Source organism: Dokdonella immobilis, assembly GCF_900115085.1.
Classification (GTDB): Bacteria; Pseudomonadota; Gammaproteobacteria; order Xanthomonadales; family Rhodanobacteraceae; genus Dokdonella; species Dokdonella immobilis.
Window position 1 is genome coordinate 1 of the sequence record NZ_FOVF01000003.1, and the last position, 111,307, is coordinate 111,307.

Sequence of the window (111,307 nt, forward strand, 5' to 3'; positions counted from 1 at the left end):
CCGTTGATGATCGCATTGGCGCTGTTGAGCTTGAGTGACTTTCCGGCCGGGCATAGGCAGGTGCCGTTCTCTGGATCGAAGGTGAAATCCCGTGGCAGGAAGGTCTTGGCCGTGCTCGGGCGCTTGTGCACGCTCGGCCCGGCGTAGCGCGGGTCGCGCTGGCGCATCTGGCCATCGGCGATATAGCCGTCAATCCCGTCCTCGGCCAGCGCCTTCAGGCCGCGTTCGCTGTGGTAGCCGGCGTCGGCCAGGTAGGCCGCGCCATCGGCGCTGCCCGCTTCACCGATGGCGGCCAAGTGTCCGCGCAGGCCATCGATCACCGGCTTGAGCAGGTCGTGGTCCTGTGGGCTGCCATGAGCCTGCGCCTCCACAATCACCTGATGGGCGCCATCGACGGCGGCGACACCGATATAGCCTTGCACGACACCGTGGCCGCTCTTGAGGGTGGCGCTGTCGGCATCAGGGCCGGATCGTAGGGCGGCGCACCGGTCTCGTCGTTCTTGAAGCGTGCAGCAAAGCGCCCGAGATCGATCTCGTTGTCGATCAGGTAGCTCAGCGCATGCTCGAAGATCCCGGGCAGCAATTGTCGGCCGTAGAACACCGCGATCATCCTGGTCTGCTCAGGGTCGCAGTGCCCGTATTGCACCATGGCTGCTTCGCCCCATTTTTCGCTTTGTTGCGGACAGGACGAATGATAGGCTGTGGGGATTTTCTTCTACAGCTACGTTAGCCCGCGCAGGAGCTAGTATGGGCAGTCGCAAGTCGCCTTTGGCAGATTCCGTCGCCGACTACATTTCCGGCCTTGAACCGCCGCTGCGGGAGGATGTCGAGGCATTGCGCCGCGCAATCCTTGCGTCAGCCCGCGGGATCGGGGAAGAGATCAAGTGGAACGCTCCTAGCTTTTTTACCGGCGAGCACTTCGCCACCATGCGGCTGAACGGCAAGGTTCCGCTTCAGCTCATCCTGCACCTCGGCGTTAAGAAGAGTTCCATCGCCCGCGATTCGATTGAGGATCCGGACGGTCTGCTGCAATGGTTGGGGCCGGATCGCGCTTGCATCAGCTTTCCAGCCTCCGGCACCGTTGCAACGCGGATTGCTTCGGTGCAACACATCGTCCGCCAGTGGGTGCAACATGTACCGGCTCGGGTCGCGGGCTAAGCCTTGCAGCACTGAAGCCCGGTAGCCATACGGGAAAGGGCCCCGTTGGCAAATCGCGATTGCCAGGCTCTAGACTGCGCCACCGGGTGTTGGGTCCATAGGGGGAGCGACATGCGCAGGCTGGTGAAGTGGCTGGTCCGTATTGTGGTGGTCGTCGTCGTGGTGGTCGGGGTATTGCTCGCTGCGGTCTACGTGCTGAGCGAGCAGCGGATGGCGAAGGTCTATGCGATCGAGCCTGCGGTTCCCCCCGTTTCGAGCGATCCGGGCGCGGTCGAACGTGGTGCGCATGTCGCGGCGATCCGCGGTTGCCGGGATTGCCATGGCAGCGATATGGGCGGCGCGACTTTCATCGATGATCCGCTGTTTGCGCGACTTTCCGGACCGAATCTGACGCCGGCGGGGCCTGGCGGAAAATTCAGCGACATGGACCTGGTTCGTGCCATCCGTCATGGCGTCGGCAAGGAAGGGCGCCCGCTACTGTTCATGCCCTCGCAGGAATTCAGCCACCTGAGCGATCAGGACATGGGCGACCTGCTGGCCTACCTGCACAGCGTGCCGGCAGTCGACAAGACGCCACCTGCGAACCGGGTGGGCCCCATTGGTCGCGCGTTGTTCGTGGCCGGGAAGGTGCCCCTGCTGCCAGCGGAAATCGTCGATCACGAAGCCAGGCCCGATCAACCCGTGGCCGGACCGACAGCAGCCTATGGCGCCTACCTTTCGTCGGCCTGCGTCGGTTGCCACGGCAAGGGACTTTCCGGCGGCCATATTCCGGGAACGCCGCCGTCCTGGCCGGATGCGGCAAACCTTACCCCGCACTCGAGCGGCCTGGCGGACTGGAGCGAAGCCGACTTCCGCACTGCGCTGCGCGAAGGTATAGCCCGCGGCGGACGCAAACTGCAGACGCAGTTCATGCCCGTCTCGGCGACCAAACACATGTCCGATGAGGAGATCAGCGCGCTCTATGCGTTTCTGCACAGCCTGCCGTCCAAGCCGCACGGCCAGCACTGATTGCGGGTGCACCACGACCGGAGCACCATTGGCAGACCGTGCCGTGCCGCAGTAGCGGTCGGTCCATTGCCCGACGGCCCGGACCACGCATAGTCGCTACATTTCGAAATGAGAAGGAGCTTGCGCATGAAATCCGCGATTCGTTCGTTCCTGTTCGTATTTGTTGCTTTACTTGCCGCGCACGCTGTGGCCGCGAAGCCGGTGGACGGTACCTATCGTGCCAATGGCCAGGACGGCAAACTGGCCTTCGCGCTGGCCCTGGCCGGTGAACCATTCTCGGGCAACCCGACTACCAAGCTGGTCTTTACCGAGAAGGATGCCAGCGCTGACAAACAGCCGGACTTCCACGCGGCTTTCGGCGATTTCGGCAATGCCCTGGTCATCACCCTGATGAAGGACAGCGATGGCTACAGCGTGATCGGCGCCGAGTTCGGGCACACCGCGCTCAAACACATGGGCGCCAGCGCGACCGGCATTCTCGAGGTGAAGAACGTCAAGATCGCCAATGGCCGGATCAGCGGCAAACTGGTTTCAGGGGCCGACGCCGACATCTTCGACGAGCCGATCAAGGTCGACCTCGCTTTCGATGTGAAACTGCCGTAAGACCCGAAAGACAATCGACATGAGCGACCGGCCCGGATGCGGTGCCGCCCAGGCTCCTAGGCGTCGGCTGACTTTCGTCGCAGCGACCAGAAGTCGATGTTGCGGCGATGCGTGTAGCCGATGCGTTCGTACAGCGAGATCGCGTGCGTGTTCTGGCGGCTGACATGCAGGAAGGGCGTGCGTCCGCGCCGCAGGTTGTCGTTGGTGAGCATGCCGAGCAGGCGTTGCGCCAGGCCCTGGCAGGTGAAGTCCGGATGCGTGCAGACCGCGCTGATTTCCTGGAACTCGTCGGTACCGAGTCGCTCGCCGATCATGGCTGCGAGGCGACCGTCCCGATAGATGCCGAAGTAGCGGCCCAGTTCCATGGTCCTGGAACGAAAAAAGTGCGGATAGACGAGGGCGGTCAAGGCCATGGCATCCTCGCGATGCGCGAGGCCGAGTTCGATGATGTCGGTTCCCTCGTCTAAATCGATCGGCGAGGTACGGATCATCTGGGTCAGGGGCTGGTCGATCTCGAGCTGCCATGCATCGGAGAGCGAAGCTGCCACGCCGAGCAGGTAGACGGTTTCGCCGCTGCCGACCAGCGCCTGGAGGTCGGCCTCGGCAACGCCCGCCGTGTCCGCGACGCCGAGAAAGGGTGCGTAGTCAGGCGGATAGCGTGCAGCCTTGCCGCTGCGAATCGAGATGTCGCGATGGCGGGACGCAAGCGAGGACCAGAATGGATTATCAAGTGCGTGTGTCAGCGTCGATTTCCTCTCGTGGTTGGCCGATTGAAATCCATCTGCGTGCTCGTTGCAAGCGATGGCCAAAGCATGGCATTTGCCGTCGCCACGGCCGCTGCCATGCCTAACGATGCGTGCGAGCCGGGCCGGTCGGGGGCCGCATCCATCGGTCCGGTTCGGAGCCGTGCCCGGCGATTCCCCGAGGCATGCGCAGGGCAGGTTCGCTCAGGCCGGCCACTTGAGCACCATCATCGCCACGGCGAGCGACAAGGGCAGCAGGGCCAGCCAGCCCAGCACGTGCCATCGGCGCAACATCGCTTGCGTCGCCTGAAAGTCGGCGTTCGCGTCGGTGGCAGCAACGATTTGCCGTTGCAGCGGCGACAGGGCCATGCCGAACAAGAGCCCGGACAGGCCGAACATCAAGATCGCGCCGAGGATCCAGCCGACTGACAGCATCTTGAGGCCGCCGCTGACCGCCGCAGCCACGCCACCGCCGACGATCAGCACGATGCCGGGCATCGTGAACCATCGATCGGCGCGGATGATGCCGCGCATGGCATGGCCGATCATTCGCGCGTCGCCGGTGCTTTCCGCGTGCGCCACCCAGAACAGGCCGAGCGAGGCATTGCCGAGGAACACGACCACGGCCACGACCTGGAGGAGCTTGAACAGCGCATAAATCGCAATCATCGAAATTCCCCGGGTTGGCAGGATTTCACTCTAGTCCGCCGGGTTGCGCGGCAAGAAGATGCCGGTCGTCACCCATTTCGGCGAATCGACGGTCGCGTGCCAGCTGTTGGTCTACCGATCTGCCCGACCCTCAGCGAGGACGATCGCTGGCAAGGCTATTGCGGTGTCTCAAGAGTAAGGCTAACGAATCTTGGCCGCTGCCCGCGCCACGGAAGCCGGGATGGCGTCTGCACTCTTGGGCCAAATGAAAGACTTGGGTTCGGCGTTGTTTTCGATGTAGAACTAGTGGACTGCTCCAGCCCTGATACGCTGATGTGCGTGCCGCGCTTGATCCACTTCTCGCTGATTTCTCCGAAGAACCGCTCGACCAGATTGAGCCATGAAGCCGAGGTCGGCGTGAAGTGCACGTGGTAGCGCGGTCGTGCGGCGAACCAGGCGCGCATTTTGTCGGTTTCATGTGTTCCGTAGTTGTCCATGATCAGGTGGATATCCTGTTCTGCCGGGACTTGCGCATCGATGGTCTTGAGGAACTGCAGGAACTCCGCCCTCCGATGCCGTCGCTTGAGCAGCCCGAGGAACGGTACGCGCAATGCGTTTGCTGTTCCGCAGCAGTTCAAGCCACATTTTGCCGCGTTTGTCGACACGTCCAAACCGGAGTTGCCAGGAAACCGACGCTGCACATTCGCAATGAATGCCGAGGGTCAGAAAAACCGTGGCTTTCGCGCCGCGCCAGTGGCAGCGGACGCGATACCGGTCTGGACGATGCACCTGCAGCAAGGAGCCCGGGTCGGTTGGTCTGTCATCAGCGTTCGGCGATCATCTCCGCGGCGTCCAGTCCCCAGGCGGGGATCTTGCCGTCGTTGGCGAAGAACAGGTCGCGGTAGCGCATCTTCAGGAAATACGGCACGCGGCCGAGCTTGAGCTTCTGGATGTCGCCGCCGAACCAGCTGTTGGAGTGGATCCAGAATGCCTTGCCATCGCCCATGTCGCCGATGCACAGCACCTCGGGCTTCAGCGGCTGGTCCGCTTTTTCCGGGTCGACCTTGCCGAAGGCCTTGCCCAGCTGCAGTCCGACGATGTCCGATTGCTGGTGTCCGATCGCGCCGAGCTTGGGCACCGTGACCGCCGCGCAGTCGCCGCAGGCGAAGACTTCCGGGTAGTCGGGATTCTGCATGCACAGGTTGGTGCGGATGAAGCCTTCGGAATCGCTGACCGGCAGGCCCTTGAGGAAATCGTGGGCGCGCCAGTCGGGGAAGATGATCTTCAGTTCGGCCTGCAGGAAACGGCCATCGGCGAACTCGATGCCTTCGGCGGTGAGCCGCGTGATGTCCTGCGTGTCGTGCCAGTAGTTCAAGCCCATCCTGGTGGCCAGATCGAGCAGTTGCTTGACCACTTCCTCGCCGGCGTCCTCGGCGATCATCTTTCCCGGCGTGAACACGGTGATCTTGTTCGGCTCGCCCTTGTCATTGTCCTTGAGCCAGGTCGCCATCGACATCATCACTTCCACCGGCGGCCCCTCGCAGGCAGCCAGCGCACGCGGGATCGAGCCGCCCGGATAAGGGACCAGGCCGTCGGCGCCGTCGCCTTGGTGGAAGCGCGCCGAGCCGATCGCGATCGGCCCGCCGCGGTATTCGCGCTTCAGGTACTGGCGCAGCTTTTCGCCGTGGTAGATGTCGGTGACGGTATGCCCGAAATCGACGAATCCTTCGATCCTGTCGAAGGCGAGCCGGTTGCCCAGCGCGAAGACCACGTAGTCGTAGGCTTCGACATGCGCCTCCGCGCCGCCACGCTCGGCCGGAACGAAGGTCACGGTCCGCTTGTCGACATCGACGCCAGTGACCTCGCCATGGATGAAGTCGATGTCCTCCCTGGCCAGGACGGGGACGATATCCAGGCGCTGGTGGAGTGCCGGGTTCCGATCCTCGAACACGTCGGAGGAAATGTTGGGGATGTAGAGCAGGTAGCTCTTCTTGTCGATCACCGTGATGCGCGCGGCGTCACCGAGGTAATGGCGGATCTTCTGCGCGCAAGCGAGGCCCGCGAAATTCCCGCCAAGGACGAGGACGTGTGGTTTTTTGTCGAACATGGGCATTGATCATTCTCCGGTATTTGGGCTTTCCTGGATTTCCAGGACGGATTCGGCCGTGCGCGGCCCCCCGCCACGGACGCTCGAGAAGCGCACGCAGCGCGTCGATCGCATGCACGCCAAGTCGCTTGCGATGTCGGCCAAGGCGCCCTCACGCCCTGTTCGGTGACAAAGGCGCAGCGGTAGACGCGCTCTTCCGCGACGGGCTCGCCTTAGACGAACAGGCGGTCGATGCGATGATCCTGCGGATTCTCCGCCCCGAGATAGACCTGCACGCCCGCCATTCGTTCCACGTAGCCGCCCATCTGCTGGTAGGGGTCGGCGGCGAAGGTGCGCTCGAGGTTGGCCTCGATCATCTGGCGGATCTCCGCGCCGGTCAGCTCGGTGGTGGAGATCGGCGGATTCATCGGCACGATGTTCCAAAGGTCGCCGAGCATGATCGAGCCGACCGGGATCGGCGCACCGTAGCGCCAGTCGTTGGAGAACGCGACCTTGGTCACGGCGGCCTCGGCGATGGCCGCCACCAGCAGGTCATCCATCGGCGCGTGCGACATGGCGTAGCGATGCAGCGGCACGTCGGTTCGACCGATCGCTTCCGCCATGGCGTTGCGTTCGGCGTCGAGTGTGGCATCGACCAGTGCTGCGACATGGCGGTTGGGATCGATCGACTGGTCGATCGCCACCAGTGAGTGGTGATGGTTGACGATGCGTCCCGCCTCCACCTCGACGTCGAGGCGGCCAACGAACGCCCAATGGTGCCAGGACTGGAGAATGATCGCGCCGTTGACCACGATCGCCCTATCCATGCGGTTGTGGGTATGCCCGCTGACCAGGATGTCGATGCCGGCGACCTCGCCTGCAAGCTTCACGTCCTGCGGGAAACCGAGATGCGAAAGCACGATGACCAGTTCGGCGCCTTCCTCCTCGCGCACGTGGCGGATCCAGCGCGGCAGTTCGACGTTGCCGATGGTGAAATAAAGGCCCTCGCTGAACGACGGCGGCATGGACTTGTCGATGATCGGGCAGGCCAGCCCGATCATCGGGATGCGCAATCCGGCGCGGGTCACCATGCGCCAGGGCGGCAGGAAGAGCTGGTCGTCGTGCTTGCGGTGGCAGTTGACCGCCACCATCGGATTGTCGAGATGCTCGGCGATCCGCTGCACGCCGTCCGGTTCATAGGCGAACTCCCAATGCACTGCCATCGCATCGAAGGCGAGTGCGTTCATTGTGGGCACCAGCGCCAAGCCTTTGCTGGCCACCGCCACGTGGGTGCCATGGATGGTGTCGCCGTTGTCCAGGGTCACCACCGTGCCAGGCCGCTCCGCGCGGACGCGGTCGAACAGGCCAGCGATGCGCGCCCGGCCGCCCAGCGTCGCGAACCGTCATTCGCCGTTCTCGCCGCGCACCATTTCCGGATGCGGCTCGAGATACCTGTGGAGATCGTTGAGTTGAAGCACGGTCAGGCAGGGCATGGCGTCTCCAGTCGGTTGTGCCGGCATCTGGCGACACGCCGTGCTGGTCCCTATTCGTGCACTGCGCGGGAGGTCGCTGCCTGCGCAACCCATGCGCAAGCGCTCAGGTGCGTTCGCTCCGGGGGCACGAGGAGATCCCCAGTAGCGCATATGCCGGGCACATGCCGATCAGGCTGGTCAGCAGGAATGCGACGGCGACGATGCCCAGCACGATCGCCAGCGTGCCACTCATCAGACCCGTGAAATATGCGACGACGATCCCGATGGCAATGATGACGCGAATGGTCCTGTCGACCGTACCCATATTTTTTTTCATGAAAGTTGCTCCGCTGAGGGTTGCTGGTCACTGGCTGCTTTCAGCAAATGAAACAGTGAGACATGCCGCGGCTGAATGCAGCGTGATATTCAACGGCGGGTCGGCGAAGGCCGAGGGTTGCCCTGACCTTCGCACAGCCCCCCGGGCTTATAGCGAAGTCATGCGCAGGTAGGAGCGGATCTCGTCCCACCCTTGCGGGAACAACGTCTTGGCCTCGTCATTGCTGATCGACGGCGGGATGATCACCTTGTCGCCCGGGCGCCAGTCGGCCGGGGTGGCAACGCGGCTTTTGTCCGAGGTCTGCAGCGCATCGATCACGCGCAGGATCTCGTCGAAATTGCGCCCCACCGACATCGGATAGGTCATGGTTAGTCGGATCTTCTTCTGCGGATCGATGATGAACACCGAACGCACCGCGGCGGTGTCGCTCTGCCCCGGATGGATCATGCCGTACAGCTCGGCGACCTTGCGGTCGGCATCGGCGACGATCGGGAACTCCAGCGTAGTGTTCTGGGTGGCGTCGACGTCCTTGATCCATTTCAGGTGCTCTTCGACCGAGTCGGTCGACAGGCCCAGCGGCTTGACATTGCGCCTGGCGAACTCCGGGGCCAGCTGCGCGGTGCGTCCCATCTCGGTGGTGCACACCGGCGTGAAGTCCGCCGGATGACTGAAAAAGAATACCCAGGAATCGCCGGCCCACTGGTGGAAATCGATGTCGCCGGTGGTCGTCGCGATCTGGAAGTTCGGTGCGGTGTCGCTGAGTTTCAGGCTCATTTGCATTTCCTTTGGTTGGTGGTGAAGGGAAAGTTGTGTTTCAAGGCAATCGCCGGCTCGATGGCGGGACAGAGAATCGAACCTTTCGATGGCTTCGATCGTGCTCTACATCGTAGGATCGCGACGAAAGCATCAGGATGGCTGCCAGCATGGCCATGCCGCCGATCTTGAAGTGGGGAACGCGTGTGTCATGGGACCTCCTCGTGCAATGGTCTGTTCCGGGTCATCCGTTCAGCCTTGCCGGCTTGCGGCCATGTCGCTGCAGTACTCGCGCAGGTGCTCGGGCAGGTCGTCGGGACACACGCCACAGCGCTTGTTGCCGGGAACCGCATAATCGATGAACTTCGGGTAAGGCAGGTCCAGGTTTTCCATCAGCCGCACGAAATCCTCCAGCGTGCGGTCCCCGCCCAGGCGCGGATTGCGCTGCTTCTCCTGCGCGATGCTTGAGACCCGGCGTTCCTTGTAATCATGTGCCGGATAAACGAGGGTATCGCCAGGCAGCGCGAACAACCGGCCGCGCACGCTCTCGTACAGCGCGCGCGAATCGCCGCTCTGGAAATCGGTACGCCCGCAACCGTCGATCAACAGCGCATCACCGGTGAACACGCGGTCGCCCGCGCCGATGGCGAAATGATTGTCGGTGTGGCCGGGCGTGTGCATCGGGTCGAGCCGCAGTCCACCAATCTGCAGCGGCACTCCATCCTCGAAGCCGACATCGGTGCATGGCAGCGCATCGAGCGCGGGCGTGGCGATGCGGCTGCCGACCTCACGCTTGAGCAGCGAGGCGGAAGTGATGTGGTCGGCGTGGATATGCGTGTCGATGGTCATCACCAGCCGCAGGCCGAGACCGTTGACCACATCGAGGTCGCGCTGCCACGTGGGCATGACCGGGTCGATTAGCACAGCTTCGCCCGTGTCGGCGCAGCCGAGCAGATAGGTGTAGGTCGAGGATACGGGCTCGAACATCTGGCGGAAAATCATCGCTGCGCTCCATCGTGCTGGGCGAGCATGACTACCGCCGGTTCCAGCGCCTTCAGGCCGGCCTCGCGGCCGCGTTCAAGCGCGCTGTGCAGCGGGCAACCGCGGTTGAACACCTCGTCCAGAGCGACAATCGCGCCCACCCGGTTGGCACTGGCGCAGTGGATCAGTACGCCGCCCGCCCGGCGCGCCTCATCGAGCGCTCGCCCAAATTGGCGCACGCGCTCGCGGTCGAGGTCGGCAGCGCCGGTGATCGGCAGTGGCACGTAGTGCAACCCGAGCCGGGCGGCTTCCGCGGCTTCATCGTACTCCACGGGCTCGTCTGGTGCGCGCAGGTTGATCACGGTGCGCACGCCTGCGCGCGCGAGCCCGGCAAGTTGCGCAGGCGTTGGCTGTCCGCCCGCGTAATGGCCGTCAGCGTAGGGGAAAGGTGCGTCCATGGGAGTCTCCTTTGAAAGATGGTGTGGTGGAGAACGACGGGTCAGATCCAGCCGAGCTCGCCTGCGGTGCGATACAGCATGTAAAGCGCGACGGCGATGATCAGGCCGGCGAACACCACGTTGAGCGCGCCCTTGCGGCCGGCCAGGTGCGTGGCCAAGCGGGTGCCGAACAGGCTGCCGACCGCACCGCCGCCGATGAATACCGCCGCGAGCGACCAGGCGACCAGCCCGGAGCTCGCGTAGCTCAACGCGGTGGTCAGCCCGAAGGCCGTCACCGCGAGCAACGACGAGCCGACCGCGAAAAGGATCGGCATGCCGGTCGACGCAATAAGCCCCGGCACCACCAGGAAGCCGCCGCCGATACCGAAAAAACCCGACAGCAGGCCGGTAGCCGCGCCCGACCCCAGCAGTTTCGGCGCGTTGCCGCGGTTTAGAACCACCGTCGGATCACCTTCGCGCCCGCGCGAGCGGAACATCATGCCGGCAACCACGAGCATCAACAGCGCGAACAGTGCAAGCAGTTTCTGTCCGTCTATCGCCTTGCCGAGCATTGCCCCGAACCATGCTCCGAGCACGCCGGTAGTGGCGAACGCTGCGGCGCAACGCCACTTCACGTTGCGTTTGCGGGCATGGTTGGTCAGACCGATCAGTGCGTTGGCTGCGACCGCGAGTGCACTGGTGCCGATCGCAACATGCGGGTCGTGAATGCCGACCAGGTAGACCATGAGGGGCACCGCGAGGATGGAGCCGCCGCCGCCGACCAGCCCGAGGGTAAAGCCGACGACGCCGCCGGACAGGGCGCCCATCACGAACTGGAGCGCGGTCATCGATCGGCCTCCGGGTCGCCGCAGTAGGTACCATAGAGCACGGCGAGCACGCTGGCCGCCGGACCCTCCGCCAGCGAATAGTGGATCGTCTGTGCCTCGCGGCGTGTGCTCACGAGATTCCTCTCGCGCAGCACCGCCAGATGCTGCGACAGCGCGGACATGCTCAAGCCGGTCAGCGGCTGCAGCTCGCCGACCGAGGCTTCCCCCTCGACCAGCTGGCACAGCACCAGCAGGCGCGCTGGATGGGCCAGCGTTTTGAGTAGCGTCGCGGCTTCATCGGCGTGGCTTGCCATGTCCTCTGGCGAGGGCAGGGCGCGGGCGGTCTTCTTTGTTGCGTGGGTCATGAAAGTGTGGCCTGGGGAATGCCAGATGAAGAATCGCGGGAATTTTATATTAGAAAGATCTAAACTAAACTGCAATGGGCTAAGCATGAGCCCGCAAGTCCAGCCGCGGCCACGCTGATATCTATTGATCCAGTCCTTAACCCGGACTCTTCATGACATACACGCGCGCTCGCTTGCGCCTTGAATCCACGTGACTTTCCGCTCATTCGGCGATGGGGACCGCTACCCCCCCTCAATCGCAAAAAACCGCGTGGATCCAAGGTCCTGCGCGATCATCACGCGTATTCCTGAATCGCCCGGGCTAGCAGTTTCAGGCAGCATTTGGCACGCGCGGGTTGGGGAAACAGGTTTTGACGCAGTCCGGTTCATTGCGGGCGCACTAGCCCACGGGCTTCATCGGGAAGTACCAGTCGGTGGTATCCAGTCCTTCTTGCATTCGTGCTTTCAGCTAGTCGGCGGACTTCGCTGCCCCGACCAACACCTTTTCGCCCGGCTGCCATCCCTCCGGTGTCGAACTGACTGCCATCGCGCTGAAACTCGGTGCCTTCCTCAAGCACCTTGCCAATGGTCTGCTGGACTTCGACGATTCGTTCGCCAATGCCGATCCGGCCACCCAACTGCTGCTGCAAATAGGGTGGTGCCGAGAGGTGATCGGCGTGGACGTGGGTCTCGAACAGCCTGTCGACCTCCAGACCGCGATCCGCCACGTGCCGGATGAGCCGCCCGGCATGATCGAATGAAGTACGGCCGCCGGCGCAGTCCAGATCGATTACCGGATCGATGATGGCGCAAGCCTTGCTAGCCGGGTCCTCCACGACATGGCTGTTGGTGTTGGTGGATTGATCGAAGCGGCCCGGCACCAATGGCTGGTTGACTGAAGGTTTGTCACGGGATGGTGTCGGATGCATCGAAGACCTCGGCTTGCAGTTTTTTCGTGGTCCACAGTGCGCCGGTTTGCTGAACATGTAAAACGAATTAATCTTATTGCTGTGATCGATTTATCCTATATATTTGCATGGGGTCCAGGCTCCCGCCCGGCGCACCCTCCACCGGACAGGTCACGCAGAAGCGCCCCCCGTTTGTTCCGCCCAATGGAAGTCTGGAATGCCTCAGCTCCCCAACCTCCGCCACCTGAGGTTTCTGGTTGCCCTGCTGGAGCATCAGCATTTCGGCAAAGCCGCGGCTGCCTGCTTCGTCACTCAGTCGACGCTGAGCGCGGGTATTCGCGAACTGGAGTCGGCATTGGGAGTCAGCGTGGCCGAACGAACCAAGCGCTGCGTGGTCATCACGCCCTCGGGCCGCCGCATCGGCGAATACGCGCGCAAATTGCTCAAGGATGCAGAAGCCCTTGTGCAGGCTGCGAACGAAGAAGGCCTCCCGATGTCGGGCACCTTCGATTTGGGGGTGATCCCCACCATAGCTCCGTTCCTGCTACCCCGCCTGGTGCCGGCTATCGGCAGGCGATTTCCTCGCTTGCGCCTGAATCTGCGTGAAGACACCACACAAAACCTGCTGGAGCGGATCAGCGACGGACGCCTGGACATAGCGCTGATGGCGTTTCCGTATGAAACCGGGGCGCTCAAGACCTTCATGCTGTTCGAGGACGCCTACCGGTATGCCTCGGCAAATGCGCCGCGCAGCTGCCAGCGTGTCACGGCGTCCGATCTTGATGCGCAGAACCTGCTGCTGCTGGAACACAGCCACTGCCTGCATAGCCACGCCCTTCCGTTGTTGGAGCAGGCGGCACGGTCCGAGGGAGCAAGCTTCACCTCCACCAGCCTGCACACGTTGGCGGCCATGGTCGGCGAAGGCTTGGGCGCGACCCTGCTTCCCGACCTGGCGATCAACGGCGGCATACTTCAGGGCCATGATGTGGTGGTGAAGCCGCTGCGCGATGCGAACGCGCGGACGATCGGCCTGTGTTGGCGCAACGCCTCGGCACGCTCCGAATCGTTCAGCGTCTTCGGAGAGTTTCTGCGTGGATGGGCGCTTGAGACAATCAAGCCTTGGTCAGAAGCATGAGCAGCGCAGCGCTGTCGGTTTGGTTCTGCGTCAGTCCGAGCGTGGCGACTGAAGGGCCTGGAGGGCGAGGTTAGCGCGCCAATCGCCTCGGGCCGATCGCAGCGCGGTTGTCAACCCACCGCATTGCACCGCGGAACGCAAGCGAGAGGGCCCCTGAACCACCCGTGGTTGAGCAGCTACGTGCAGCATGGACGCGACGGTGCCGACCGGCACGACGGCGTGAGGACTGCACTACCGACCCAATTCCAGCCACAGACTGACCCGATCCCAGGTGTGCACATCCTCCATGGCCAGGATGCCCTCAAGCATGCGCCGGACGGTCGGGTTGTCGTTGCCGAGATACGCGATCATTTCGCGGCAGCTGTGGATGGCGGCACGCTCGGCGACCAGGTTCTGCTTGATCATGTCGAGCAGGCCCGATCCTTCGACGTACTCCGAATGGCTGCGCGACAGCAAGCAGTCCTTCGGGAGGCGGGTTCGGCTCGCCCCCGAGTGCACGATGTGTTGCGCAACCTGGTCGGCGCGCAACTGCGCTTCGTTGGCGTGCCGCAGAAACACCTGCGCGACGCCCTGGGCATTGATCCCGGTCGCCATGAAGAAGTGCCGCTTGTAGCGCGGCACGGAGAAGATCTCGGTGGCAAGCGCCTCGTTCAGGATGCCAACCACCGCCTTCCGGTCGGCGGCATAGCCCGGCGTAACGGCAGCTTGTCCGATGTGCCGCCTCGCTCGTTCCCGCAATGCTTTCACGTCTGTAAGAGAGCGCTTGCTTGCCCCTGGTTCCACCTCATGGCCCGGGTGCTCGTGAGTCAATCCGTAGACTCACCGTTAGGTGCATGGAAGTCGCCATTGCGTCTTGCGGCGCAATGACGACCGACGCTCGTCGCGAGTGGAATCTCTTGACCGACGGGATCACGCCAGATCGAAGCGGTCCGCGTTCATCACCTTGTTCCAGGCTGCGACGAAGTCCTCGACGAACTTGCCATGCGCATCGTCCTGACCATAGACCTCCGCGATCGCGCGCAGCTGGGAGTTCGATCCGAACACCAGGTCCACGCGGGTGGCCGTCCACTTGACCTTGCCCGTCTTGCGGTCGCGGACTTCGAACGTCTCCTTGGCGTCAGAGGTCGGCTTCCACTCGTTGCGCATGTCGAGCAGATTGACAAAAAAGTCGTTCGTCAGCGATCCGACACGATCGGTGAAGACGCCGTGCTCGCTGCCGCCGTGGTTGGCGCCCAGCACGCGCAAGCCACCGACCAGCACGGTCATTTCCGGCGCGGTGAGTGTCAGCAGCTGCGCCTTGTCCACCAGAAATGCTTCGCTGGCGATTTCCTTGAACCTGTCGCTGCGGTAGTTGCGGAACCCATCGGCAACCGGTTCGAGCGCGGCGAAGGACTCCACGTCGGTCTGTTCCTGGGACGCGTCCGTGCGGCCCGGCTTGAACGGCACCGTCACCGGGTGGCCAGCCTCTTTCGCGGCTTGCTCGATGGCGGCACAACCGCCCAGCACGATCAGGTCGGCGAGCGAGACCTGTTTGCCGCCCGGGGCCATCTTGTTGAAATCTTCCCGGATGCCTTCCAGGGTACTCAACACCTTGGCCAGCTGCGTCGGCTGGTTGACTTCCCAGTCCTTTTGCGGCGCGAGGCGGATACGTGCGCCGTTGGCGCCGCCGCGCTTGTCGGAGCCGCGGAATGTCGAGGCCGCGGACCACGCGGTGTACACAAGGTCACGCACCGACAGATCCGATCCCAGCAGCCTGGTCTTGATCGCGTTGATTTCGCGGTCGCCGATCAACTTGTGATTGCCCTTTGGAACCGGGTCTTGCCAGATCAGCTCTTCGGCCGGCACTTCCGCGCCGAGGTAGCGCACCTTCGGACCCATGTCGCGGTGGGTCAGCTTGAACCAGGCGCGGGCGAAGGCGTCGGCGAACTCTTCCGGGTGCGAATGGAAATGGCGCGCGATCTTTTCGTACTTCGGGTCATAGCGCATCGCCATGTCGGCGTCCGTCATCATGATCGGCACCTTCTTCGAGGCGTCATGCGCAGCAGGTGCCATGTTGCGGTCGGTATTCTGCTTGGGCACCCACTGCTGGGCCCCGGCTGGACTCCTGGCCTGCACCCATTCGTTGCCTAGCAGAACGTCCAGATAGCTCATGTCCCACGTGGTCGGTGTGGGCGTCCACGAGCCTTCCAGGCCGCTGCCGATCTGGTCGCCGCCCTTGCCGGTGCCGTGCTTGCTGATCCATCCGAAGCCCTGGTTCTCGATATCGGCGCCTTCCGGCGCGGGGCCGACCAGCGCGGCATCACCGGCGCCGTGGCACTTGCCGAAAGTGTGGCCGCCCGCAGTGAGCGCCACGGTCTCGTAGTCGTTCATCGCCATGCGGGCGAAGGTCTCGCGCACCAACTCGCCGGATTGCACCGGATCGGACTTGCCGCCCGGCCCTTCGGGGTTGACATAGATCAGGCCCATCTGCACCGCCGCGAGCGGGTTCTCAATGTCGCGCTGGGTGCCGTGGCGCTGGTCGCCCAACCAGTCGGTTTCCGAACCCCAGTACACTGATTCGTCGGGTTCGTACACGTCGGCGCGGCCGCCGCCGAAGCCGAAGGTCTTGAAGCCCATCGACTCGAGGGCGCAGTTGCCGCTGAGCACGATCAGATCGGCCCAGGACAGCTTGTTGCCATACTTCTGCTTGATTGGCCACAGCAGGCGGCGCGCCTTGTCGAGGTTGACATTGTCGGGCCAGCTGTTGAGGGGCGCGAACCGCTGCTGGCCCATGCCAGCGCCGCCGCGCCCGTCGCCAATGCGGTAGGTGCCGGCGGCATGCCAGGCCATGCGGATGAATAGTGGTCCATAGTGGCCGTAGTCTGCTGGCCACCAGTCTTGCGAATCGGTCATCAGCGCGTACAGGTCCTGCTTCAGGGCCTTGAGGTCGAGCTGTTTGAATTCCTCGGCGTAGTTGAACGACGGCCCCATGGGGTCCGTCGGTGGGGCGTACTGATGCAGGATCTTGAGATTCAGTTGATTGGGCCACCACTCTCGATTGGAACTCACTGCACTGGCTGCTGCGGTGGGCGCAAACGGGCATTTGGATTGAGCTGACATGGGCTTCTTCCTCGCATTGGGCCTTGAGGCCATTCGGGCGCCCACTGTGCGCGTAGCCCAGTGATAATTCCCAAGACATTTTTTGCATGGATATGATAACTTTAAGTTATGAATGTTCCCCAGCATCACGTGACACTGAGAAAGCTCCAGTACGCCGTGGCGGTGGCCGATTCACTCAGCTTCCGAAAGGCCGCGGAAGCCTGTTTCGTCTCGCAGCCGGCACTGAGCACGCAGCTCGCCCAGATGGAGCAGGCACTTGGCATTCGACTGTTCGAGCGCGATCAGCGGCGTGTCATCATTACCGGCGCCGGGAGAGAATTCATCGAACGTGCCCGGCACATCCTCCGTGAGATGGGCGACCTCGAGGAACTCGCGCGGCGCTCAACCGATCCGCTTTCGGGCTCGCTGCGCATCGGCGTGATCCCGACCATCTCGCCGTACCTGCTACCGCGCTTGACCCCCGCACTGCGCGAGGCCTACCCGCGCCTGAAGTTTTCCTGGGTCGAGGACAAGACCCGGTTGTTGGTGCGAAGCCTTGAGACCGGCGCACTCGACGCCGTACTCCTCGCGATCGAGGCGAACATCGGCGATGTCGAGCGCGAGATCATCGCCGAGGATCCATTTGTCCTGGTCGCACCCCGCGGCCATGCACTGGCCGCAAGCAAGGCACAAGTCGGCATTGCCGAGCTTCGTGATGCCACTGTCCTCGTATTGCAGGAGGGGCACTGTCTGGGCGAGCAAGCCACCGCATTCTGCACGCGCAGCAGCGCAAACGTTGACGCCTTCCGGGGCACCAGTCTCACGACCCTGGTTCAAATGGTCGCGGGAGGGGCGGGTGTAACCCTGGTTCCGAAGCTTGCCTTACCGCACGAAGTTACGGACACGGAGCTGTGCGTTCGCGACTTCTCCGGGGCCCCGCCCGGGCGCACGATCGGTCTTGTGTGGCGGAAGCATTATGCCTTCGACGCCGCCTTGCGCCAGGTTGCCACGACGATCCGCCAAGCCTATTCGGCCAATAAATAGTTGGTTGGCATAATGATTTAATAATCTTTTGTCTGCTTTTACACGAATCGCTGCCGATCCTAGTATTGGACCGGGTCAGTTCGTCCTGGATCAGGCGGTACAGGGTCGGCACACAGCCCGGCGCAATGACCCACTCGGTACCGGCATCAAACGAAGAATGCGCCGAGATGAAGGTGGCCAGGAACGCCGGTGCCGGATTGTTCATGTACGCGCCGTTCCAATGCATCGCATTGGCGGCGCTTCTGGCGAGGGCGAGCAGGGCGCGGATGGCGAAACCGGTCGCCAGCCAGCCGTGGCGGTCGAATTGCGATCTGGCCAGGAACAGGGCGCTGGCGCCGAGGCCGATACAAATGACGGACGCCTGGACTACTCGGACTATTCATGAATCCCACCCGCGCTCACTTGCCCCTTGATTCCACACGGCTTTCCGCTCATTCGGCGATAGAGCCCGCTATCCCTCAATCGCGAAGAGCCGTGTGAAACCAAGGTCCACCCGTTCCCCCTCCGGGCCGGGCGGCATCCAGGGCCGCAGGTCTCGATCCGGCGCTGTATCGCCTGTCCGCGGCGCGATTCGCTTCCGCATACCGGAGAGTAGATTGCCGGCCCCGGTTGGCGTCGGCCAGGTGAAGACAGGAAGCCAGTTCGCGGGTCCGTGAAAACGCCGCTGATCCACCCTGTTTGCAGGACTGTGAACGGCATCACATGCGGGTATGTCCCTGCAGGGTCAGCCTTGTCACTTGATGTCCATGTGTGTCGCGGGTCCAGTCGCCGCTGACGGCACTATCGCGATCCGGAGGTGGCGCGACCCTTGCATTGACGGGTGCGTCGACCTGAATCGATGCACCCCTATGAGAACGGAATCAGCCCAGCCGCAACTCGCCGAGGACGCTGAACGCAGCGACCTGCCCCTGCGCATGGCCGTGGACATGCGCAAGCGCAATGTCATCCTGCTGGTTCCACCCGCTGAAAAGCTTCCGGAGGGTTGGCAGTTGCCATGGGTCAACGCCGGTTGGCTGGTGACGAACTGCGGCAGTTCCGAGCGCATTCCCGCAGCGCTGCATGGCCCCGGAGCGTCGGCCCTGGTGGTCTCGCCCTGGGCCGAGATCGGCAAGCCGTCGCTCAGCGGCAGCGTTGCCCGCGGACTGACCCAGTTGCACGAAGCGCTCGGTCCGGCCAATGACGCCCGGCCGGGCCCGCCGAAAGTGCGCGGAGGCATGGTTCGCCGCGCCGTGTTTCTTTCCCACCTTGCTGCCGTGGCAGGTTCGGCTGCGGATGGTTGTTGCGCCCTGATGGCGGTGCAGGTCGATCAGGCCCCGAAGCTCAATGCCCAGCTGAGCAGGATCGCCGTGATCGATCTCGAGGAAAGGATCTGCGCCCGGATCGCCAGCGTCCTCGAAAAGCAGGATGTCACGACGATCTGGCTGGAGTTCGGATTCGGCGTACTGGTTCATCGCGAGACCAGCGAGGAAATCTGGGAACTGGCCGATCGGCTGCGCGCCAGCGTCGCCGATGAGCCGTTCGCGATCAATGACGAAGCCATGAGCCTGTCCGTTTCGGTCGGCCTGGCGCTTTCGCCCAGCGAGAACCGCGACGACGTCGGCCAGCAATGGTTTGCCTCGGCGCACGCCGCCCAGGGCATTGCCTGCCGGCACGGCGGCAATCGTTGCGAAGGCCTGCTGACCCGCGACTTCGAGCCGATGCCGGCCGAGCGCGTACTGATCATCCGCGAGTGGGTCGAGGAGGCCAAGACCGGCGGTAACGTGATGATCGAGTACCAGCCACTGATGCCCCTGCATTCCGCCGCCGCCGAGATCTATTCGGTGCATGCGAAGCTGCGCGATTACCGGGCTCCGCTCGGTGGCGTGTACCGCGACGAATACCTGCGTCTGGCCCGCGAGGCCGGGGCCATGGTCATGATCGACCGCATGAGCCTGTTTCATGCATTCGAGACCCTCGAGCAGGAACATGCGCGTGGTCGTGGCACGCAGGTCATCGTGCCGATCGAACTCGATACCCTCAAGGACATTCCGTGGCGCTGGTTCGAGGCGGAACTGCGCAGGCGCCAGCATCTGCTCGGACGCCTGATCGTCGAACTGATGGCGGGACCGGTCCTGCTCGACAAGGACAGCGTGAAACGGATCGTGCGCCTGCGTCATTACGGCGTGCGCATCGGCCTTTCGGACACCGGCGAGACGCTGGATGAGGTCGCCACCTGGTCGAAACTTCCGGCGGACTTCCTGCGCTTGCGGCATGCGGTCGCGGCTTCGGTTTCCGCTGATGAATTCCGCGCGGCGGTGGCCCCCTGGAAGTCGAAGGGGCGCAGCCTGATTGTCGACGCGGTCGAAGAGACCCGGGCGGTGGCCCTGCTCGGCAGCCTCGGCGTCGATCACCTGCGCGGCCACGCCCTCGGCGCGATCGGTCCGCGACTCGACCACGACTTTTCCGTTTCGATCTGAGTCGGACCCGAGCGCAGTCGCCGATCCTTACCTGGTCGCCTGCCTGTTGCGCGCCCGCAATGGGGCAGGCTCAGGTAATCGTGGCCAGCCGACGGCGCATCTGACCACGCAGGAGCAGCCAGCTGAGCGCGGCCTGCAAGGTCACCGTGGCCACCGAGAGGTACCAGACATGCTCGATCCGGAATCCGTCCTGGTGCGACAGCCAGAGCGCCGGGACGGCGAAGATCAACAGACGCGTGGTCGTGCTGAGCAAGGCAGGCCAGGTATTGCCGAGTGCCTGGAACATGCCCGAACAGGTGAAGATGATGCCTTGGGCGACGAAGTTCAGCAAAATGATCCGGAGGAATTGGGCCCCTGTATCAATGACGTCGCGTTCGCTGGTGAACCGTGAGACCAGCCATGCCGGATTCCACTGGCAGAGCAGGGTCAGCGCGAGCATTACGACGCAACTCATCAGCACGGCCGTGCGGAACGTTTCACGAACCCGTTCGGGCTTGCGTGCGCCGAAATTCTGTCCGGCAACGGCCGGCGTCGAGAAGGCGATGGCCATGGCTGGCAGGAAGATCGACTGCATGACCCGCCCGCCGACGCCGAATCCGGCCTGGGCGGCGGCGCCGAAATCGCGAATCACGGTGTAGATCACCGCCATGAAGACGAACATCAGGGCGAACTCGCCACCGGCCGGAAAGCCGATGCCGAGCATGCGTTTCCAGGTGTGCAGGCGCGGTCGCCACAGTTCGCCGTGGAAGGCGACGTACTTCTCCATGCGCAGGAAATAGACCGCCATCATGACTACGCCAATCGCTATCGAGATCGAGCTGGCGAGTCCGGCGCCGGCGACGCCGAGCGCATGACCGGTGCCCCAGCCGGCGATCAGGATCGGGGCGAGGACGATATTCAGCAGCAAGGTCAGCACCTGCACGATCATGGTCGGCTTGACGATACCGGTGCCGCGCAGTGCGGAGCCCATCGCGACCAGGGCGAACTGCAGGGCCAGTCCCGGCAAATAGAAGTGCAGGTAAGTCAATCCGGCTGCGGTGGTTTCCGCATCGGCACCGATGCTGCGCAGGTAGCTGTCGCCGAGTCCGTAGCCGAGCGCAAGCGTGAGCGCCGCGCATAGCGCGCTCAGTACCAGCGACTGGTTGAAAACGAGGTTGGCGTCATCGACATCCTTGCGGCCGACGGCATGGGAGATCAGCGCGACCGTGCCGACGCCGAGCATCTGGGTCAGTCCGAGCACGATGTACATGACGGTGCCGCCCACGCTGACGCCGGCGATGGCCGAATCGCCGAGCTGGGCGACGAAATACAGGTCGACCAGGAAGTAGAGGGTCTGGATCAGCATGCCGACGGCCATTGGCACGGCCATTTGCACGATATGGCCGGCGATCGGGCCTTCGGTCAGGTCTTTCATGGGGTTCCACGAGTGAAATCGGGTCCGGCCGGACCCTTGGGTGAACGCCGCAGTTTGCACGACTCCAGGCAACTGTGGAAAGCGGATGAGCCCGGCCTGGCTCGCCGCTGATGCTTGAATAGTCCGGCGCTATCCTCACCTTGGACAGAGTAGGGTGCAGGTGCATCCGAAGGAGGCGAACATGGCAACCGGCTGGGCAGGCGATGGCGCCGTGCAGGACCAGATCGATGCGACCATCAAGGATGGCATCAAGCGGGCGCGCACCAAGCTGCGCAACGGCCCGGGTCTGAGCCATTGCGAGGAATGCGAGGCGCCGATTCCCGAAGCACGGCGCAAGGCCGTCGCTGGCGTGCGTCTGTGCGTGAATTGCCAGGAGGCGCGTGATCGCGAAGAGCGCGGTGTTGCCGGCATCAACCGGCGCGGCAGCAAGGACAGCCAGCTGCGTTGACTGGAAACTGATTCGGCACGGGTACTTCCCCGGGCACAAAAAACGGCGGCCGGATCGCTCCGGCCGCCGCGGGGTGTTTCCTTCGGATCGGAAAATCGTCTTGACGACTTACGGGGTGTAGCTGGCCGTCAGGCTGACTCCCGAGAAGGTGGCATAGGCACGGATCCGCACATAGTAGGTGCCGGCCGTCGGTGCCGCGAACGAACAGGTTTCGGTATTGCCTGACGTGTACGGACGGCAGGTGTAGCTGCTGGTCGTCGGCGCCGAGCCGAGACGGACATACAGGTCCGCATCGCCGGTTCCCCCGGACATGTTGAACGACAGGTTGGTCGCACCTGCCGGAACCACCAGGGTGTAGGTCGACGTCCAGTTGTTCTTGGTTGCCGAGAGCCCGGTAATGACGGTGCCATTGCAGAGGACCGTACCGGATGGCGTGCAGCCACCGCCGCTGCTGACCGTGACCGACTTGGTCGTGGCATTGCTGGCGCCATCGTTGTCGGTCACCGTCAGGGTGACGCTGTAGGTGCCCGCCGAGGCATAAGTATGGCTCGGATTGGTCGCCGTCGAAGTGCCACCGTCACCGAAGTTCCACGAGCGCGATGCGATCGTGCCGTCGCTGTCGCTCGAACTGTCGGTGAAGCTGGCCACGAGCGCGCTCGAGGAGAAGCTGAAATTCGCCGTTGGCGGATTGTTGCTTGCGATCGAGTAGCTGCCGGTCAGGGAGACGCCGGTGAAGCTGGCATAGGCCTTCACGCGCACGTAGTAGGTGCCGACCTGGGCGGTCGCGACCGGGCAGGACTCCGAGTTGCCATTGCTGTACGGGCGGCAATCGTAGCTCGTATCGGTCGGTGCACTGCCGAACTTCACGTACAGGTCGGCATCGCCGGTACCGCCGGAGATGACGAAGTTCAGACCGGTCGCGCCGGCCGGCACGTCCATCGTGTAGTTGACGTCGTTGCCGGTGGTCGCGGCCAGGCCGCTGACGGTGACGCCGTTGACCAGCACGTTGCCGCCGCCGCTGACCGTGACCGACTTGGTCACCGCGTTGCTGGCGCCGCCGTTGTCGGTGACCGTCAGGGTCACGCTGTAGGTGCCTGAACTGGCGTAGGTGTGGCTCGGGTTGGTCGCCGTCGAGGTGGTGCTGTCACCGAAATTCCAGGAACGCGAGGCAATCGAACCATCGCTGTCGGTCGAGGTATCGGTGAAGCTTGCCACCAGGCCGCTGGTCGAGAAGCTGAAGTTGGCGACCGGCGGGTTGTTGCTGGCGGCGGTACCGGTGAAGTTCTGGCCACTGACGTTGGCCCCGCTCACGGTCACGCTGCGGCTGGTCGGGGAGAACGTGTAGCCACCGAGGCTCGGGGTCAGGGTGTAGCTGCCGTTGGCCAGGCTGGTCAGGGTGTAGGCGCCGCTCGAATTGGTCGTCGTGCTGACCGAGCCGGTGCTGACGGTGACCCCAGAGATGCCGACGCCGGAGCCGGTCGATACCGTTCCGGAAATCGAATACGTGCTCGGCGGCGCGCCGCAGTCGCTGAACTTGAAGTCCTGGATGCGCGTGTTCCAGCTGCCCGACGGGCGGTACATGCCGACCATCCAGAACGTGCAGTCGTCGCTCGGATCGACCGCCATCTGGTAGTAGTCGCCCCAGCGCCCCGAGGTTTCGGCGGCCGCTCCGGATACGACGTTGTTCTCGCCGAGGGTCATGACGCCGGCTGGATCGGACGCCATGCGACCGGTGTAGCCGAGGCTGGCGTAGACGGTCGGCGAGCTGGTCTTTGTATTGTTGTAACCGAGCGCGATGTTGCCCTTGTTGTCCGTGGCGATCGTGCCGAGCAGGTGGTGCGTATTGGTGTCCCCCGGTGCGAACGTGCCTTCCTGCTGCAGGGTCCAGTTGCCGCTGCCGATGCGGCGCAGCTCGAACCAGCGGATACCGGCATTGACCACGGTGCCGGTGCGTGCCGCGTTCACGTTGGTGGCGAACTGGCCGACGATCGACTCGTAGCTGCCCAGGTTGCGGTAGACGAGCGAGTTGAGGATGACCTCGCGGATCGGGTCGAGCAGGGATGTGGATCCCGGCTGCGGCACGGTCGCGAACGTCGAGTAGTTGCGGAACCAGCTGTTGTACTCGGTGATCGGGATGCGCGGCAGCGTGGTGATACCGCTGTTCGACGGCGTGTTCCAGTCGATGTTGATCGAGTACAGGTCGATGAAGTCGCGCGTGGTATCGGCCGAGGTGCCGGCGTGGGCCTCGTCGTCGTTGTGGCGGGCCAGGATCTGCCGGGTCGATGCCGGTGGGGCATGCGAGGTGTCACCCATGAAGGTGGCCGGGGTCAGGGCCTGGAATCCGTAACCGGCCAGCTTCGGCACGCTGGCGAAGCGTTGCTGCGCGCGCGCTGTCGCGCCGTTGAGCATGTTGGCGCGATCGTAGGCGTAGGCGGTGACGTTGCTCTGGCCTTCGTTGTCGGTACAGACATAGGCATCGTTCCAGACGCCGCAATGCGGGTAGTCGTTCTGCGTCGGGGTCGTGAATCCGTAAAACCACCAGCCGCCGGAAACCGGATCGGAAGTCTTGGATACGTAGATGCACATCTTGGCCGCCGAGGAGCTGCCGCCCATTTCGAGCAGGAACCAGCGGTTGGCGAGGCGATCGAACAGCACGATCGGGTCGCTGACCGAGGTGCGGCAGCCGTCGCCGGTCGGCGCGAGCGACGAGAACGTGGTCGGTCCTGCGAGCTTGGTACCGGACTTGTTGTAGATCGTGAAGGTGGTACCGCTGCTGCCGTTGACGCCGTAGATGATGTGGCTGGCGCTGACGTCGACCACCGGATCGCCCGGCGAAACGCCGGTATTGCCGTTGTTGATGCTGACCCGGGTTTCCGAGCGGTACTGCGAGGTGAACGGCGACTTGTTGTCGTCCCAGAGTTTCTGCAGTTCGGGCAGGCGGTCGGGTTCGGTCAGCAGCCACGAGGGTGCTGCGGTGTTGATCCGGTCCGGCGGAAAGAACTGGCGCTTGTGCGCTTCCTTGATCGGCATTCCAGGCCGCCAGGCAGCGGCTACCGGAACGTCGCGCAGGTCGACGTCGATGCCGACGGCAGAGACCGGCTCGCCGACCTGGACGCCATTCGATACGCTTGTTTCGGCCGCTGCGAGGGTGGAGCCGCTGCAACCGAGCAGCAGCGCCAGCAGGATGCCGGCGTAGGTGCAATTACGGAAATTCATCAATCTGTCCTCATACGGGAATCATTTGAAATCCGTGCGCTCGGTGCCGGCCCAGGCTGCGGCCGGGCAGGGAGCGCGTGCGTCAATCACTATCGCTATCCGCTTCCTCTTCGGTTTCCTCTTTCTGGCCGGATTCGGGGTCGGTCGACACGAATCCGCTCCGGCGCAACAGGCGGATCTCTCCGCGCCGGCTTTCCACAACGATGCTTGCCCGGTCGTCGCCGACCAGGGCGCGGGCCTGCTTGTTCGGTTCCTGCCCCGGCAGATGGGTCACCTGCAGGGAGTACTCGGTGGCGAAGGCCGCCGAGGTGGCCAGTTCGAGATGGGCATCGAGGCCATCGTCGACGGCGAGAATGATGTTGCCGGTGCGGGTCGCAAGGCGTTGCCTTGAGCCGGCCGGAGCCTTGCCGAGGGAGGCTTCGATGGATCCCGGGCCTGTTTCCGCGTTGACGCTGCCCTGGGTGCCGCGCACGGCGATGTCGCCTGCCGTCGATCGCAGTTCGATGTCGGCCCGAACGCCACGACTCTCGATCAGGCCGCGTTCGGTATGCACGCTGACCGCATGGCCGAGCGGGACGAGGATGACCATGTCGAGGCGTTGCCCCGGCGCAACCAGCGTGCCTTCCGGCAGGCGTGGTGCGATCCGATAGCGGTCGCCGTCCACCGAGGGTTGCAGTGCAATGGTCTTGCCGGCCGCGGGTTGCTGGGTCACTGCATGCAGTTCCAGCACGTTCTCATAGCCACCGAAGCGCAGGCGGACATCGCCATAGGGATTGTCGACGACCAGTGCCTGGCCAGCCGGCAGGGTGGACGACACATCCTGGCGCACGATCCTGATGTCGGATCCGTCGTCGCGGGCGGATGCCGACGCCGGGGTTTCGGTCCCGGCCCTTGCACACGCGCACCCGCATATAGCCGCGAAAACGCCGCCGAACAGTATCGTTCGCAATGCTGTCTCCCAAGACGCGATGCACGCCAAGAAACGCAATGACCGGCAGTGCATGCACTTGCCGGTTCCCCCACTACGTCTCAAGCCCCAGTCGGAGCCATCCTCAAGAACGAGGGCGGCCCAGCCCGAGCCGGATCATGCATAAGTTGCCTGGTGCTTACAAGAGGCAATGGCGAGCTGTGTCTCATTTCAGTCTGACCGGTCCTGCCTTTCTGACCTTCAACAGGAGGTCGGCGACTAGCCATCAATAGCGCCCCGGGATTCGCGGATCGGAGTATCGTCGGCAGATTACCGTTCGCACTTTCGTGGAGGACGTTTTTCGATGATCGGCTATGTCACCCTGGGTACCTCCGACCTCGCCCGCGCGGGGAATTTTTACGATGCGCTGCTCGCTGAAATCGGCGCGAAACGGCACATGGAGTCCGAGCGCTTCATCGCCTGGGCGGTGCGACCCGACCAGCCTGCGCTCGGCGTCATACTTCCCCACGACGGTGCTCCGGCCAGTGTCGGCAATGGCACGATGGTCGCCCTCGTCGTCGACAGCCCGGAAAAGGTCGATCGGCTTTATGGCAAGGCGATCGAACTCGGCAGCCGCTGCGAAGGTCCGGCCGGGCCGCGTGGTCCCGGCTTCTACGCCGGCTACTTTCGCGACCTCGACGGCAACAAGCTCAACGTGTTCTGCATGATCGCCGCACCGGCATCCGCCTGATATCCGGCCGGCGCCGGCTGGCGCCCCGGAAGCATTGGTCGAAGTGCAACCGACCGCCATTCCAGCGGCCGGCTGGGCACGTCGGGTCGGCTTGCCTTAGGATTGCGGGCTGCCGAAACCGCACCTGGACCCGAGGAACCCTCTCGAATGACCGATCAATTGCCCGACCGACTCTCGGTCGATCCAAAGAGCCCGTACCACGATGCCGACCTGCTCGCCCGCGGCGTCGGCATCCGCTTCAATGGCGAGGAGCGGACCACCGTCGAAGAGTATTGTGTCAGCGAGGGCTGGATCCGGGTCGCCGCGGGCCGCTCGCTGGACAGGCGCGGGCAACCGATCACGATCAAGGTCAAGGGCAAGGTCGAGCCCTACCTCCTGAATGCCGGCGATCCGGCCAAGGCGGACTGACTCCGTCGATCGCGGCATTCGGCGACACCCGGTGCCGGGTCGCGGACTCCGTGCGTCGCGACGCCGGACGCCATGGCCCAATGACGGGGTCGTCTGCTTTCCTTGGGTCCGCGAGGGCGATCCGGGGCGCCAGCGGCGAATGGACGTTCAGGTCGCCGGGGAATCCGGTTTCCAGGCGCTCGCACTTTCTGGATCGGCCTGCGTTTCGTCGTCGACTATGGGCAAGGGTTCCGGTGATGCCGGTTTCGGCGGCGCAGTCCTCGCATCGCTTGCCGCCTGCTCGTAGGCCTCGATGAGGTTGTCGGCCAGGGCCTTGTAAACGGGCTTGCGGCAGATCAGCGAGGAACTGGCCCGGGCGATCAGGCAGGCGGCCATGATTGGCAGGGCCATCTGCTGGTTCGCGGTCAGCTCCATCGAGATCACCGCGGCGGTCAGCGGCGCCTGGGTCACGCCGGCCAGGTATGCCGCCATCGCCAGCAGCACGACCGCAGACGGATCGGAGCCGGGCAGGAAGGCGCTGATGTTGGCACCGAGGCCGGCGCCGACCGCCAGCGCAGGAGAAAAGATTCCGCCCGGAATCCCGGCCCAGAACGAAGCAATGTTGCCGCAGAACTTGAGTACCCCGAACGCCTCGACGGCCTGTCCGTGTCCCTCGAGGATCGCTTTTGCCTGGGGGTAGCCGGTTCCGTAGAGGCCGGTGTCGGTGAGCTGGCTGAGCAGGACCAGGACCAGTCCGCAGACCGCCGCGAAAACGACCGGCTGGCGCTTGCGCAGGCGGCCGATGAAGCCGCGAAGACCGCCGGGATGGGGAATGATCAGCCGTGCGAACAGCCCGCCGGCGAGACCGCAGAGACCGCCGGTTGCGAGTACCGCAAACCAGGCCTTGCCGAGCGGCAGGCCGATGTCGAGGCGACCGAAGTAGGCGTAGTTGCCGAGGATGCCGAGCGAGACCACACCAGCGATGATCACCGCGGTCAGCAGGATGCCGCTCATGCGGTGTTCGAACGCGCCGCTCATCTCCTCGATGGCGAACACGACTCCGGCCAGCGGCGTATTGAAGGCTGCCGCGAGGCCGGCCGCGGAGCCGGCCAGGATGAAGCGGGCGCTGGCGGCCGGATCGTTGAAGCCGAAACGACGGCCGAGTGAATAGAGCAATCCCGCGCCGACGTGCACGGTGGGACCCTCGCGGCCGATCGAGGCACCGCCGACCAGGGCGGTCAGGGTCAGGGCCATCTTGCCAACGGCCATGCGCACGCTGAGCAGGCTGCGCCGGAACGGCTCGTCCTCAAGCTTCAGGGCCGCGATAGCCTGAGGGATGCCGGATCCGCGCGTCGGTTTCAGGGCGCCCTCGGTAACCCAGGCGAGCAGGGCGAAAACCAGTGGCGTAAGCAGGAACGGCCACCACGAACTGTGTGCGACGATGCTCTGGAAAAGACCGAAGGCATGGTCGGCCGCCTGGGCAAAACCGACTGCGGCGAGGCCGACCAGGATCGCACCCGACCAGAACAGGATCCGGCGTCGCCAGTGCACCGGTGAAAACAGTTCCTCTGCGGCGGTGCGCCAGTGCGCCGTGGGCTTTTCCGCCGGATACCCGTTATCGCTGCCGCCCATCGATGAAAGCAACTCCTGACCAGGGGGAGCGCCATGATACATGCCATGATTCGGGCGGCCGCCGATTCGGCTGCGCCCGCGGTTGCGCCGGGTACCGGCATTCACGTTAAAGTGACGCGGACTGCGCAAGCCGATGAAGCCCGATGCGAACCTTCCTTCGATCTGACCTGAGTCTCGCCTCGCTGGCCGTCATGCTGCTGGGCCTGGCCTGGATGACGGCCGCGCGTGCCGACGAGCCGATGCCGGCCAATCTGACCTTGCGCGTTCCGTCGGCGCTGCTGGCGGAAACGCGCGTCGTCAATGTCTACGTGCCACCGGGCTACGACAGCAAGGCGGATCGGCGCTATCCGGTCCTGTACATGCTCGATGGCGGCGAGAAAGAGGACTTCCCGCATCTGGTCGAGGCCCTCGATGCGCTGATCAAATCAGCAGACATTCCGCCGATGCTGCTGGTCGGCATCGAGAACACCGAGCGTCGGCGCGACCTGACCGGACCCACCGATATCGCCTCGGACCGCGAAATCGCAGCGGTGGTTGGCGGGTCGGCCACGTTTCGCGCCTTCATAGAGCGCGAACTGATGCCCCTGATCGGAACTTTTTACAAGGTGTCCGAAGAGCGCTCGATCATCGGCGAATCACTGGCCGGATTGTTCGTCATCGAGACGCTATTCGTACAGCCGGGCCTGTTCAACACCTATATCGCGCTCGACCCAAGCCTTTGGTGGAATGCCGAACAATGGTGGCGCGAGGCGGGAAGCCGACTCAAGGCGAATGCCGGATTGCAGGCGCGCCTGATCCTCGCCGCCGCAGGCGACAGCGGCAACTCGGCCGCCCACCTGGTCGACGCGCTGTGTCGCAACCCGCTGCCCGGCCTGCACTGGACCCATGCGCCGCACCCCGAGCTGCGCCACGCGACCATCTTCCGTGGCCTCGAGCGCGACGTGCTGAGACAGGCGTTTTCCGGCGATGCGCTGGCCGAACCGGATTGTTCCGCGGCACGCGCGGACTAAACGACCGCAAGCAGCAAGGGCCATTGCGCGCCCGAGCACACGGATCGCCCAGGCTGTGTGAAAGAAATCTCGCTGTTGTCCCGTCCTTGACCGGGATCGGACTGAAATGGGAGATCCATGTGCTTAGAGTCTTGTTGGTGACAGTGGTACTGATGGCGGCGTCTGCATCGGCCGCAGCGGTTGAACTTGCCGCGTCGGCCGAGCAGGTGCGTCCCCTTTTGCTCGGCTCGAAGATGCCGGAGGTTGCGTTGCGCACCATCGATGGCAAGCAGACGAGCTTGCGCACGCAGGTCGATGGCAAGCCCGCGATCCTGGTCTTCTACCGCGGGGGCTGGTGTCCCTACTGCAATCTGCAACTCAGCGACTTGCGCCTGATCGTCAAGGACGTCGAGGCGCTGGGCTACCGGCTCATCGCGATCAGTCCCGATCGACCGGAGGAACTCTCGCGAACGATGAGCAAGGACAAGCTCGACTACATCCTGCTCTCCGACAGCAAGGCCGAGGCGCTGGCCGCGTTCGGCATCGGCTTTCGCGTCGACGATGCGACCCTCGAGAAGTATCACGGTTACGGTATCGACCTCGAAAAGGCTTCCGGCGAAGGACACCATGCCTTGCCGGTGCCCTCGGTCTTCATCGTCGATGCGCAAGGCATTCTTCAATTTTCCTACAGCCATCCGGACTACACGGTTCGCGTGCCGGGATCGGTCGTGCTTGCGGCGGCCAAGGCGATCGCGGGGCGCAAACAGTACCTGAAGCCGGAAAGCTGAACCGCGGGGCCGGATACTGCTCGCGGGCGTTGGGACGATGCACCTGCGCATGCGAACATGGCCCCATGAATCCCGAGGAAAACACCGCGGACCTCGTAGCCCGGTTCGATTTTGCCGCCACGCTCGCCCGCATCGCCGAAGAGGTGCGGGACCTGGTCGGCCAGGGCAAGGTGGCCGCCTACATCCCGCGCCTGGCCGAGGTTCCCGCGGATCGATTCGGCATGGCCGTGGCCACCCTGGACGGGCGCGTGTTCGAGGTCGGCGATGCGGCGACGCCGTTCTCGATCCAGAGCATCTCGAAGGTGTTCACGCTGACCCTGGCCCTGGAGGCCCTCGGCGGCGATCTCTGGAAGCGGGTCGGGCGCGAACCCTCGGGCAGTGCCTTCAATTCGCTGGTCCAGCTCGAGCGCGAGTCGGGCATCCCGCGCAATCCGCTGATCAACGCCGGCGCCCATGTAGTCGCCGACGTGATCCTTTCGAGCACGCCGACCGCGCAGGCCGATCTGCTCGAGTTCGTCCGTGCACGTGCCGACAATCGCGCCATCGTCATGGACGAGGAGGTGGCCGCTTCGGAGCGCGATGCCGGCTTTCGCAATGCGGCCCTGGCCAATTTCATTCGCAGCTTCAGGAACCTCGACAACCCGGTCGAGCGCGTGCTCGATTTCTACTTCCATCAATGCGCGCTGCAGATGAGCTGCCTGGACCTGGCCCGAGCCTTTCTGTACCTGGCCAATCGCGGGCGCTGCCAGCGCAGCGGGCAGTCCGTGATCAGTGCCGAGCGGGCCAAGCGCATCAATGCACTGATGCTGACCTGCGGGACCTACGATGCGGCCGGTGAATTCGCCTTCCGCGTCGGCCTGCCGGCGAAAAGCGGCGTCGGGGGCGGCATCGTCGCCGTGGTGCCGAACGCCCTGACCCTCGCTGTCTGGTCGCCCGGGCTCGACGAAAAGGGCAACTCGCTGGCCGGGGCGGCGGCACTCGACCGCTTCACCGCGCTGACCGGTCTATCCATTTTCTGAGCTGCCTGCCGGGCAGGAATCTTCATGTCGACCAGAAAGCCAAGCACGAAGGGTCCGGGCCAAGCCGCAAAAGCGGAGACGGACGAAACGATCGGCGAATCCTTTGCCCTCTCTCCCGACGAGGCGAGCGAGGTCGAGGAGAGCCGGCCGCCACGCGTCCAGGTGCTGCACGAGACGATTCGCCGACAAGGCGAGGAGGAACTGCACCGGAGCGCGACAGCGCTCGCCTGGTCGGCGCTGGCAGCCGGGCTCTCGATGGGCTTCTCGATGCTCGCCCGGGCCCTTCTGCGCACGCACCTGCCGGAGGCGTCAGGCGGGTTCCTGATCGAGAACTTCGGCTACACCATCGGCTTCCTGATCGTGATCCTCGCACGCCAGCAACTGTTCACCGAAAACACGATCACCGCGGTACTGCCGGTGATGACGGTGCCGAGCCTCGGCACGTTTGCCCGGCTGCTTCGGCTCTGGGGCATCGTGCTTGTCGGCAATCTCGTCGGTGTCGCGCTGTTCGCCTATGGCGTGCTGCACATGCAGGTGGTCGACGAGCCGGTCCGCACCAGCATCGCCGACCTGGGAACCGGGATCATGCACAACGTGCCGTGGCAGATGTTCACCAAGGGTATCGTCGCCGGCTGGCTGATCGCGACGATGGTCTGGCTGCTGCCGGGCGCCGGGACTTCCAGGGCACTGATCGTGCTGCTGGTCACCTATCTGGTCGGTATCGGCGGCTTTACCCACATCATCGTCGGCTCGACCGAAGTGCTCTACCTGGTCTTCCTGGGCCAGGCAACGTTTGCTTCCTATCTATTCGACTTCGCCTTGCCGACGCTGGCCGGGAACATCGTCGGCGGCAGCGTCATCTTCGCCCTCATCAGCCATGCCCAGGTGCGTAGTGATGATTGATCCCTGCTTGTGCGAAGAGTCGAAGCCATGAGTGGCGCCGGCGAAAAGATGAGTTTCAACGCCACCTGGTCGATGGCCGTCGGCGGCATGGTCGGCGGCGGCATCTTCTCGACCCTGGGTGTCGTCATCGGCATTTCGGGTGAGCTTGCCTGGCTCAGTTTCGTCGTGGCCGGGCTGATCGCGCTGGCCGCCGGCTACAGCTACGTGGAATTTGACCAAACACTATGGCAAGGGCGGTGGCGCCTTCACCTTCCTGCGCCAGATCGGCGCCATGCAGTCGGCCGGTACGCTGGCCTGGATCCTGATCATCGGCTACGTGCTGACGAATGCCGTCTATGCCTACACGTTCGGGCAATATCTGGCACACGTGTTCGATCTCGGACCTCTGTTCGCGCGCTCGGCCGCGGTCTCGATCATGGCCGTGTTCATCGGGCTCAACCTGCGCAGCATCGGCCAGTCCAGCACGGTCGAGATCGTCCTGGTCTGGTTCAAGATGGCGGTGCTGGTCGGTCTGGCGATCTACGGCCTCAGCCAATGGGACCCGCCGATGATGGCGCGCGGCGCGCCCGATGCGGGCATCGCCACGGCGCTGTTCGGCGCGGCCGCTGTGTTCATGGCCTATGAAGGCTTCCAGTTGCTCGCCTACGACTACGAGGACATCGAAAATCCGGGCCAGACTTTGCCGAGGGCCGTGCTATCGGCCATTGCCGTCGTCATCGTCGTCTACGTCATGGTCGCGATCGGCACGCCGATGCTGATCGGCGCCGATGGCGTCATCAACAACCAGGAGGTGGCCCTGGCCCTGGCTGGCGAAAAGGCCTTCGGTACCGCGGGCCTGGTCATCGTGACCGTAGCCGCCGCGTTTTCGACCGGTTCGGCGATCAACTCCACGCTGTTCGCCACCGCGCGACTGGCCCGCGAAGTGACCCGGAAGGGCCAGCTTCCGCAGTCGGTCGACCATGAGAACCGCTTCGGCATTCCCGATCGCGCCGTGATCACGCTCGGTGTGCTGGCGGCGGCGTTCGCCGCGATCGGTACCCTGTCCGGACTGGTCGAAGCGGCAAGCCTGGCCTTCCTGTGCACGTTTTCGATCGTCTGCGCGCTGGCCTTTCATGCCCGGGCCGGCTGGCGCATCGTGACCGGCAGCGGTGCCCTGGCCAGCGCGGCCGCGGCGCTGGCCCTGGTCGACCGCCTGTGGCGGACGACGCCGACTGCCCTGGTCCTGTTCGGCGTCCTGCTCGTGGTCGCCGTGTTTGCGCGCCCCTGGCTGTTGCGTCATGCAAAAACCCGGGTGCCGAGCGAGGATTGATCGGCGCGCGACTGCCAGCACCTACGCGGCAAGGGCGGGCAGGGCGACTTCGAGGATCTCGCAGGCCGACGAGGACTCAAGTCGACCCTCCCAGCGCGCTGGCAGCACGCAGGCGTCGTCGCTGCCCAGTTCAATCGTTTCGCCTGCGACCGGGCCGAGCTCAAGCCGTCCGGACAGCACGAAGAGAAAATGCACCGGAGCGGCGGCCATCGGCATGCCGGCCGGCTTGCCAGGCGATCCGTGCAGTCTCAATACCCGCACGCTCGCCATGCCGTTCGTGGCATCCGCGATACCCGTGTCGGCAAACCGCAGCGCGCCCTGCGCGGACGATTGCCAGAGCGCTTCCGAGGCGACGTGGCGGACGAAGCGCTGGCCGCCGAAGCGTCGTTTGCCGTCGACCTGCGGTGTGGGCAGTGCGAGTTCATGGTCGCGCCAGGTTTCATGTTGCGCGGGACTGCCGACTTCGATGACCTCGAGTCCCGCCGACGATTCCAGCACGCGGTGGCGGATCGTCGGCGGCTGCAGCACGCAGTCCCCGGGGCGCAGGACGAACGGCGCTCCCTGGTCCTCGTAAACGACGCGGACCCAGCCGCGCCGGCAGTAGATCAGCTGCACGCCGACTTCATGGAAATGCACGTAGTCGGGGACGGGACCGCCTTCGGGGATGCGTATATGCGAAGCGATGACGTGGCCATCGACGCGGCCCGGAATCAGGTCGCGGTATTGCATGCCAGCACGGCCCGTGACCCAGGCCGACGCGCTGTCGGCCCGGCGCAGCAGGAATTCGCGCGATTCGGCGGGCGCCGCGACCGCCTGTTTTGGCTGTTGCCAGGCGATGCGCAAGCCGCCGGGCGCCGACGCGGGCAGATCGGCGGTCGCTATCGAGCCTCGCAGCGCGACGGGCAGGCGCAGTTCGGGCATCGGCGGCTTCCCTTCGTCGCGCGTCGCCGATTGCAGGCGCAGGCTGATGCCGTGGCCGGAGATCACGGCGACGGTCGGCGCGTCGGCGGGCATGGTCATGTCGAGTCGAAAGCCGAGCGTGTCGACGTAGAACGCGACAGCGGCATCGAGATCGCCGCAGGCGAGGACCAGTTCGGCACCCAGGCTGCGATCAGCGGGGCAGGAGCCAGCGGAATCTTTCATGCGGAGTCGTCGGATCAGGCTGTCCGGACAGTATGCCGATTCGCCCGGCGATGCGTGGCGCGGTCGCACCGATACCCCGCGCGATCGCTGCGAGGTGACGCATCGCATGCCGCGCGGATTGATCTTCGGCGCGGCTGTCCGGACCATGGAGCGGCTCCGGCGGCCGCTGCCACAAGGATTCGGGCGGCAGGATCCGGCCTCCGATCGCCGCCGCGATGCGGCGCTGCAGCACAAGTCCAATGGGATTCTGGAGCTGTTTGAGAGCCAAACTGAGTGGGACAATAGCGCTTATATATCATATGGATAGCACTCTATTTTCGTGTGCTTTCGAGATCGTGACTCACCGTGCTTGCCTTGACGTCGCCACGACAAGCGTCCAGTGTGAAAGCGCATCCTCAGGGAGATTTCATGTCAGAGCCCGCCACGGTTTTCGACGAAATGGGTTGGCCCGACCAGATCCGGCCACCGTATGCGCTGGTCGATGCCTGGCTGAAATCGGTGCCTGCCGAGCAGCTCGCCCTCAAGCGCCGCGAGGCCGAAGTGCTGTTCCGGCGCATCGGCATCACCTTCGCCGTCTATACCGAGGGCGGTGACCCGGAACGGCTGATTCCTTTCGATCTGATTCCACGGGTGATGGCCCAGGCCGAGTGGCAGAGCCTGCGCAAGGGCCTGGAGCAGCGCGTGCGCGCCCTGAATGCCTTCATCCACGACGTCTACCACGATCGCGAGATCCTCAAGGCCGGCCGGATCCCCGAGCGCCTGGTCCTCAACAACCCGCAGTTCCGCCCCGAAATGGTCGGCCTGGACCTGCCGCACAACGTCTACACGCACATTGCCGGGATCGACATGGTGCGCACCGGCCCGGACGAGTACTACGTGCTCGAGGACAACTGCCGGACCCCGTCCGGCGTTTCCTACATGGTCGAGAATCGCGAAGTCATGATGCGGCTGTTCCCGGAGCTGTTCCGTCGCGCCGGCGTCGCCCCGGTGGCGCACTACGGCGACGAACTGCTCGAAACCCTGCGCTCGGTCGCCCCGCCGAACTGCCAGGGTGAGCCGACCGTCGTGCTGCTGACCCCGGGCATCCACAACAGCGCCTACTACGAGCACGCCTTCCTCGCCGACGAGATGGGCATCGACCTGGTCGAGGGCGCCGACCTGCTGGTAAGGAATGAAATCTGCTACATGCGCAGCACCAGCGGCCTGACCCGGGTCGATGTGATCTACCGGCGCATCGACGACGACTACATCGACCCGCTCGTGTTTCGACCCGAATCGATGCTCGGCGCGCCCGGCCTGCACTTCGCCACGCGCGCCGGCAACCTGACCCTGGCCAACGCGATCGGCGCCGGCATCGCCGACGACAAGGCGGTGTACATCCACGTACCGGAAATGGTGCGCTTCTATCTCGGCGAGGAACCGCTGCTGCAGAACGTGCCGACCCACGACTGCAGCAAGCCCGACGACCTCGCCTACACCCTGGCCCACATCGACCAGCTCGTGGTCAAGGCCGTGCATGGATCGGGCGGCTACGGCATGCTGGTCGGTCCGCATGCGAGCAAGGCCGAGATCGAGACCTTCGTCGCCCAGCTCAAGGCGCGGCCACATGACTACGTGGCCCAGCCCACGCTGGCCCTGTCGACCGTGCCGACCTTCGTCGAATCCGGCATCGCGCCGAGGCACGTCGACCTGCGTCCCTTCGTGCTCAGTGGCGAGCAGATCCGGATCGTCCCGGGCGGCCTGACCCGGGTCGCATTGCGCGATGGTTCGCTGGTGGTCAATTCATCACAGGGGGGTGGCACCAAGGACACCTGGGTGCTGGAACGCTGATGCTTGCCCGTACCGCTTCCAATCTGTTCTGGCTGGCCCGCTATATGGAGCGCGCCGACTACCTGGCGCGGCTGCTCCAGGTTGCAGGCCACATGAGCGCCGTACGCGTCGACGCGGACGGCAACAGCGAATGGGAATCGGCGATCGCCGCGGCCGGTTGCCACGAGGAGTTCTTCGGCAAGCACGAAGCGGCCACTGCCGGGAGCGTGATCGACTATCTCGCTTTCGATCGCGGCAATCCTTCTTCGATCTGCAACTGCATCGAGACCTCGCGTCGCAACGCGCGGGCCGTGCGCACCGCGCTGACCAGCGACATGTGGGAAGCGGTCAACACGAGCTGGATGGAACTGCGCGATTTCGAATCCTCGGAAATGAACGAGGATCGCCTGACCGAATTCCTCGACTGGGTCAAGGCGCGCACCAGCCTCGTCCACGGCGTCTATGCAAACACGATGTTGCGCCGCGACGGTTTCCATTTCACCCGTATCGGCCAGTTCCTCGAGCGCGCCGACAACACGGCGCGACTGCTCGACGTGAAGTACCACGTGCGCCTGCCGACCGTGCAGGATGTCGGCGGCGTGGTCGACTACTACCAGTGGCTGGCGGTGCTGCGCGTGGTCGGTGCCCGGCGCGCCTATCGGGTCCTGTTCAAGGGCCACGTCGAGCCGGCCCAGGTTGCCGAACTGCTGATCCTGCGGCCCGAGTTTCCGCGCTCGCTGGTGTTCTGCTTCGAGCAGATCTGCCTCAACCTCGACGCCATCGAGAGCCACGACCCGCGCCTGAGTTCGGAGTGCAAGCGCATCGCGCATTCGCAATACGCGGCGCTGCGGTTCGGACAGATCGAGCCGATCATCGAACAGGGACTGCACGAATTCCTCAGCGAACTGGTCGACCGATGCGGCCTGCTCGGCGCCGAGATCGCCCGCGGCCACCTGTTCTGATGCACCTGTCGATCCAGCATCGAACCGTCTACCGCTATGCGGAACCGGCCTTGCGCGTGACCCAGGCATTGCGCCTCTGGCCTGCGGCCTGCAGCGGGCAGCGTGTGATCGGCTGGCAGGTCGACGTGGACGGCCGGGCGCTGCCTTACGCAACCACCGACGGATTCGGCAATCCGGTCGCCACGCATACGGCGGACGGTGCGGTCGACCAGGTGCGCATCGACGTCCACGGGCACGTCGAGACCGAAGACCTGCATGGCGTGGTCGGCGGCACGCTCGAACGCTTGCCGGCTCGCTTCTTCCTGTTCGAGACATCCTTGACCCACGTCGACGACTCGATCCGCGGACTGGCCGCACAGGTGCCGCCGATGAAGGACGCAATCGAGCGCATGCACCGGCTCTGCAACCATGTCCGCGATCGTCTCGACTACGTCGCCGGCGAAACCGATTCGGCGACGACCGCGGCCGAGGCCCTGGCCAACGGCTCCGGGGTCTGCCAGGACCATGCCCATCTGATGGCGGCGAGCGCACGCGCGCTTGGATTTCCGGCGCGCTATGTCAGCGGCTATCTGTGCGCGGGCGTCGAGGGCGCCGAAGCGGCCAGCCACGCCTGGGCCGAGATCCACATCGACGACTTCGGCTGGGTCGGTTTCGATGCGGCCAATCGCATCTGTCCGAACGAATACTACGTGCGCATAGCCTGCGGCCGTGATTATCACGATGCGGCGCCGGTGCGCGGCGTGCACCGCGGCGGGCGCTCGGAAACACTCGAAGTCAGCGTCAGCATCAGCGAAACGGCGGCAATGCCGCCACCGGGTGGCTTGCCGGGCAATCGGGGCCAGTCGGCACAGTAATCGAGCCGCCCAATCGGGTCCCGAGGGAGCAGGGAGCCTGCAAGAAACCCTGCACTGCTGCGGTCCTCTGCACGACAGGCGCCGAGCGCCGAAATCCGTGGATGAGCCTTATGCCTGTTCGAAGAGTGGCCTTGACATTGATGTGCGCAAGCGTCGCCTTGCCCGCAATGGCCGATGATGCATGCAAGCTGCGCAGTGGCGAGAGGATCGTGCCGCTGGTGGAGTTGTATACCTCGGAAGGCTGCAGCAGCTGTCCGCCCGCGGACCGCTGGCTGTCGGCGCAGCTTGCCGACACGCCGCTGAACTGGCTCGCGTTCCACGTCGACTATTGGGACTACATCGGCTGGGCCGACCGCTTTGCCGATCCGCACTATTCGGAGCGCCAACGTCAGCGCGTCAATGCGACTGGCGCCAGCACCGTATACACGCCGCAGGTGATGGTCGGCGCGAATGTGCGCGTAGCCTGGCAATCCGCAAGCGCATTCGACCATGCCGTCGAAGCGGGCGGAGGAATTGCGCCGGTCGATCTCGAACTGTCACTGGATGGTGGCCCGGAAGGAATCGAGGTCAGGCTTGCGGCACTCGACAAGCGCGCCACCGGGGCAAGGGCCGAGGTCTGGCTGGCTCGCTACGTGGACGACCAGCAGTCGCGGGTCAGGGCCGGCGAGAACAGCGGAGCGACCCTGCACCACGACCGCGTGGTGACCCGAGTCTGGGGGCCCTGGCAACTCGATGATTCCCGATTGGAGCGATCACTGCACATCGCGCGGGATCCGGCGGACTGGGGTCTCGTTGCATTTGCCCAGGATGCGACAGGGCGAACCCTGCAGTCGCTGGGCCTGAGCTGGAAGGCCTGCGCGAGCGGCAGCGGGAAGGCTGCGCATCCGACTGCCAATTTACCTTAGAAGAACGAAATAAGGCATTGACGTATATGGATATCGCGCGCTGATTCGACGCAGAATCAAGGCTTGCGGTAGACCTGCACGAATCGATCGGTCTTGCCGCGGATGGCCTCGTCCGTGACATTCCGGGTGCGCTCGTCGTCCTTGTGGCGAAGCACGTCGCTGCCGGCGATCCACTTGAGTCCGTGCGCCTCGAAATCGCTTATGGCGAACGTCTCGTCGATGCGATGCAGGGTTTGCGCGGCCGATTTGCCGGTTCCGGCCCTGGCCGAGTGATCGACGATCAGAAGCTTCCCTCCGGGTTTCAGGGCCTTGACGATCTGATCGATGAACTGGCCCGCGTCGATCGCCGGCCAGCCCTGGTCCGGGTCGGCGACATAGAGATCGTGGTAGGACATGATGATCATCGCGCCATCGAGCTTGCCCTCGCCGAGATCCATCGCTTCGTTGGATGCGATGCGGTAATCGACGTTGGCCAGTCGTCCGCCGGCAAGCCGGGCATCGAGGGCCTTTTTTGCATAGGCGTCATAGGGCGGATTGTTGATCAGCAAGACCCGACCCTGCGGGCCGACCAGGCCGGCGAGGATCTCGCTGTAGTAGCCGCCGCCGCCGAAGATGTCTGCGATTGTCATGCCGGGTCCGAACCCGGCCAGCTTGAGCACCGCTTCGGGCCTGTCGCGCGCGTCCCGTTCACGGTCGCGATCACTGCGGGCCGGATTGGCGATGGCGGCGGCGATCGGGTCAGGCCGCGGATGCGGCGCCGGCGCGGCATCGATCGCCGTAAAGCAGGTCATCGACAGCAGCAGTGAAAGGACCAGCGGGCGGGCGAAAGGCATGGCGGACATTCCCTGGGGCGTGAAGCGCCACTATGCGCGCCTGATGCCGATATGCACGCATCCCGAAAGTCATTTCGGAACATCCCGCCGGATCGGGGTCAAACGGCCTGGCCCGCTCCGAACGCCAGGTAGGCCGTGAACACCGATTCTGGCGCCTCGATCTGCGGATAGTGACCGATATCGGCGAGTTCACTGACGTCGGCATTCGGAATCAGCTGGCGATAGCGTTGCACCATGTGCGCCCCGGAAATCGGATCGGCGAGGCCATCGATCAGCTTGAGTGGCAACCGGGTGTTCTGCATCGCGCCGACCCAGCGCTGGCGGTGCTCGACACGTTCCCGCATGTATCCGATCAGGCCGGCCAGCGCACGCTTGCCCTTGTTGTGGCGGATCCCGTCCCAGAATTCGTCGAGCAGGTCCGGGTCGGGCTGGCTGCCGGCACCGAAGATCCGCTGCATGCTGGCGCCGAGGCTGCGCCTGCTCGAGAGCCGGGCGACCAGACCGCCGAGCGGCGACATCAGCAGGCGCTGGATCGCCAGCGGTCGGTGGGTTTCGGGAAACAGGCCGCCATTGAGAAAGCAGACGCTGCGCAAGCCCGCGGCCGATTCGGATGCGCCATGGCGCGCGAGCAACTCTTGCGCCACCGTGTCGCCATAATCGTGCGCGAGCACGTGCCAGCAATCGACGCGGAGATGGGCCAGCAGTGCTTCGAGAACATCGGCTTGCTCGCCGATCGAATAGCGGTGGGGCCATGGCTTCGCCGAATGACCGAAGCCGAGCAGGTCCGGGGCAATCAGACGGTAGTGGCGAGCCAGCCGTGGCCAGATCGCACGCCAATCGCTGGATGAGGTGGGAAAGCCGTGGATCAGCAACAAGGCGGGAGCCTGGTGGCTTCCTTGCTGGCGCCAGAAGATCGCCCGGCCGGCGTGCCCGAAGGTCGAACCGGCTTGCCGCCATTCCGCGGCCGTGGCCGCCGGCATCAGGATTGCGCCGCCTTGGCCACGCGGGCCGCGGACTGCTGGATGCGTACGAGGTCGTCGGTCATCTTCAGTACCAGTTCTGCGCGCGCCAGTGCCTGGGAGGAATGGCGTGCCGCGGCCTTGCGGTAGCGTTCGTCCCCGAGGCAGGCCAGGGTCTGCAGCATCTTCTGCAGATGGATGCCGACCTCGACGAGTCCGGCACCGTCGCGGGCGATCGGTATGAAGAAGTCGTCGAACAGTTCCTCGAGCTCGACCGGGGGCACATGCACATTGGGGAAATGGATCTCTTCCTGGCGGCCAAGGTCCGACGAATCGGGATAGTGATCCGACCATAGCGCCAGCATGCGTGCGCCGCGACTGAGTATGTCGATGGCCGTGCCGGGGTCGTTGACGGCCGGCGACAGGGCGCGTGAGGCGATCTCGGAGAGTACGCAGACGCCGAACCTGGGGTCCTGGTCGAAGCTGCGCGACGAGGCGATGCTGAATGCCTTGCGGATATCCTCCAGGCTGTCCTCTGGCAGTGCCTTCATCACGCATGCCAGCGGCTGCGCGGCCCCGGCGTAGTGCCCCGGCAGGGCGGCCAGGTAGATCTCCACCTCCTGCTTCTCGGCGAGATCCTGCAGGGCTTGCATGTCGACATGCTCGACGAAGCCGAAGCTGTCGCCATGAATCGGCTGGGCACCTTCGGGGATGCCGGCGTCGCCCGCTTCGCGCGGCTGTCCGGCCAGATACGGGGCAGCCCGGCGCCGGCGGATGGCCTGGCTTGCTGCGGACTCGACTCGATCGCAGGTCGGGGCGACCCGACCGAGCCCGAGCACGTAGTCGCTCCAGCGCACCAGTGTCATGACCACGATGACGATCACGCCGAGGGTGACCGCATAAAGCACGACACGTCCGGTTTCGCCATACAGCCCGGTCTGCAGGGCAATGATGCCGACCAGGCTGAACAGGAACGAGCCAAGGAACGTAGCCAGGGCGTTCTGCGCAGTCGTGTCCTCGATCAGCAACTGGGTCGCCCGCGGTGTCGTGTTGCCGGTCGCCGAGGCATAGGCGCTGACCATCGTACTTAGCGAGAAGATCATCACCGAGAGCATGCTCGAAGCAATGATCTGGAGCAGGGTGTCGACCGATTCCGCACCGATCTTCGCCGGCAGGTCCCCGGGGATGTAGTGCTTGACCAGGACCGCGATCAGGGCGGTGACGATGGCGAGGACCGAGAACGCGGTCGTGCGCAACCAGAGCTTGCGCGAGAGCTGCAACATCAGCCACTGCAGTCGGGAAATCATGATGGGCAACGGTCGGAAAGAGGCCGGGAACATCATGCCTCAGTAATGCCCGACAGGCGACCGCGAAGCGGCGGACACATGCCGCAACTCCACGCTGCGCCGGGCTGCAATGGATGCCGCTCCTTGCCGGTCTGTTGCAATGTGATGGCGCAGCGGCAGGATCTTCCGCGGCGCCCCCTGCGGCCATGCACGCCGCCTGAACCAGGATCCGGGGGAAATCCGCATGCGCATCTGCAAGGCCCTGCTGATCGTTGTCGACATCAGCGGCTATACCCGATTCATCACCGAGCGATCGCTGACCCTCGAGCATGCCGAGCAGGTCATCAGCGACCTGCTGAATACGGTCCTCGACCAGTCGCGCCATCCGCTGACCCTGAACAAGCTCGAGGGCGATGCTGCGCTGCTCTATGCCGAGATCGATGAGGCCGACCCCGGGACGGCGCGGCCCATGCTTGGTCAGGTGCGCGCGTTTTTCCCGGCGTTCCGCGATCGTGTCAAAGCCCTGAGCGCACTGCGCCAGAACTGTAGCTGCGATGCCTGCCGCAATATCACCGCGCTGAGCCTCAAGGCATTCGTGCACTGCGGCGAGGTGCTGCTGAAAAAGATCCGGCAATTCGATGAACTCGCCGGGGAACCGGTGATACTGGTGCACCGCCTGATGAAGAACAGCATCGCCTCGAACGAATACGTGCTGCTGACCGATACGGTCGCCGAACTGGCCGGGCTCGACCGCTCCCGTTTGCGCAGCCATGTTGAAGAAGTCGACGGCATGGGCAGGCAGTCTCTGTGGCTGGCCAACGGGTCCGACCTGCCCGAGTGGACGCCGATGACGACATCGCAGGCCGGATCGAAGGCTACGGCGAGGCGCAGCGGCGTGTTCCGCCACCTGCCGCTGGCGCAGGGTGGAGCCGGATGGCTGGCCGCGATGCGGAACTGGTGGACGGCGCGGCGCGCATGAGTCTGACCGGGCCGGCGAGGTTTTTTGCGTGCATCCATGAAGCTCGGGCGCTGCCTATTGCTGCGTCAGCGGACCCAGGGCCAGCAACTCATGCTCGATCGCGAAAACATGTGGATCTTCCTCGCCCATCGCGCGCAGTGCATCGGCAAGCTGCAACAGATAGTCGCGGTTGAGTCCGCTCGGCCCCCGGGCGCGGGCAATCTGGCGCGCGATCGCCGCGTCCGGCGCGTCGCCGAGGAAGGCTTCATTGTCGGGGCCGGCAATGTAGATCAGGCCTTCGCTGGCGCCGCCGGCGCAGAACTCGATCGGTACGACCTCGCGCAAGTAGCCATTCTTCTCGCGCAGGTCGAGATGGTCGAACACGGCCGGCGTGATCAGGTAGGCCATGCCGGAACATTGCGCACCGGGATCGGCCACCAGGGTCACGACCCGACCGGGCGCGGCAGCCGTTCCACGGTGGTCATGCGAACCCTGCCAGAAGCGCCGTGACCAGCCGCGAATGCGTGCCGGTCGGCGTTCGATGAATTCGAAATCGGCCTTCCAGATCAGCGACCCGTAGCCGAACAGCCAGAGCTGTTCCTGGTCGTGGAAACGATGCAGGGTCCGGTTGATTGAAGTGGTATCGGCAGACATCGGGCGGCGGCGTGGCAGGAGGTGCAGGATCGATCCTGTGCGGATTCTCCCATCGTGCGCGCCGGGTCTGCCAGCACCGGTTCAGGCCACGCGCCTGCTTGTGCGCAAACGCGGGCGGGTTATGCTTTTCCGATGAACGCCATCAAGTCGATTCCGTTTTCCGCAGCGGCCAGCATCGAGCCCGCCGAAATGATTGCCCGCGCGCAGCGCTTTGCCAGCGCCGTGGCGAGCCGACGCACGGTCCGTGACTACTCCGGACAGGGTGTCCCGCGCGAGGTCATCGAAGCCTGCCTGCGCGCGGCCGGAACGGCGCCGAGCGGAGCCAACCAGCAGCCCTGGCACTTTGTCGCCATCGGCAACGCCGAAGTCAAGCGACGCATCCGCATCGCCGCGGAGGCCGAGGAACGCGAATTCTACGAGCGACGCGCGCCGGGTGAATGGCTCGATGCGCTGGCCGCTCTCGGGACCGACGCCAACAAGCCGTTCCTGGAGCAGGCCCCATGGCTGATCGCGGTGTTCTACGAACGTACCGGACCGCTGCTCGATGGCCACAAGGCCAAACGCTACTACCCGCACGAATCGACAGGCATCGCCACCGGCCTGCTGATCACGGCCCTGCATCACGCGGGACTGGCGACGCTCACGCACACGCCAAGTCCGATGGCGTTCCTCAACGAGATCCTCGAACGACCGAAGCACGAGGTGCCGTATCTGTTGCTCGTGGTTGGCCATCCGGCCGAGGGCTGCCGTGTGCCCGACATCGCCCGCAAGCCGCTGTCGGAAATCGCCGATTTCGTGGTCTGAAGACATTGCGAGCTGCAAAAGGGCGGCTCACGCGTGCCTGAAACGCCCGATGCCTAAAATTGCGAAGTCTTGTTTTTTCACGCCGAAAGTCATGCAGGTTATTGAATCCAAAGCGTAACCCTTTCCTGCGCATCCCTTAGGGACGGCAAATCCAGGCTTGAATTGGCTTGTCCTGCGGCGCAGAATCGGTGCTGCGCATCCGCTCGCGATGCCTGCGGCTGCTGCTGGTTTCCACCCTGGGGAGAAAGCAGTCCATGAACCGATCAAGGTTTCTATCCCGATTCCCGTGCGTCCCGCTGATTGCCGCGCTTGTGGCCTTGCCGGGCTTGGCCGCCGCCGGCCCGAAAGAGGACGCGCTGGCCAGCATGCAGGCGCTGGCCGAGCAGATTCGTGAAGCCAAGGCAAGCGGGCAGGATCCCGCCGCCGCCATTGCCGAGCTCGACGCGATCAGCGCGAGCCTCGGTGGAGATCGTCCGAGCGATCCTGTCTTTGTCAACGGCCCGGTAGTCCGCGGTGCGGTGATGACACCACCCAACTGCACGGTAACTACGACCACAGGCAACAGCACCGACACACCGATCGCCATCGTCGATAACGCCACGGCGGTATCCAACCTGAGCATCGCCGGTGCGCCGACCTTCACGCACTACGTCGAAGCCACGCTGACGATCAACCATACCTTCGCCGCCGACCTCGACGTCACGCTGACGTCGCCCGCCGGCACGGTGATCACCCTGACCACCGATAGTGGCGCAGGCAATGACGACGTCTTCGCTCCGGTCACGTTCACCGACCTCGCCGGGGTGCCCGTCACCGATGCGATCTACACCAATCTTGTGTCGATCGGTGCGGTCATTCCCGAATCGGCGATGGCCGCCGTTCGCGGCGAGGATCCGAATGGAACCTGGGTCCTCAGCGTCGGCGACGACGCGGCCGGCGACGTCGGCACGCTGCAATCCTGGTCGCTTACGGTCATTTCGGGCGACGTGGCGCCGACCGATACGGTCAGCAGTTTCTCCAGTACCAACGTGCCGGTGGCGATCGTCGACAACACGGTCGCCAATTCGACGCTGTCCGTCAGTGGTGCAGATGCCTTCACCTGTGCGATCCAGCTCAACACGAGCATCACCCATACCTTCGCGGCGGACCTGGATGTATTCCTGATGTCGCCGGCCGCCACGAGTACGACCATCTCCACCGACAATGGCGCCGGCAATGACGATGTGTTCAATGGAACACAGTGGTACGACAAGGCCGGCTCGCCGGCCACGGACTTCACCTACACCAACCTGGTGACTGCGACACCCCTGGTTCCCGAAGGCGCCATGGGCGCATTTGCCGGTGGCGATCCGAATGGTAGCTGGACCCTGATGGTCGGCGACGACGCCGCCGGAGACATCGGCAGCCTGAGTGCCTGGTCACTCGACGTGACGACCTGCAGTTGCGCCGTAACCGGCCCACCGCCGGTGGCCGTCACGGTGCCTTCAGGTTCATTGTGGTCCAGTGTGCTCCTGATCGGACTCGCGCTCGGAGTCGGACTGGTTGTCCTTCGCCGACGATTGCATCGAAGCTGAGCAGCTCGGTGTGTGAATTGCAAAAGGGGCGCCCTCGGGCGCCCCTTCGTCTTCCAGGTGTAGCGGCGCGGCCCGATGCCGTCGATGGGTGATTGGATCGCCAACCCCGCTTTCATGCACACTGCGTTGCATTGCGGACATCCAACCTGCAGAGGGAACGAAACATGCGCAAGCCACTTCCGCTCGCGATGGCAACGGCATTGGTCGCCGGAACCGCCGCTGCCGAAACGCCCGATTACTCGCTGACCATCTACAGTTCGGCCCAGCCGGGCCAGATCAGCACCGACCGCCTGGCCAACTATGGCGCTTCACTGCCGGGTTATGCGCTGGTTCGCGATGGTCGCAAGATGGCCTTGCCGAGCGGCAGGGGCGAACTGCGCTTCACCGATGTGGCCACGCGCATCGATCCGACCACGGTTGCTTTCGAATCGCTGACCGACCCTGCCGGTACACGCGTGCTCGAGCAGAACTACCAGTACGACCTCGTCAACCGCGACAAGCTGCTCGAGCGCTATGTTGGCGAAAAGATCACGGTCGAACAGTTGCGAGGCACGGAACTCGAAAGGATCTCCGGAACGCTGTTGTCGGCGGCCGGCGGCAGCCTGATCCTGCAGCGCGACAGCGGCGAGGTGGTGAGCCTTTCCAACTTCAGCAACGTGCTGTTTCCAAGCCTTCCGGGCGGCCTGATCACGCGACCAACCCTGGTCTGGCTGGTCGATGCAAAGCGCGCGGGAACACACGACACGCGGGTCTCCTACCAGACCCAGGGCATGACCTGGTGGACCGACTACAACATCGCGCTGCGCGAGTCGGGCGACAAGTGCACGATGGATCTGTCGTCCTGGGTCACCATCGTCAACCAGTCCGGAGGCAGCTTTCCGGCGGCGCAACTCAAGCTCGTCGCCGGTGAGGTCAACCGCGCGCCGGCCGCGGCGCAGCCGCAAGTGCGCATGATGAAGGCGGCGGGTGCGGCGCGTCTTGAAGAAGCCGACCAGGGCTTCGCCGAATCCTCTTTGTTCGAATACCACCTGTACACGCTCGGTCGGCGCAGCGACCTTCCCGACAATTCGACCAAACAGCTCGAATTGTTCCCGACCGCGGTCGACATTGCCTGCCGCAAGCAACTGGTGTTCACGGCAGCCCCTCGGCCATGGAGCTACTGGGCGCAGCCGATCGCCGACCAGGGCTATGGCGCCAGCAGCGACGGCACCGTCGGTGCCTACCTCGAGTTCGAGAACAAGGAGGCCAACCAGCTCGGCGTCCCGCTGCCGGCCGGGCGCATGCGCGTCAACCAGGCCTCGGGGGATGGTTCGTTGGAGTTCATCGGCGAGGACGTCATCAAGCACACGCCGCGCAACGAGACCGTGCGCATCAAGCTCGGCAATGCCTTCGATATTGTCGGCGAGCGACGGCAGACGGCGTTCACGATGGACAGTGCCGGCAAGATCATCGACGAGAGCTTCGAGATCAGCGTGCGCAACCGCAAGAAGTCGGCGGCGACCGTGGTCGTGCGCGAATACCTGTATCGCTGGAGCACCTGGAAGATCACGGCCAAGAACCACGATTACGAAAAGCGTGACGCGCAGACCATCGATTTCCCGTTGGTCATTCCGGCTGATGGCGAGGCCAAGCTGACCTACAGCGTCCGCTACACATGGTAGCGACGGCAATCGCGACCGCCGGCGAGAGACTGGCGGCGGTCATGCCAACGCGGCCCGCCGGAACCTGCCGGTCCAGGCCATGGACCTGATCCTCGTCACGATCGACTTCGTCGGTACCTTCGTTTTCGCGATCAGCGGCGCAACAGTCGGCGTGCGTCATCGGCTGGATCTGTTCGGCGTGCTCGTGCTGGCCTTTGCCGCAGCGGTTTCCGGCGGTATCGTGCGCGACGTGCTGATCGGCGCGACGCCGCCGACAGCGCTCGCCAGCTGGCATTATCTCGCAGTCAGTTGCCTGGCCGGCATCATCACGTTCTACCGCTGCGAGGATATCGAGAAGCTGCGCAATCCCGTGCAGATGTTCGATGCCCTCGGTCTTGCCCTGTTCGCCGCGACCGGCGCCAGCAAGGCCCTGGCCTTCGGCCTGCAACCCGCTTCTGCGATCCTGCTCGGCATGCTCAGCGGCATCGGTGGCGGCATCGTCCGCGACATGCTGGTGGCGCAGACGCCGGTGGTGCTGCGGTCCGAACTGTATGCCGTGGCTGCGCTGGCCGGCGCATCGGTAATCGTCGGCGGCAAGGTCTTCGAACTGCCGGATCTGCCGGTCCTGATCGCGGCCGTGACGATCTGCTTCGGCCTTCGCTTCATGGCAATCCGCTTCGGCTGGCGGCTCCCGGTCGCCCCGTCGCGGTCCGACTGACGACGGCCCGCAAAAAGAGAAGGGCGGCCCTTGGCCGCCCCTCGATTGCAGCGTCCAGACGATTCAGGCGCGGCGTCGAATGGCCACGAAACCGAGCAGGCCGACCAGCATGCCGAGAATGATCAGTGCATTCTGGCCAAGGGTCGGCAGCGTGGCTGGCGGCTCGAACGGCACGCCGCCTCCGCCTCCGCCTATCGTCACGTTGGCGACCGGGCAGGTGATCGTATTGGTAAAGGTTCCTTCTTCGCCGGCCTCGAAACCGGTCGTGACGATCTGGTAGACCGTGCCGCCGGTCAGGGCGACGCCGTCGATGTCGGAGGTGCCGATTCCGCCAGCGCCGTCGTCATCGCCGGCGACGAAGTTGACGGTCTGGTTCAACGGGTCGAACGGATCGACGTAGATGAACAGGTAGCCATCCCAACCATCCTGGACGCTCCTGACATTGCAGGTGTCGTTGGCGGAAATCGAGAATTGCTGGCTGTGCAGCACCACGGGGCCGAGCCCGGAACAGCAGGTACCGTCCGCGAACGGGCGATCCCAGGACGTGCCGCCGGTCGTGTCGGCCGAATAGGACTGCACGTCGTTCGGCGAGGCGATCGGGTTCGGGGTGTTTATTTCGGTGGCCTTGAGGGCGTATTCGTCAACCTGGCTCTGCTGTGCGCTGGCCGACGCACAGAAAAGGATGCCAAGCGATAGCAATGCAATTCGATTCATGCGGCGACTCCGGGCGAATGAAACCTGAACCAGTCTACACCTGTTGATGGAGCCAAACACCGGTCATCCAGTTTCGGTTGAAACCAATTCGCATGGCGATGCGTCTTCGCCGAAGTGCCTGGTTCAATAGAGGACCCGGGTCCTGAGGGTTCCGGGTATCGCCGCCAGCGCGTCTTTCAATGCCACCGCCTGTTCCTCGCTGGTCGAAACATCGGCGACGACGTAGCCGATGTTGGCGTTGGTCTGCAGGTATTGTCCGTCGATGTTGACGTTCTCGCGCGAGAAGATCTCGTTGATGCGCGAGAGCATGCCCGGCATGTTGCGATGGATATGCAGCAGGCGTCGGCTGTGCGGGTGCTCGGGCAGGGTCGCTTCGGGGAAGTTGACCGCGGAAAGGGTCGAGCCGTTGTCGCTGTAGCGGACCAGTTTGGCCGCAACCTCGACACCGATGTTGTCCTGCGCCTCGAGCGTGCTGCCGCCGATGTGCGGAGTCAGGATCACGTTGTCCATGCCGACCAGGGGCGAACTGAACGCTTCGCCGTTGGCCTTCGGTTCGACCGGAAAGACGTCGACCGCGGCACCGGACAGATGCCCCGAGCGCAGGCTGTCGGCGAGGGCGTCGATATCGACCACGGTGCCGCGCGAGGCGTTGATCAGGGCGCTGCCCTTGCGCATGCGGGAGAGTTCGGCAGGGCCGATCATCATCGCCGTCTGCGGCGTCTGCGGGACATGCAGGGTGACCACGTCGGCGCGCTGCAGCAGGTCATCGAGGCTCGCAGCCGCGCGGGCGTTGCCGAGGGTCAGCTTGGTTTCGATGTCGTGGAAGATCACGCGCATGCCGAGGCCTTCGGCGAGCAGCCCGACCTGGGTGCCGATGTGCCCATAGCCGACGATGCCGAGCACCTTGTCGCGAACCTCGAAACTGCCGGCCGCCGACTTCGACCACCCGCCACGGTGGCATTCCGCGTTCTTCTGCGGAATCCGGCGCATCAGCAGGATCGCCTCGGCGAGGACCAGTTCGGCGACGCTGCGCGTATTCGAGTACGGCGCATTGAAGACCGGGATGCCGTGTCCCTGGGCTGCGCCGAGATCGACCTGGTTGGTGCCGATGCAGAAGCAGCCGACCGCGATCAGCCGTTTCGCCTCGGCCAGCACCTCGGCGCTCAGCTGGGTGCGCGAACGGATGCCGATCAGGTGGGCGTCGGCGATGCGGCGCTTGAGCTCGTCTTCGGGCAGCGATTTCTCGTGCAGCTCGATCTGCGAATAGCCGGCCGCGGTGAAGGTGTCGATGGCGCTCTGGCTGACACCTTCGAGCAGCAATACGCGGATGTCCTGCTTGGGGTAGGAAGTTTTCTTCATGGTCGGCCTTGAACGGGTCGATGGTTGCAGCGGATACCAATCGGGGCGCCGCCGAAAGAGGACTATGCCAGAACGCGCGGGTTTTGCGGCACTGCAACAGTGGACGCTTCGACGCATCGCTGGCAGGCTTGCCGGCAATGGATCAGCAGGCACGGATCGCCCGCCGGGCCATCGAGCTCGATCAAGCCGGTCCTTCCACGAAGACACGCAGGGAATCCATGAATGACGCGCGCCTGAGCCGACTCCGCGAGCAGATGCCGGAGCTGCTGCTGAAGACCGACCCTGCCGATCTGGAGTTCTACGGACGCGACTGGACCCGCCGCTGGCAGCCGGCGCCGCTGGCGATCGCGTTTCCGGCCGACAGCGCAGCGGTGCAGGCGATCGTGCGCTGGGCGGTGCGCGAGCAGGTCGGCCTGGTGCCATCGGGCGGTCGCACCGGACTGTCCGGCGGGGCGGTCGCCGCGCGCGGCGAACTCGTACTCAGTTTCGAGCGCATGAACAGGGTGCTCGACTTCGATCCGGTCGATCGCACGCTGACGGTGCAGCCAGGCCTGGTCCTCGAGTCGCTGCAGGCGGCGGCGCTGCAGCATGGACTCATCTATCCGGTCGACTTCGCGGCTCGCGGCTCGTGTTCGATCGGCGGCAACATCGCCACCAACGCGGGCGGCATTCGCGTCATCCGCTACGGCAATACGCGCGAGTGGATCGCCGGCCTCAAGGTCGTCACCGGAAGCGGCGAACTGCTCGACCTCAATCGCGGCCTGATCAAGAACTCCAGCGGCTACGACCTGCGCCAGCTGCTGATCGGTGCGGAGGGCACGCTCGGACTGGTCGTCGAGGCCACGGTGCGACTGACCGATCCGCCGCCGCCCTCCAACGTCATGGTGTTCGCAGTGCCGGCCATGGAGGCGCTGATGGAGGTCTTCGCGGCCTGCCGGCGCCGGCTCTCGCTGAGCGCATTCGAGTTCTTCACCGATCGCGCGCTCGAGCACGTGCTTCGTCACGGCGCACAGAATCCGTTCGCGCAGATATCGCCGTTCTACCTCGTTGCGGAGTTCGATGCGGGAAGCGAGGCGCATGAGGCGGCCGCGCTCGGCGTGTTCGAGGAATGCCTCGACCAGGGCTGGGTCAACGATGGCGTGATCAGCCAGAGCTCGGCACAGGCGGCAGCGCTGTGGCGCCTGCGCGAGGGCATCACCGAAAGCCTTGCTGCCCTGAAGCCGTACAAGAACGACATCTCGGTGCGCATCAGCCAGATTCCGCGCTTCATGCAGGCCATGCGCGAGATCTTCGAGCGCGAGTATCCGGACTACGACATCGTCTGGTTCGGCCATATCGGCGATGGCAACCTGCACATCAACGTGATCAGGCCCGATGGAGTCGGCGATGAAGCCTTCATCGCCGAATGCGAACGCGTCACCGCGCTGCTGTCGGCCACCCTGGCCCGGTTCGGCGGCAGCATTTCCGCCGAGCACGGCATCGGCCTGGTCAAGAAGAAATACCTCGAGGGCACGCGCAGCGCCGCGGAAATCGCCGTGATGCGCGGGATCAGGCAGGTACTCGATCCGCACGGGATCCTCAATCCCGGCAAGGTCTTCGACGTCGAGGCATGAGCGGACGAAAGCCACCTCATCGGGAGCCATTCGCCATTCGGCTTCGCGAATCGGGCTGATGTCCGTGACGCTGCCCGTGCTCTATTCGTTTCGCCGATGCCCGTATGCGATCCGTGCGCGCATGGCGATCGTCGAGAGCAGGACACGCGTGGAACTGCGCGAGGTGTTGCTGGCCGACAAGCCGGCAGCGCTGCTTGCCTGTTCGCCAAAGGCGACCGTGCCCGTGCTCGTTTGCCATGCCGGCGCGATCATCGACGAGAGCCTCGACATCATGCTCTGGGCGCTGCGCCGGAACGATCCCTCGGACTGGCTGGGTGGCGAAGCCGCTTGCCTCGATGCGATGCTGGAACTTGTGGAATCGTGTGAGGCCGAATTCAAGCCGGCGCTCGACCGCTACAAGTATCCGCAGCGTTACGGCGATTGCGATCGCGAACTCGCGAAAGAGCAGGGCATTGCCTACATCGACCTGCTCGAACGGCGCCTGGCGGCCGGGGGCTGGCTGTTCGGTCGTGTCCCTCGCCTGGCCGACTTCGCGATCATGCCGTTCGTGCGCCAGTTCGCCGGCGTCGAACCGCACTGGTTCGAGGAGCAGTCATGGAGCCGCTTGCGCGACTGGCTGCGGCAACTGCAGACACACGCCGCCTTTGTCCAGGCCATGCACAGATACCGGCCCTGGTCCGGCACCGGCGCTGGCGCGATCTTCCCGGCTGCATGAGCGCCGCCGACGACTTGTATCGATTGGCACGCGTCGCCATGTACGGCGGTAACAACCCCTCGACTCTGCGGGATTCGCACTGCCATGAACGATCAGACCAGCCTGGTTCCCTGCCTGCACTGCGCAACGATGAACCGGGTGCCGCGTCGCCGATTCGCCGAGAAGCCGGTTTGCGGGCGCTGCGGCAAGTCCCTGTTTCCGGGCCAGCCGATCGCGCTTGCCGAAGCCGATTTCGAGCCCAAGGCGCTGCGCGGCGAGGTGCCCTTGCTGGTCGATTTCTGGGCGCCCTGGTGCGGGCCCTGCCTGTCGATGACGCCCCATTTTGCGGCGGCCGCGCAGGCACTGCAGGGACGGGTCCGCCTGGCCAAGGTCGACACCGAGGCCGAACCGGGACTGGGCGCCCGCTTTGCGATCCGCAGCATTCCCACCATGATCCTTTTCGAGAACGGCAAGGAGTTGGCGCGTCAGTCGGGCAGCATGACGACCGCGCAGATCCTGCAGTGGACAGAGAGCCAGAAACGAAACGCGTGAGCGACGCAGCGGATCCCGAGCCGGTCAAGCCGCTCGAGCCGGATCCGTCGGAGTGCTGCGGATCGGGTTGCGTATGCTGCGTCTTCGATGTCCATGAAGAGTCCCTGGCGCGCTACCGGACCGCCCACGCGGCCTGGCAGCAGCGTCAGGCCGGTCGGACGTCCGCCTCAAAGGACGCGTAGGGAAAGGCCGCTGTTCGCGAACTTTGCCCGTTTGAAACGGCAATAGCCGCCTCCCATGGCGAATTTCCGGCATACCGACGGGCGCGTCGCATAGATGCCGCAACGCTTGTTGGCATGGTCCAGGGCCAGGCACCAGCCATCGCTGCCATGGGCCATGGTGTCGACGCCGTTGGGGCCACGCGCGATCAGATGCTCCGGCACCCGGTCGCTGGCGTCGATGACCACGGTGAGCCGGCAGCAGACGGCCTCGCAGGCCTCGCAGGTCACGCTCGGGTCGATCTTGCTGTCGTCGGGGAGAATGCCAAGGGCCATCTTGATCGGGTCCGCAATCAGCGCTGGTAGCTCAGGAGTCGGCCGCGGAACGGCGGCAGGTCGCTCTCGTTGAAGCGGCTGCGAACTTCGCTGACGTTGTAGCCCTGTGCAGCCAGGGCACGCGTGAACGGCGCGCTGTTGCCGCGACCGGGGTCGGTGAAGATGATCTGGGCACGCGCATTGGCATGACGATCGAGGACCCCGGCGAGCAGGTCGATATGGTCGCGTTCGTAGAGGATGTCGCTGCCGACGAGGAGATCGAAACGACCCAGTGTTTCGTGCGGGATCGCCCAGTGCAGATCCTGGTAGGGAACGCTTTCGAGTCCGTTCAGGCGCGAATTGCGGGCCAGGAACGATCTGGCCAGCGGGTGCTGGTCACTGGCCGTGATGTCGGCGCCTCGACGCTGCAGGACCAGGCTCGACAAGCCGAGACCGCAGCCGATCTCGAGGATGCGCCGGTGCCCGATCTCGACCGTGCACATGGCTTCGGCGAGGACCCGGCCGGATGGCCAGACCTGGCCGAACAGGCTCCACTGCGCCGACGATATGCCGAGGCGTTCGGCAAACCGGTGCGGATCCGAGAACTGCTGGAGGTCGCTCAGCGCGCGAATCTGGAAATCATGCCCGCCGATCCGGACGACCAGTTGGCGGGTACGGTAGCCCGGCATGGGCACTCCCGTTGGGGCGTCATCGCAGAGGAGAGAGGTGACGGCGCGAAAGGGGCGTAACGGCGACGGGAAATCGGCCGATCGAGACGCGCTCAAAATACTGCAGGCGCCGACAGTCTACGCCAATGCGATTGCGCCGGGCTGAATGTCCGCCGCACTGCGGCAGGCGGCTATCCGAACGGTCCGGACAGGCTGCAACCAGGGGTCCCGAGCCACGGCAGGAATGCCCCGCCGGCGCGGCCGCCGCTGCAATCGGCTATTCTCCGCGCCCGGCAATCCCAGCTGCGTACCGGCGCACAATCACCCGCACCCCAGATTTCCGCCGATGAAGACCCCTCCCAGCCTGCAGGCACTGATAGACGATGGCGTGATCGATCGCGTGATCCGGCCGCTCAAGAGCGGCAAGGAAGCCTCGGTCTACGTGGTCGAGGCAGGGCAGGTCCTGTGCTGCGCCAAGGTCTACAAGGACATGGCCCAGCGCAGCTTCCAGCAGCGCGTGCAATACCAGGAGGGCCGCAAGGTGCGTGGCAGCCGCGAAGCGCGCGCGATCGGGCGGGCCAGCAAGTACGGTCGCAAGCAGCAGGAAACGGCCTGGAAGAACACTGAAGTCGAAGCCCTTTATCGCCTGTTGCAGGCCGGCGTCAGCGTGCCGCGACCGCACGGCTATTTTCATGGCGTGCTGGTCATGCAGTTGGTCACCGATGCCGATGGCCACTCGGCGCTGCGCCTCGGCGAAGTCGAACTTTCGGCCGAGCGGGCTCGCGAATATCACGCCTTCCTGATCCGCCAGATCGTCCTGATGCTCGGCGAGGGGCTCATCCACGGTGACCTTTCACCGTACAACGTGCTGGTCGGCGAGAACGGGCCGGTCATCATCGATTTCCCGCAGGTGGTCAGCGCCAGCGGCAACAACGCCGCGCGCAGCATGCTGCAACGCGACGTCAACAACCTGACCGCCTATCTGGGCCGGTTTGCCCCGGAACTTCTCGACACCTGGTATGCGGAAGAGATCTGGGCCCTGTTCGAAGCCGGCGAACTGCGCGCGGACAGCGCACTGAGCGGGCAATTCGAGCATGACGAGAGCGAAGTCGATCTGGATGGGGTGCGCGCGGCGATCAACGATGCCCGCGAGGAAGCGCTGATTCGTCAGCAGGGCCGCGAAGCTGCGGCCGAAGCCGACCAGTAACGCGGGCAGGCGCGGAACGGAGATCGGACGCAGCCTGAGGCGAACTCGCCCAGACTCCTGGCGCGCTGCTGCTCGGGCCGGAAAACAGCATCAAGCCACGAGGCAATTCCCACTCGCCTGGACAGGAGTAGCCCACCACGCCGCTGCATTTCGCGTCTTTTCCTTCTCCCGCTGGCGGGAGACCAAACGGCAGGACCGTCGTTTTGCGCAGCGTATGCTGCCCGGAGGGCGAGCACCATGGAGGGTGCGAGTTCAGGTGCCCGAAGGGTGGATGAGGGGCTCTTGATCTACGGCTTTTGGCGACTCCGCTCCGCCCGACCACCCTCACCAGCCTGTCGGCAGCCTCTCCCGCCAGCGGGAGAGGCATTCCATACTGCAGGCCTTCCGCTCGTGCAGGCCTTCCGCTCGTTAATTCTCCAGCGGGCCGGTGCAGCGCCGAATTGATTTTTCACGGGCCCAATCAAGGGGCCAGCAAGGCGGTGGGCTTGAGGCGCAGTTCGAACAGCTTCGGCCAGAGCTTGCCGGTGACGAACAGGCGATCATGCCTGGCGTCGTAGGCGATGCCGTTGAGCACGTCGACGCCGGGACCGCGGTCGGCGGTGCTGAGCAGGCCGGGCAGGTCGATCTGGGCGATGACCCGGCCGTTGAGCGGATCGATCACGACGATGCTGTTGCTCTGCCAGACATTGGCGAAGATCCGGCCGCGCACGTATTCCAGCTCGTTGAGATTGGCCAGCGGCTTGCCCTGGTAGGTCACTTCGAGGGTGCCGATCTGGGCAAAGGTCTTCGGATCCAGGAGGCGCAAAGTCGATGTGCCATCGCTCATGATCAGGCGCTTGCTGTCATGCGTGATGCCCCAGCCTTCGCCGGTGTAGCTGAAACCGCTGGTCGGCTTGAATGTCTTGAGGTCGTAGACGATGCCCCGTTTGGACTGCCAGGTGATCTGTATGAGCGAGTGCTTCCAGTCGGTCAGCCCCTCGGCGAAATACTCGGTGGCGACGTTTTCCCGCTGCACGACTTCGCCGCTCTCGAGGACGACCTTGCGCAGGCTCGAGCGTCCGTTCAGGCCGGTGCTCTCGTAGAGGAAGCCGTCACGGAATATCAGGCCCTGGGTGAACGCGCCGCGATCGTGCGGATAGGTGTTGACGATCTCGTACTCGAGCACGGCCGGCGGGCGCGCCGCCTCGGTGACCAGCGGCACGTCGCCGTCTGCCGAACAGTACGAACCGGCTACCAGCAGGATCGGGAACAGGGCGAGGCGGAGCAGACCGCGGGGAGCGGCAGGTTTGCCCGGGCCTGGGGCTGTGCTGGCTTTGGCAGGCATCGAAATCCGGAATAAGGGACGGGGCTCGTGGCAGGAGGCTCCGCGTTCGCTGCAAACCTTGCGATTGGCAGCGAAGCAGGCCGTGGCGGCAACTTACTTGCTCTTCTTCTTCTCGTTCTTCTCGGCCCTTTTTTCCTTCAGGGTCTTTGCCGGCTTCTTCTTGTCGCTCTTCTTCTGATCCATACCCTTGGACATGACAGCCTCTCTTGCACGCTGGACGCGCTGGAATGCGACGGTTCCGCCGTCGCTCGGGAAGGTCTTTTTAGCGCTTAATGCCGGGCCTGCATAGGGGCGCCCGGGCCTTGCATGCGCGGCGGAGGCGCGGTGAATGCCCTAAAATGGGCGGATGATCCTCAATATCGCCGCTTACAAATTCGTCGAAGTCGACGACCCGCAGGCTCTGCGTGAAACCCTGCATGACGCAGCCGCCGGGGCCGAGCTGCTTGGCACGGTCCTGGTGGCCCGCGAGGGCCTCAATCTGTTCCTTGCCGGCAGCGAGAGCGGCATCGAATCCCTGCTGGAGGTGCTCCGGGCCGACCCGCGCTTCGCCGACATCGGCGTCAAGCGCAGCGTCAGCCAGAGCCCGCCGTTCGGTCGGCTCAAGGTCAAGCTCAAGGACGAAATCATCAGCTTCCGTCGGGATCATGCCGCGCCGCTGGGCGGTCGGGCCCCGGCGGTTGCGCCGCTCGACCTGGCGCGCTGGATCGAACGCGGCGAGGACGACAGCGGTCGGCGGCTGATCCTGCTCGATACGCGAAACCGCGAGGAGGTCGCGCACGGCACCTTTGCCGGCGCCCTGTGCCTGCCGATCGACCGCTTCACCGAGTTGCCGGGTGCCATCGCCGGCTGCCGCCAGGCCCTCGAGGGCGCGACCGTGGTCAGCTTCTGCACCGGCGGCATCCGCTGCGAAAAGGCGGCCCTGTGGATGCGCGCCGAGGGCATGGGGAACGTGCTCCAGCTCGACGGCGGTATCCTCGGCTATTTCGAGGCAGTCGGTGGCCATGGCTATGCCGGGAACTGCTTCGTCTTCGACGAGCGCGTTGCGCTCGACGCCGAACTGAAGCCGACGGCGGGCGAACACGCCACGAATCTGCCGGCAAGCTGATCGCGCCTGGACAGAACGGCCCCGACGCTGATTCAGCTCAGGCGGCCGTGCGTTTTGCCAGCGCCGTGATGATTTCGCGGGCCACGCGCAGGCGTTCAGCCGCGCCTTCCAGTTGCAGCTTGATGCGCAGCTTGTCCTGGCCGTCCAGCGCATAGACCTTGGGCAGGGTCTGGATCATGCGGATGATGGTCAGCGGGTCGACATTCGGCTTCGGCGTGAACAGGACCCGGCCGCCGTTGGCGCCGAGTTCGAGCTTGCGGATGCCGAGCGGGGTGGCCAGCAATTTCAGTTCGGTCACCGTGAACAGGTTCTTGACGGGATCGGGCAGCAGGCCGAAGCGATCGACCATTTCGACCTGCAGCTCGCGCAGCGCGTCCTCGTCGGCCGCGCTCGAAATGCGCTTGTACAGGGTCAGGCGCGCATTCACGTCGGCCAGGTAGTCGTCCGGAATCAGCGCGGCGAGGTGCAGCTCGATCTCGGCCTCGTGCTCGCTGCTCAGGTCGAAGTCCGGGACCTTGCCCGACTTCAGCGCGCGCACGGCGCGGTCGAGCATGTCGCGGTACATCGAGAAGCCGATTTCCTCGATCTGGCCGGACTGTTCCTCGCCGAGCAGTTCGCCGGCGCCTCGGATCTCGAGATCGTGCGTGGCCAGGGTGAAACCGGCACCGAGTTCCTCCAGCGAGGCCAGCGCTTCGAGGCGCTTTTCGGCATCGGCGGTGATCGAACGCGTGTCGGGGACGATCAGGAAGGCGTAGGCGCGATGGTGCGAGCGGCCGACCCGTCCGCGCAGCTGGTGCAACTGGGCGAGGCCGAACTTGTCGGCGCGGTTGATCACGATCGTGTTGGCGCTCGGCACGTCGATGCCGGACTCGATGATGGTCGTGCAGACCATCACGTTGAAGCGCTGCCGGTAGAAGTCGAGCATGACCTGTTCGAGCTCGCGCTCGGGCATCTGGCCGTGGGCGATGCGGATGCGCGCGTCGGGCACCAGGGCCTCGAGTTCGCGCGCGGTCTTCTCGATCGTGTCGACTTCGTTGTGCAGGAAGTAGACCTGGCCGCCGCGCTGCAATTCGCGCTGGAAGGCTTCGCGGATCAGGGCCGAGTCCCAGGCGCCGATGAAGGTCTTCACGGCCAGGCGGTGCGCCGGCGGGGTGGCGATGATCGAAAGGTCGCGCAGGCCGGCCATGGCCATGTTCAGGGTGCGCGGGATCGGCGTCGCGGTCAGGGTCAGCAGGTCGACCTCGGCGCGCAGCTTCTTCAGCTGCTCCTTCTGGCGCACGCCGAAGCGCTGTTCCTCGTCGACGATGAGCAGGCCGAGGTCCCTGAAGCGGACATCGGCCTGGAGCAGCTTGTGGGTGCCGATCATGATGTCGATCTGGCCCGCGGCGAGCTTTTCCAGGGCTGCCGCGGTTTCCTTCTTCGACTTGAACCGCGACAGCACCTCGACGCGCAGCGGCCAGTCGGCCAGGCGATCGCGAAAGTTCTGGAAGTGCTGCTGGGCAAGCAGGGTGGTCGGGGCGAGGATGCCGACCTGCTTGCCGGCGATCGCGGTGACGAAGGCCGCGCGCAAGGCGACTTCGGTCTTGCCGAAGCCGACGTCGCCGCAGACCACGCGGTCCATCGGCCGGGCGCGGGCCAGATCGGCGATGACCGCTTCGATGGCCTGCAACTGGTCCGGCGTTTCCTCGAACGGAAAGGCCGAGGCGAACTGGTCGTACATGAGCCGGTCGATGGCCAGCGCGGTGCCGGGCCGCGCCTCGCGCTGGGCATAGATCGCCAGCAGCTCCGCGGCGACGTCGCGGACCTTCTCCGCAGCGCGCTTCTTGGCCCGCTCCCAGGCGTCGCCACCGAGCGAGTGCAGCGGGGCCAGTTCGGGCGCGGTTCCCGAGTAGCGGCTGACCAGTTGCAGCTGCGACACCGGTACGTAGAGCTTGTCGCCCTTGGCGTATTCGATGGCCAGGAATTCGCCGTCGAGGCCGCCGACGTCGAGCTTGAGCAGGCCCTGGTAGCGACCGACGCCGTGGTCGACATGGACGATCGGCGAACCGAGGGCGAGTTCGGTCAGGTCGCGAATGACTGCTTCGGGATCACGCGCCGCACGTTTGCGCCGGCGGCTTTGCTGGACCCGCTCGCCGAGCAGCTCGCGCTCGGTCAGCACGCTGATTGGCGGTTCGCTCAGGGCGAAGCCCTGTTCGAGCGCGGCCACGGTGATCGCGAATCCGGGTCTCTCCGTGCCGCCGAGGAAATCGCGCCACGAGGCGACCGTGGCGATCTGCATGCCGGCCGCACTGACCTGTTCGATCAGCGCTTCGCGGCGTCCGGCTGACTCGGTTGCGATCAGCACGCGCCCGGGATAGCTGGCGACGAAGCGTTGCAATTCGGCGGCCGGCGCCTCGTCCTTGCGGTTGATCGGCAGCATCGGCACCGGCTGGGTGCCGAGTTCGATGCCGCGTTCGTCGGCGCCGGTGCCGACCAGATCGATGCGCAGTTGCTGGTTCAGCTGTTCACGCAGCTGTTGCGCCGACAGGTACAGCTCGGCGACCGGCAGGATCGGTCGCTCGATATCGTGGGCACGCTGCTCATGGCGCTCGCGGGCCTGCCGTTCGAACTGCTCGCCGGCCTCGAGGGCGCCTTCGGCAACGACGAACAGCGCGCCCGGCGCGAGATAGTCGAACAGCGTTTCGGGCTCGCCGAAGCCGGAGCCGGCGAAGAACAGCGGCAGGTAGTACTCGATGCCGGCCGGCGCCGTGCCTTCCTTGATGTCCTGATAGAGCGGGCAGCGGCGCGGGTCGATCGGAAAGCGCTCGCGCAGCGTGTTGCGGAAGTTGCGCGTCGTTTCGTCGGTCAGCGGGAACTCGCGGGCGGGCAGCAGGTGCACGCGCTCGACCTTGTTCGCCGAGCGCTGCGTTTCCGGATCGAAGGTGCGGATCGAATCGATCTCCTCGTCGAGCAGTTCGATGCGATACGGCTCGGCGCTGCCCATCGGAAAGATGTCGACGATCGCGCCGCGCACGGCGAAATCGCCGGGCTCCTGTACCTGCGGCACATTGCGGTAGCCGGCGCCGCCGAGGCGGCGCTGCTCGGCGGCGAGGTCGAAGCGCTGGCCGTTTTCGAGAACGAGACTGGTGCCATTGATGTAGCTGCGCGGCGCCAGGCGCTGCATGAGCGTGGCAACCGGCACGACCAGCACGCCGCGGCTCAGGCCGGGCAGGCGATACAGGGCCGCGACGCGTTGCGAGACGATGTCCGGATGCGGCGCGAACAGGTCGTAGGGCAGGGTTTCCCAGTCGGGGAATTGCAGCACCTCAAGCCCGGCATCGGCGAATACGGCGATTTCGCCTTCGAGCGAATGCGCGCCGTGGGTATCGCGGGTGACCACGATGACAAGGCCCGGATGCCGGCCCGCGGCTTCGGCCAGGGCCAGGGCCAGCGAGGAGCCCTGCGGGGTGATCCACTGGCGACGCTGTTTCGCGGTCGCGGGTAGCGTGGTCTTGAAAAGGGTCGGTGGAGTCATGGAACCTGCAGAACGGCAGCGCCGGAAGCGACATGCGCCCGGCGCGGGGCGCGCAGTGTAACGCGACCCTCGGAATTGCGGTGCCGATCAGCCGCGGCCGATAGGCGCAGTCGCCAGAGTGGCCGAATCAGGTGGTCGTGGCTTCGCCCGAACCATCCATCGGCGCAAGCGCCAGGCTCATGCGCACCAGCCCGGCATCGTCGTTTTCCCGCCGCAGGGTGAATCCAAGCTCTTTCGCAAGGGCCAGCATGCGGTTGTTTTCGGCCTGTGTGTCGCCCCAGATTTCGCGCATGCCCGCGGCCCGGCTGGCTTCGGCCAGGCGCGAAACGAGAAGGCGGCCAAGGCCCTTGCCGGTGAAGTCCGGGTCGACGGCCAGGGCGAACTCGGCGCATTCGGTCGCCGGGTCGAGATGTACGCGGCCTTCACCGCGAATCTCGGCGCCGTCGGCATCGACCAGGACCAGGGCGATGGTCGCATCGGGGTCGACATCGCACATCCAGCGGGCGACCGGCTCGGGCAGCTCGGTCAGCGCGTGGAACACCCGCGAACGGACCTGTTCGGGAGTCATCCGACCGAACGCCCGCATCAGCGCCGGCGCGTCGTCGGGCCGGATCGGGCGCAGCAGCAGATCCTGGCCGTCGTCGGTGGAGACGCGCTCGCCCGACGCGCATGGGCCTGGGGCTTCGCGATACAGCGAATGGCTGGGTTGCGGCGGTATGCGCTGGCGTGAACGGTACGGATTCATGCTGGGCCGACTGCGCAGGACGCTGGAGAGTATCGAAATCATGCCGCCATCGTGGCCGGCACGATTGGAGCAGACCATCCAATCGCGTTTGCGGGTTGTGCGGTGTTCAGGTTTCCGCGTTCAGCCCGGCAAGCTATCCGCATGATTTGCAAAGGCTTGCAGGCGCTCGAGCACGTCGTCGACCTCGATCAGGTCCATCACGCCGCGGTATTCGAGCTTGCTGCCCCAGGCCAGCTTGTCGGCCGGCTTGCGCCGGTACTTGCGCGCCGCGGCATCGTAGCGGTCGACGCACCAGCGGCGATCGGAATACGGCCCGGACCGATGCGGATTGCTCGCCGCATGCAGCCCCAGCACCGCTGTGCCGACGGCATTGGCCATGTGCATCGGGCCCGAATCGGGTGCCAGCACGAGATCGGCCCGACGCAGCAGGGCCAGCAATTGCTTGAGCGTGTCCTTGCCGGTCAGGTCGATACAGGGCGAGCGCATGTGCGAGAGGATTTCATCGGCGAATTCGCGCTCGAACTCGCTCGGACCACCACACAGGACGACCCGCCAGTCGAGTTCGTACATGGCGTGGTCGGCGACCGCGGCGTAGCGCTCCGGCCGCCAGTTGCGCAGCCGGTGGCTCGAGGTCGGGCTGATCAGCAGGGTCCGCCGCCCACGCGGCAAGTGGCGGTCGGCGAATTCCTCGGCCTCGGCGGGGATCGGGATGTCCCAGCGCACGTGCTCCTGCTTGAGCCCAAGCGGTTCGAGGAAGCTGGCCATCGCATCGAGCACGTGTTCGCCGCTGCGCGCCGGGATCCGGCAATTGATGAACAGCCGGTGCAGGTCCTTGGAGCGCGCCCAGTCGTAGCCGATCCGCAGCGGCGACTTCACGAGCAGGCTGAGCAGGTTCGAGCGCAAAGCCACCTGCATGTGCAGTAGCGCGTCGAAGCGCCGACCGCCCAGTTTCTCGCGCACTGCGCGAAAACCCTCGCGCTTGGCCGCCTTGTCGAAGACGATGAACTCGATGCCCGGCAGATCGCCGACGACACGGTGTTCGAGCTTGCCGATGATCCAGGTGATCCGCGTGTCCGGCCAGGCGGCCTGCAAGGTATGCACGAGCGGGACCACGTGGGTGACGTCGCCGATGGCCGATGTGCGCAGGATGCAAAGCGATTCGGGTGCTGCCGAGGATTCAGGTTCGGTTCGCTCGCGCATTCCTTTCGCACTCCGTGGCGCTCGATACAATCCGCCATTGTCGCAGGCAATCGCCGCCAGCGCGATGTGCCGGAGGCCACGGCAGGGTGGACACGGCCAAGCCTTGCTAGACTTGCCGATGATCGCTACCGAAGCCGATGCGGGCCGCAGACTCTCCATGATCAAGGCGCAGATCCAACCAGGCCGGAATGGCGCCATGCTCTTCGATGCGGGGCAGATGGCCAGCGCCGACGAGCAGTGGTTCGAACAGGCCGGAACCGATTCTGCCGACCGCTCGGCCAGCACCGGACGTGGCGCGGTGGTCTATTTCGATGCTCCGTTCGGTGCCTGCGTGTTGCGCCACTACCGCCGGGGCGGCCTCGTGGCGCACCTTAATTCGGATCGCTACCTGTGGACCGGGCGCAAGCGCACGCGTGCGTTCCGCGAGTTCCGCCTGCTCGCGCGCCTGCATGACGCCGGATTGCCGGTGCCTTCGCCCCTGATGGCGCGCTATGTGCGCAGCGGCTTGTATTACCGCGCCGACCTGATCACGCGCCAGATTCCCGGCGCGCGCACCCTGGCCGATCGGCTCGCGGCGCACTCGCTCGATGCAGTGCTCGGCGCGCACACAGGGCGCACCCTGGCCGGATTCCATGCGATCGGCCTCTGGCATGCGGACCTCAACGCGCACAACCTGCTGGTCGATGCCGCGGGCAAGGTCTGGCTGATCGATTTCGACCGCTGCCGCGTGCGCAAGCCGGCAATGGCCTGGCAGCAATCCAACCTCGACCGGCTGCATCGCTCGTTCCGCAAGTTGCACGCGAACAAGGTCATGGGCGAGTTCGACGAGGTGTTCTGGCATCCGATGCTGGCCGCCTATCATCGCAGCCTGGCCGACCGCTATGCACGCGGGGAGGGCCGATGACCCTGGCCCTGCGTTTCCTCGGCGTCGGCAACGCCCAGGCCGTCGCCCTCGGTTCGGCCAGCGCCGTCATCGAGTGCGATGGCAAGCCGCTATTGATGATCGATTGCGGACCCGACGCGCTGACCGCCTACCTCGAATATTACGGACAGTCGCCGCGGGCGATCTACCTGACCCATGCCCACATGGACCACGTCGGCGGACTCGAGCGATTGTTCTTCTCGACCTGGTTCGATGATCAACTGCGCGGCACACTGCGCCTCTACGCGCACGCCGCCCTGGTACCAGTGCTGCAGTCGCGGGTCGCCGACTATCCGCAGGTGCTGGCCGAGGGCGGCGCCAATTTCTGGGATGCCTTCCACCTCGTTCCGCTTTCGCAGGGCTTCTGGCATGAAGGATTCTGGTTCGATGTGTTTCCGACCCGTCATCACGCGCCGATGACCTCGTTCGGCCTGTCGCTGCGCGGCAGCGTGGTCTGGACCGGCGATACGCGCCCTATCCCGGAGATGCTTTCGCGCTACGCCGCCAGTGCAGAGACGATCGCGCATGATTGCGTGCTCGAGGGCAATCCTTCGCATTCGGGCCTCGACGATCTCGAGCGCGAGTATCCGTCGGAGTTGCTCGGTCGCCTGATCCTCTACCACTACGGTTCGGCCCAGGAAGCGCGAGCCTTGCGCGAACGCGGCTACCGGGTCGCCGACCGTGGCGAGGAAGTGCAGCTGGACGGGCCCGATGCTTCGGTCGTGCTTGATCCGATAGTGGCGCAATCATGAGCGAACCGATTCCGCTTAAGTTCGCAGCCGGACCGCCGCTCGATCGCCGCTCGCGGGCGCTGACCGACCTGCGCATATCGGTCATTGACCGCTGCAATTTCCGCTGTCCGTATTGCATGCCGGAAGCCGACTATCCGCGCGACCACCAGTTCCTCAGCAAGGCCCAACGGCTGCGCTTCGAGGAAATCGAACGCCTGGCCCGGATCTTCGTGTCGCTCGGCGTGCGCAAGCTGCGCCTGACCGGCGGCGAGCCCCTGCTCAGGCGCGAACTGCCCGAACTGGTGCGCCTGCTGGCGCGCATCCCGCAGGTCGATGACCTCGCCATGACGACCAATGGCAGCCTGCTGCCGGCCAGCGTCGAGGCGCTGCGCGAGGCCGGCCTGCAGCGGATCACGCTGAGCGTCGATACCCTCGACGCAGAAACCTACCGGACCCTTTCGGGAGGCCGCGGTGAGGTCGCCGAACTGCATGCCGCGATCGAGGCCGCCACGCGCGCCGGGTTCAGCCGGCTAAAGCTCAACAGCGTGGTCATGCGCGGCGTCAACAACGAGGAAGTGCCCGACATGGTCGCCCATTTCCGCGGCAGCGGGCATATCCTGCGTTTCATCGAATACATGGACGTCGGCACCTGCAATGCCTGGCGCGAAGACAAGGTCGTGCCGAGCGCCGAGCTGCGCGAACGCATCGCTCGACGCTGGCCGATGCATGCGCTGCCGGCGAACTACGGCGGCGAAGTGGCGCAGCGCTGGGCGCTCAATGACGGCAGCGCCGAGATCGGTTTCATCAGTTCGGTCAGCGAACCGTTCTGCGGCGATTGCACGCGGGCCCGGCTTTCCGCGGACGGGCGGCTCTACACCTGCCTGTTCGCCAACAGCGGGCACGACCTGCTCGGACCGCTGCGGGCCGGCGCCAGCGACGCCGAGTTGGCTGGCCTGATCAGCGCGGTCTGGAACGGCCGCGACGACCGCTACAGCGAAATCCGCGGAATGGCGAATGCCGATTCGCGACGACGCGTCGAAATGTACGAGATTGGCGGCTGAACGGCATGCCGAGGAAACTGACCCACATCGATGCCGCGGGACACCCGAAAATGGTCGACGTCGGCGCCAAGCAGGCGACTCGGCGCGTTGCCGTGGCCGAGGCGCGCGTGCAATTCCCGGCCGCCGCGGCCAGACAGCTGCAGGCGAACGAACTGCGTTCGGCCAAGGGGCCGGTCATCGATACCGCGATCATTGCCGGCACGCTTGCAGTCAAGCGCACCCACGAACTGATTCCGTTCTGCCATCCGCTCGGCATCGAGAAATGCCGCTTCGAGATCGAATTCGTCTCCGCCACCGAACTGAGGATCCGCTGCGAAGTGGCGGTCACCCACAAGACCGGCGTCGAGATGGAAGCGATGACCGGAGCCAGCGTGGCGGCGCTGACGGTGTACGACATGTGCAAGGCGCTGAGCCACGAAATCGTCATTGCCGATGTTCGCCTGCTCGACAAGAGCGGTGGCAAGCGCACGGTCAAGGCAGGCAAGGTGCAGGGATGAACTACCAACTGCTGTATTTCGCCAGCCTCGCCGACCGCGCCGGCTGCGCCGGTGAATCCGTGCAGTCCGATGCGACGGGCCTGTCCGCGCTGTACGAGGAACTGCGGGTTCGCCACGGCTTCGCCATGGAACCCGCGCGCCTGCGCGTCGCGGTCAATGGCCAGATCGTCGACTGGAGCCATGCCCTGGCCGATGGCGACGAGGTCGTGTTCCTGCCGCCGGTGTCGGGCGGATGAAGCGTTTCGCACTGGCGACGAAGGCAATCGACGTCGTCGCCGAAAAGCGCCGGCTCGACGACAGCCGGGCAGGGGCCTGCGTGCTGTTCGAAGGCTGGGTCAGGAACCACAACGAGGGCCGCCCGGTGATCCGCCTCGACTACCAGGCCTACGCGCCGCTGGCCGAAAGCGAAGGCGAAGCGATTATGGCCGAAGCGATGGCGCGCTTCGAGTTGCGCGCGGCACTTGCTGTGCATCGCACCGGCAGCCTGGCCATCGGCGACCTCGCGGTCTGGATCGGCGTCAGCGCCGACCATCGAAACGCAGCCTTCGAAGCCTGCCGCTGGATCATCGACGAGATCAAGCTGCGCGTGCCGATCTGGAAGAATGAACATTACGCCGATGGGGAGTCGGGTTGGCTGCATCCGGACAATACGCCGGTTGAGACGAGTTCCTGATTGGGTTGCTGGGCGGCGAAGTCTGGGTGCCAGGTTGATTGGTTCGGGGATCTTTACCCGCAAGCGCATGCTGTTTCTCAGGGACCACGCCGAGGCCTGGCCGGGGCGCTGACGCGGTATCGGGAGAGGCAGGGGCAGATTGCGCGGCGTGCCTAAGATTGCGAAAGCTTGAGTGGCGAGGGGGGATAGGGATACGCTGGCCACATGGAAAATGCCCTCTACTACACATTCAGCACTATCGCTCAATCTCTCGCAGCAATAATGGGGCTTTTGGGTGCCGTGGCACTCTTTCGTCTTCAGACGGTCGAGTCTGAGTTGAGAGAACGGGGAAGCAGGATTCTCCGCAGCGTAAATGGGGCGGACGAGGCCACCACATATGCCTATACCTACGGCAGGTTTGAAGAGTTTATCAAGTGCCTTGATCAGTTTATTGAAGGGCGAGAGAAGGCCAGCCTGAAAATAAGATTTGGTTTGTCCGAGAGGGCCGATATTCAGGGGGTCCGGGTCCTTGCTCCCGTACGATCGAGCATAGTGTCACTGGCAAAGTTCTCTTTTGCCATTTCCGGAATCACGATGGTTGGATCCGTTTTGACACTATGTTTGGTACCTTCGATCACTAATGCGCAATGGAATGGTATGCCATTGCGGTTAGGGCCCACGTGCTTGGGGCTTGGATTGGTTGCGTTTACAGTGTGTCTGATATTCGACGCCCGACTTATGTTTAAGCTGATATCTCGGTAGACGGTCTGGCCAGTTACTGAGCGTACTCTTGTTGCGGGATGAGGTAGTCTGGCGGCGATAGTCGAGGCGGAGTGCAAAAATGGACGCGATAAGCGTTGCTACCACGGCCTACAGCGGTCTCAAGGTTGCTGGACAGATTGCTTCTGGACTGCGAGATATCGACGTGCTCATGAAGAGCGCTGAATACAAGATGCAGATTATCGAGTTGGTCGATCGCATCGCTGATTCCAAAATGGCCGTATCGGAAGTTCAAGAAGCCCTGGTCGAAAAAGACAGGGAGATTCGCAGATTGAGCGAACTTCTATCCCAACGAGAAAGCGTTGTGTATGCGCTCTTTGCCTACTATCGAAAGAAGGCGAACGGGAAGCCGGTCGGCGAACCCTATTGCGCTCCCTGTTTTGAAGTGAGAAACAACCTCGTTCATCTGACCCGCTGCAGTAAGGGAATTCATCAGGCCCAATGTCCCGAATGCAAGGCCACGTTTCCTGAACTCACGACGATCCTTTCGCCCTAGCTTCCGCAAGTGGGCCATCCACATTGAGCAGGCGCCTTTTGATCGCTCGGACAGTCGATGCCGGGGGCGGCTACTGCGGGCACCATGCGAGCACGCGGTTCGAAGGTGGCGACCCCGCCAGCCACACCCCGGCACCCGAGTCACTTGCTGCCGTTGCTTCCTTCCGGGCGAAGTCCTGCGCTTATGCGTTGTCGTCGGACAACGCATGCAGGGCTGAGCGACCGGCCAGGGATGGCCGGGCCGGGAGGGGCTCCAGGGATGGCTGCTTGCGCAGAAGCGCTCTTGCTCCATATGACAACGCCAGCGGCGCTGAGCGACCGGCCATGGATGGCCGGGCCGGGAGCAGCTCCAGGGATGGCTGCTTGCCGAGTTGCGCTTCTAGTCGATTCGGAGAGAGTGGCAGCCTCGCCAGCCACACCCCGGCACCCGAGTCACTTGCTGCCGTTGCTTCCTTCCGGACCTGGCGGAGTTCACAAGCTATCGTCGCGAGGGGACAGACGAGGCCACCATAAGACGTATTCGCATCAATGCAGATGCCTTTCAACCCGTGGACGAGCGGGATGTACTCGGCACATCCTGTGCCTCGCCCTTCGGGCAGCTTGCGCTGCACGCATGGGCGTCCTGCCCATGCGTCGAACCCGTCATACTTATTTTCGCGGGTTCGAACCCCGCCCTCCACCTTTCGCGCAAGAATGAGCGCTGCGGCGGATTGCGGTTACCAATTACCTTGAAACTGGCGGAGAGAGCGTCCGCGTTTTCGGCATTCCGTCCCGTCCCATGAAAACCCACGCAGCCTATGTCCTGCGTGGCTCTGCGGGTTTTCGTTGTTTCTTGCCGTTCCACGGCGTACCATCCAAGCGCACCCTTTTATGATGGCGTGGTTGTTGGTACGGAAACATGGCGGAGACTCAGAACATGCCCAGGAAAGCAGACGAGCTGAAGCCGATTCAAGTCGAGCGATTGAAGGCGCCCGGCTTTCATGCTGTCGGAGGCGTTGCCGGGCTTCATCTGCGCGTTTCGGAGACTGGTGCACGATCCTGGATTGCCCGCCTGATGGTCGGCAACAGGCGCCGCGATATCGGGCTCGGTGGCTATCCCGACGTGACCCTCGCACAAGCCCGGGAGCGGGCGAGGGAGGCGCGCGCAAAGGTTCGCGAGGGTATTGACCCCATTGAGGCCCGGCGCGCGGCCCTGACCGCGCTGCGCGGCACCCTGACATTCGACGAGGCGGCCGAACGCTTGATCGAGGCGAAGGCGCCCGAATGGAAGAACGCCAAGCATGCGGCTCAGTGGGCCGCGACGCTGAAGACCTACGCGAGCCCGATCATCGGCAAGCTGCCCGTCGACAAAATCGAGTTGACCCACATCGTCGACGTGTTGACGCCGATATGGCGCGAGAAGACCGAAACCGCGACGAGGCTGCGTTCACGGATCGAAGCGGTCCTGTCTTGGGCCACTGCAAGCGGGTATCGATCGGGCGAGAATCCGGCGCGCTGGCGCGGCAACCTGGATGCGGGCATCTTTCCGAAGGCCGGCAAGATTCGAAAGGTCGTCCATCACGCGGCGCTCGCGATCGACGCATTGCCGGAATTCATGGTCGCATTGCGCGAACGCGACGGCACGGCCGCGCGTGCGCTTGAGTTTCTGATCCTGACAGCAACGCGGTCCGGCGAGGTCCGCGGGGCCCTATGGTCAGAAATCGACCTGGAGGCCGCTGTATGGACGATTCCGGCCAACCGAATGAAGGCGGGCAAAGCGCATGCGGTCCCGCTGTCCGCGCCAGCCCTGGCCCTACTGCGCACCCTGCCGCGGTTCGCGGGTAATGATCTGGTATTCCCGGCCCCGCGTGGGGGAGTTCTATCGGATATGACCCTGACCGCCGTCATGCGGCGCATGCAGATCGATGCGGTGCCGCACGGATTCCGGTCGACCTTCCGAGATTGGGCCAGCGAGCGCACAAGCTACCCGGCGCAGGTTGCCGAGATGGCCTTGGCACATGCCATCGGCAACAAGGTCGAGGCGGCATACCGTCGCGGCGATCTTCTGGCGAAGCGAGTGAACCTGATGCGCGATTGGGCGAAGTTTTGTAGTGCACCGGCCATCGCCGGCAACGTGACACCGATCAAACGGGCGAACACCCGCAAAGTATCCGGCACCAGCCGGTAATCGCCGCGCCGGCGTGCTCACGACACGGCCGGCGTGACTTCCACGACCGAAAACAGGAGTTTCAATCATGGCAACAACGATCGTACCCGATGGATTCACAAAACGAGTCCGCCGCGGGCTTGTCACCAGCAAAAATTGCGTGGTTCTGCCGGCGGAGAACGCGCACACGTTCTCGAACGGCGTCACGCTCCGCGAAGGCGATGAAATGGTCTTCGACCTCGAGGCATGCCCCAAAAATGGCGACCTGGTCCTTCTCTGGCGCGATGGAGGCCGTCCCTTTGTGCGGTGCTGCGAAATTGCCCCGCTTGAATCGGCGCCACGCGACCAATGGTGCATGGGAGTGCTCGAATCTGATCGTGAATCGATTGTGATGATCGACCTCCGAGGGTTCGAGCGAATCGGAGTGTTCACAGGCGTCGCGAAGGCAGTGGAAGTGTCATGACAGGCCCATCAACGTTGATCGATCTGTCAGAAGTGCGAAAGGCCCGAGCGATCAAGACCGATCCAAGCCTCGCACCCATGAGTCGATCGCATCCTTCATTTTGCGGCCTGCTATTGCTCAAGCTTTCCGACCTCGAAAAGGCGGACCCGTGTAGGAGGAATATCCCTGTCTACGAGGATCTCTGTCAGATGGTGCTTGAAGAGCAAAGGGAGATTGAGCGCAATCGGGCCTCGGCTGCTCCTGGCTGGTCGCGCGACTGATGGCCACGAAGCGGACAACGAAGGCAGGCGCGGCGACGGCTGCGCCCAATAAGCAGCGTCTAACGCTGATGACGCGCGCGGAAAAACGAGCCGCGATCGCAGGCGGCGTTGTCGATGACAGAATTCCAGAGGAGGCTTTGCTCCGCCGGCTAAAAGATGAGCCTGGACGAAAATTCGATACTGACCCCATTCTCGACGCGGTGAGGCGAGCCGCCGGTCGCTGCAGAGGGTTTCATGTTCCGAGCGATCCCGGCGGAATCGTTCCACCACGCATGGAGCCTGCGCAGATCGTGGCCCAGGCAAAGGCAACGGTCGCTGTAATCGACGAGCTGCGCGAAAGACTCTCAAACCTGCACCCGCACATCGACTGTTGGGCGAATGACGTGCTCTATCAAAGCCAATCGACGTTTTTGCACGCGCTGAACCTGCGCATCGATCCGGACCTGCTGCGAATCCGCGCGGCCATCGATCATGCCGGCCGCATCGTGGGAGCCAAGAAAGTTCGAACCGGTCCGAAGCAGACCGAGTTGGCAATGGCCAAGGAATCTCTCGCAGACGCGCTCCGCGAGAATTCCGAGCCACGAATGCCGAAAAAAGATGCTCGCGCTCTATCAGGAGAGCTTCTGGGTCTCTGCGGGCTGCATTCCAAGCGCAAGCCGCGCCCAAAACACCCCGATCCTCGCAAACGGCGCCAGTAAGCCAAAAGCAGCGAATTCCCCCCGCAAGTCGGGGGAATTTCGGGCCGACAGCGGCAAATACCCGTGTCTATGCTCCTCGCGCCGCCATGGCAGCCGCAGGCAAACCCGCCGCGGCCCAATCGCGACGAGGAGCCCGAAAATGCAATCCGCACCAGCTCGACAGCCGCTGCAGTGGCTGCGACTTCCCGATCTGATCACGCGCCGTCGGCGCAGCCGATCCGCCACGTATCGCGATATCGAAGATGGGCTGTTTCCGCCGCCGGTTCGTCTCGGCGCGAACTCAAGCGTCTGGCCTGAATTCGAAGTCGACGCGATCGATCGTGCTCGCCTGGCCGGCGCGTCCGATGACGACATTCGGGCGCTGGTAGCGCAGCAGGTTCAGAATCGCAAGGCTGCGGCATGAATTCCGACCATCTGGCCGACGTCCGCCACTTGCGGGCCCTGGCCGGCAATCCCGTCGACCGCATTGCCGACATGCAGTCGGGTATCCGCAGGCTGGACAGCATCGTCACGAACTGGCGGACATTCGGCGCACGACCGCGGTCGCTGCAGGATGCCGAGATCATCGTCGAGGGATTGCGCCGGGCCCTGGTCGAACTGCGAACGCAGGGAGAAGGTGCCGATGCAGGATGATCAGAAGCGACACGGCCCCGCTGCGCTGGAACGCAACGAGGCCGCCAATCAGGAACATCGAGGGCCGCAGTCTATCACCGTCGGCGCCGTGCCTATTCACGGATGCGCGCGCGCGGTGATTGGTGGGGCGCGCTTCTACGTATGGGAGCAGGGTCCGGGCCATTGGCTGGCGCTGCGGAAGTCCGCGGCTCCGTCGACCGTTGCGACCTGCATAGCCGCGCCGGTTCGAAGGTCTCGACTCGCCGGCGCGCTCGAGGCGCTCGGCCTTCGGGACCCAGAGTCCGCCGAATGGATGCCGGCTCGACGCGCGACAGCAGAGCGGCTCTATCGACTGTTGCTGTCGGCAAGGCGTGCCGCATGAGTGCCGCCGATCCCGCACATGCCCGCCCGTTCATGCACCGATTTCGGTCCGGGGTTTTGCGCGCGCCGATCGCGCACCCGCTCAAATGCCTGTTGCTGGTACTCGCTGAGTTCGCCGATAGCGAGGGAGGTTCCTGCTTTCCATCCATTGCCACGCTCGCGCGATTCGCGGGCATGAACGAGAGAACGGCACGGCGATACCTGGAGCAGTCATGCCCTTGGTTCGAGCGTGTCGGGCATGCCGGTATGGATGGTGGCCGGGGCTGGCGCACCTATGGGTATGTCCTTCGGATACCTGATGGTGCGGACACAAGACCCGCACGATGGACCCTATCCCACCCAGATGGTGCGGGCACTGAGTCCGCACCAACAGGGCAACGTGCGGACAATGCGCCCGCACCTGATGGCGCGACGTGCGGACATTCTGTCCGTGTGGTGCGGACATTCACGACAGATGGTGCGGACACAGTGTCCGATGAGGTTGGCTTTGAGATTGGTAAAAGCAAATTGGAAGAGAAGGCGACCGCTGGCGCGATCGCTTCCCCTGCTGACCCTCAGAAGAGGGAGAAGCGTTCAGCAAGAGCGAAAGGCATGACGTTCGACGAGTGGTGCAATGCTCTGGAGCGGAAGGACGAAGACTGCATCTACAGCGATGATCCGATCTTCGAATGGGCCAAGCTCGCAGGCCTGCCACGCGAATACGTGGCTATCGCCTGGACGCAGTTCGGGGAGCGCTTTGGCGGCAGCGACAAGGTTCAGCGCGACTGGCGAGCAACCTTCCGGAACTACGTTCGCCAAGGGTGGCTGAACTGCTGGCGGACAACGCCTGACGGCTACGTGCTGACGACCGTTGGCGAACAGGCCCGGCGCGTTCGCGAAAACCTGAACCTTGAATCTCGATAGAGGGCTTCCGATGACCCATGTCTGCATGACCTGCGGCCGCCACCTGCCGCGCCACCGACGCGCCAAGGCTCGGTATTGCGGCCGGCGATGCGCCGCGCTGCGCAACTGGATCGCACGACAACTTCGGCTGCACCGTGCGAGGCGCCCATGAGCGGCCGCGGCAGACCCCTATGCGGCGCACCGACCCCAAGGGTGGGTCCAAACCTCAGGACCTCGAGCCCGGAACCCGTCGTCCCCCCGTCTTTTTCCCATCCACAAAACGCGAATGCAGAAATCCGAGGAGGACCCCGGGCCATGAAGACAACCGCGACCCTGGTCGGGGACTACCTGAAGGCCTCGCAGGCGCTTTGCGAGCGAATGCTCGACGACCTGGCCCGTACTGATGCCGGAATGGCCGCGTCTGTCGTCGAGGCTGTGCAGGCCGGCGAGCACCTGGCGATTGCCTTTCACTACGAGCGATCAGAGCCGCGGATCGAGCTCGCTGCCGTGAGCGACTACGGCACGCGGCGGCGCATTGCATCGATTCCGCTTCCTCCCCTCGATCAACCCCGGAGCCACGAATGACCCCGAACGAACAAGCGCACCACGACGCTACCGCTGCCGCCATCGAGGCGGTCGAGAAGCTCGCCCAGCTGATGGTTCAGCAACTGCGACTCGCCGATCCGAACCGAGGCGTGGCCATGGATGCCGGCATCGCGCACGGTCTGCCGCTTCGGATCGGTTTCGACTTCACCCAGGCCGGATGCCGGCGCGTGGTGATGAGCGTCATCGAGGAAAGCGGTCGACCCGTCGACCTGGCAACGATCGATTGCGCAGGCGCAGGCTACGTGCGCCGAACGCACTGAACAACTTCCGGAAGCGAGCGCGCCGTGATACATTCTCGATCGAGCCGCGCGCGACGTGCGGCCAACCCGTCTGAGAGTGCGCGACGCGCTCCTGCCGGCAAACGCGAAGTCCCCCGTTTGCAGCGCTGGAGCTGATTTATGCACGCGACTCTGTCCGCATTGCGGACCAAACTCACAACTACCGATTCCACTGCCGGCACCTTCCGCGGTCTCGCGTCGACGTTCGGAGGCGAACCTGATGACTTCGGCGATGTCGTGCTGCGTGGCGCCTTCGCCGCGTCACTGGCAGCGCACAAGGCCAAGGGCACGCGCCCTGCGATGCTCTGGCATCACCGCCTGGAAGATCCGATCGGCGTCTGGACCTCGCTGCGGGAAACCGCCGAAGGTCTCGAGGTCGAAGGCCGCTTGAATCTCGATGTCGCCCGCGGCCGCGAGGCGCATGCGCTGATGCTCGATGACGCGCTCGCCCTGTCCATCGGCTACCGCGTCATGCCGAATGGCTCGATGGTCGAACGGGGCATCCAGTACTTGCAGCAAGTCGACCTGCTCGAAGTGTCCGCGGTGTCGATCCCCGCGAACAGCAATGCACGCATCACCGAAGTGAAAGGCATCCTCGGCTCGCCCGGGGAGTTCGAGCACGCAGTGCGCGACGCACTGGGCTTGAGTGCCCGCCAAGCCAAGAGGCTCTGCGCGGGCGGATGGTCGGCCATGGTTCGCGACGAGCCCGCCGAACGGACCGATTCAGACCTGGTTGCGATTGCCTCGCAGATCCGGGCCATCACCAAATCACTGAGAAATTGAGGACGTAACCATGCAAACGCAAGTTCACACGAAGAGCACCAAGGGCGCCGATGATCGCGGCCACCGTGGCGCCACCAATCACGACCCGGGCCGATCGGGCGATATCGTCCTGAAGGCCATCACCGAACACGGCGAGGCGATCAAGGAATTCCGCGAGGAAGTGGAAGCCAAGCAGAGCGAATTCAGCGTCGAGCTGCGCGAAGTGCAACAGCATGTCGCCCAGGCGATCAAAAGCATCGGCACCCGATCGGATGCCGGTACCGGTCGCGCTATCGATGTCAAATCCCTGGTCGAGTCGGAGGCATTCCAGCGCATCAAGTCGGGCAACCGCGGGACGGCCTGCGGCTTCGAACTCGGCGAGGTATCGATCAAGGCCATGGTGAACGGCGGCGGCGATCCTTCCAGCGTGAACACCGTGTTCTCAAACCCGGCGCAGCCGCTGCCGCACCAGCTTGGCCAGCCGCTGAAGCCGCTGCGCTTCCTGGACGTGCTGACCCCGATCCCGGTCGATCGGAACAGCATCGAGTTCACGCGCCTGACCTGGACCGGTGACGCCGATACCCAGGTCGAGGAAGCCGACGAGAAGGCCGAAATCGAAGGTGAGGGCGAGCCGGTCACGGCCTACGTCGAGACCATCGCCGTGCACACGACGGCATCGGCCCAGATCCTCGACGACGTCGACCAACTGCAGAACACGATCGATCGCGTGCTGACCAACTCCGTCGCCGCCAAGATCGAGTCTCAGCTGATCGTGGGCTCAGGCACGCTGAATCGCATCGAGGGCCTGTACACGCTGGCCAGCACGCTCGCGACCGAAGCCAACTCCGCGGCCGAGAAGATCGGGCAGGCGCTCATGCGGCTGGAAACGCTCGGCTACGTGCCCGATACGATCGTGCTCAACCCGGAAGACTGGTTCGCCATCCAGACGACCAAGGATGCCGATGGGAATTTCATCTACGGCAACCCTGCATCGCCGGCGCCGCCGACACTCTGGAATCGCCGCGTGATTACCCTGGCCAGCGTGCCGGCGGGAACTGCGCTCGTCGGTGACACGAAGCAGTGTGCCTTGCTCGACCGGATGCAGCCCACGCTGTTTATCTCGCGCGACCACAAGGACTACCGCACACGGAACCTGGTCCTTTTGCTCGTCGAGGCACGCGTCGGCCTGCAGACGTTCGACACCGGAGCCTGGCGCAAGGTCCAGCTCGAGCCGGTCAGCCAGTAAGGATTGCCGCGCCCCGGGCATCGCGTCCGGGGCGCGGTCTGTGAGACTGCCGGGATGCATGGTTCCGGCATGGTGAAACGAAACACTCGCTTCCTTGGTCCCCCGGGCATCTGCGACCAGTGCGGCCGGCACTGCCAAGGGCTGCACCAAGTCGGGATGCGCTGCTATCACTGCGGCAAGGGCGCCTTCCTTCACCGCGGGGAATGGATCTATGCCCAATGCCCAGTCTGCAGCGGATACGGCGCCGGGTGCGCTTCCTGCAGGCAAACCGGCGTTTTGGCCACTCCGATCTCACATGCGCCATAGAAGACCCTCCTGGCCCTCTCGCGCCGCGCTTGCGTTCGCTAATCGACGAGTTCTGCAGCGCGAACTAGTACCGAAGCAAGAACTGCCCAAATCGCGAATTCTGCGGCGAAGTCAGCGAAGTCGAATCCGAGCGGATGCACACGGAAGAAGTTTCGACTGTTCTGATCGATGACTCGGCGGAGCACCTCATCGGTTTCCAAGCGCTCTGCGATAGCACCTTTCGTTCGGCCTTTGATGTCTCGAGGTCCAGCAAGTGCGCGAAGTACAGACATTGGCATCGCGGCTAGACGTTCGTTCAACGGAATCTCCGCACCACGGTCGACAGATCCGCAGAGATGCAGGCGCTCGAATCGCGTCCGATAATGGTCGCTCGGTGGGACGAACAACACCGGCGTCCCTTGACGCAGCCGCGCCTCGCACATCTTCACGTTGAAGTAGCACTGGTCATCGTCGTAGAGATGAAACAGCATGTTCGAGAAGACACGCCTTCTGGCGTGCCCTTGCGCCGCCTGGTCGATCCATTCCCCGGCGCCGGCTAGATCATCCCTGATTCGATCCGAGACTGACCGGCTCGGCCTAGCGCTCAGGCGTTCGATTCGAGAAGAGACGAACTCGGAGTGTGTGTTCCAACGGAAGAGAGCTGGCACTAGTTCGTAGATGGATGTGCCGTTCGAAAGGTGCGCGCGGAGAGCGTCCAAATCGTCACATTCGATGTCGATCCTTCCGATCCGTTGCATCGCACACAATCCTATTCCGCAACTGCAAGAGCATTACACGGGCAGAGAATCCGGCTCAACGAAATTGAGTCAAACTGGGTATGCAATCGACCTATGTCGAGGTTTTTGCCGAGTGGACTGATGATCAAGACCGTAGCTCGAGTCATTCTGGCGATCTGGAAGGGAGACCATTGATTCGAACGAGCTCAATTGCATCGAGTAGCGACTTCAGCTCGTCGAGGAGGGTATGCAGACCTGGTGACGTCGTTGAGTGTCGTCTAGTGCAATACCTAATGTGGAAGTCCCCGGCTTGATTCTGTTCGTGCAGAATTTTGAGCCAATCCGGCGAAGATGGAGAAATTCCCAAACCACGCGCGGCCGATTCGGTCCAAAGCTTGTCCAGATCGTGGCCATAAGGACGGCGTGACAGCGTATCTTCATCAAAGCCTGCCCGACTCAAAAATGACTTCAATGCGCATTCCGCACAAAATGCTGCGAGCAGAAGGACGGACAGCATTGGACGTTTCCGAGAGCTGCCGAATACGTTCAAGCCATTCCAAAAATCATGAGCCGCTGCAGCATAACCGGACGTCGCATTGGGCGGCACCATTTCAAAACCTAACGCGCCTCCACTCATTGCAGACCTCCGTCAATTTGACCGCAGCCGCGTTGCGGGTGCGCTATTGGAAGGGTGGCGACCCCGCCAGCCACACCCCGGCGCCCGAGTCACTTGCTGCCGTTGCTTCCTTCCGGACCTGGCGGAGTTCACAAGCTATCGTCGCGAGGGGACAGACGGGGTCACCATAAGACGGTTCTGCCACTGTTGGCGCAGATGTTGGGTTTCGGCGAATTGCTCGCATAACCCATTGATTTTACTTCGTAACTGGCGGAGAGAGCGGGATTCGAACCCGCGAAGCGGGGTTTAGCCGCTTACACACTTTCCAGGCGTGCTCCTTCAACCACTCGGACACCTCTCCGCAACCTACGGCCCCGCGGGGCGGTCCCGCCGCTGCAGCCGGAAAAGCCTGCCATGGCGGGCGGCGGAGGATACTAGGCATGTCCTCTTCAGACAAGCTGGCGGTGAGGAAGTTTGGTCAGGCCGGACAGAACTTGGCACAATCGCGGATCGCTCCACGGAATTGACGATGTCGTATCAGGTTCTCGCGCGCAAATGGCGTCCGCGCCAGTTTTCCGAGCTGGTCGGGCAGGAACACGTCGTCCGCGCGCTGTCGCACGCCCTCGATGGCGGGCGCATCCACCATGCCTTCCTGTTCACCGGCACGCGCGGGGTCGGCAAGACCACGATTGCGCGCATCTTCGCCAAGTCGCTGAACTGCGAGAAGGGTCCGACCTCGCAGCCCTGCGGGGTCTGCGGCATCTGCACCGAGATCGACGCCGGGCGCTTCGTCGACCTGCTCGAGATCGACGCGGCCAGCAACACCGGCATCGACAACGTTCGCGAGCTGATCGACAACGCCCAGTACACGCCCTCGCGCGGTCGCCACAAGGTCTACCTGATCGACGAAGTGCACATGCTGTCCAAGGCCGCGTTCAACGCGCTGCTGAAGACGCTCGAGGAGCCGCCGGCGCACGTCAAGTTCCTGCTCGCGACGACCGATCCGCAGAAATTGCCGATCACGGTGCTGTCGCGCTGCATCAAGTTCAACCTGAAGCGGCTCACGCCCGAGCAGATCCTCGGCCAGATGCGGCACATCCTCGGCGCCGAGGCGGTCGAATTCGAGGACGAGGCGATCGAGGCGCTCTCGCGTGCCGCGGACGGTTCCCTGCGTGACGGCCTGTCCTTGCTGGACCAGGCCATCGCCCATGGCGGTGGCGCGCTGCGCGCGGCCGACGTGCATTCGATGCTCGGCACGGTCGAGCGGGGCCGGGTGCGGGTCTTGCTCGAGGCCCTGGTCGGTCGCGAGGCAGAGAGCCTGTTCGCCGAAGTCGGACGCATCGCTGAATTCGCGCCGGACTTTGGCCAGGTCCTCGACGAGCTGGCCGGGCTGCTGCATCGCATCCAGCTGCAGCAGCTGATGGCCGGAGCGGCGATCGCCGACGGGCCGGAGCTGGCCGAACTGGCGGCGCGGATCGATCCGCGCGAGGTCCAGCTCTTTTACCAGATCGCGATCACGGCGCGGCGCGACCTGCCGCTGGCGCCGACCCAGCGCGTCGGCTTCGAAATGGCCCTGCTGCGCATGCTGGCCTTCGCCCCGAACGGCGGCGAGGGCGGCGCGGCGCCGGGTGATCGCGGCCCGGCCTCGACCGGCACGCGGCCCGTGCCGCCGCCCATCCAGCGCGGAGCCGCCGGTGCTTCACCGGCCGCACGTCCCGCCGACACGGCGGAAGCGGCCAGCCGCGTCAGCCGTTCCCCGGAACGGCCGGCCGACCGGGTCGCGGAAGCGCCGCCCGTGGATACGCCGCTTGTCATCGAGGACTGGCCGGGGCTGCTCGAACGGGCCGAGCTCGGCGGCCCGGTGGGCCAGCTGGCCTTGCATGCGGTCCTGCTCGGGGTCGACGGCAACGTGCTGCGGCTTGGCATGAAGGCGGCACATGAGCACTTCGCTTCGCCGCCCCTGCTCGAAATGCTCGGCCAGCGGCTCGGCGCCGCGCTGGGCCGACCGCTGCGGGTGCGCATCGAGCGCGTGGCCGATGCGGCCGAGAGTCCGGCCGACAGTCGCGCACGGGCCAGTGCCGCGCGGCGCCAGCAGGCCCATGACGGCCTGCATGCGGATCCGGCCGTGCAATCATTGATAGACACTTTCGGCGCCCGCATCATCAGTGATTCGGTACGCCCCCTGGAGAATTGAGATGAAAGGTCCGCTCGCCGGTTTGATGCAGAAGGCCCAGCGCATGCAGGAAGACATGCAGCGCGCCCAGGAAGAGCTGGCCCAGCTCGAGGTCACCGGCCAGGCCGGCGGCGGCCTGGTCAGCGTCGTCATGAGCGGTCGGCACGAGGTGCGCCGGGTCAATATCGACCGCAAGCTGTTTGCCGACGATCCGGAAATGGCCGAAGATCTGGTTGCCGCGGCGATCAACGATGCGGTCAACAAGGTCGGCGCCTTGAGCCAGGAGCGCCTCGGCGGACTGGCTGCCGGCCTCAACCTTCCGGCCGGATTCAAGATGCCGTTTTGAGCACCGGTTCGCCCCTGCTGGCCGACCTGATCGAGGCCCTGCGCTGCCTGCCCGGGGTCGGTGCCAAGACCGCCCAGCGCATGGCCTTCCATATGCTCGAGCGCGACCGGCCCGGCGCCCGGCGACTGGCCGAGCGGCTGGCCGTGGCGGTCGAAAAGGTCGGCAACTGCCGCCGCTGCCGCGGCTTCAGCGAGCAGGAGGTCTGTTCATTCTGCGCCAACGCCTCGCGCGACAAGCACCTGCTCTGCGTCGTCGAGACACCGGTCGACCAGCTCGCCATCGAGCAGGCCACGGGCTATCGCGGACATTATTTCGTGCTGCTCGGCCGGCTCTCGCCGCTGGACGGACTCGGGCCGAAGGAACTCGGCCTCGACCTGCTGGCCGCGCGCCTCGCCGAGGGCGAAATCGAGGAGATGATCGTGGCCACCAATCCGACCGTGGAAGGCGAAGCCACGGCGCACATGCTTTCGCAGCTGGCCCGGGCGGCCGACGTGCGGGCCAGCCGGCTGGCCCATGGCGTGCCGCTCGGCGGCGAACTCGAATTCATCGATCGCGGCACCCTGGCCCATGCCTTCGGCGGGCGCCAGTCGCTGCTCTGAGGAGACTGCTGTGGGCGACACGATATTTGCAAAGATCATCCGACGCGAGATTCCGGCCGATATCGTCTACGAGGACGATGACGTGCTCGCCTTCCGCGACGTCAACGCGCAGGCACCGACCCACATCCTGTTCATTCCGCGGCGTCCGATCGCCACGCTCAACGATCTGGAGGACGGCGATGCGACGCTGATCGGCAAGCTCGTCCTCGCCGCGACCCGTTACGCGCGCAGCGAGGGTTTCGCCGAAGACGGCTACCGCTGCGTGATCAACTGCAATGGCCATGGCGGCCAGAGTGTCTACCACCTGCACCTGCACCTGCTGGCCGGTCGCCAGATGACCTGGCCGCCGGGCTAGGTGTATCTCAAAGGCTATCGCTTGCCGTCGCCGGGATGGGGCGGCGCGGGTTTGACGATGATGACCGGCGGCGGGCCCCAGAATCCGGGGCCCCAATAGGGTCCGAAACCGGGCCCCCAGAACGGGTCATAGGGCCAGACGGCGGACTGGCGGATGATGACCGGCCGCTTCGGCCACAGGTAGATCGTGTCGGCCGCGATCCTCGGATAGGTGTAGTCGAACTGGCCGACGCGGCCGACCTGGGTGCCGCTGACGCTGCCGGTCACGGTCAGCTCGCGGCCCTTGACGAAGACCTCGGGATCGTAGAAGCCTGCCCGGCAGGCGATGAAGCGCCCCTCGCTGGCATCGCGCGATCGCGGTCGCGTGCTGGCATCGAGTTCGCGCGACAGGATCTCGAAGCAGGTCGAGGATTCGCCGGGCTCGACCTTGATGATCTCGCCGCCCCAGCGCACGCGTTCACCGGAATGCGAGCCGGAAAGGCTCTGCTGGGGCGTGAGCGAAGAAAATTCCCCGTTCAGCGGGGCCGGGACGGTCGCACAGGCCGCCAGGGCAAGCATGAGAGGCGTCAGCAGGACGGACTTGTGCATGAGGGGGCTCCTTCGGATGCGTTCATCGTGGTGTTCGCGGTCGTCGGCGGTTGGCGTTCGGGTCGGTCATTGGACCCTTGGCGGCGCACGGAATTCCCGTACCTTGCGCGCGAATGCCTGAACCTCGGCCAAGACCGGTTCGGTTACCGCGTAGCGCAGTCCGACATAGGCGTCGACCAGGTCTTCCAGCCGCGCCCGTTCCGGTGTATCGACAAAGGCGGCGCGGCTGCGATCGAGGAAATCGAGTGGCCCTTCGTTGTCGCGCACGCGAACGCCGCCCCTGGCGACGCGCCGGCAAAGGCGGCCCCAGGCGGCATCGAGGGCATCGTGGCGGGTCGAACGCCCGCTGCGCATGACCCAGAGCGAGGCCGAGAGCAGGATGGCGGCGAATGCACCGGCCAGGGCGAGTAACAGGTCGCGCTGGTCCGCGCTCGAAATGCCGATCGGCTGGAGCAGGCTCTTCTGGCGCAGCGCGTTGAACTGCACGACGGACTGGGTCCAGAGGCGGTTGATCACATCGAGCCGATTGCGCAGGGGCAGCCACCAGGACCCCGAATACCAGGCCCGGTCGCCCGCTGCGGCATCTGCCCCGGATTCGATGCGCAGCGGGTTGACCGCCGCGGTCGGATCGACACGCACCCAGCCGCGACCCTGCAGCCAGACCTCGGACCAGGCATGTGCATCCGACTGTCGGACCAGCAGGTAGTCACCGACGTCGCTCCACCAGCCGCCCTGGTAGCCGGTCACCACGCGCGCCGGGATGCCGGCGGCGCGCATCAGCACGACGAAGGCCGAGCTGAAGTGCTCGCAGAAGCCGGCCCGGGTATCGAAGAGAAAATCGTCGACCGAATTGCGTCCGAGCAGGGGCGCCGACAGGGTGTAGGTGAACTGGGCGTTGAACATGGCCAGCGCGCTGGCGATGACGGCGTCGTCGTTGCGGCCTTCGCTGCGCCAGCGCCCGGCCAGTTCGCGGGTCTTCGGATCGAAGCCTTCGGGCAACTGCAGGGCACGCTGGCGATCGACCGGATCGAGATCCGGGGCCAGCCGATAGGCCAGCACCGAGCGCGCCCGATACTGGTTCGGATTGCGGATGCCGCCTACCGCGCTGAGGGTGCGGTCGGGCCGCATGCGCAGGCCGGTGTCGGCGGACAGCGGCACGTCGAGCGCAACCAGCCACGGCCGATGACTTGGCTCGAAGGTCACTTCGTAGTCGATCGGTGGCGCTTCGCCGACCACGGGTTCCAGCCCCGGCTGCGCCGGCGCTTCCTGGCGCGTCCAGGTGGTCCCGTCGAAGCGCGGCAGCACGATCGAACGGAAATAGCGCGCGCTGGGCGCCGGTGCCGCCGTCTCGAAGCGGACCCGGAAAGCCGGCGAATCGTCGACCAGCAACTCGGTCATCGAACCCGGCGACATGTGGTCATCCAGCCCGGTACGGGCCTCAGCGAAAGCGCCGGGTGTGCCCCACAAGGGCGAACCCAGGCGCGGCGTGAACAGGAATGCCGCGGCGGCCAGCGGCACACCCAGTCCCAGCAACAGCGCCGCCGTGCGCAACTCGGCGCCAAGCGGACGGTTGCTGTCGAGCGGAGCAGGCTCGAGGGCGTTCAGGGTGGCCAGCAGGACGATCAGGCAACTGCTGACGAGCAGGGTGTAGCCGATCGACTGGGTGAACAGCAGCGCGCTCATGAGCACGAATGCGGCGAACGCGGCCGCCGTGCGTGCATCGCGGATGCGTTCGCTCTCGAGCAGCTTCAGCACGAGCAGGCCGCAGGCCAGGGCGCTGCCGGGTTCGCGGCCGAACAGGTTTCCGTAGTTGAGAATGACCACCGCAACCAGCAGCAGGACCAGCGGCACGCGCAGCCAGGCCGATATGGCCTTGGCGCTGCGCGCACGGCTGAACATGCGCAGCGGTGGAACCGCGACCAGGGCGATCGACAGCCACCAGGGCAGGCGGGCGAGATGGGCCGAAACCGCGATCAGGGCGGAAACGGCGAGCAGGTTGAACTGGCGGTTACTGAGGCGCATCGGGCATCAGGGCCAGCGCACGCAGGCAGGCGTGCCGGTGGGAGTGGCCAAGCCCCGGGCCGATGCGCAGCTCGGGCAGTTCGAGGGCGTAGCTCAGCATGGCCGCATCCGCCGCGATCACCCAGGCGGTCAGGCGGCGGATGCGTGCCTCGTGATCGAGGCCGTGCAGGCTGGCGTAGCTGAGCACGCGATTGTCATCGACCGGCACCTCGCTCTCGCGGACCAGCAGGCCGTCGTGCCGGGCCGAGGCTTTCCAGGCGATGCGTCGCTGCGGATCGCCGCTGCGGTACTCCCTCAGGCCGGAAAACTCCTCGCCGTCACCGGCGCTGAAGCGCTCGCCGAGCTGGCCCGGTCCATGCGGAAGCGGCGGAGCGGATTCCTCGATCGCCGGGTAGACCAGAATCGAGGTCTGCGGGTTGATCCAGCTCCAGACGACGAACAGGCCGAGCGGTTGATCGGTCCAGAGCTTCATGCGCCCGGGTCGCATCCAGCCTCGCCGCGGCGCGGGCAGCTGGATGGCGACCCCGGCGCCGTCGCCGGCTGCGAGGGCGAAGGCGAACAGGTGCGTGCCGATGCGCAGGCGCAGGCTGGGCCGCGCACGCGCCGATGCGTGAAAGTGCAGCGTCAGGGGCAGCGCGTGGCCGGCATGGCACTCGGCGGCATGGATCGCAACCAGCTCGAGGCCGGCGAGCGTGCGGAATCCGGCGAACAGGCTCATCCAGGCGGCGGCGGCGAGAAAGCAGGTCAGCAGCAGGGCGGCGTTGTTGGCGTAGTTGAGCGCGCCGAGCTGCATGATGACGAGGAGCGCGCCAAATCCGATGCCGAAGGCCGTCGGCAGGACGTAGATGCGCCGCCGGTGCAAGCGGATCGGCAGGGCCTCGGCGGCGCGCAGGCGGGTCAGCGCCGGCAGCCGCCGCTCGGCCAGCGCGAGCAGCTTCTGCCAGGTCGATTCGAGCCTTGCGCCGAGGGCGCTCATCGCACCGGCGTGTTCTCGATCAGGCTGGCAACCACGGCGGCCCGACTCGTCTGCGAGCCGGATCCGAGGCTCAGTCGGTGCGCGGCAATGTACGGAAAGACCTTTTGCACATCTTCGGGGACGACGAAATTGCGGCCGCCGAGCAGGGCATGAGCGCGCGCCGCCGCGAGAATGGAAAGGCCGGCCCGTGGCGAAAGGCCGATCCGGATCTCGGCATGGCGGCGACTGGCCTCGAGCAGGTTCTGCACGTAGGCGATCAGCGAGCTGCTGGCCAGTACCGACGCGGTCGCCTTGCGCAGGGCCAGGATCTGATCCGGAGCGAGGCAGGGGCCGAGTTGTTCGAGCAATTGCCGGCGATCCGTCGAACCGAGCATCGAACGCTCCGATTCCGGATCCGGGTAGCCCAGGCTCATGCGCAGCATGAAGCGGTCGAGCTGCGAATCGGGCAGCGGGTAGGTTCCGGCGAAATCGACCGGATTCTGGGTCGCGACGACGAAGAACGGGGCAGGCAGGGCATGCGTGCGGCCGTCGATCGTGACCTGGCCTTCGGCCATGGCCTCGAGCAGGGCGCTCTGCGTCTTCGGCGTGGCCCGGTTGATTTCGTCGGCCAGCAGCAGCTGGGTGAAGACCGGACCGTTGTGGAACTTGAAGCTGCCCGGATCGCGCTCGTAGATGCTGACCCCGATGATGTCCGACGGCAGCAGGTCGCTGGTGAACTGGACGCGCTGGAAATCCAGGCCCAGGGTAATCGCCAGGGCATGGGCCAGCGTGGTCTTGCCGACTCCGGGCAGATCCTCGATGAGCAGGTGCCCGCCGGCGAGCAGACAGACGAAGGCCAGGCGCACCTCCTGTTTCTTGCCGAGCAGGATGCCGTTGACCTGGACGATGCTGCGGGCCAGGGCCTCGCGCAGGTCGGCGGCCAGTCCGGGGACGGCGGATTCGGGGGCGACGGGCGTATCAGGCATGGGCTGCAGGGTGGTTGCGGAGACGGGCTGCACGGCCTAAGGGCTGCGGTCGCCAGTGTAGCCTCTGCCCGCAGCGGCAGGCGACCCGGCCGCCGCCGTTGCGGCTCCGCTCATGCCCCTGCATCGACCAGTGGTCGGCGCCAGGCAGACCGGTCAGGGAATGGCCAGCCCGGCTTCGCGCAACAGGCGGCACAGCGCGATCAGGGGCAGCCCGACCAGGGCACTGGGATCATCGCTTTCGATGCGTTCGAACAGGGCGATCCCGCGCCCCTCGACCTTGAAACTGCCGGCGCAGTCGAACGGACGTTCAAGCTCGAGGTAGCGATGGATTTCCGCGTCGCCGAGCTCGCGAAAGTGCACCCGGGTCGTGTCGATGGCCGAACGCACGGTCATCGCTCCGGCGCGCGTGTCGACCACGCAGAGGGCGGTGTGGAAGCTCAGCATCCTGCCCGAGCTCTGCCTGAGCTGCGCGAATGCGCGTTCGGCGGTGCCCGGCTTGCCGAGCGGGCGCGCATCGAGTTCGGCGACCTGGTCGGAGCCGATGACCAGGCTGTCGGTGCAGTCGGCGGCCACGGCCCTGGCCTTGCCGATGGCCAGCCGCAACGCGGTGTCGCGCGGCAATTCCCCATCCCGTGGCGTCTCGTCGACGTGGCTGGCCATGCTGCGGAAGTCGGCCACGACCCGGCCCAGCATCTGCGCGCGGTAGGGCGAGGTCGAGGCGAGGACCAGCGTGGGACCACGGCCACTCACGAGTGGGTCTTCTCCATGTCGCCGCCGGCGCTGGCCAGTTCCTTGCGCACCTCGTCGAGCCGGTCGAGCTGCAGGGCCAGCTTTTCGCGCGAGTGGACCAGCGCCGCCGAGGCGGCCTTGAGTTCCGCCAGCGAGGCGTCGGCGCCGAACTGCTTGAGCCATAGCCGATGCTGGAGCAGGTCGTGGAGAGCCGCCTGGACTTCGGGTTCGGCGGTCAGGGTCGCGTGCGCGGACAGGCTGATCGCCGGCGGCAGGCGGCTGACCAGGGGGGGTATTTCACGCAGCCGGGCGCGGCACTCCTGCAACTCGTGCTCGAGGGCATCGGCGTGGTCGAGCACGCTGCGCAACTCGCGGGTGCGCGCTCCGAGGCGACGTTCCCTGATCCATACGAAGATCGGAATCGGAGCCAGCAGCAGCGCAGCAATGAGCAGGTAGTCCAGCAAGCGTGGTTCCCCCGGAAAAGGCACCAGTCTGCCGGTTGCCGGCCCGCCCAGCAATTCCTCGCGGAAAGCGCTAAAATTGCGGTCCCGGTCAACTGCTTGCGCCGATTTGCGATTTGACATCGGCAACGCTCGCACCTACCATCGCGCGCCCATGCCAGACACCTTGCCAGACAGTGTGGATCCTTGGCGCATGGTGCAGGGCGGGCGCGTGTTCGAAGGAACGGTGCCGTTACGGCAGCTCGAGCGCCTGCGGGACCTGCTGGCTTCGGCCGAGGGAGACGCCGTCTACAGGGTCGAATTCGGCATCGACGAGTTCGACGTTGAATTCGTCGATATCCGTGTGGATACGGGGCTGCCGCTGGTATGCCAGCGCACGATGAACGTCTTCGTGCAGCCGTGCAGCATCAGCCAGCGACTCGGATTGTTGCGGGACGAGCGGGAAGAGAATGCGTTACCCGAGGGTTACGAGCCGTTGCTCGTGACCGACGGTCAGTTGCACATCAAGGATGTCCTCGAGGATGAGTTGATCCTCGCATTGCCGTTGGTGCCCTTGAGTCCGGGCGCACCGCTGGAGCAGGTGCCGGTTACCGCCGGGTCCGCTCCGGAGGACGGCCAGTCGCCGAATCCGTTCGCCGCACTGGGACAGTTGAAGAGTTCGCGACACTGAACAGGCATCTCCTGATGCCGTGGTGTCGCGCCACCCTGGTCAGTTTCATTACTTACGCTTGCACGCAAGCCTGGATTCATCTGGAGAGTTGTCATGGCAGTCGCCAAAAGTCGTAAATCCCCGTCCCGCCGCGGCATGCGCCGCGCGCACGATGCCCTTACCGCAAAGCAGCTGGCGACCGACCCGACCTCGGGCGAGGTGCATCTGCGCCATCACGTCACCAAGGATGGCTACTACCGCGGCAAGAAGGTGATCGAAAGCAAGACCCCGGTCGCCGACGCGGATTGATTCCGCACGGATGATGCGCTGAAGCGGCGGACGCCCCGACCCGGGGTTCCGCCGTTTCCATTTGTTCGGGAGAAACGGCTCTGTTCTACTCACGCATTGCGGGCACCGGCAGCTATCTGCCGGAAAAAATCGTCACCAACAAGGATCTGGAGCAGTTCGTCGATACCAGCGACGAATGGATCCGGACCCGTACCGGCATCCGTGAGCGACGCAAGGCTGCGGATGGCGAGACCACAGGCGATCTGGCTTTCCATGCCGCGACCCGGGCCCTCGAGGCGGCCGGTGTCGAGGCCTCCGAAATCGACCTGATCGTGCTCGGCACGACTACCCCCGACATCATCTTTCCCTCGACCGCCTGCCTGCTGCAGCATCGGCTCGGGGCGAACGGCTGCGCCGCGTTCGACGTCAATGCCGCATGCTCGGGCTTCGTCTATGCGCTCGGCGTGGCCAATGCCTTCATTCGCAGCGGGCAGTCGAAGAAGGCGCTCGTGGTCGGTGCGGAAACCCTGACCCGCATGCTCGACTGGAGCGATCGCGGCACCTGCGTGCTGTTCGGCGACGGCGCCGGCGCCGTGGTCCTCGAGGTCGCCGAGGAGCCGGGCATCTATACGACCAAGCTGCACGCCGATGGCGGCTACAAGCATTTGCTGTACAACCCGGTCGGCGTTTCGGCCGGTTTCCGCGACGACGAGCCGAACCACGGCATCCGCGTGATGATGACCGGCAATGAAGTGTTCAAGGTCGCGGTCAAGACCCTCGACCGCATCGTCGGCGAAACCCTCGAAGCGGCCGGCATGGACGAATCCCAGGTCGACTGGCTGATTCCGCACCAGGCCAACCTGCGCATCATCGAAGCCACGGCCAAGCGCCTCAAGCTGCCGATGGAGCGCGTCATCGTCACCGTCGACCGACACGGCAATACCTCCTCGGGGTCGGTGCCGCTGGCCCTCGACGAAGCGGTTCGTTCGGGCAAGGTCAAGCGCGGGCAGAACATCCTCCTCGAAGCATTCGGCGGCGGCTTCACCTGGGCTTCCGCGCTGCTTCGTTACTGATTTCCGGAGCACACGATGAGCTCGACAGCGTTCCTTTTCCCGGGCCAGGGCTCGCAAAGCGTCGGCATGCTGGCGGCGCTCAGCGATGAGTTTCCGGTCGTGCGCCAGACCTTCGTCGACGCCTCCGATGGCGCCGGCATCGATCTCTGGCACCTGTCCCAGGGCGGTCCCGAGGAGATGCTCAACCGGACCGAATACACCCAGCCGGCCCTGCTTGCGGCCGGCATCGCGGTCTGGCGGGTCTGGCAAGAGCTGGCGGCGCCGACGCCCTCGCATTTGTGCGGACACAGCCTGGGTGAATACACGGCCCTGGTCGCTGGCGACGCCCTCAAACTGGGCGATGCCGCGCATCTGGTGCGTATTCGCGGCCAGGCCATGCAGGCGTCGGCGCCGGCCGGCGTCGGAGCCATGGCGGCCGTGATCGGCGCCGACGATGCACTGGTCGAGTCGATCTGTCGCGAGGTCTCGGGCGATCACGTGGTGGTCCCGGCCAACTACAATTCGCCGGGTCAGATCGTGATCGGCGGACATGCCGTCGCCATCGACGCAGCGATCGCGAAGCTCGCCGAGAATGGCGTGCGCAAGGTCGTGAAACTCGCGGTCAGCGTGCCCTCGCACACGCCCCTGATGCGCGAGGCGGCGAACCGCCTGGCCGAGGCGATGGGCGCCTACGAGTGGCGCGAGCCGCAGATTCCGGTCATGCAGAACGTCGATGCGAGCGTGCATGCCACGGTGGCCGACATCCGCGCGGCGCTGGTCCGCCAGCTTTATCTGCCGGTGCAATGGACCGGCTGCGTGCAGGCCCTGGCCGGCGCCGGCGTCAAGAAGATGGCCGAGTGCGGCCCGGGCAAGGTGCTGGCCGGTCTTGTGCGACGCATCGACCGCAGCATTGACATGCATGCGCTCGGCACGCCCGCCGAGCTCGAGGCGGCGCGCGAGGCATGGAGCTGAGCCGACCGCTGTCGCCATTATTCGCTGTCTGAGGATCCCCACATGAGTTCAATATTGAAAGGCGAGGTCGCCCTGGTGACCGGTGCAAGCCGCGGTATCGGTGCGGCCATTGCCGATCGTCTGGCTGCCGATGGCGCAACGGTCATCGGTACCGCGACCAGCGAGAGCGGAGCCCGGGCGATCGCGGAACGACTGGCAGCGCACGGTGGCAGCGGGCGCGTGCTCGATGTCAGCGACAGCGCCGCGGTGGACGCCCTGATCGGCGCCGTGGCCGAGGAGTTCGGCGCGGTCAGCATCCTCGTCAACAATGCCGGGATAACGCGCGACCAGTTGCTCCTGCGCATGAAGGAAGAGGAGTGGCAGGCCATTCTCGACACCAACCTCAGTTCCGTGTTCCGCACCTCCAAGGCGGTCCTGCGCGGCATGATGAAGGCGCGCAAGGGGCGCATCATCAGCATCGCCTCGGTGATCGGTTCGATCGGCAATGCCGGGCAGTCCAACTATGCCGCGGCCAAGGCCGGCATCATCGCCTTCTCGAAATCGCTGGCGCGCGAAATCGGCTCGCGCGGGATCACGGTCAACGTCGTCTCGCCGGGCTTCATCGACACCGACATGACCCGCGCCCTAGCCGAAGAGCAGCGCAGCGCGCTGCTCGGACAGATCGCCCTGCAGCGTTTCGGCGAAGCCGACGACATCGCCCATGCGGTCGCCTTCCTGGCCTCGCCCGGCGCCGCCTATATCACCGGCGAAACCCTGCACGTCAACGGCGGCATGCATATGGCCTGAATATGTCGATGCTTGCGTGGACGGGCGCGCGGCCCATGCTATCCCTTACAATCGGCAGGCCTTGCTGGCCGTCGAACGCATCGGGACCGCGCCTGGTCATTCCGCGACCATTTGAGCCGCGCTTCTTCTGGCGGTAGCGGGTATCGACACGTTCCACTACAATTCGCGGCGCCTCGCAGCACGCATCGCTGTGTAGCGGATACCTGGGCCAACCTGACGCCACCGGTGTTCCGCAATCCGAATCACGAAACGAGATCCCATCGGGAGACAACAAACTCATGAGTACTATCGAAGAACGCGTCAAGAAAATCGTCGTCGAGCAGTTGGGCGTAAAGGAAGACGAAGTCACGCCAAATGCGTCGTTTGTCGACGATCTGGGCGCCGATTCGCTCGACACGGTCGAGTTGGTGATGGCTCTCGAGGAAGAATTCGAGTGCGAGATTCCCGACGAAGACGCCGAAAAGATCACCACGGTCCAGCAGGCCGTCGATTACGTCAAGGCGCACGTCAAGTCCTGATTTCCCGGGCGCCGGAGCGCATGCTTTCCGGCGCCGACCCTTCATGATCGGCACCGGCCCGTCACCCCGGCAACCGGCTTCCGGGGCCGATCCGATCACCAGCGATTCGCCAAGCTGCGCCCACGAGGCGCAGCTTTCATTTTGAGGACAGGGAACACTACGCCGGCGTATGTTCGCCGACCGGTTCCCAGCACTGCGGATACTCGAGCATGAACAAGCGTCGCGTCGTCGTTACCGGCCTCGGCATCGTCAGCCCCGTCGGCAATGACCTGGCCACCGCCTGGGGCAACATCACTGCGGGCAGGAGCGGCATTGGCCCGATCACGAATTTCGACGCCACGGCGTTCCCGACCCGCATTGCCGGCGAGGTTCGCGACTTCGATCCGGCGACCTGGATCCCGCCGAAGGACGTGAAGAAGATGGACTTCTTCATCCATTATGGTGTCGCCGCGGGTCTCATGGCCATGCAGGATGCGGGGCTCGAGATCACCGAAGCGAACGCCGAGCGCACCGGCGCGCTGATCGGTTCCGGTATCGGCGGCATTGCCGGTATCGAAAAGACCACAGTTGCCTGGCACGAAGGCGGCCCGCGCAAGATCTCGCCGTTCTACGTGCCGTCGACGATCATCAACATGGTCGCCGGTCACCTGTCGATCATGACCGGCATCAAGGGACCCAATTTTTCCGCCGTCTCGGCCTGCGCCACCTCGAACCACAGCATCGGCATGGCCATGCGTCTGATCCAGTACGGCGATGCCGACGTCATGATCGCCGGCGGCGCCGAATACGCCACGGTGCCGACCGCGGTCGGCGGTTTCTGCTCGATGAAGGCGATGTCGACGCGCAACGACGATCCGCAGGCGGCCAGTCGCCCCTGGGACAAGGATCGCGACGGCTTCGTGCTCGGCGACGGCGCCGGCATCCTCGTCCTCGAGGAATACGAGTCGGCCAAGGCCCGCGGCGCGCGCATCTATTGCGAACTGGCCGGCAGCGGCAGCAGCAGTGATGCCTTCCACATGACCGCGCCGAGCGAGAACGGCGAGGGTCCCGCGCGCTGCATGGTCTCCGCCATGAACGATGCCGGCATCAATCCCGAACAGGTCGAATACCTGAACGCGCATGGAACCTCGACGCCGCTCGGCGACGTTGCTGAAACGCATGCACTCAAGCGGGCGCTTGGCGATCACGCCTACAAGACGATGGTCAGTTCGACCAAGTCGATGACCGGCCACCTGCTCGGTGCGGCCGGCGGCGTCGAAGCGATCTTCAGCATACTTGCCCTTCATCACGGGATCATTCCGCCGACCATCAACCTCGATGCCGCGGGCGAAGGCTGCGATCTCGATTACGTGCCCAATGTGGCCCGCGAGAAGAAGATTTCGATCGCCGTTTCGAACGGCTTCGGCTTCGGTGGCACCAACGGTACCCTGGTGTTCCGCAAGATCTGATCGCGATCGGGACAGGCACCGCCGTCGTGCCGGAGCGTACACCCCCCTCGATCCGCAGCCTGGCCGGTCGTCGTGACCTGCTCGGCCTCGCCGCGCTGGACCCGGATCGCTACCCGGGCCTGTTCGAGAGTGCCGCCGATGGCACGGCCAATGCGCGTTTCGACATCCTGCTGGCCTACCCGCAGCAGTCGCTGTGGCTCGATGCCGAAGGCCGCGTCCACGGCGTCCACGGCGATCGGGCCGGCGACGGATTCCTCGCCGCCCTCGATCAGGCCTGGCAAGACGCGCGCGACGGGTTTCGCGGTGCCGAAGGCCTGCCGTTCCACGGTGGCTGGCTGCTCTACCTCGGCTATGAACTGGCCGGCGAAATCGAGCCGCGGCTGCGCCTGCCGCGGTCGCCGGCCGGCCAGCCGGTGGCCCTGGCCCTGCGTTGCCCGGTCGCCGTGGTTGTCGATCATCTCGCTGGTCAGACCTTCCTGATCGCCGAGCATGGCCATGCGCACCGGCTCGACCAGATCGAGGCCGACCTCGCGCGCGCCGTGGCCCCCGGCAATGCGGCCCTGCAGGTCGCGACGATCGCCGAGGACGAACCGCTGCGCTTTCTCGATGCGGTCGCGCGGACCCACGACTACCTGCGTGACGGCGACGTGTTCCAGGTCAACCTGTCGCGCGAGTGGCGGCTTTCGCTGGCCGAACCGGCGGCACCGGCAGCCGTGTATGCGGCCCTGCGAAGCGCCAACCCGGCGCCGTTTGCCGGCCTCCTGCAGCATGCCGGCTGGGCCGTGGCCAGTTCGTCTCCCGAACGGCTGGTGCAATGCCATGGCGATCGCGTGCAGACGCGACCGATTGCCGGCACCCGCCCGCGCCTCGAGGGAGACGATGCGGATGCGCGCATTCGCGAACTGGTCGCGCATCCGAAGGAGCGCGCCGAACATGTCATGCTGATCGATCTCGAACGCAACGACCTCGGTCGCGTCTGTGTTCCGGGCAGCGTCGAGGTCGACGAGCTGATGGTGGTGGAGAGTTATGCCCACGTGCACCACATCGTCTCCAACGTGCGCGGCCGCCTGCGCGAGGGCACGAGCCCCGGGCAGGTCATCCGCGCCGTATTTCCCGGCGGCACGATCACCGGCTGCCCGAAGGTGCGCTGCATGGAAATCATCGCCGAACTCGAACAATCGCCACGCGGCTGCTACACCGGCGCCTTCGGCTACCTCGACAACAACGGCGATCTCGACCTCAACATCCTCATCCGCACCCTGGACATCGGCGGTGCCGAGATCCGGCTGCGCGCCGGGGCCGGTATCGTGATCGACTCGGACGCCGAATCCGAGCTCGCCGAGACCCGGGCCAAGGCGCGCGGAATGCTGCGTGCGTTCGGCCTGGATCGCTGATCCGCTACGCCGATTCGATAACCCAATCCTGCTACGCTTCGACCGATGAACAGCATTTTCGAAAACCGGCGAACCAACTACAAAAGCGCGCGCGGACGCGTGCGCTGGTGGCTGCTGCTGGTCCTCGCCGCCCTCGCCGCCGTCGGCGTCGTCGCCGGGCTGGCCTGGCGCGATTACCGGCGCTTCGCCGATGCGCCGCTGCAACTGGAGCAGGCCCGGACCATCGACTACGTGCGCGGAACGCCGTTCAGGGACATCGTCCGGCAGTTGCGGCGAGAGCACATCTCGGACGGCTCACCGTTCTACTGGAAATTGCTCTCACGCGAAATGAACGTGGCCTCGCGCCTGCAGGCGGGCGAATATGCGCTGCAGCCTGGCCTGACTCCGCGCGGGCTGATCGCGATGATGGCCGAGGGCAGGGTGGTCCAGCACCACTTCACGATCGTCGACGGCTGGACGTTCCGCCAGTTGCGGCTGGCCCTGGCCAGCGAGAGCGGCCTGCAGCAGAGCCTGCCGGGCCTCGATGACGCCGCGATCGCGGCCAGGCTCGATATTGCGGACGGCAAGCCCGAAGGCTGGTTCCTTCCGGAGACCTACGCCTGGGTCAAGGGCGACAGCGACATGCTCGTGCTCGAGCGTGCCCATGAAGCGATGAAAAAGGCCCTGGACCGGCTCTGGCCGCTGCGCGATCCGCAGGTGCCCCTGGCCAGCCCCTACGAAGCGCTGATCCTCGCCTCGATCATCGAGAAGGAGACCGGCGTCGGTGACGAACGGGCCAGGATTGCCGGTGTGTTTGCACGGCGCCTGCGTATCGGCATCCGGCTGCAGACCGACCCGACCGTCGTCTATGGCCTTGGCGAGCAGTACGACGGCAATATCCGGCGCCGCCATCTCGAAACCGACACCCCGTACAACACCTACACGCGCGACGGCCTGCCGCCCACGCCGATCGCCTTGCCCGGCCTGGCGGCGATCGAGGCCGCCCTGCATCCGGCCGCGGGCAATGCGCTGTATTTCGTCGCCCTCGGCGATGGCAGCGGTCGGCACGAATTCTCGGCCTCGCTGGAGGAGCACAACCGTGCGGTGGCGCGTTACCTGAACCGGAGCAGGCAACGGTGAAAGGGCGCCTGATCACGCTCGAGGGAGGCGAGGGTGCCGGCAAGAGCACGGTCCTGCAGACCTTGCGCGAGCACATCGAGTCCTCTGGCATTCGCCTGCAGGTCACCCGGGAACCGGGCGGAACCGCGCTCGGCGAGGCGATCCGGGCGATCGTGCTCGATCCGGAACTCGGCACGGTCTGCGCGGAGAGCGAGCTGCTGCTGATGTTCGCGGCGCGCGCGCAGCTCGTGCGCGAACTGATCCGTCCCGCGCTGGAGCGGGGCGAATGGGTGCTTGCCGACCGCTTTACCGACGCCAGCTTCGCCTACCAGGGCGGGGGGCGCGGACAGCCCGGCGCACGCATCGAGGACCTCGAGGTCTGGGCGGCCGAGGGGCTGCGCCCCGACCTGACCATCCTGCTCGACCTGCCGGTCAGTCTCGGCCTGGCACGTGCGGGCGAACGCGGGCGACCCGATCGCATCGAAGCCGAACGGGGTGAATTTTTCGAGCGCGTGCGCGAAGCCTACCGGCGTCGCGCCGACGCGGATCCACACCGCTTTCGCGTGATCGACGCGAGCCGTCCGTTGCCGCGCGTCACGGCCGACGCGATTGCCGCGGTCGACGCGCTTGTCGCAGACTGGAAGCCATGAGCGCGAAGCTTGCACCGTGGCTGCTTGAACCCTGGCATTCGCTCAGCGCGCGCCTTGGCGCCGGCGAATTGCCGCATGCGCTGCTGGTCTGCGGGGAGCCGGGGCTTGGCAAGCGCGCCCTGGCCGATGCATTGGCAGCCAGCGCCCTGTGCGATTCACGCACCGAGGCGGGCTTTGCCTGCGGCAAGTGTCGCGCCTGCCTGTTGCTCGCGGCCGGCTCGCACCCGGATCGCGTGTTCGTCAGCTTCGAGCTGCGCGACGATGGCAAGCCGCGCACCGAGATCGTCATCGAGCAGATCCGGACCCTGTCGCAACGCCTGTCCCTGTCCAGCCAGTTTGGCGGACTGCAGGTGGTGCTGATCGATCCGGCCGACAAGATGAATGCCAGCGCGGCCAATGCGCTTCTGAAAACACTGGAGGAACCCTCGCCGAGCACGGTCATCATCCTGGTCAGCGACAAGCCTTCGCGCTTGCCGGCGACCATCCGCAGCCGCTGCCAGCGGATCCAGCTGCAGGTGCCGAACAAGGCCGAATCGCTGGACTGGATGGTCGCTGCCGGCGTCGCCGTCTCCACGGCGGAGGAAGCGCTCGCCGTGGCCCTCGGCAATCCTGGCCAGGCCATGCAGGCGATCCGGGACGATACCCTCGGCTTGCGCAATGAATGTCGCAAGGACCTTCGGTCCCTGCGCGATCGGCATGGCAACGCGCTTGCAGTGGCCGAGGCCTGGTCTGCCGACCGACCCGAACAGCGACTCTGGCACGCGGCGGCGATCGTCCACGACGAGGCCCTGAACCTGGTTCGCGGCGGAAAGAGCGCGCTCGGCTTGACCGGGACCGAGGAAATACCGAAGCTAGCCGCATGGTTCGCGTCGGCCAATCGCTCGCGCGAGCTGCTTGCTACACAACTTCGCAGCGAACTGGTCCTGCTGGACCTGCTGCATGCATGGCAGATGCCCCGGAGGACCTGAGATGTCGACACCCGCCGCTGGAGGCATGCCGAGGCAGGGAATCCTGTCTCTGGCGATCAAGGACAAGGGCGCGCTGTTCAACGCCTACATGCCGTATGTGAAGGGCGGTGGACTGTTCGTGCCGACCAGCAAGCGCTACAACCCCGGCGACGAGGTCTTCATCCTGCTCTCGCTGATGGACGAAAAGGATCGCCTGCCGGTCGCCGGCAGGGTGGTCTGGATCACTCCGCCAGGTGCCCAGGGCAACCGCACGGCCGGCATCGGCGTGCAGTTCAACGAATCCAGCGACGGTGAAGCCGCGCGCACGAAGATCGAGTCGATCCTGGCCGGCATCCTCGGCCAGGAGCGCGCTACGCATACCATGTGATGCGCGTCCTGGTCCTCGGCGCTGGCGCAACCGGAGCCTATTTCGGCAATCGCCTGATCGAGTCGGGCGCCGACGTCTCATTCCTCGTTCGACCGCGCCGGGCGGCCACGCTGGCCAGCCAGGGACTCGTCATCCGCGCGTCGTCGGGCACCGTGCAGCGGCCGGTCGATGCCATCACTGCGGTTCCGCCTGGCACGAAGTTCGATCTGGTCCTGCTTTCGTGCAAGGCCTACGATCTCGCTTCGGCGATCAGCGCGATCGCCCCTGCCGTCGAGTCGGGAGCCTGCGTATTGCCCCTGCTCAACGGCCTGCGTCATCTCGACGCGCTCGATGCCGCTTTCGGCAGGAACCGGGTTCTCGGCGGGCTCTGCCACATTTCGGTGACCCTGGCCGAGGACGGCTCGGTGCGCCAGGTCGGCAGTATCGCCCGCCTGACCTTCGGCTCGCGAGCGGAGACGCCGGCGGTTCCCGGCGACGTCCGCGACGGACTCCTGTCGATATCCGAGGAGGTCATTCACAGCGCCGATGTGATCTCGGCGATGTGGCAGAAATTCGCCTTTCTCACCGCCCTGGCCGGCATCACCTGCCTGATGCGGGCGAATGTCGGCGCCATCGTCGCGGTCGCGGAAGGTACCGAGCTGATTCGCTGGATGTATCTCGAATGCGCGGAAGTGGCGAGGCGCAGCGGTCATCCGCCTGACGATGCCGCGCTGTCGGAAGCGCTCGACATCCTTACCGCGCCGCATTCGCCGCTCAAGGCTTCGATGTTGCGTGACGTCGAGCGCGGGCAGCGCACCGAGGTCGAGCACGTCCTCGGCGACATGCTCGGCCGAGCCGGCGCCCTCGGCGTCGATGCGCCGCTGCTTGCGGCGGCCTGCGCGCAGTTGCGCATTCACGAGGCGCGCCTGGCCAGCGGCGAGCGCTGACTGTCCACTCCGGCGAATCGATCCTCAGGCGGTCTTTGCCGACTCCGGTTGGCCCCGCAACACCGCGCTGTCCCAGCCCGCGCGCGGAGCGAAGCGCGGACCGTACTGTTTTTCCAGATCGACCAGGCGTTGCCTGAGCAGATCGGCGCCGGTGTCGCGGATGTGCTGGATCGGACCGCCGCGGAACGGCGCGAATCCGGTGCCGAAGATAACGCCCGCATCGCACAGGTCGGCATCGTCGACGACGCCGTCGTGCACGCAGGCGACTGCCTCGTTGAGCATCGGCAGGATCATGCGGTCCTCGATGTCGGCTGGCGCCGAATAGCCGGGATCGACCTCCGGCTTCTGCGCCTTGCCATTTTCCCATTTGTAGAATCCTTCACCATCCTTCTTGCCGCGCTTGCCCGACTCGAGCAGGGATTCCATGCCCTTCGGGATTTCCAGCTTGAGAAACTCCGAGAGCTCGCGTCCGACCGATGCCGCGACGTCGAGCCCGACCGTGTCGGCCAGTTCGATCGGCCCCATCGGCATGCCGAACTTCTTCGCCGCCTTGTCCAGCACCGGGCCAGGAACGCCCTCGCCATAGAGGCGCACGGCCTCGAGCATGTACGGCATGAGAATGCGGTTGACGAGGAATCCGGGCGTTCCGCGGACCGGGACCGGCAGCTTGTCGATGGCCTTGCAGAACGCCAGCGCACGTTTTTCGGCGGTCTTGTCGAGCTGGTCGTGGCGAACGATCTCGACCAGCGGCATCAGCGCAACCGGATTGAAGTAGTGCAGGCCGAGGAAGCGCTGCGGGTGGCTGACCGCCTGACGCAGTTCGTCGAGCGGGATGCTCGAGGTGTTGGAGGCGAGCAGGGCCCCTTCCTTCATGTCCGGTTCGGCCTTCCGGTACAGGGCTTCCTTGGCTTCCGCGTTCTCGAATATGGCCTCGATGACGAGGTCGGAATTGGCCACGCCCTTGCCCTCGACATCAGCCTTGAGTCGGGCCAGGGCCAGATCGATGCGCTCGGCGGTCTTCAGGCGGCGCGAAAACAGCTCGCGGGCGCGGGTCATGGCCGGCTCGATGTATTTCATCTCGCGGTCCTGCAGGGTGACCGTGAAGCCGCGCAAGGCCGCCCATGCGGCAATATCGCCGCCCATGACACCCGCACCGATGACATGGACATGACTGATGCCCGAATCAGTCCCGCTGCCGAGACCCTTGAGGCGCTCCTGCAGGAAGAACACGCGGATCAGGTTGCGTGCCGTCGCCGTCTGCGCAAGCTTGGCCACGGCGCGGGCCTCATGCCGGAGCCGCTGGCCGAGGCTGCCACCGCGACGCCAGGTTTCGATCAGGGCAAACGGGGCCGGATAGTGCTCGGGACGGGCCTTGGCTGCGGTCTGCTTGCGCACCATCGGCGCCAGCAACTGGCGTGCCGGCCAGGTATTCGTGGCCCAGGCCAGGAGGCGCTGCTGCAGCGATCGCGAAGGTGGGCGGCGAACGATTTCCCGGGCCCGTTCGACCAGCATTTCCGCTGATGTCACCGCGTCGACGAGGCCCATGGCGCGGGCCTGCTCGGCCGACACCGTGCGGCCGCTGAGCATCAGCTCGAGCGCCTTCGGTGCGCCGATCAGGTAGGGCAGGCGGGCGCTGCCGCCCCAGGCCGGGAAGATGCCCAGCTTGACCTCGGGCAATCCGATCCGGGTCGACGGATCACGGCTGGCGACGCGATAGCGGCAGGCCAGCGCGAGTTCGGTGCCGCCACCCATGCAGTGGCCGTGGATCGCGGCCACGGTCGGGCAGCGCAGCCGCGACAGATGCTGCATGACACCCTGCCCGAAGCTGATCGCATCGAGCACGCTGCCTGAGTGTCCGTAGCTCTCGAATTCGCTGATGTCGGCGCCGGCAATGAATCCGGCGGCCTTGCCGGAGCGGATGACGACCCCTTTCGGCAGTTCGAATGACAGACGCTCGACGATTTCATTGAGCTCGTCGAGGACCTCGCGGGCGAAGGTGTTGACTGAACTTCCAGCCCGATCGATGGTGAGGACTACGATCCGGTCGGCGTCCTGTTCGCTGCTCCAGTGCTTGAAGCGGAGTCCCTCGAACATGGCAAGATCCTCGAAAAGGCGGACATCTATGATCCGGGCAAGCCGCGGCTCTGGTCAATGCACCCGGATCGGTCTACTGTTGGCGACTTGGGTGGGGGCGCAGGTCTAGGTGATGCAGGAATCGACGGACGTGCTGGTCACGCCGAAGCTGTTCGAGCAGATTCTCGGAGCCGAGGGCAACCTGATCGGCATTGAAACGGGCCAGATCGACGAAACGCTTGAGCAGTTTCGTCAGCTGGCCATGCGCAGTGGCCAGTCCGTTTACCTGTGGGATCCGGACAACGGCATCGCCGCGCTGCGCCAGAGCGAACTGCGCATCCCGGGCTCCAAGCGCCTCAGCGACGCGCTGCGTTTCATCCTGCAGAGCATGCAGTTCGCCGTTTACCTGCTGATCGACTTCGACGACCAGGTCAAGCCGCCGAATACCGCGCTGTTGCGAAGATTCGCCCGGATCCGCACGGGCAACCAGCGCAAGATGGTATTCATCGCCCGCAAGCTTGCGTTTCCGCAGGAAATCGATGCCCTGGTCGAGCGCATGTCGCCTGGCGCAGTGGCGAATGCGCGCCCGCGCTTGCGCGACGGCCGCTGGGTCAGCTGATGGTCAGCGAAGGCGTCAACGGAGCCGTCCTCATCGTCGCCACCGATCGCGACGACCGGCGCTTCCTGTTCGATGCCCTCGATGCGCAGGAATTCGACGCGATCTACACGGCCAAGGACATCGGCCAGGCGCGCACCTTCCTCGACCAGGATCCGCAGATCGACCTGGTCCTGCTCGAGTTCATCGGCTCGGCCAGTGACGCCGTCGCTTTCTGCGGCGAGTTGCTGCGCTATCGTCCGCAGAATCCGGTACCCGTGATCGGGATCCTCGCCTCGAACTCCGCAGAGCAGGTCTGGAACTGGGAGAACATGCCGCCTGGTGTGGTCGACTGGATATCCAGTCCGGTCAATCCGGCGGAGGCCCTGGCCCGGATCCATGCCCAGCTCCAGGATGACGGCGGCAAGCCGGGCGGATCCGCAGCGGCGGAAAGCGATGCCCGCTACCGCTATGCATTTGACGGCAGCCTTGACGAACTCGCCCTGGTCGACCCGAAAACACGCCGCCTGATCGACGTCAATCCGACCTTCATCCAGCGCAGCGGCTATTCGCGCATGCAACTGCTGGCCGGACGCATCGAGCATTTCGATGCCGCCCTTGCGCCGGAACTTCGCAGCGAGCTGAACCTGCGCCTGCAGCGTGAGGGCAGCGTGCAGTTCCGCGCGCAGAAGCCGCACGCCGACGGCAGCGCCTACCTGGTCGACGTCCATGTGCAGCTTGCCGTGCAGGATGGCAAGGTCGTGCATTTCTATACATTCCGCGAACTCGGCGAACTCGGTCGCTACGAGCAGGCGCTCGAGGTCATTTCGAGCCTGTCCCTGGCCGGTGGCGGCGAAGAGGGCATCAATGCCGCGGTCCGCAGCCTGGTCGACTGGCTGTCGCTCGATTTCGTCGCCCTGGTTTCGCTGCGCCTCGAGCAGGCCGGAGAGATCCAGCCGCTGGTCGTCTACCATCGCTTCAGTCCGGCCGAAGAAACCCCCGATCCGCTGCGCCAATCGACCCTCAAGCACGTCCTCGACGGCGACGAGCTGATCCAGCTGGCCGACGCCTGGCGGCTCAGTCCGGACAACGGGTTCGTCCGCGAAAGGCGTTTCGAATGCCTGATCGGACTGCCGCTCTGCGACGAACGCAAGGTGGCGCTCGGCGCCCTGATCGTGGCCCGGCGCGAGCCGATCCTGCGCCAGTCGCCGGTCATCGAGGGTTTGCGCGCGGTCGCCCATCGCCTGGCCATGGAACTGGAGTTGCGTCGTACCCGGGAGCAGGGCAGGGTCAGGGGCCTGCAGGATGCGCTGACCGGACTGCCGAACCGGCTCCTGTTCAACGACCGGCTCGAGTCGGTGATCCAGGAGGCGCACCGTACCGGCGAGATGTTCGCCGTGCTGTTCGTCGACCTCGACCGTTTCAAGAACATCAATGATTCGCTCGGCCACAGCGTCGGCGACCACGTGCTGGTGGCAGTGGCCCGGCGCCTGCGCCTGTGCGTGCGCGCCTCGGATTCCGTTGCCCGCTATGCCGGCGACGAATTCACCATGATCCTGCGCCATATCGTCCAGCGCGACGACGTCATGCGCATTGCCGAAAAGATCGTGCGCGTGATGGAGGCCCCGCTGACCCTGCCGGACGGACTCGAGATCCAGATCACGGCAAGCCTGGGCCTGAGCTTCTATCCGGACGACGCGACCGTGGCCGAGCGCCTGCTCAAGCACGCCGATGTCGCCATGTACACGGCCAAGGGCATGGGTCGCAACAACTACCAGGCCTATGTCGCGGTGCCGGAAGAGTCCCACCAGCAACGTCTGGCGCTCGAAGCCAAGCTGCGCCAGGCCGAACGCAACGGGGAATTGCGCGTCTTCTATCAACCCCAGGTCGACACCACCACCGAGGATATCGTCGGCATGGAGGCGCTGATCCGCTGGGAGCATCCCGAGCTCGGCATGATCAGCCCGGGCTTCTTCATTCCGCTGGCCGAGGAAACCGGGCTGATCATCCCGATCGGGGAATGGGTGCTGCGCGCTGCCTGCCAGGATGCGCGGCGCTGGCAGGTGCGCTTTTCTTTGCCGCTGCGGATCAGCGTGAACCTGTCTCCGCTGCAGTTGCGCCAGCCGAACCTGGTCGGGCTGGTCGCGGCTGTTCTTGAAGAGACGGGCGTGCCCGCACATCTGCTCGATCTCGAGGTCACCGAGAGCATCAGCGTCAAGTCGATCCCGAACCTGCTCGAGACCCTGCAGGCCCTGCGCGAGCTCGGCTGCCAGATATCCATCGACGATTTCGGTACCGGCCAGTCCTCGCTCGATTACATCAAGCGCTTTCCGGCCGACCGGATCAAGATCGACCAGGCCTTTGTGCGCAATATCGGCCTCGACCCGGACGACGAAGCCATCGTCCAGGCGACCATCGGCATGGCCCACAACCTCAATCGGGCGGTCGTCGCCGAGGGGGTCGAAATCGAGGCCCACCTCGATTTCCTGCGCGGACTCGGCTGCGAAGTCCTGCAAGGCTATCTGTTCTGCCGGCCGTTGCCTGCGGCCAGTTTCGAGAGCCTGCTGAGCGAACGCGAGCGTCTGCACCAGGAATCGCGGATCTCGAATCTTCAGGATTGAGCTTTGCGGAGGTTGGCCACAGATAGGGCCGTTGCGGCAGTTCGATGAAGTGCCCGGACCCCCGCATGCTGGCGCTGCCGGCCAGATCGGGGAAAATGCGGTGAAACTATTTCCCGTCGAGGCGGTCTAGGGCAGTGTGCCTCGACCCCATCGCCGGCAAGGAGACCTGCCCGCATGGGCGAAAGCGAATTGGATCAGGCGCTGGTTGAGCGTGTCCAGAGTGGCGACAAGCATGCCTTCGATCTGCTCGTACGCAAGTACCAGCACAAGATCGTCAGTGTGGTGACGCGCTATGTCTCGGACTGGAGCGAGGCCCAGGATGTCTCCCAGGAGGCGTTCATACGCGCCTATCGGGCGATCGGCGCGTTCCGCGGCGACAGCGCGTTCTATACCTGGATCTACAAGATCGCCATCAACACGGCCAAGAATTATCTCGTTTCGAAAGGTCGCAGGCCGCCGATCGGCGATATCGCGATCGACGACGCCGTGCAACTGGACGGAGCCAGCCAGTTGCGCGACCGCGCCACGCCGGAACGCGAACTATTGCGCCAGGAAATTGAACAAACCGTGTTCGGCACGGTCGAAGAACTGCCCGAGGAGCTGCGAACCGCAATTACCCTTCGGGAAGTGGATGGTCTGAGCTACGAGGAAATCGCGGAAGCGATGAATTGTCCGATCGGTACCGTGCGTTCGCGGATTTTCCGCGCTCGCGAGGCAATCGACGAGAAGCTCCGGCCGCTATTGTCTGAAGACGAGGATTGAGCCGCATGAGCCAGCAGATCCGGGAACAGCTTTCCGCCCTCATGGATGGTGAGTTGCCCAAAGACGAAACCGCGTTTCTCCTGCGGCGGGTCGCCCATGACCGCGCGCTTCTGCAACAGTGGTCGAGCTATCACGTGTGCCGACAGGTGCTTCGACGCCAGGACCTGATGGCATTGCCGTCGGACTTCGCGGACGCGGTATTGGCCCGGATTGGCGATGAGCCACTCTCGGTTCCGGTTCGCAAAGGGCGCGTTCTGCAGTGGGTATCCGGTGGCGCGATCGCGGCCTCGGTGGCGGTGATGGCGCTGATGTTCAGCGGCCCCCGCGAGGCGGGCCATGAGTCCGTCGAGCAGCCGCTTGCAGCACTTCCGGCGAATGCGACCATGAGCGCGAGCACTCCCGTTGTTTCCAGCGGGACCAGGTCAGGCGAGTTCCGCGCGCCACTGGTATCCCCGGCTATCGATGTCCAGCCGGCCTCGGTCAGCAGCGAAGGCTTTGCTGCTCCCGGTGCCCCGTTGGATCCGCGCCTGCAGTCCTACCTGATCCGCCACTACGATGCGGCCGGCAATGCGGGCCAGTCCGGGCTCATGCCCTATGTACTCCTGATCGTGCCGTCCCAGCAGCAGGCTGCCGCCGAAGCGGCGGCGCAGGGGAATCCGGAGAAGCGCTGAGGTCCAATGCAAGACCATCCGTCGGAACCGGTGGGCCGCCATCCGGGATTCATCAGACTGTTCGGCGCATGGATCCTCATCGGCCTGGTCTTTGGTCTGGGCCAGGGCGTGCACGCGCAGTCCAGCGACAGCCGCGAACTTCTCCAGCAGATGGCCACGGCCATCCGCTCCCTCGATTACCAGGGCTCCTTCGTCTACCAGCACGCCGGCCGGGTCGACACCTTGCGCGTGTACCATGCCGGCGGCGGCCTCGAACGCGAGCGTCTGGTCAGCCTGAATGGTCCGCGCAGCGAGGTCATCCGCAACGGGGCGAACGTCACCTGCATCCAGGCCGATGGCTCGGCCACGGTCTATACGAGCAGTTCGGGGCGCGGACTGCTGCCACTGGTGCCCGAGGCAGGCAACAGCCAGATCGGTCAGCACTACGAAGTTCGCATCGCCGGAAAGGATCGCGTCGCCGGCTACGACGCGGACGTCATCGATGTCCTGCCGCGCGACCGGTTCCGCTACGGCTACCGGCTCTGGCTCGATCATTCGACCCGCTTCCTGCTGCGCTCGATGGTCACCGACAGCGAACGCCGAGCGCTGGAGCAATTCATGTTCGTATCGCTGGAACTTGGCAAACTGCCGAGCGATACCGATCTGGTCCCGCGCCAGAGTGAACTGCTGGCGACCACGGCGGCGACGCCAGACGAACTTGAGCTGCGCGGCGCACCGGTCTGGAGCGTGGCCGAGCCACCCCCGGGGTTCAGCCTGAGCTCGGCGCGCAGGCCGCGAAACGGCGTCGCCGGCACCGAGCATCTGGTCTATTCGGACGGCCTCGCCAACGTCTCCATTTATATCGAGCCACGCGACGCGAAGGACGAGGAAAAAACCACGGTCGCCGGACGCGGCACGCTCAACGTCTACACGACGGTCGACGGCGAATGGCGGTTCACCGTCCTCGGTGATGTTCCGGTGGTCACGGTCAGCACGATTGCACGATCGATCGGTCGCTCAGCGAAAGATGCGGCGACCCGGCAGGCGCCTGAAGACGTGCCATGAGTCACCGTCGGCCGCGGGAACTTTGGAATATCGCCGCGGCTCCAAACGACATCCGGAACGCAGCGCTGCGGCGATCCAGCGCAAAGGTTTTATACGCATCAGCAGTCGAGGAAATATCAAGATGACGAATGTATCGAGCCGGCGCAATGCCGGCGTTGTCTCCATGGCGTGGGTCTTCCTCCTGGCGATGGCCGGGAGCCTGCACGCTGCGGAATTGCCCGATTTCGTGAGCCTGGTCGAGAAGAACGCGCCGGCCATCGTCAATGTGCAGGCAACCGTCACGCCGAGCGCTATCGCGCAGGACCTTGGACCCGATGCGGATGGCCAGCAGGAAATCCCGGAAATCTTCCGGCGCTTCTTCGGTCCCATTCCACGCGGCGGGCAGCCCGAAGGCGAGCGCCGCTCGGCCGGTTCGGGCTTCATCATCTCGTCGGACGGCTACGTGCTGACCAACAATCATGTGGTCGGTGAGGCCGATCAGGTCACCGTTCGCCTTTCCGATCGCCGCGAATTCGATGCCAGGGTCATCGGTACTGACGAGCAGACCGACATCGCCCTGCTCAAGATCGAGGCGAGCAGTCTTCCGGTCGTCAGCATCGGCGATTCGACCCTGCTCAAGCCCGGACAGTGGGTCGTCGCCGTCGGCTCACCGTTCGGCATGGATCACACCGTGACCCATGGCATCGTCAGCGCGGTCGGTCGCGGCTACGATCGCAGCCAGCAGTACGTTCCGTTCATCCAGACCGACGTGCCGATCAACCCGGGCAATTCGGGTGGCCCCCTGTTCAACCTCGATGGCCAGGTGGTCGGCATCAATTCCCAGATTTTCTCCAATACCGGCGGCTACATGGGCGTCTCGTTCGCCATACCGATCTCGGTGGCAATGAATACGGTCGGCCAGCTCAAGGAAAAGGGCCACGTTTCGCGCGGCATGATCGGCGTGCAGATCCAGAACGTCGATCGCGCCTCGGCCAAGGCCCTCGGCCTGCCGCGCAGTGGCGGCGCGCTGGTCAACAACGTTTCTCCTGGCGGCGCGGCCGAGAAGGCCGGGGTCAAGGTGGGCGACGTCATTCTCGGCTTCGACGGCAGCGAAGTGGTCAGTTCCTCCGACCTGCCGCCGATGGTCGGCCTGACTCCGCCGGGAACGAAATCGGAACTGGAAATATTCCGCAACGGCAAGACCATGAAAGTGCCGGTCGTCGTCGGTGAGTTGCCACAGGACGCCAGCGCGGTGGCCAGCACAGCGCCGCGGGCGGCGCCCGCGAACAAGCTCGGCGTCGTCGTCGAAGACCTGACCGCGGAGCAGCGCCAGCAACTCGGCCTGAAGGATGAGGGTGTCGTGATCACGCGCATTGCCGGCGCCGCGGCACGCCGTGCCGCACTGCAACCTGGCGACGTGGTCCTCATGATCGGCCGCAAGTCGGTCAAGTCGGCCGCGGATTTCAACGCAGCGGTCAAGGATCTGAAGCCGGACGAGTCGGTCATGCTGCTGATCCGCCGCAATGACACCACGTCGTTTGTGGCCCTGACCGTGCCGAAATCCGACGACGAATAGGGTCGTCCGCCTGCCTGCAACCGGATCGACGCGGGTCCCGGCCCGCGTCGGTCCATTTTGGGGATGTCAGACGCTGGACCCTGGCGAGGGCGGTCACCGATGTTGCAGCGCAGCCAAAGCAGCCGCTTTCTGCGATAATCGCCGCCTTTGTGCCGCCCATCTGGACGGTGCTTTACGGCAGACCCGATGGACCATATCCGAAATTTCTCGATCATTGCACACGTCGACCACGGCAAGTCGACGCTTGCCGACCGCATCATCCAGCTCTGCGGCGGCCTGCAGGACCGCGAGATGTCGGCGCAGGTGCTTGATTCGAATCCGATCGAGCGCGAGCGGGGCATCACGATCAAGGCGCAGAGCGTTTCGCTGCCGTATACCGCGCGCGACGGCCGGACCTACCAGCTCAACTTCATCGACACCCCGGGCCACGTCGACTTTTCCTACGAGGTCAGCCGCTCGCTGGCCGCCTGCGAGGGGGCGCTGCTGGTCGTCGATGCCGCCCAGGGCGTCGAGGCCCAATCGGTCGCCAACTGCTATACCGCGGTCGAGCAGGGCCTGACCGTGGTCCCGGTGCTGAACAAGATCGACCTGCCGACCGCGGACATCCAGCGGGCCAAGGACGAGATCGAGGCCGTCATCGGCATCGACGCCGAGGATGCGATCGCGATCAGCGCCAAGACCGGCCTCAACGTTGTCGATGTCCTCGAGGCGATCGTTGCCCGCATTCCGCCGCCCAAGCCCCGCGATACCGACAAGCTGCAGGCCCTGATCATCGACTCGTGGTTCGACAACTACCTCGGCGTGGTCTCGCTGGTGCGCGTCATGCAGGGCGAGATCAAGCCGAAGGACAAGATCCTGGTCATGTCGACCGGACGCTGGCATGAAGTCGACCAGGTCGGCGTGTTCACGCCCAAGCGTCTGGTCAAGAACAAGCTTTGCGGCGGCGAAGTGGGTTGGGTCACGGCGTCGATCAAGGAGGTCCATGGCGCGCCGGTCGGCGACACCCTGACCCTCAATGCCGATCCGGCGGCGCACCCGTTGCCGGGTTTCCAGAAGGTCCAGCCGCGTGTTTTCGCCGGCCTGTTCCCGGTCAATGCCGAGGACTATCCCTCGCTGCGCGAAGCCCTCGACAAGCTCAAGCTCAATGACGCTGCCCTGCATTTCGAGCCGGAAAGCTCCGAGGCGATGGGCTTCGGCTTTCGTTGCGGCTTCCTCGGCCTGCTGCACATGGACATCATCCAGGAACGCCTGGAGCGCGAGTACGACCTCGATCTGATCAGCACGGCGCCGACCGTGATCTACGAAGTGCTGCAGACCGACGGCACGATCCTGGCGCTGGACAATCCGGCCAAGTTGCCGCCCACGCAGACCATCCAGGAAATCCGCGAGCCGATCATTGTTGCCAACATCCTCACGCCGCCCGACCATATCGGCAGCGTGATCAAGCTTTGTGAGGAAAAGCGGGGCGTGCAGCGTTCGATCCACTACATGGCCAATCAGGTGCAGATCAGCTACGAGCTGCCGCTGGCCGAGGTCGTCCTCGATTTCTTCGATCGCCTGAAATCGGTATCGCGCGGCTACGCGTCGATGGACTATCACTTCGAACGCTTCCAGATCGCCCCCCTGGTCCGCCTCGATGTGCTGATCAACGGCGAGCGCGTCGATGCATTGAGCCTGATCCTGCATCGCTCCGCGGCGGATCGGCGTGGTCGCGAACTGGTCGAGAAGATGAAGGACCTGATTCCGCGCCAGCAATTCGACGTCGCCATCCAGGGCGCCATTGGTGCCCAGATCATCGCGCGCTCGACGGTCAAGGCCCTGCGCAAGAACGTGCTGGCCAAGTGCTACGGCGGCGATGTTTCGCGCAAGCGCAAGTTGCTCGAGAAGCAAAAGGAAGGCAAGAAGCGCATGAAGCAGGTCGGGCGCGTGGACATCCCGCAGGAGGCGTTTCTGGCCGTCCTGCAATCAGACAACAAGTAGCAGCTGCCGCTTCCGGCAATCTTTCGAGGAGATTGAATGAATTTCGACCTGGCCTTGCTGTTGGTGGTGCTGAGTGCGCTGACCGGGGTGATCTGGCTCATCGACAAGCTGGCCTTCGCGCCTGCGCGGCGTCGCCGCGCCGAGAGCATCGCCGACATCGCCGCACTGTCCGAGGCGGAAAGGAAGGCGCGCATGCAGGAGGCGATGCGCGAGCCGGTGATCACCGAATACGCGCGTTCGTTCTTCCCGGTGCTGGTCTTGATCCTGATCTTCCGCTCGTTCATCGCCGAACCGTTCAAGATTCCCTCCGGTTCGATGATGCCAACCCTGCTGGTCGGCGATTTCATCCTGGTCAACAAGTTCGCCTACGGGCTGCGCCTGCCGGTACTGAACAGCCGTTTTCTCGAAATCGGCGAGCCGAAGCGTGGCGACGTCATCGTGTTCCGCTATCCCGGCTATCTGTGCGAGCGCGATGGCAAGGAGGTGCGCAGCGGGAATCCCTGCTACGAGCCGCTCATT

114 protein-coding genes, 1 tRNA gene, 2 other RNA genes and 1 pseudogene (1 of these 118 cut by a window edge) are annotated in these 111,307 nt (G+C 64.9%); 73 read left to right on the forward strand and 45 right to left on the reverse strand.

The window, feature by feature from the left end:
• Both BM125_RS02700 and BM125_RS02705 read right to left on the reverse strand, forming a co-directional pair.
• Nucleotides 1-422, reverse strand: a 422-nt coding sequence (locus BM125_RS02700) for a transposase (protein ID WP_175497877.1), incomplete at its 3' end; no start/stop codon positions are given.
• Nucleotides 374-610, reverse strand: coding sequence for a hypothetical protein (locus BM125_RS02705; RefSeq protein ID WP_092404661.1), 237 nt, complete (start codon nt 608-610; stop codon nt 374-376). The genes BM125_RS02700 and BM125_RS02705, both read right to left, overlap by 49 nt.
• Nucleotides 611-747: 137 nt before the next feature.
• Between BM125_RS02705 and BM125_RS02710 the strand changes: the two genes are divergently transcribed.
• The 3 genes from BM125_RS02710 to BM125_RS02720 all read left to right on the forward strand — a co-directional run bounded on the left by BM125_RS02710 (nt 748) and on the right by BM125_RS02720 (nt 2,769).
• Nucleotides 748-1,158, forward strand: a complete 411-nt coding sequence (locus BM125_RS02710; protein WP_092404663.1) for a DUF1801 domain-containing protein — start codon at nt 748-750, stop codon at nt 1,156-1,158.
• Nucleotides 1,159-1,269: 111 nt separating this feature from the next.
• Nucleotides 1,270-2,166, forward strand: coding sequence for a c-type cytochrome (locus BM125_RS02715; protein WP_092404665.1), 897 nt, complete (start codon nt 1,270-1,272; stop codon nt 2,164-2,166).
• A gap of 126 nt (nt 2,167-2,292) precedes the next feature.
• The gene (locus BM125_RS02720; protein WP_092404667.1) at nt 2,293-2,769 is read left to right on the forward strand and encodes a hypothetical protein; all 477 of its coding nucleotides are present in this window, start codon (nt 2,293-2,295) and stop codon (nt 2,767-2,769) included.
• Between the two features lie 56 nt (nt 2,770-2,825).
• Here the strand turns inward: BM125_RS02720 and BM125_RS02725 are convergent, their stop codons facing one another.
• The 12 genes and pseudogenes from BM125_RS02725 to BM125_RS02780 form a co-directional block, all read right to left on the reverse strand.
• The gene (locus BM125_RS02725) at nt 2,826-3,578 is read right to left on the reverse strand and encodes a GNAT family N-acetyltransferase (RefSeq protein WP_245778770.1); all 753 of its coding nucleotides are present in this window, start codon (nt 3,576-3,578) and stop codon (nt 2,826-2,828) included.
• 138 nt (nt 3,579-3,716) lie between these two features.
• Nucleotides 3,717-4,181 carry a DUF2269 family protein gene (locus BM125_RS02730; protein ID WP_092404669.1) on the reverse strand — a complete coding sequence of 155 codons (465 nt, stop codon included), beginning with the start codon at nt 4,179-4,181 and terminating at the stop codon, nt 3,717-3,719.
• Nucleotides 4,182-4,361: 180 nt separating this feature from the next.
• A pseudogene (locus BM125_RS02735) lies at nt 4,362-4,756 on the reverse strand (transposase); the annotation flags it as partial.
• A gap of 227 nt (nt 4,757-4,983) precedes the next feature.
• On the reverse strand, nt 4,984-6,267 hold the full coding sequence (locus tag BM125_RS02740) for an NAD(P)/FAD-dependent oxidoreductase (RefSeq protein ID WP_092405150.1): 1,284 nt from the start codon (nt 6,265-6,267) through the stop codon (nt 4,984-4,986).
• Nucleotides 6,268-6,479: 212 nt separating this feature from the next.
• Nucleotides 6,480-7,571, reverse strand: coding sequence for a bifunctional metallophosphatase/5'-nucleotidase (locus tag BM125_RS02745; protein WP_139224831.1), 1,092 nt, complete (start codon nt 7,569-7,571; stop codon nt 6,480-6,482).
• A gap of 271 nt (nt 7,572-7,842) precedes the next feature.
• Nucleotides 7,843-8,055 (reverse strand): YgaP family membrane protein, encoded by a 213-nt coding sequence (locus BM125_RS02750; protein WP_092404673.1) that lies wholly within the window; start codon nt 8,053-8,055, stop codon nt 7,843-7,845.
• 147 nt (nt 8,056-8,202) lie between these two features.
• Entirely contained in the window at nt 8,203-8,829 is a 627-nt protein-coding gene (locus tag BM125_RS02755) for a peroxiredoxin (RefSeq protein WP_092404675.1), read from the reverse strand.
• Between the two features lie 231 nt (nt 8,830-9,060).
• A complete protein-coding gene (locus BM125_RS02760; protein ID WP_092404677.1) occupies nt 9,061-9,810 on the reverse strand; it encodes an MBL fold metallo-hydrolase in 750 nt (249 codons plus the stop codon).
• Entirely contained in the window at nt 9,807-10,247 is a 441-nt protein-coding gene (locus tag BM125_RS02765; RefSeq protein ID WP_092404679.1) for a protein tyrosine phosphatase family protein, read from the reverse strand. Before BM125_RS02765 ends, BM125_RS02760 begins: the two co-directional genes overlap by 4 nt.
• Nucleotides 10,248-10,288: 41 nt before the next feature.
• Entirely contained in the window at nt 10,289-11,074 is a 786-nt protein-coding gene (locus BM125_RS02770; protein ID WP_092404681.1) for a sulfite exporter TauE/SafE family protein, read from the reverse strand.
• Nucleotides 11,071-11,418: an ArsR/SmtB family transcription factor gene (locus tag BM125_RS02775; protein WP_092404683.1), complete on the reverse strand. Its 348-nt coding sequence runs from the start codon at nt 11,416-11,418 to the stop codon at nt 11,071-11,073. Before BM125_RS02775 ends, BM125_RS02770 begins: the two co-directional genes overlap by 4 nt.
• A gap of 365 nt (nt 11,419-11,783) precedes the next feature.
• Nucleotides 11,784-12,326, reverse strand: a complete 543-nt coding sequence (locus tag BM125_RS02780) for an MBL fold metallo-hydrolase (RefSeq protein WP_139224832.1) — start codon at nt 12,324-12,326, stop codon at nt 11,784-11,786.
• Nucleotides 12,327-12,522: 196 nt separating this feature from the next.
• On the opposite strand from BM125_RS02780, the gene BM125_RS02785 reads away from it, so the two are divergent.
• Complete coding sequence (locus BM125_RS02785) at nt 12,523-13,440, forward strand: hydrogen peroxide-inducible genes activator (RefSeq protein WP_092404686.1); 918 nt, start codon at nt 12,523-12,525, stop codon at nt 13,438-13,440.
• Nucleotides 13,441-13,671: 231 nt separating this feature from the next.
• Here BM125_RS02785 and BM125_RS02790 read toward each other — a convergent pair whose 3' ends face one another.
• A complete protein-coding gene (locus BM125_RS02790; RefSeq protein WP_245778771.1) occupies nt 13,672-14,250 on the reverse strand; it encodes a ferritin-like domain-containing protein in 579 nt (192 codons plus the stop codon).
• A 99-nt stretch (nt 14,251-14,349) separates the two neighbouring features.
• On the reverse strand, nt 14,350-16,539 hold the full coding sequence (gene katG, locus BM125_RS02795) for a catalase/peroxidase HPI (RefSeq protein ID WP_092404689.1): 2,190 nt from the start codon (nt 16,537-16,539) through the stop codon (nt 14,350-14,352).
• Between the two features lie 108 nt (nt 16,540-16,647).
• On the opposite strand from katG, the gene BM125_RS02800 reads away from it, so the two are divergent.
• From BM125_RS02800 to BM125_RS02805, 3 genes are all read left to right on the forward strand, one after another.
• On the forward strand, nt 16,648-17,562 hold the full coding sequence (locus BM125_RS02800; protein WP_092404691.1) for a LysR substrate-binding domain-containing protein: 915 nt from the start codon (nt 16,648-16,650) through the stop codon (nt 17,560-17,562).
• Nucleotides 17,563-17,782: 220 nt separating this feature from the next.
• Nucleotides 17,783-17,947 (forward strand): hypothetical protein, encoded by a 165-nt coding sequence (locus tag BM125_RS20120; RefSeq protein WP_175497878.1) that lies wholly within the window; start codon nt 17,783-17,785, stop codon nt 17,945-17,947.
• A 463-nt stretch (nt 17,948-18,410) separates the two neighbouring features.
• Nucleotides 18,411-20,018 carry an EAL domain-containing protein gene (locus BM125_RS02805; protein ID WP_175497879.1) on the forward strand — a complete coding sequence of 536 codons (1,608 nt, stop codon included), beginning with the start codon at nt 18,411-18,413 and terminating at the stop codon, nt 20,016-20,018.
• 70 nt (nt 20,019-20,088) lie between these two features.
• Here the strand turns inward: BM125_RS02805 and BM125_RS02810 are convergent, their stop codons facing one another.
• On the reverse strand, nt 20,089-21,432 hold the full coding sequence (locus tag BM125_RS02810; RefSeq protein ID WP_175497880.1) for an MATE family efflux transporter: 1,344 nt from the start codon (nt 21,430-21,432) through the stop codon (nt 20,089-20,091).
• A 181-nt stretch (nt 21,433-21,613) separates the two neighbouring features.
• Here BM125_RS02810 and BM125_RS02815 point away from each other — a divergent pair, with 181 nt between their 5' ends.
• Nucleotides 21,614-21,880 (forward strand): DksA/TraR family C4-type zinc finger protein, encoded by a 267-nt coding sequence (locus tag BM125_RS02815; RefSeq protein ID WP_092405154.1) that lies wholly within the window; start codon nt 21,614-21,616, stop codon nt 21,878-21,880.
• A 108-nt stretch (nt 21,881-21,988) separates the two neighbouring features.
• Here BM125_RS02815 and BM125_RS20555 read toward each other — a convergent pair whose 3' ends face one another.
• On the reverse strand, nt 21,989-25,096 hold the full coding sequence (locus BM125_RS20555; protein WP_245778772.1) for a PKD domain-containing protein: 3,108 nt from the start codon (nt 25,094-25,096) through the stop codon (nt 21,989-21,991).
• A gap of 82 nt (nt 25,097-25,178) precedes the next feature.
• Complete coding sequence (locus BM125_RS02825; protein ID WP_139224833.1) at nt 25,179-26,045, reverse strand: DUF4097 family beta strand repeat-containing protein; 867 nt, start codon at nt 26,043-26,045, stop codon at nt 25,179-25,181.
• 322 nt (nt 26,046-26,367) lie between these two features.
• Between BM125_RS02825 and BM125_RS02830 the strand changes: the two genes are divergently transcribed.
• Nucleotides 26,368-26,754, forward strand: coding sequence for a VOC family protein (locus BM125_RS02830; RefSeq protein WP_092404697.1), 387 nt, complete (start codon nt 26,368-26,370; stop codon nt 26,752-26,754).
• Between the two features lie 147 nt (nt 26,755-26,901).
• Complete coding sequence (locus tag BM125_RS02835; protein ID WP_092404699.1) at nt 26,902-27,162, forward strand: DUF3297 family protein; 261 nt, start codon at nt 26,902-26,904, stop codon at nt 27,160-27,162.
• 147 nt (nt 27,163-27,309) lie between these two features.
• Here BM125_RS02835 and BM125_RS02840 read toward each other — a convergent pair whose 3' ends face one another.
• Nucleotides 27,310-28,773 carry a chloride channel protein gene (locus tag BM125_RS02840; RefSeq protein WP_092404701.1) on the reverse strand — a complete coding sequence of 488 codons (1,464 nt, stop codon included), beginning with the start codon at nt 28,771-28,773 and terminating at the stop codon, nt 27,310-27,312.
• Nucleotides 28,774-28,916: 143 nt separating this feature from the next.
• Here BM125_RS02840 and BM125_RS02845 point away from each other — a divergent pair, with 143 nt between their 5' ends.
• The 5 genes from BM125_RS02845 to BM125_RS02865 all read left to right on the forward strand — a co-directional run bounded on the left by BM125_RS02845 (nt 28,917) and on the right by BM125_RS02865 (nt 33,781).
• Nucleotides 28,917-29,783 (forward strand): alpha/beta hydrolase, encoded by an 867-nt coding sequence (locus BM125_RS02845; RefSeq protein WP_092404703.1) that lies wholly within the window; start codon nt 28,917-28,919, stop codon nt 29,781-29,783.
• Nucleotides 29,784-29,920: 137 nt separating this feature from the next.
• Complete coding sequence (locus BM125_RS02850) at nt 29,921-30,550, forward strand: peroxiredoxin-like family protein (protein ID WP_217647791.1); 630 nt, start codon at nt 29,921-29,923, stop codon at nt 30,548-30,550.
• Nucleotides 30,551-30,615: 65 nt separating this feature from the next.
• Nucleotides 30,616-31,569 carry a glutaminase gene (locus BM125_RS02855; protein ID WP_092404707.1) on the forward strand — a complete coding sequence of 318 codons (954 nt, stop codon included), beginning with the start codon at nt 30,616-30,618 and terminating at the stop codon, nt 31,567-31,569.
• Nucleotides 31,570-31,593: 24 nt separating this feature from the next.
• Nucleotides 31,594-32,472, forward strand: coding sequence for a formate/nitrite transporter family protein (locus tag BM125_RS02860; protein ID WP_092404709.1), 879 nt, complete (start codon nt 31,594-31,596; stop codon nt 32,470-32,472).
• Between the two features lie 211 nt (nt 32,473-32,683).
• The gene (locus tag BM125_RS02865) at nt 32,684-33,781 is read left to right on the forward strand and encodes an APC family permease (protein ID WP_217647792.1); all 1,098 of its coding nucleotides are present in this window, start codon (nt 32,684-32,686) and stop codon (nt 33,779-33,781) included.
• Between the two features lie 21 nt (nt 33,782-33,802).
• On the opposite strand, the gene BM125_RS02870 is transcribed toward BM125_RS02865, so the two are convergent.
• A complete protein-coding gene (locus tag BM125_RS02870; RefSeq protein ID WP_092404711.1) occupies nt 33,803-34,924 on the reverse strand; it encodes a cupin domain-containing protein in 1,122 nt (373 codons plus the stop codon).
• On the opposite strand from BM125_RS02870, the gene BM125_RS02875 reads away from it, so the two are divergent.
• From BM125_RS02875 to BM125_RS02895, 5 genes are all read left to right on the forward strand, one after another.
• On the forward strand, nt 34,923-35,231 hold the full coding sequence (locus tag BM125_RS02875) for a hypothetical protein (RefSeq protein WP_092404713.1): 309 nt from the start codon (nt 34,923-34,925) through the stop codon (nt 35,229-35,231). The genes BM125_RS02870 and BM125_RS02875 overlap by 2 nt on opposite strands.
• Before the next feature lie 101 nt (nt 35,232-35,332).
• Nucleotides 35,333-36,754: a circularly permuted type 2 ATP-grasp protein gene (locus BM125_RS02880; RefSeq protein ID WP_175497881.1), complete on the forward strand. Its 1,422-nt coding sequence runs from the start codon at nt 35,333-35,335 to the stop codon at nt 36,752-36,754.
• Nucleotides 36,754-37,695: an alpha-E domain-containing protein gene (locus tag BM125_RS02885; protein ID WP_092404715.1), complete on the forward strand. Its 942-nt coding sequence runs from the start codon at nt 36,754-36,756 to the stop codon at nt 37,693-37,695. The genes BM125_RS02880 and BM125_RS02885 overlap by 1 nt, the downstream gene beginning before the upstream one ends.
• Nucleotides 37,695-38,549 carry a transglutaminase family protein gene (locus tag BM125_RS02890; protein WP_175497882.1) on the forward strand — a complete coding sequence of 285 codons (855 nt, stop codon included), beginning with the start codon at nt 37,695-37,697 and terminating at the stop codon, nt 38,547-38,549. The genes BM125_RS02885 and BM125_RS02890 overlap by 1 nt, the downstream gene beginning before the upstream one ends.
• Nucleotides 38,550-38,689: 140 nt before the next feature.
• The gene (locus BM125_RS02895; protein ID WP_245778782.1) at nt 38,690-39,454 is read left to right on the forward strand and encodes a DUF1223 domain-containing protein; all 765 of its coding nucleotides are present in this window, start codon (nt 38,690-38,692) and stop codon (nt 39,452-39,454) included.
• A gap of 56 nt (nt 39,455-39,510) precedes the next feature.
• Here the strand turns inward: BM125_RS02895 and BM125_RS02900 are convergent, their stop codons facing one another.
• From BM125_RS02900 to BM125_RS02910, 3 genes are all read right to left on the reverse strand, one after another.
• A complete protein-coding gene (locus BM125_RS02900; RefSeq protein WP_092404721.1) occupies nt 39,511-40,287 on the reverse strand; it encodes a class I SAM-dependent methyltransferase in 777 nt (258 codons plus the stop codon).
• Nucleotides 40,288-40,385: 98 nt separating this feature from the next.
• Complete coding sequence (locus tag BM125_RS02905) at nt 40,386-41,267, reverse strand: alpha/beta fold hydrolase (protein ID WP_092404723.1); 882 nt, start codon at nt 41,265-41,267, stop codon at nt 40,386-40,388.
• Entirely contained in the window at nt 41,267-42,553 is a 1,287-nt protein-coding gene (locus BM125_RS02910) for a DUF2254 domain-containing protein (protein WP_092405160.1), read from the reverse strand. Before BM125_RS02910 ends, BM125_RS02905 begins: the two co-directional genes overlap by 1 nt.
• Before the next feature lie 223 nt (nt 42,554-42,776).
• Between BM125_RS02910 and BM125_RS02915 the strand changes: the two genes are divergently transcribed.
• Complete coding sequence (locus BM125_RS02915; RefSeq protein ID WP_092404725.1) at nt 42,777-43,511, forward strand: DUF2652 domain-containing protein; 735 nt, start codon at nt 42,777-42,779, stop codon at nt 43,509-43,511.
• A 54-nt stretch (nt 43,512-43,565) separates the two neighbouring features.
• Here BM125_RS02915 and BM125_RS02920 read toward each other — a convergent pair whose 3' ends face one another.
• Entirely contained in the window at nt 43,566-44,144 is a 579-nt protein-coding gene (locus BM125_RS02920; RefSeq protein WP_092404727.1) for a gamma-glutamylcyclotransferase, read from the reverse strand.
• Between the two features lie 132 nt (nt 44,145-44,276).
• On the opposite strand from BM125_RS02920, the gene BM125_RS02925 reads away from it, so the two are divergent.
• From BM125_RS02925 to BM125_RS02940, 4 genes are all read left to right on the forward strand, one after another.
• The gene (locus BM125_RS02925; RefSeq protein WP_092404729.1) at nt 44,277-44,948 is read left to right on the forward strand and encodes a nitroreductase family protein; all 672 of its coding nucleotides are present in this window, start codon (nt 44,277-44,279) and stop codon (nt 44,946-44,948) included.
• Between the two features lie 254 nt (nt 44,949-45,202).
• Entirely contained in the window at nt 45,203-46,522 is a 1,320-nt protein-coding gene (locus BM125_RS02930) for a proprotein convertase P-domain-containing protein (protein WP_139224835.1), read from the forward strand.
• A gap of 164 nt (nt 46,523-46,686) precedes the next feature.
• Nucleotides 46,687-48,183 carry a DUF4139 domain-containing protein gene (locus tag BM125_RS02935; protein ID WP_092404733.1) on the forward strand — a complete coding sequence of 499 codons (1,497 nt, stop codon included), beginning with the start codon at nt 46,687-46,689 and terminating at the stop codon, nt 48,181-48,183.
• A 79-nt stretch (nt 48,184-48,262) separates the two neighbouring features.
• Nucleotides 48,263-48,880: a trimeric intracellular cation channel family protein gene (locus tag BM125_RS02940; RefSeq protein ID WP_092404735.1), complete on the forward strand. Its 618-nt coding sequence runs from the start codon at nt 48,263-48,265 to the stop codon at nt 48,878-48,880.
• 63 nt (nt 48,881-48,943) lie between these two features.
• Here BM125_RS02940 and BM125_RS02945 read toward each other — a convergent pair whose 3' ends face one another.
• Both BM125_RS02945 and serA read right to left on the reverse strand, forming a co-directional pair.
• Nucleotides 48,944-49,594, reverse strand: a complete 651-nt coding sequence (locus BM125_RS02945) for a hypothetical protein (protein ID WP_092404737.1) — start codon at nt 49,592-49,594, stop codon at nt 48,944-48,946.
• A 123-nt stretch (nt 49,595-49,717) separates the two neighbouring features.
• The gene (serA, locus tag BM125_RS02950; protein ID WP_092404739.1) at nt 49,718-50,953 is read right to left on the reverse strand and encodes a phosphoglycerate dehydrogenase; all 1,236 of its coding nucleotides are present in this window, start codon (nt 50,951-50,953) and stop codon (nt 49,718-49,720) included.
• Nucleotides 50,954-51,171: 218 nt separating this feature from the next.
• Here serA and BM125_RS02955 point away from each other — a divergent pair, with 218 nt between their 5' ends.
• From BM125_RS02955 to BM125_RS02970, 4 genes are all read left to right on the forward strand, one after another.
• Nucleotides 51,172-52,566 carry an FAD-binding oxidoreductase gene (locus BM125_RS02955; protein ID WP_092405162.1) on the forward strand — a complete coding sequence of 465 codons (1,395 nt, stop codon included), beginning with the start codon at nt 51,172-51,174 and terminating at the stop codon, nt 52,564-52,566.
• Nucleotides 52,567-52,624: 58 nt separating this feature from the next.
• Nucleotides 52,625-53,281, forward strand: coding sequence for a glutathione S-transferase (locus BM125_RS02960; RefSeq protein WP_092404741.1), 657 nt, complete (start codon nt 52,625-52,627; stop codon nt 53,279-53,281).
• A gap of 84 nt (nt 53,282-53,365) precedes the next feature.
• A complete protein-coding gene (gene trxC, locus BM125_RS02965; RefSeq protein ID WP_092404743.1) occupies nt 53,366-53,812 on the forward strand; it encodes a thioredoxin TrxC in 447 nt (148 codons plus the stop codon).
• A complete protein-coding gene (locus BM125_RS02970) occupies nt 53,809-53,994 on the forward strand; it encodes an oxidoreductase-like domain-containing protein (RefSeq protein ID WP_217647793.1) in 186 nt (61 codons plus the stop codon). Before trxC ends, BM125_RS02970 begins: the two co-directional genes overlap by 4 nt.
• Here the strand turns inward: BM125_RS02970 and BM125_RS02975 are convergent.
• Entirely contained in the window at nt 53,980-54,306 is a 327-nt protein-coding gene (locus BM125_RS02975) for a YkgJ family cysteine cluster protein (protein ID WP_092404745.1), read from the reverse strand. The genes BM125_RS02970 and BM125_RS02975 overlap by 15 nt on opposite strands.
• A gap of 17 nt (nt 54,307-54,323) precedes the next feature.
• Nucleotides 54,324-54,974, reverse strand: a complete 651-nt coding sequence (locus BM125_RS02980; RefSeq protein WP_092404746.1) for a class I SAM-dependent methyltransferase — start codon at nt 54,972-54,974, stop codon at nt 54,324-54,326.
• A gap of 325 nt (nt 54,975-55,299) precedes the next feature.
• Here BM125_RS02980 and BM125_RS02985 point away from each other — a divergent pair, with 325 nt between their 5' ends.
• A complete protein-coding gene (locus BM125_RS02985) occupies nt 55,300-56,160 on the forward strand; it encodes a PA4780 family RIO1-like protein kinase (RefSeq protein WP_092404748.1) in 861 nt (286 codons plus the stop codon).
• 460 nt (nt 56,161-56,620) lie between these two features.
• Here BM125_RS02985 and BM125_RS02990 read toward each other — a convergent pair whose 3' ends face one another.
• Nucleotides 56,621-57,484, reverse strand: coding sequence for a glutaminyl-peptide cyclotransferase (locus BM125_RS02990; protein ID WP_092404750.1), 864 nt, complete (start codon nt 57,482-57,484; stop codon nt 56,621-56,623).
• Between the two features lie 346 nt (nt 57,485-57,830).
• Here BM125_RS02990 and BM125_RS03000 point away from each other — a divergent pair, with 346 nt between their 5' ends.
• Nucleotides 57,831-58,589, forward strand: a complete 759-nt coding sequence (locus BM125_RS03000) for a sulfurtransferase (RefSeq protein WP_092404754.1) — start codon at nt 57,831-57,833, stop codon at nt 58,587-58,589.
• Nucleotides 58,590-58,626: 37 nt separating this feature from the next.
• Here BM125_RS03000 and mfd read toward each other — a convergent pair whose 3' ends face one another.
• From mfd to BM125_RS03015, 3 genes are all read right to left on the reverse strand, one after another.
• Nucleotides 58,627-62,103 carry a transcription-repair coupling factor gene (gene mfd, locus BM125_RS03005; protein ID WP_092404756.1) on the reverse strand — a complete coding sequence of 1,159 codons (3,477 nt, stop codon included), beginning with the start codon at nt 62,101-62,103 and terminating at the stop codon, nt 58,627-58,629.
• Nucleotides 62,104-62,230: 127 nt separating this feature from the next.
• Nucleotides 62,231-62,890, reverse strand: coding sequence for a GNAT family N-acetyltransferase (locus tag BM125_RS03010; RefSeq protein WP_175497884.1), 660 nt, complete (start codon nt 62,888-62,890; stop codon nt 62,231-62,233).
• A gap of 78 nt (nt 62,891-62,968) precedes the next feature.
• On the reverse strand, nt 62,969-64,048 hold the full coding sequence (locus tag BM125_RS03015) for a glycosyltransferase family 9 protein (RefSeq protein ID WP_092404760.1): 1,080 nt from the start codon (nt 64,046-64,048) through the stop codon (nt 62,969-62,971).
• Between the two features lie 157 nt (nt 64,049-64,205).
• On the opposite strand from BM125_RS03015, the gene BM125_RS03020 reads away from it, so the two are divergent.
• The 7 genes from BM125_RS03020 to BM125_RS03055 all read left to right on the forward strand — a co-directional run bounded on the left by BM125_RS03020 (nt 64,206) and on the right by BM125_RS03055 (nt 69,187).
• Nucleotides 64,206-64,952, forward strand: coding sequence for a 3-deoxy-D-manno-octulosonic acid kinase (locus tag BM125_RS03020; protein ID WP_092405164.1), 747 nt, complete (start codon nt 64,206-64,208; stop codon nt 64,950-64,952).
• Nucleotides 64,949-65,722 (forward strand): MBL fold metallo-hydrolase, encoded by a 774-nt coding sequence (locus BM125_RS03025; protein WP_092404762.1) that lies wholly within the window; start codon nt 64,949-64,951, stop codon nt 65,720-65,722. The genes BM125_RS03020 and BM125_RS03025 overlap by 4 nt, the downstream gene beginning before the upstream one ends.
• Nucleotides 65,719-66,762, forward strand: a complete 1,044-nt coding sequence (gene moaA / locus BM125_RS03030; RefSeq protein WP_092404764.1) for a GTP 3',8-cyclase MoaA — start codon at nt 65,719-65,721, stop codon at nt 66,760-66,762. Before BM125_RS03025 ends, moaA begins: the two co-directional genes overlap by 4 nt.
• Before the next feature lie 5 nt (nt 66,763-66,767).
• Nucleotides 66,768-67,259 carry a cyclic pyranopterin monophosphate synthase MoaC gene (gene moaC / locus BM125_RS03035; protein WP_092404766.1) on the forward strand — a complete coding sequence of 164 codons (492 nt, stop codon included), beginning with the start codon at nt 66,768-66,770 and terminating at the stop codon, nt 67,257-67,259.
• Nucleotides 67,256-67,495, forward strand: coding sequence for a MoaD/ThiS family protein (locus BM125_RS03040; RefSeq protein WP_092404768.1), 240 nt, complete (start codon nt 67,256-67,258; stop codon nt 67,493-67,495). The genes moaC and BM125_RS03040 overlap by 4 nt, the downstream gene beginning before the upstream one ends.
• Nucleotides 67,492-67,932, forward strand: a complete 441-nt coding sequence (locus BM125_RS03045) for a molybdenum cofactor biosynthesis protein MoaE (RefSeq protein WP_092404770.1) — start codon at nt 67,492-67,494, stop codon at nt 67,930-67,932. Before BM125_RS03040 ends, BM125_RS03045 begins: the two co-directional genes overlap by 4 nt.
• Nucleotides 67,933-68,752: 820 nt before the next feature.
• A complete protein-coding gene (locus BM125_RS03055) occupies nt 68,753-69,187 on the forward strand; it encodes a hypothetical protein (protein ID WP_092404774.1) in 435 nt (144 codons plus the stop codon).
• A 403-nt stretch (nt 69,188-69,590) separates the two neighbouring features.
• Here the strand turns inward: BM125_RS03055 and ffs (BM125_RS03060) are convergent.
• An RNA gene (gene ffs / locus BM125_RS03060) (signal recognition particle sRNA small type) lies at nt 69,591-69,687 on the reverse strand.
• Between the two features lie 415 nt (nt 69,688-70,102).
• On the opposite strand from ffs (BM125_RS03060), the gene BM125_RS03065 reads away from it, so the two are divergent.
• The 10 genes from BM125_RS03065 (at nt 70,103) to BM125_RS03110 (ending at nt 77,520) form a co-directional block, all read left to right on the forward strand.
• On the forward strand, nt 70,103-71,353 hold the full coding sequence (locus BM125_RS03065) for a tyrosine-type recombinase/integrase (protein ID WP_175497885.1): 1,251 nt from the start codon (nt 70,103-70,105) through the stop codon (nt 71,351-71,353).
• A gap of 67 nt (nt 71,354-71,420) precedes the next feature.
• On the forward strand, nt 71,421-71,795 hold the full coding sequence (locus BM125_RS03070) for a hypothetical protein (protein ID WP_139224836.1): 375 nt from the start codon (nt 71,421-71,423) through the stop codon (nt 71,793-71,795).
• Nucleotides 71,796-72,054: 259 nt separating this feature from the next.
• Entirely contained in the window at nt 72,055-72,753 is a 699-nt protein-coding gene (locus tag BM125_RS19665; RefSeq protein ID WP_139224837.1) for a hypothetical protein, read from the forward strand.
• Between the two features lie 139 nt (nt 72,754-72,892).
• Complete coding sequence (locus BM125_RS03080) at nt 72,893-73,156, forward strand: helix-turn-helix transcriptional regulator (RefSeq protein WP_092404782.1); 264 nt, start codon at nt 72,893-72,895, stop codon at nt 73,154-73,156.
• Entirely contained in the window at nt 73,153-73,386 is a 234-nt protein-coding gene (locus BM125_RS03085; RefSeq protein WP_092404784.1) for a hypothetical protein, read from the forward strand. The genes BM125_RS03080 and BM125_RS03085 overlap by 4 nt, the downstream gene beginning before the upstream one ends.
• A gap of 357 nt (nt 73,387-73,743) precedes the next feature.
• Nucleotides 73,744-74,649 (forward strand): helix-turn-helix domain-containing protein, encoded by a 906-nt coding sequence (locus BM125_RS03090; RefSeq protein ID WP_175497886.1) that lies wholly within the window; start codon nt 73,744-73,746, stop codon nt 74,647-74,649.
• A gap of 294 nt (nt 74,650-74,943) precedes the next feature.
• Nucleotides 74,944-75,213, forward strand: coding sequence for a hypothetical protein (locus BM125_RS03095; protein ID WP_092404788.1), 270 nt, complete (start codon nt 74,944-74,946; stop codon nt 75,211-75,213).
• Nucleotides 75,210-75,494 carry a hypothetical protein gene (locus BM125_RS03100; RefSeq protein ID WP_092404790.1) on the forward strand — a complete coding sequence of 95 codons (285 nt, stop codon included), beginning with the start codon at nt 75,210-75,212 and terminating at the stop codon, nt 75,492-75,494. The genes BM125_RS03095 and BM125_RS03100 overlap by 4 nt, the downstream gene beginning before the upstream one ends.
• A 138-nt stretch (nt 75,495-75,632) precedes the next feature.
• Nucleotides 75,633-76,295: an HK97 family phage prohead protease gene (locus BM125_RS03105; RefSeq protein WP_092404792.1), complete on the forward strand. Its 663-nt coding sequence runs from the start codon at nt 75,633-75,635 to the stop codon at nt 76,293-76,295.
• Nucleotides 76,296-76,305: 10 nt separating this feature from the next.
• Entirely contained in the window at nt 76,306-77,520 is a 1,215-nt protein-coding gene (locus BM125_RS03110) for a phage major capsid protein (protein ID WP_092404794.1), read from the forward strand.
• A gap of 344 nt (nt 77,521-77,864) precedes the next feature.
• On the opposite strand, the gene BM125_RS03115 is transcribed toward BM125_RS03110, so the two are convergent.
• From BM125_RS03115 to BM125_RS03125, 4 genes are all read right to left on the reverse strand, one after another.
• Nucleotides 77,865-78,563, reverse strand: coding sequence for a hypothetical protein (locus BM125_RS03115; protein ID WP_092404796.1), 699 nt, complete (start codon nt 78,561-78,563; stop codon nt 77,865-77,867).
• Nucleotides 78,564-78,705: 142 nt separating this feature from the next.
• Nucleotides 78,706-79,179, reverse strand: coding sequence for a HEPN domain-containing protein (locus tag BM125_RS19670; RefSeq protein WP_139224838.1), 474 nt, complete (start codon nt 79,177-79,179; stop codon nt 78,706-78,708).
• Between the two features lie 61 nt (nt 79,180-79,240).
• Nucleotides 79,241-79,337, reverse strand: an RNA gene (gene ffs / locus BM125_RS03120) — signal recognition particle sRNA small type.
• Between the two features lie 89 nt (nt 79,338-79,426).
• Nucleotides 79,427-79,519 (reverse strand) — tRNA-Ser (locus tag BM125_RS03125).
• Between the two features lie 168 nt (nt 79,520-79,687).
• Here BM125_RS03125 and dnaX point away from each other — a divergent pair.
• Genes dnaX through BM125_RS03145 form a run of 4 tightly spaced genes read left to right on the forward strand, consistent with a single transcriptional unit; the run spans nt 79,688 to nt 82,631 of the window.
• Nucleotides 79,688-81,352 (forward strand): DNA polymerase III subunit gamma/tau, encoded by a 1,665-nt coding sequence (gene dnaX / locus BM125_RS03130; RefSeq protein ID WP_092404798.1) that lies wholly within the window; start codon nt 79,688-79,690, stop codon nt 81,350-81,352.
• 1 nt (nt 81,353) lies between these two features.
• Entirely contained in the window at nt 81,354-81,677 is a 324-nt protein-coding gene (locus BM125_RS03135; protein ID WP_092404800.1) for a YbaB/EbfC family nucleoid-associated protein, read from the forward strand.
• On the forward strand, nt 81,674-82,276 hold the full coding sequence (gene recR / locus BM125_RS03140) for a recombination mediator RecR (RefSeq protein ID WP_092404802.1): 603 nt from the start codon (nt 81,674-81,676) through the stop codon (nt 82,274-82,276). The genes BM125_RS03135 and recR overlap by 4 nt, the downstream gene beginning before the upstream one ends.
• A gap of 10 nt (nt 82,277-82,286) precedes the next feature.
• Nucleotides 82,287-82,631 (forward strand): histidine triad nucleotide-binding protein, encoded by a 345-nt coding sequence (locus BM125_RS03145; protein WP_092405166.1) that lies wholly within the window; start codon nt 82,287-82,289, stop codon nt 82,629-82,631.
• Between the two features lie 14 nt (nt 82,632-82,645).
• Here the strand turns inward: BM125_RS03145 and BM125_RS03150 are convergent, their stop codons facing one another.
• From BM125_RS03150 to BM125_RS20560, 6 genes are all read right to left on the reverse strand, one after another.
• Nucleotides 82,646-83,218: a Slp family lipoprotein gene (locus BM125_RS03150; RefSeq protein WP_092404804.1), complete on the reverse strand. Its 573-nt coding sequence runs from the start codon at nt 83,216-83,218 to the stop codon at nt 82,646-82,648.
• Between the two features lie 66 nt (nt 83,219-83,284).
• On the reverse strand, nt 83,285-85,240 hold the full coding sequence (locus BM125_RS03155) for a transglutaminase TgpA family protein (RefSeq protein ID WP_092404806.1): 1,956 nt from the start codon (nt 85,238-85,240) through the stop codon (nt 83,285-83,287).
• Entirely contained in the window at nt 85,227-86,216 is a 990-nt protein-coding gene (locus BM125_RS03160; RefSeq protein WP_092404808.1) for a DUF58 domain-containing protein, read from the reverse strand. Before BM125_RS03160 ends, BM125_RS03155 begins: the two co-directional genes overlap by 14 nt.
• Nucleotides 86,213-87,181, reverse strand: coding sequence for an AAA family ATPase (locus BM125_RS03165; RefSeq protein WP_092404810.1), 969 nt, complete (start codon nt 87,179-87,181; stop codon nt 86,213-86,215). Before BM125_RS03165 ends, BM125_RS03160 begins: the two co-directional genes overlap by 4 nt.
• Nucleotides 87,182-87,334: 153 nt before the next feature.
• Nucleotides 87,335-87,931: a Maf family protein gene (locus BM125_RS03170; protein ID WP_281243920.1), complete on the reverse strand. Its 597-nt coding sequence runs from the start codon at nt 87,929-87,931 to the stop codon at nt 87,335-87,337.
• Nucleotides 87,928-88,374 carry a hypothetical protein gene (locus tag BM125_RS20560; protein WP_245778774.1) on the reverse strand — a complete coding sequence of 149 codons (447 nt, stop codon included), beginning with the start codon at nt 88,372-88,374 and terminating at the stop codon, nt 87,928-87,930. The genes BM125_RS03170 and BM125_RS20560 overlap by 4 nt, the downstream gene beginning before the upstream one ends.
• Before the next feature lie 190 nt (nt 88,375-88,564).
• On the opposite strand from BM125_RS20560, the gene BM125_RS03175 reads away from it, so the two are divergent.
• The 13 genes from BM125_RS03175 to BM125_RS03235 all read left to right on the forward strand — a co-directional run bounded on the left by BM125_RS03175 (nt 88,565) and on the right by BM125_RS03235 (nt 99,487).
• Nucleotides 88,565-89,041 (forward strand): YceD family protein, encoded by a 477-nt coding sequence (locus BM125_RS03175; RefSeq protein ID WP_245778775.1) that lies wholly within the window; start codon nt 88,565-88,567, stop codon nt 89,039-89,041.
• A 93-nt stretch (nt 89,042-89,134) separates the two neighbouring features.
• The gene (gene rpmF / locus BM125_RS03180; RefSeq protein WP_092404816.1) at nt 89,135-89,329 is read left to right on the forward strand and encodes a 50S ribosomal protein L32; all 195 of its coding nucleotides are present in this window, start codon (nt 89,135-89,137) and stop codon (nt 89,327-89,329) included.
• 80 nt (nt 89,330-89,409) lie between these two features.
• Nucleotides 89,410-90,381, forward strand: coding sequence for a beta-ketoacyl-ACP synthase III (locus BM125_RS03185; protein WP_092404818.1), 972 nt, complete (start codon nt 89,410-89,412; stop codon nt 90,379-90,381).
• A 15-nt stretch (nt 90,382-90,396) separates the two neighbouring features.
• Nucleotides 90,397-91,332 carry an ACP S-malonyltransferase gene (fabD, locus tag BM125_RS03190; protein ID WP_092404820.1) on the forward strand — a complete coding sequence of 312 codons (936 nt, stop codon included), beginning with the start codon at nt 90,397-90,399 and terminating at the stop codon, nt 91,330-91,332.
• A 42-nt stretch (nt 91,333-91,374) separates the two neighbouring features.
• The gene (gene fabG, locus BM125_RS03195; RefSeq protein WP_092404822.1) at nt 91,375-92,118 is read left to right on the forward strand and encodes a 3-oxoacyl-ACP reductase FabG; all 744 of its coding nucleotides are present in this window, start codon (nt 91,375-91,377) and stop codon (nt 92,116-92,118) included.
• A 278-nt stretch (nt 92,119-92,396) separates the two neighbouring features.
• Complete coding sequence (gene acpP / locus BM125_RS03200) at nt 92,397-92,636, forward strand: acyl carrier protein (RefSeq protein ID WP_092404824.1); 240 nt, start codon at nt 92,397-92,399, stop codon at nt 92,634-92,636.
• 209 nt (nt 92,637-92,845) lie between these two features.
• Complete coding sequence (fabF, locus tag BM125_RS03205; protein ID WP_092404826.1) at nt 92,846-94,084, forward strand: beta-ketoacyl-ACP synthase II; 1,239 nt, start codon at nt 92,846-92,848, stop codon at nt 94,082-94,084.
• A gap of 26 nt (nt 94,085-94,110) precedes the next feature.
• Nucleotides 94,111-95,478: an aminodeoxychorismate synthase component I gene (locus tag BM125_RS03210; RefSeq protein ID WP_245778776.1), complete on the forward strand. Its 1,368-nt coding sequence runs from the start codon at nt 94,111-94,113 to the stop codon at nt 95,476-95,478.
• A 45-nt stretch (nt 95,479-95,523) separates the two neighbouring features.
• A complete protein-coding gene (mltG, locus tag BM125_RS03215) occupies nt 95,524-96,597 on the forward strand; it encodes an endolytic transglycosylase MltG (protein ID WP_092404828.1) in 1,074 nt (357 codons plus the stop codon).
• On the forward strand, nt 96,594-97,226 hold the full coding sequence (gene tmk, locus BM125_RS03220) for a dTMP kinase (protein WP_092404830.1): 633 nt from the start codon (nt 96,594-96,596) through the stop codon (nt 97,224-97,226). The genes mltG and tmk overlap by 4 nt, the downstream gene beginning before the upstream one ends.
• The gene (gene holB, locus BM125_RS03225; protein WP_092404832.1) at nt 97,223-98,194 is read left to right on the forward strand and encodes a DNA polymerase III subunit delta'; all 972 of its coding nucleotides are present in this window, start codon (nt 97,223-97,225) and stop codon (nt 98,192-98,194) included. Before tmk ends, holB begins: the two co-directional genes overlap by 4 nt.
• A 1-nt stretch (nt 98,195) precedes the next feature.
• A complete protein-coding gene (locus BM125_RS03230) occupies nt 98,196-98,561 on the forward strand; it encodes a PilZ domain-containing protein (protein ID WP_342741286.1) in 366 nt (121 codons plus the stop codon).
• The gene (locus BM125_RS03235) at nt 98,561-99,487 is read left to right on the forward strand and encodes a ketopantoate reductase family protein (RefSeq protein ID WP_092404834.1); all 927 of its coding nucleotides are present in this window, start codon (nt 98,561-98,563) and stop codon (nt 99,485-99,487) included. The genes BM125_RS03230 and BM125_RS03235 overlap by 1 nt, the downstream gene beginning before the upstream one ends.
• A 24-nt stretch (nt 99,488-99,511) precedes the next feature.
• Here the strand turns inward: BM125_RS03235 and BM125_RS03240 are convergent, their stop codons facing one another.
• Complete coding sequence (locus tag BM125_RS03240; RefSeq protein WP_092404836.1) at nt 99,512-101,581, reverse strand: 3-hydroxyacyl-CoA dehydrogenase NAD-binding domain-containing protein; 2,070 nt, start codon at nt 101,579-101,581, stop codon at nt 99,512-99,514.
• Between the two features lie 112 nt (nt 101,582-101,693).
• Between BM125_RS03240 and BM125_RS03245 the strand changes: the two genes are divergently transcribed.
• The 8 genes from BM125_RS03245 to lepB form a co-directional block, all read left to right on the forward strand.
• Nucleotides 101,694-102,179: a hypothetical protein gene (locus BM125_RS03245; RefSeq protein ID WP_092404838.1), complete on the forward strand. Its 486-nt coding sequence runs from the start codon at nt 101,694-101,696 to the stop codon at nt 102,177-102,179.
• Nucleotides 102,179-104,776: a GGDEF/EAL domain-containing response regulator gene (locus BM125_RS03250; RefSeq protein WP_092404840.1), complete on the forward strand. Its 2,598-nt coding sequence runs from the start codon at nt 102,179-102,181 to the stop codon at nt 104,774-104,776. Before BM125_RS03245 ends, BM125_RS03250 begins: the two co-directional genes overlap by 1 nt.
• 174 nt (nt 104,777-104,950) lie before the next feature.
• Entirely contained in the window at nt 104,951-105,538 is a 588-nt protein-coding gene (gene rpoE / locus BM125_RS03255; protein WP_092404842.1) for an RNA polymerase sigma factor RpoE, read from the forward strand.
• Nucleotides 105,539-105,543: 5 nt separating this feature from the next.
• Nucleotides 105,544-106,209, forward strand: a complete 666-nt coding sequence (locus tag BM125_RS03260; protein ID WP_092404844.1) for a sigma-E factor negative regulatory protein — start codon at nt 105,544-105,546, stop codon at nt 106,207-106,209.
• Nucleotides 106,210-106,215: 6 nt separating this feature from the next.
• A complete protein-coding gene (locus BM125_RS03265; protein ID WP_092404846.1) occupies nt 106,216-107,253 on the forward strand; it encodes a MucB/RseB C-terminal domain-containing protein in 1,038 nt (345 codons plus the stop codon).
• 121 nt (nt 107,254-107,374) lie between these two features.
• A complete protein-coding gene (locus tag BM125_RS03270) occupies nt 107,375-108,808 on the forward strand; it encodes a DegQ family serine endoprotease (protein ID WP_092405172.1) in 1,434 nt (477 codons plus the stop codon).
• 186 nt (nt 108,809-108,994) lie between these two features.
• Nucleotides 108,995-110,788, forward strand: a complete 1,794-nt coding sequence (gene lepA, locus BM125_RS03275) for a translation elongation factor 4 (RefSeq protein WP_092404848.1) — start codon at nt 108,995-108,997, stop codon at nt 110,786-110,788.
• 36 nt (nt 110,789-110,824) lie between these two features.
• Nucleotides 110,825-111,307, forward strand: the 5' portion of a protein-coding gene (gene lepB / locus BM125_RS03280) for a signal peptidase I (protein ID WP_092404850.1). It continues 414 nt past the right edge of the window; the window shows 483 of its 897 coding nt (coding positions 1-483); the start codon lies at nt 110,825-110,827; the stop codon falls past the right edge of the window.

Excerpts from the sequence above, each read along its gene's own strand:
- BM125_RS02705 (WP_092404661.1), bottom strand. The coding sequence starts at position 610 with ATGATCGCGGTGTTCTACGGCCGACAATTGCTGCCCGGGATCTTCGAG.
- BM125_RS02710 (WP_092404663.1), top strand. The coding sequence starts at position 748 with ATGGGCAGTCGCAAGTCGCCTTTGGCAGATTCCGTCGCCGACTACATT.
- BM125_RS02715 (WP_092404665.1), top strand. The coding sequence starts at position 1,270 with ATGCGCAGGCTGGTGAAGTGGCTGGTCCGTATTGTGGTGGTCGTCGTC.
- BM125_RS02720 (WP_092404667.1), top strand. The coding sequence starts at position 2,293 with ATGAAATCCGCGATTCGTTCGTTCCTGTTCGTATTTGTTGCTTTACTT.
- BM125_RS02730 (WP_092404669.1), bottom strand. The coding sequence starts at position 4,181 with ATGATTGCGATTTATGCGCTGTTCAAGCTCCTCCAGGTCGTGGCCGTG.
- BM125_RS02740 (WP_092405150.1), bottom strand. The coding sequence starts at position 6,267 with ATGTTCGACAAAAAACCACACGTCCTCGTCCTTGGCGGGAATTTCGCG.
- BM125_RS02750 (WP_092404673.1), bottom strand. The coding sequence starts at position 8,055 with ATGAAAAAAAATATGGGTACGGTCGACAGGACCATTCGCGTCATCATT.
- BM125_RS02755 (WP_092404675.1), bottom strand. The coding sequence starts at position 8,829 with ATGAGCCTGAAACTCAGCGACACCGCACCGAACTTCCAGATCGCGACG.
- BM125_RS02760 (WP_092404677.1), bottom strand. The coding sequence starts at position 9,810 with ATGATTTTCCGCCAGATGTTCGAGCCCGTATCCTCGACCTACACCTAT.
- BM125_RS02765 (WP_092404679.1), bottom strand. The coding sequence starts at position 10,247 with ATGGACGCACCTTTCCCCTACGCTGACGGCCATTACGCGGGCGGACAG.
- BM125_RS02770 (WP_092404681.1), bottom strand. The coding sequence starts at position 11,074 with ATGACCGCGCTCCAGTTCGTGATGGGCGCCCTGTCCGGCGGCGTCGTC.
- BM125_RS02775 (WP_092404683.1), bottom strand. The coding sequence starts at position 11,418 with ATGACCCACGCAACAAAGAAGACCGCCCGCGCCCTGCCCTCGCCAGAG.
- BM125_RS02780 (WP_139224832.1), bottom strand. The coding sequence starts at position 12,326 with ATGCATCCGACACCATCCCGTGACAAACCTTCAGTCAACCAGCCATTG.
- BM125_RS02785 (WP_092404686.1), top strand. The coding sequence starts at position 12,523 with ATGCCTCAGCTCCCCAACCTCCGCCACCTGAGGTTTCTGGTTGCCCTG.
- katG (WP_092404689.1), bottom strand. The coding sequence starts at position 16,539 with ATGTCAGCTCAATCCAAATGCCCGTTTGCGCCCACCGCAGCAGCCAGT.
- BM125_RS02800 (WP_092404691.1), top strand. The coding sequence starts at position 16,648 with ATGAATGTTCCCCAGCATCACGTGACACTGAGAAAGCTCCAGTACGCC.
- BM125_RS20120 (WP_175497878.1), top strand. The coding sequence starts at position 17,783 with ATGCATCGCATTGGCGGCGCTTCTGGCGAGGGCGAGCAGGGCGCGGAT.
- BM125_RS02805 (WP_175497879.1), top strand. The coding sequence starts at position 18,411 with ATGAGAACGGAATCAGCCCAGCCGCAACTCGCCGAGGACGCTGAACGC.
- BM125_RS02810 (WP_175497880.1), bottom strand. The coding sequence starts at position 21,432 with ATGAAAGACCTGACCGAAGGCCCGATCGCCGGCCATATCGTGCAAATG.
- BM125_RS02815 (WP_092405154.1), top strand. The coding sequence starts at position 21,614 with ATGGCAACCGGCTGGGCAGGCGATGGCGCCGTGCAGGACCAGATCGAT.
- BM125_RS20555 (WP_245778772.1), bottom strand. The coding sequence starts at position 25,096 with ATGAATTTCCGTAATTGCACCTACGCCGGCATCCTGCTGGCGCTGCTG.
- BM125_RS02830 (WP_092404697.1), top strand. The coding sequence starts at position 26,368 with ATGATCGGCTATGTCACCCTGGGTACCTCCGACCTCGCCCGCGCGGGG.
- BM125_RS02835 (WP_092404699.1), top strand. The coding sequence starts at position 26,902 with ATGACCGATCAATTGCCCGACCGACTCTCGGTCGATCCAAAGAGCCCG.
- BM125_RS02840 (WP_092404701.1), bottom strand. The coding sequence starts at position 28,773 with ATGGGCGGCAGCGATAACGGGTATCCGGCGGAAAAGCCCACGGCGCAC.
- BM125_RS02845 (WP_092404703.1), top strand. The coding sequence starts at position 28,917 with ATGCGAACCTTCCTTCGATCTGACCTGAGTCTCGCCTCGCTGGCCGTC.
- BM125_RS02855 (WP_092404707.1), top strand. The coding sequence starts at position 30,616 with ATGAATCCCGAGGAAAACACCGCGGACCTCGTAGCCCGGTTCGATTTT.
- BM125_RS02860 (WP_092404709.1), top strand. The coding sequence starts at position 31,594 with ATGTCGACCAGAAAGCCAAGCACGAAGGGTCCGGGCCAAGCCGCAAAA.
- BM125_RS02875 (WP_092404713.1), top strand. The coding sequence starts at position 34,923 with ATGCGGAGTCGTCGGATCAGGCTGTCCGGACAGTATGCCGATTCGCCC.
- BM125_RS02870 (WP_092404711.1), bottom strand. The coding sequence starts at position 34,924 with ATGAAAGATTCCGCTGGCTCCTGCCCCGCTGATCGCAGCCTGGGTGCC.
- BM125_RS02880 (WP_175497881.1), top strand. The coding sequence starts at position 35,333 with ATGTCAGAGCCCGCCACGGTTTTCGACGAAATGGGTTGGCCCGACCAG.
- BM125_RS02885 (WP_092404715.1), top strand. The coding sequence starts at position 36,754 with ATGCTTGCCCGTACCGCTTCCAATCTGTTCTGGCTGGCCCGCTATATG.
- BM125_RS02890 (WP_175497882.1), top strand. The coding sequence starts at position 37,695 with ATGCACCTGTCGATCCAGCATCGAACCGTCTACCGCTATGCGGAACCG.
- BM125_RS02895 (WP_245778782.1), top strand. The coding sequence starts at position 38,690 with ATGTGCGCAAGCGTCGCCTTGCCCGCAATGGCCGATGATGCATGCAAG.
- BM125_RS02900 (WP_092404721.1), bottom strand. The coding sequence starts at position 40,287 with ATGCCTTTCGCCCGCCCGCTGGTCCTTTCACTGCTGCTGTCGATGACC.
- BM125_RS02905 (WP_092404723.1), bottom strand. The coding sequence starts at position 41,267 with ATGCCGGCGGCCACGGCCGCGGAATGGCGGCAAGCCGGTTCGACCTTC.
- BM125_RS02910 (WP_092405160.1), bottom strand. The coding sequence starts at position 42,553 with ATGATTTCCCGACTGCAGTGGCTGATGTTGCAGCTCTCGCGCAAGCTC.
- BM125_RS02915 (WP_092404725.1), top strand. The coding sequence starts at position 42,777 with ATGCGCATCTGCAAGGCCCTGCTGATCGTTGTCGACATCAGCGGCTAT.
- BM125_RS02920 (WP_092404727.1), bottom strand. The coding sequence starts at position 44,144 with ATGTCTGCCGATACCACTTCAATCAACCGGACCCTGCATCGTTTCCAC.
- BM125_RS02925 (WP_092404729.1), top strand. The coding sequence starts at position 44,277 with ATGAACGCCATCAAGTCGATTCCGTTTTCCGCAGCGGCCAGCATCGAG.
- BM125_RS02930 (WP_139224835.1), top strand. The coding sequence starts at position 45,203 with ATGAACCGATCAAGGTTTCTATCCCGATTCCCGTGCGTCCCGCTGATT.
- BM125_RS02935 (WP_092404733.1), top strand. The coding sequence starts at position 46,687 with ATGCGCAAGCCACTTCCGCTCGCGATGGCAACGGCATTGGTCGCCGGA.
- BM125_RS02940 (WP_092404735.1), top strand. The coding sequence starts at position 48,263 with ATGGACCTGATCCTCGTCACGATCGACTTCGTCGGTACCTTCGTTTTC.
- BM125_RS02945 (WP_092404737.1), bottom strand. The coding sequence starts at position 49,594 with ATGAATCGAATTGCATTGCTATCGCTTGGCATCCTTTTCTGTGCGTCG.
- serA (WP_092404739.1), bottom strand. The coding sequence starts at position 50,953 with ATGAAGAAAACTTCCTACCCCAAGCAGGACATCCGCGTATTGCTGCTC.
- BM125_RS02955 (WP_092405162.1), top strand. The coding sequence starts at position 51,172 with ATGAATGACGCGCGCCTGAGCCGACTCCGCGAGCAGATGCCGGAGCTG.
- BM125_RS02960 (WP_092404741.1), top strand. The coding sequence starts at position 52,625 with ATGTCCGTGACGCTGCCCGTGCTCTATTCGTTTCGCCGATGCCCGTAT.
- trxC (WP_092404743.1), top strand. The coding sequence starts at position 53,366 with ATGAACGATCAGACCAGCCTGGTTCCCTGCCTGCACTGCGCAACGATG.
- BM125_RS02975 (WP_092404745.1), bottom strand. The coding sequence starts at position 54,306 with ATGGCCCTTGGCATTCTCCCCGACGACAGCAAGATCGACCCGAGCGTG.
- BM125_RS02980 (WP_092404746.1), bottom strand. The coding sequence starts at position 54,974 with ATGCCGGGCTACCGTACCCGCCAACTGGTCGTCCGGATCGGCGGGCAT.
- BM125_RS02985 (WP_092404748.1), top strand. The coding sequence starts at position 55,300 with ATGAAGACCCCTCCCAGCCTGCAGGCACTGATAGACGATGGCGTGATC.
- BM125_RS02990 (WP_092404750.1), bottom strand. The coding sequence starts at position 57,484 with ATGCCTGCCAAAGCCAGCACAGCCCCAGGCCCGGGCAAACCTGCCGCT.
- BM125_RS03000 (WP_092404754.1), top strand. The coding sequence starts at position 57,831 with ATGATCCTCAATATCGCCGCTTACAAATTCGTCGAAGTCGACGACCCG.
- mfd (WP_092404756.1), bottom strand. The coding sequence starts at position 62,103 with ATGACTCCACCGACCCTTTTCAAGACCACGCTACCCGCGACCGCGAAA.
- BM125_RS03010 (WP_175497884.1), bottom strand. The coding sequence starts at position 62,890 with ATGATTTCGATACTCTCCAGCGTCCTGCGCAGTCGGCCCAGCATGAAT.
- BM125_RS03015 (WP_092404760.1), bottom strand. The coding sequence starts at position 64,048 with ATGCGCGAGCGAACCGAACCTGAATCCTCGGCAGCACCCGAATCGCTT.
- BM125_RS03020 (WP_092405164.1), top strand. The coding sequence starts at position 64,206 with ATGATCAAGGCGCAGATCCAACCAGGCCGGAATGGCGCCATGCTCTTC.
- BM125_RS03025 (WP_092404762.1), top strand. The coding sequence starts at position 64,949 with ATGACCCTGGCCCTGCGTTTCCTCGGCGTCGGCAACGCCCAGGCCGTC.
- moaA (WP_092404764.1), top strand. The coding sequence starts at position 65,719 with ATGAGCGAACCGATTCCGCTTAAGTTCGCAGCCGGACCGCCGCTCGAT.
- moaC (WP_092404766.1), top strand. The coding sequence starts at position 66,768 with ATGCCGAGGAAACTGACCCACATCGATGCCGCGGGACACCCGAAAATG.
- BM125_RS03040 (WP_092404768.1), top strand. The coding sequence starts at position 67,256 with ATGAACTACCAACTGCTGTATTTCGCCAGCCTCGCCGACCGCGCCGGC.
- BM125_RS03045 (WP_092404770.1), top strand. The coding sequence starts at position 67,492 with ATGAAGCGTTTCGCACTGGCGACGAAGGCAATCGACGTCGTCGCCGAA.
- BM125_RS03055 (WP_092404774.1), top strand. The coding sequence starts at position 68,753 with ATGGACGCGATAAGCGTTGCTACCACGGCCTACAGCGGTCTCAAGGTT.
- BM125_RS03065 (WP_175497885.1), top strand. The coding sequence starts at position 70,103 with ATGCCCAGGAAAGCAGACGAGCTGAAGCCGATTCAAGTCGAGCGATTG.
- BM125_RS03070 (WP_139224836.1), top strand. The coding sequence starts at position 71,421 with ATGGCAACAACGATCGTACCCGATGGATTCACAAAACGAGTCCGCCGC.
- BM125_RS19665 (WP_139224837.1), top strand. The coding sequence starts at position 72,055 with ATGGCCACGAAGCGGACAACGAAGGCAGGCGCGGCGACGGCTGCGCCC.
- BM125_RS03080 (WP_092404782.1), top strand. The coding sequence starts at position 72,893 with ATGCAATCCGCACCAGCTCGACAGCCGCTGCAGTGGCTGCGACTTCCC.
- BM125_RS03085 (WP_092404784.1), top strand. The coding sequence starts at position 73,153 with ATGAATTCCGACCATCTGGCCGACGTCCGCCACTTGCGGGCCCTGGCC.
- BM125_RS03090 (WP_175497886.1), top strand. The coding sequence starts at position 73,744 with ATGAGTGCCGCCGATCCCGCACATGCCCGCCCGTTCATGCACCGATTT.
- BM125_RS03095 (WP_092404788.1), top strand. The coding sequence starts at position 74,944 with ATGAAGACAACCGCGACCCTGGTCGGGGACTACCTGAAGGCCTCGCAG.
- BM125_RS03100 (WP_092404790.1), top strand. The coding sequence starts at position 75,210 with ATGACCCCGAACGAACAAGCGCACCACGACGCTACCGCTGCCGCCATC.
- BM125_RS03105 (WP_092404792.1), top strand. The coding sequence starts at position 75,633 with ATGCACGCGACTCTGTCCGCATTGCGGACCAAACTCACAACTACCGAT.
- BM125_RS03110 (WP_092404794.1), top strand. The coding sequence starts at position 76,306 with ATGCAAACGCAAGTTCACACGAAGAGCACCAAGGGCGCCGATGATCGC.
- BM125_RS03115 (WP_092404796.1), bottom strand. The coding sequence starts at position 78,563 with ATGCAACGGATCGGAAGGATCGACATCGAATGTGACGATTTGGACGCT.
- BM125_RS19670 (WP_139224838.1), bottom strand. The coding sequence starts at position 79,179 with ATGAGTGGAGGCGCGTTAGGTTTTGAAATGGTGCCGCCCAATGCGACG.
- dnaX (WP_092404798.1), top strand. The coding sequence starts at position 79,688 with ATGTCGTATCAGGTTCTCGCGCGCAAATGGCGTCCGCGCCAGTTTTCC.
- BM125_RS03135 (WP_092404800.1), top strand. The coding sequence starts at position 81,354 with ATGAAAGGTCCGCTCGCCGGTTTGATGCAGAAGGCCCAGCGCATGCAG.
- BM125_RS03150 (WP_092404804.1), bottom strand. The coding sequence starts at position 83,218 with ATGCACAAGTCCGTCCTGCTGACGCCTCTCATGCTTGCCCTGGCGGCC.
- BM125_RS03155 (WP_092404806.1), bottom strand. The coding sequence starts at position 85,240 with ATGCGCCTCAGTAACCGCCAGTTCAACCTGCTCGCCGTTTCCGCCCTG.
- BM125_RS03160 (WP_092404808.1), bottom strand. The coding sequence starts at position 86,216 with ATGAGCGCCCTCGGCGCAAGGCTCGAATCGACCTGGCAGAAGCTGCTC.
- BM125_RS03165 (WP_092404810.1), bottom strand. The coding sequence starts at position 87,181 with ATGCCTGATACGCCCGTCGCCCCCGAATCCGCCGTCCCCGGACTGGCC.
- BM125_RS03175 (WP_245778775.1), top strand. The coding sequence starts at position 88,565 with ATGGTGCAGGGCGGGCGCGTGTTCGAAGGAACGGTGCCGTTACGGCAG.
- rpmF (WP_092404816.1), top strand. The coding sequence starts at position 89,135 with ATGGCAGTCGCCAAAAGTCGTAAATCCCCGTCCCGCCGCGGCATGCGC.
- fabD (WP_092404820.1), top strand. The coding sequence starts at position 90,397 with ATGAGCTCGACAGCGTTCCTTTTCCCGGGCCAGGGCTCGCAAAGCGTC.
- fabG (WP_092404822.1), top strand. The coding sequence starts at position 91,375 with ATGAGTTCAATATTGAAAGGCGAGGTCGCCCTGGTGACCGGTGCAAGC.
- acpP (WP_092404824.1), top strand. The coding sequence starts at position 92,397 with ATGAGTACTATCGAAGAACGCGTCAAGAAAATCGTCGTCGAGCAGTTG.
- fabF (WP_092404826.1), top strand. The coding sequence starts at position 92,846 with ATGAACAAGCGTCGCGTCGTCGTTACCGGCCTCGGCATCGTCAGCCCC.
- mltG (WP_092404828.1), top strand. The coding sequence starts at position 95,524 with ATGAACAGCATTTTCGAAAACCGGCGAACCAACTACAAAAGCGCGCGC.
- holB (WP_092404832.1), top strand. The coding sequence starts at position 97,223 with ATGAGCGCGAAGCTTGCACCGTGGCTGCTTGAACCCTGGCATTCGCTC.
- BM125_RS03230 (WP_342741286.1), top strand. The coding sequence starts at position 98,196 with ATGTCGACACCCGCCGCTGGAGGCATGCCGAGGCAGGGAATCCTGTCT.
- BM125_RS03235 (WP_092404834.1), top strand. The coding sequence starts at position 98,561 with ATGCGCGTCCTGGTCCTCGGCGCTGGCGCAACCGGAGCCTATTTCGGC.
- BM125_RS03240 (WP_092404836.1), bottom strand. The coding sequence starts at position 101,581 with ATGTTCGAGGGACTCCGCTTCAAGCACTGGAGCAGCGAACAGGACGCC.
- BM125_RS03245 (WP_092404838.1), top strand. The coding sequence starts at position 101,694 with ATGCAGGAATCGACGGACGTGCTGGTCACGCCGAAGCTGTTCGAGCAG.
- BM125_RS03250 (WP_092404840.1), top strand. The coding sequence starts at position 102,179 with ATGGTCAGCGAAGGCGTCAACGGAGCCGTCCTCATCGTCGCCACCGAT.
- rpoE (WP_092404842.1), top strand. The coding sequence starts at position 104,951 with ATGGGCGAAAGCGAATTGGATCAGGCGCTGGTTGAGCGTGTCCAGAGT.
- BM125_RS03260 (WP_092404844.1), top strand. The coding sequence starts at position 105,544 with ATGAGCCAGCAGATCCGGGAACAGCTTTCCGCCCTCATGGATGGTGAG.
- BM125_RS03265 (WP_092404846.1), top strand. The coding sequence starts at position 106,216 with ATGCAAGACCATCCGTCGGAACCGGTGGGCCGCCATCCGGGATTCATC.
- BM125_RS03270 (WP_092405172.1), top strand. The coding sequence starts at position 107,375 with ATGACGAATGTATCGAGCCGGCGCAATGCCGGCGTTGTCTCCATGGCG.
- lepA (WP_092404848.1), top strand. The coding sequence starts at position 108,995 with ATGGACCATATCCGAAATTTCTCGATCATTGCACACGTCGACCACGGC.